The sequence below is a fragment of the Streptomyces sp. AM 2-1-1 genome, assembly GCF_029167645.1.
In the GTDB taxonomy this organism is placed as follows: domain Bacteria; phylum Actinomycetota; class Actinomycetes; order Streptomycetales; family Streptomycetaceae; genus Streptomyces.
The window spans coordinates 1208874-1324216 of record NZ_CP119147.1; the positions used below are offsets into that span (position 1 = coordinate 1208874).

General features: G+C 72.1%; 93 protein-coding genes and 4 pseudogenes (1 of these 97 only partly in view). 46 read left to right on the forward strand and 51 right to left on the reverse strand.

Annotation, left to right across the window (positions count from 1 at the left end; all coding sequences use genetic code 11):
- Positions 1-159: 159 nt before the first annotated feature.
- The 4 genes and pseudogenes from PZB77_RS05140 to PZB77_RS05155 all read left to right on the forward strand — a co-directional run.
- Positions 160-504 carry a hypothetical protein gene (locus PZB77_RS05140; RefSeq protein ID WP_275491344.1) on the forward strand — a complete coding sequence of 115 codons (345 nt, stop codon included), beginning with the start codon at positions 160-162 and terminating at the stop codon, positions 502-504.
- A gap of 21 nt (positions 505-525) precedes the next feature.
- Positions 526-948 carry a DUF721 domain-containing protein gene (locus tag PZB77_RS05145; RefSeq protein WP_275491345.1) on the forward strand — a complete coding sequence of 141 codons (423 nt, stop codon included), beginning with the start codon at positions 526-528 and terminating at the stop codon, positions 946-948.
- Positions 949-1090: 142 nt separating this feature from the next.
- Complete coding sequence (locus PZB77_RS05150; protein WP_275491346.1) at positions 1091-1696, forward strand: N-acetylmuramoyl-L-alanine amidase; 606 nt, start codon at positions 1091-1093, stop codon at positions 1694-1696.
- A gap of 10 nt (positions 1697-1706) precedes the next feature.
- A pseudogene (locus PZB77_RS05155) lies at positions 1707-1979 on the forward strand (hypothetical protein); the annotation flags it as partial.
- A gap of 45 nt (positions 1980-2024) precedes the next feature.
- Here PZB77_RS05155 and PZB77_RS05160 read toward each other — a convergent pair.
- A complete protein-coding gene (locus PZB77_RS05160) occupies positions 2025-3008 on the reverse strand; it encodes a GNAT family N-acetyltransferase (protein ID WP_275491347.1) in 984 nt (327 codons plus the stop codon).
- A gap of 42 nt (positions 3009-3050) precedes the next feature.
- Positions 3051-3535: pseudogene (locus PZB77_RS05165) on the reverse strand (transposase); the annotation flags it as partial.
- A gap of 4 nt (positions 3536-3539) precedes the next feature.
- Between PZB77_RS05165 and PZB77_RS05170 the strand changes: the two are divergent.
- Positions 3540-3827 (forward strand): annotated as a pseudogene (locus tag PZB77_RS05170) (transposase family protein); the annotation flags it as partial.
- On the opposite strand, the gene PZB77_RS05175 reads toward PZB77_RS05170, so the two are convergent.
- From PZB77_RS05175 to PZB77_RS05190, 4 genes are all read right to left on the reverse strand, one after another.
- A complete protein-coding gene (locus PZB77_RS05175) occupies positions 3811-4497 on the reverse strand; it encodes a hypothetical protein (RefSeq protein ID WP_275491348.1) in 687 nt (228 codons plus the stop codon). The pseudogene PZB77_RS05170 and the gene PZB77_RS05175 overlap by 17 nt on opposite strands.
- Before the next feature lie 66 nt (positions 4498-4563).
- Positions 4564-4695, reverse strand: coding sequence for a hypothetical protein (locus PZB77_RS05180; protein WP_275491349.1), 132 nt, complete (start codon positions 4693-4695; stop codon positions 4564-4566).
- Between the two features lie 395 nt (positions 4696-5090).
- Positions 5091-5366, reverse strand: coding sequence for a hypothetical protein (locus PZB77_RS05185; protein WP_275491350.1), 276 nt, complete (start codon positions 5364-5366; stop codon positions 5091-5093).
- A gap of 650 nt (positions 5367-6016) precedes the next feature.
- The gene (locus PZB77_RS05190; protein WP_275491351.1) at positions 6017-6373 is read right to left on the reverse strand and encodes an aldo/keto reductase; all 357 of its coding nucleotides are present in this window, start codon (positions 6371-6373) and stop codon (positions 6017-6019) included.
- Positions 6374-6810: 437 nt separating this feature from the next.
- On the opposite strand from PZB77_RS05190, the gene PZB77_RS05195 reads away from it, so the two are divergent.
- Positions 6811-7620 carry an NAD(P)H-binding protein gene (locus PZB77_RS05195; protein ID WP_275491352.1) on the forward strand — a complete coding sequence of 270 codons (810 nt, stop codon included), beginning with the start codon at positions 6811-6813 and terminating at the stop codon, positions 7618-7620.
- On the opposite strand, the gene PZB77_RS05200 is transcribed toward PZB77_RS05195, so the two are convergent.
- The 3 genes from PZB77_RS05200 to PZB77_RS05210 are packed head-to-tail and all read right to left on the reverse strand — an operon-like array spanning position 7608 to position 10677.
- Positions 7608-8906 carry an extracellular solute-binding protein gene (locus PZB77_RS05200; RefSeq protein WP_275491353.1) on the reverse strand — a complete coding sequence of 433 codons (1299 nt, stop codon included), beginning with the start codon at positions 8904-8906 and terminating at the stop codon, positions 7608-7610. The genes PZB77_RS05195 and PZB77_RS05200 overlap by 13 nt on opposite strands.
- Positions 8906-9745: a carbohydrate ABC transporter permease gene (locus PZB77_RS05205; protein ID WP_275491354.1), complete on the reverse strand. Its 840-nt coding sequence runs from the start codon at positions 9743-9745 to the stop codon at positions 8906-8908. The genes PZB77_RS05200 and PZB77_RS05205 overlap by 1 nt, the downstream gene beginning before the upstream one ends.
- Entirely contained in the window at positions 9742-10677 is a 936-nt protein-coding gene (locus tag PZB77_RS05210) for a sugar ABC transporter permease (RefSeq protein WP_275491355.1), read from the reverse strand. The genes PZB77_RS05205 and PZB77_RS05210 overlap by 4 nt, the downstream gene beginning before the upstream one ends.
- Before the next feature lie 130 nt (positions 10678-10807).
- Between PZB77_RS05210 and PZB77_RS05215 the strand changes: the two genes are divergently transcribed.
- Positions 10808-11698, forward strand: coding sequence for an aminoglycoside phosphotransferase family protein (locus tag PZB77_RS05215; protein WP_275491356.1), 891 nt, complete (start codon positions 10808-10810; stop codon positions 11696-11698).
- 69 nt (positions 11699-11767) lie between these two features.
- Here the strand turns inward: PZB77_RS05215 and PZB77_RS05220 are convergent, their stop codons facing one another.
- Positions 11768-12508, reverse strand: coding sequence for a 3'-5' exonuclease (locus PZB77_RS05220; RefSeq protein ID WP_275491357.1), 741 nt, complete (start codon positions 12506-12508; stop codon positions 11768-11770).
- Between the two features lie 83 nt (positions 12509-12591).
- The gene (locus PZB77_RS05225) at positions 12592-13824 is read right to left on the reverse strand and encodes an SAV2148 family HEPN domain-containing protein (protein ID WP_275491359.1); all 1233 of its coding nucleotides are present in this window, start codon (positions 13822-13824) and stop codon (positions 12592-12594) included.
- Positions 13825-14216: 392 nt separating this feature from the next.
- Between PZB77_RS05225 and glgX the strand changes: the two genes are divergently transcribed.
- Positions 14217-16406, forward strand: coding sequence for a glycogen debranching protein GlgX (glgX, locus tag PZB77_RS05230; RefSeq protein ID WP_275491360.1), 2190 nt, complete (start codon positions 14217-14219; stop codon positions 16404-16406).
- Between the two features lie 146 nt (positions 16407-16552).
- Entirely contained in the window at positions 16553-18952 is a 2400-nt protein-coding gene (gene treY / locus PZB77_RS05235; RefSeq protein WP_275491362.1) for a malto-oligosyltrehalose synthase, read from the forward strand.
- A 39-nt stretch (positions 18953-18991) separates the two neighbouring features.
- On the opposite strand, the gene PZB77_RS05240 is transcribed toward treY, so the two are convergent.
- The 3 genes from PZB77_RS05240 to PZB77_RS05250 form a co-directional block, all read right to left on the reverse strand.
- A complete protein-coding gene (locus tag PZB77_RS05240; RefSeq protein WP_275491363.1) occupies positions 18992-19573 on the reverse strand; it encodes a DUF1707 and FHA domain-containing protein in 582 nt (193 codons plus the stop codon).
- A gap of 114 nt (positions 19574-19687) precedes the next feature.
- Positions 19688-20872: an alpha-L-fucosidase gene (locus PZB77_RS05245; protein ID WP_275491364.1), complete on the reverse strand. Its 1185-nt coding sequence runs from the start codon at positions 20870-20872 to the stop codon at positions 19688-19690.
- Positions 20873-20931: 59 nt separating this feature from the next.
- Positions 20932-22371: a GH1 family beta-glucosidase gene (locus tag PZB77_RS05250; RefSeq protein WP_275491365.1), complete on the reverse strand. Its 1440-nt coding sequence runs from the start codon at positions 22369-22371 to the stop codon at positions 20932-20934.
- Between the two features lie 266 nt (positions 22372-22637).
- On the opposite strand from PZB77_RS05250, the gene treZ reads away from it, so the two are divergent.
- Positions 22638-24398 carry a malto-oligosyltrehalose trehalohydrolase gene (gene treZ, locus PZB77_RS05255; RefSeq protein ID WP_275495923.1) on the forward strand — a complete coding sequence of 587 codons (1761 nt, stop codon included), beginning with the start codon at positions 22638-22640 and terminating at the stop codon, positions 24396-24398.
- 122 nt (positions 24399-24520) lie between these two features.
- Here treZ and PZB77_RS05260 read toward each other — a convergent pair whose 3' ends face one another.
- Positions 24521-25375: a hypothetical protein gene (locus tag PZB77_RS05260; protein WP_275491366.1), complete on the reverse strand. Its 855-nt coding sequence runs from the start codon at positions 25373-25375 to the stop codon at positions 24521-24523.
- A gap of 90 nt (positions 25376-25465) precedes the next feature.
- A complete protein-coding gene (locus tag PZB77_RS05265; RefSeq protein WP_275491367.1) occupies positions 25466-26593 on the reverse strand; it encodes an aminopeptidase P family protein in 1128 nt (375 codons plus the stop codon).
- A 423-nt stretch (positions 26594-27016) separates the two neighbouring features.
- On the opposite strand from PZB77_RS05265, the gene PZB77_RS05270 reads away from it, so the two are divergent.
- Positions 27017-27913 (forward strand): GNAT family N-acetyltransferase, encoded by an 897-nt coding sequence (locus tag PZB77_RS05270; protein ID WP_275491368.1) that lies wholly within the window; start codon positions 27017-27019, stop codon positions 27911-27913.
- 17 nt (positions 27914-27930) lie between these two features.
- On the opposite strand, the gene PZB77_RS05275 is transcribed toward PZB77_RS05270, so the two are convergent.
- Positions 27931-28587, reverse strand: a complete 657-nt coding sequence (locus PZB77_RS05275) for a hypothetical protein (RefSeq protein WP_275491369.1) — start codon at positions 28585-28587, stop codon at positions 27931-27933.
- Positions 28588-28742: 155 nt separating this feature from the next.
- Positions 28743-29825 (reverse strand): MerR family transcriptional regulator, encoded by a 1083-nt coding sequence (locus tag PZB77_RS05280; RefSeq protein WP_275491370.1) that lies wholly within the window; start codon positions 29823-29825, stop codon positions 28743-28745.
- A gap of 326 nt (positions 29826-30151) precedes the next feature.
- Here PZB77_RS05280 and PZB77_RS05285 point away from each other — a divergent pair, with 326 nt between their 5' ends.
- Positions 30152-31246, forward strand: a complete 1095-nt coding sequence (locus PZB77_RS05285) for a hypothetical protein (RefSeq protein WP_275491371.1) — start codon at positions 30152-30154, stop codon at positions 31244-31246.
- Positions 31247-31375: 129 nt separating this feature from the next.
- Here PZB77_RS05285 and PZB77_RS05290 read toward each other — a convergent pair whose 3' ends face one another.
- Positions 31376-32134, reverse strand: a complete 759-nt coding sequence (locus PZB77_RS05290) for a nucleoside triphosphate hydrolase (protein WP_275491372.1) — start codon at positions 32132-32134, stop codon at positions 31376-31378.
- An 89-nt stretch (positions 32135-32223) separates the two neighbouring features.
- On the opposite strand from PZB77_RS05290, the gene PZB77_RS05295 reads away from it, so the two are divergent.
- The 3 genes from PZB77_RS05295 to PZB77_RS05305 all read left to right on the forward strand — a co-directional run bounded on the left by PZB77_RS05295 (position 32224) and on the right by PZB77_RS05305 (position 36224).
- Positions 32224-32616, forward strand: a complete 393-nt coding sequence (locus PZB77_RS05295) for a VOC family protein (RefSeq protein WP_275491373.1) — start codon at positions 32224-32226, stop codon at positions 32614-32616.
- Positions 32617-32755: 139 nt separating this feature from the next.
- Complete coding sequence (locus PZB77_RS05300) at positions 32756-33496, forward strand: hypothetical protein (RefSeq protein ID WP_275491374.1); 741 nt, start codon at positions 32756-32758, stop codon at positions 33494-33496.
- A 241-nt stretch (positions 33497-33737) separates the two neighbouring features.
- Positions 33738-36224 carry a GTPase-associated protein 1-related protein gene (locus PZB77_RS05305; protein ID WP_275491375.1) on the forward strand — a complete coding sequence of 829 codons (2487 nt, stop codon included), beginning with the start codon at positions 33738-33740 and terminating at the stop codon, positions 36222-36224.
- Positions 36225-36260: 36 nt separating this feature from the next.
- Here the strand turns inward: PZB77_RS05305 and PZB77_RS05310 are convergent, their stop codons facing one another.
- The gene (locus tag PZB77_RS05310) at positions 36261-36842 is read right to left on the reverse strand and encodes a TIGR03086 family metal-binding protein (RefSeq protein WP_275491376.1); all 582 of its coding nucleotides are present in this window, start codon (positions 36840-36842) and stop codon (positions 36261-36263) included.
- 1047 nt (positions 36843-37889) lie between these two features.
- Here PZB77_RS05310 and PZB77_RS05315 point away from each other — a divergent pair.
- Positions 37890-38321, forward strand: coding sequence for a DUF2267 domain-containing protein (locus PZB77_RS05315; protein WP_275491377.1), 432 nt, complete (start codon positions 37890-37892; stop codon positions 38319-38321).
- An 809-nt stretch (positions 38322-39130) separates the two neighbouring features.
- The gene (locus PZB77_RS05320) at positions 39131-40642 is read left to right on the forward strand and encodes a SulP family inorganic anion transporter (protein WP_275491378.1); all 1512 of its coding nucleotides are present in this window, start codon (positions 39131-39133) and stop codon (positions 40640-40642) included.
- A gap of 169 nt (positions 40643-40811) precedes the next feature.
- On the opposite strand, the gene msrB is transcribed toward PZB77_RS05320, so the two are convergent.
- The 4 genes from msrB to PZB77_RS05340 form a co-directional block, all read right to left on the reverse strand.
- A complete protein-coding gene (gene msrB / locus PZB77_RS05325; protein ID WP_275491379.1) occupies positions 40812-41216 on the reverse strand; it encodes a peptide-methionine (R)-S-oxide reductase MsrB in 405 nt (134 codons plus the stop codon).
- A gap of 14 nt (positions 41217-41230) precedes the next feature.
- A complete protein-coding gene (murC, locus tag PZB77_RS05330; RefSeq protein ID WP_275491380.1) occupies positions 41231-42631 on the reverse strand; it encodes a UDP-N-acetylmuramate--L-alanine ligase in 1401 nt (466 codons plus the stop codon).
- 57 nt (positions 42632-42688) lie between these two features.
- Entirely contained in the window at positions 42689-43141 is a 453-nt protein-coding gene (locus PZB77_RS05335) for an indole-3-glycerol phosphate synthase (RefSeq protein ID WP_275491381.1), read from the reverse strand.
- A gap of 201 nt (positions 43142-43342) precedes the next feature.
- The gene (locus tag PZB77_RS05340) at positions 43343-44125 is read right to left on the reverse strand and encodes a pyrimidine reductase family protein (RefSeq protein WP_275491382.1); all 783 of its coding nucleotides are present in this window, start codon (positions 44123-44125) and stop codon (positions 43343-43345) included.
- 37 nt (positions 44126-44162) lie between these two features.
- Between PZB77_RS05340 and zapE the strand changes: the two genes are divergently transcribed.
- The 3 genes from zapE (at position 44163) to PZB77_RS05355 (ending at position 47145) form a co-directional block, all read left to right on the forward strand.
- Positions 44163-45254, forward strand: a complete 1092-nt coding sequence (gene zapE / locus PZB77_RS05345; RefSeq protein WP_275491383.1) for a cell division protein ZapE — start codon at positions 44163-44165, stop codon at positions 45252-45254.
- Between the two features lie 117 nt (positions 45255-45371).
- Positions 45372-45797: an OsmC family protein gene (locus PZB77_RS05350; protein WP_275491384.1), complete on the forward strand. Its 426-nt coding sequence runs from the start codon at positions 45372-45374 to the stop codon at positions 45795-45797.
- Between the two features lie 490 nt (positions 45798-46287).
- Entirely contained in the window at positions 46288-47145 is an 858-nt protein-coding gene (locus PZB77_RS05355; protein ID WP_275495924.1) for a polysaccharide deacetylase family protein, read from the forward strand.
- Positions 47146-47212: 67 nt separating this feature from the next.
- On the opposite strand, the gene PZB77_RS05360 is transcribed toward PZB77_RS05355, so the two are convergent.
- Both PZB77_RS05360 and PZB77_RS05365 read right to left on the reverse strand, forming a co-directional pair.
- Positions 47213-47398, reverse strand: coding sequence for a hypothetical protein (locus PZB77_RS05360; RefSeq protein ID WP_275491385.1), 186 nt, complete (start codon positions 47396-47398; stop codon positions 47213-47215).
- A 58-nt stretch (positions 47399-47456) separates the two neighbouring features.
- On the reverse strand, positions 47457-48134 hold the full coding sequence (locus PZB77_RS05365) for an AIM24 family protein (RefSeq protein WP_275491386.1): 678 nt from the start codon (positions 48132-48134) through the stop codon (positions 47457-47459).
- 171 nt (positions 48135-48305) lie between these two features.
- On the opposite strand from PZB77_RS05365, the gene PZB77_RS05370 reads away from it, so the two are divergent.
- From PZB77_RS05370 to PZB77_RS05380, 3 genes are all read left to right on the forward strand, one after another.
- Complete coding sequence (locus PZB77_RS05370) at positions 48306-49100, forward strand: aminoacyl-tRNA hydrolase (protein WP_275491387.1); 795 nt, start codon at positions 48306-48308, stop codon at positions 49098-49100.
- A 130-nt stretch (positions 49101-49230) separates the two neighbouring features.
- A complete protein-coding gene (locus PZB77_RS05375) occupies positions 49231-50559 on the forward strand; it encodes a DUF692 domain-containing protein (protein ID WP_275491388.1) in 1329 nt (442 codons plus the stop codon).
- Between the two features lie 5 nt (positions 50560-50564).
- Positions 50565-51626, forward strand: coding sequence for a TIGR04222 domain-containing membrane protein (locus PZB77_RS05380; RefSeq protein WP_275491389.1), 1062 nt, complete (start codon positions 50565-50567; stop codon positions 51624-51626).
- A 94-nt stretch (positions 51627-51720) separates the two neighbouring features.
- Here PZB77_RS05380 and PZB77_RS05385 read toward each other — a convergent pair.
- Positions 51721-51831 (reverse strand): annotated as a pseudogene (locus PZB77_RS05385) (ATP-binding protein); the annotation flags it as partial.
- Positions 51832-51971: 140 nt separating this feature from the next.
- Here PZB77_RS05385 and PZB77_RS05390 point away from each other — a divergent pair.
- Positions 51972-52784, forward strand: coding sequence for a TIGR04222 domain-containing membrane protein (locus PZB77_RS05390; protein ID WP_275491390.1), 813 nt, complete (start codon positions 51972-51974; stop codon positions 52782-52784).
- A gap of 202 nt (positions 52785-52986) precedes the next feature.
- Entirely contained in the window at positions 52987-54591 is a 1605-nt protein-coding gene (locus PZB77_RS05395) for an alpha/beta hydrolase (protein ID WP_275495925.1), read from the forward strand.
- Between the two features lie 14 nt (positions 54592-54605).
- Here PZB77_RS05395 and PZB77_RS05400 read toward each other — a convergent pair whose 3' ends face one another.
- The 3 genes from PZB77_RS05400 to hemG form a co-directional block, all read right to left on the reverse strand.
- Complete coding sequence (locus PZB77_RS05400; RefSeq protein WP_275491391.1) at positions 54606-55592, reverse strand: carbohydrate kinase; 987 nt, start codon at positions 55590-55592, stop codon at positions 54606-54608.
- A 350-nt stretch (positions 55593-55942) separates the two neighbouring features.
- Entirely contained in the window at positions 55943-56656 is a 714-nt protein-coding gene (gene hemQ / locus PZB77_RS05405; protein WP_275491392.1) for a hydrogen peroxide-dependent heme synthase, read from the reverse strand.
- Between the two features lie 4 nt (positions 56657-56660).
- On the reverse strand, positions 56661-58160 hold the full coding sequence (gene hemG, locus PZB77_RS05410; protein ID WP_275491393.1) for a protoporphyrinogen oxidase: 1500 nt from the start codon (positions 58158-58160) through the stop codon (positions 56661-56663).
- A gap of 126 nt (positions 58161-58286) precedes the next feature.
- Here hemG and PZB77_RS05415 point away from each other — a divergent pair, with 126 nt between their 5' ends.
- The 8 genes from PZB77_RS05415 to PZB77_RS05450 all read left to right on the forward strand — a co-directional run bounded on the left by PZB77_RS05415 (position 58287) and on the right by PZB77_RS05450 (position 71261).
- Positions 58287-59372 carry a DUF4349 domain-containing protein gene (locus tag PZB77_RS05415; RefSeq protein ID WP_275491394.1) on the forward strand — a complete coding sequence of 362 codons (1086 nt, stop codon included), beginning with the start codon at positions 58287-58289 and terminating at the stop codon, positions 59370-59372.
- A 241-nt stretch (positions 59373-59613) separates the two neighbouring features.
- Entirely contained in the window at positions 59614-60726 is a 1113-nt protein-coding gene (locus PZB77_RS05420; protein WP_275491395.1) for a hypothetical protein, read from the forward strand.
- A 425-nt stretch (positions 60727-61151) separates the two neighbouring features.
- The gene (locus PZB77_RS05425) at positions 61152-62906 is read left to right on the forward strand and encodes a stealth family protein (RefSeq protein ID WP_275495926.1); all 1755 of its coding nucleotides are present in this window, start codon (positions 61152-61154) and stop codon (positions 62904-62906) included.
- A 69-nt stretch (positions 62907-62975) separates the two neighbouring features.
- On the forward strand, positions 62976-64646 hold the full coding sequence (locus tag PZB77_RS05430) for a stealth family protein (RefSeq protein ID WP_275491396.1): 1671 nt from the start codon (positions 62976-62978) through the stop codon (positions 64644-64646).
- Positions 64647-64649: 3 nt separating this feature from the next.
- Entirely contained in the window at positions 64650-66656 is a 2007-nt protein-coding gene (locus PZB77_RS05435; protein WP_275491397.1) for a glycosyltransferase, read from the forward strand.
- Positions 66657-66703: 47 nt separating this feature from the next.
- Positions 66704-68698 carry a glycosyltransferase gene (locus PZB77_RS05440; protein WP_275491399.1) on the forward strand — a complete coding sequence of 665 codons (1995 nt, stop codon included), beginning with the start codon at positions 66704-66706 and terminating at the stop codon, positions 68696-68698.
- Between the two features lie 78 nt (positions 68699-68776).
- On the forward strand, positions 68777-69709 hold the full coding sequence (gene galU / locus PZB77_RS05445) for a UTP--glucose-1-phosphate uridylyltransferase GalU (RefSeq protein ID WP_275491400.1): 933 nt from the start codon (positions 68777-68779) through the stop codon (positions 69707-69709).
- A 166-nt stretch (positions 69710-69875) separates the two neighbouring features.
- On the forward strand, positions 69876-71261 hold the full coding sequence (locus PZB77_RS05450) for an FAD-dependent oxidoreductase (protein WP_275491401.1): 1386 nt from the start codon (positions 69876-69878) through the stop codon (positions 71259-71261).
- A 59-nt stretch (positions 71262-71320) separates the two neighbouring features.
- Here the strand turns inward: PZB77_RS05450 and hemE are convergent, their stop codons facing one another.
- Positions 71321-72394, reverse strand: a complete 1074-nt coding sequence (hemE, locus tag PZB77_RS05455; protein WP_275491402.1) for a uroporphyrinogen decarboxylase — start codon at positions 72392-72394, stop codon at positions 71321-71323.
- 92 nt (positions 72395-72486) lie between these two features.
- Here hemE and PZB77_RS05460 point away from each other — a divergent pair, with 92 nt between their 5' ends.
- From PZB77_RS05460 to PZB77_RS05485, 6 genes are all read left to right on the forward strand, one after another.
- Positions 72487-73146 (forward strand): DUF3000 domain-containing protein, encoded by a 660-nt coding sequence (locus tag PZB77_RS05460; RefSeq protein ID WP_275491403.1) that lies wholly within the window; start codon positions 72487-72489, stop codon positions 73144-73146.
- A 231-nt stretch (positions 73147-73377) separates the two neighbouring features.
- On the forward strand, positions 73378-74040 hold the full coding sequence (locus PZB77_RS05465) for a response regulator transcription factor (RefSeq protein ID WP_275491404.1): 663 nt from the start codon (positions 73378-73380) through the stop codon (positions 74038-74040).
- A gap of 120 nt (positions 74041-74160) precedes the next feature.
- Positions 74161-75447, forward strand: a complete 1287-nt coding sequence (locus PZB77_RS05470) for a ribonuclease D (RefSeq protein ID WP_275491405.1) — start codon at positions 74161-74163, stop codon at positions 75445-75447.
- Between the two features lie 361 nt (positions 75448-75808).
- Positions 75809-77035: an acetyl-CoA C-acyltransferase gene (locus PZB77_RS05475; protein ID WP_275491406.1), complete on the forward strand. Its 1227-nt coding sequence runs from the start codon at positions 75809-75811 to the stop codon at positions 77033-77035.
- The gene (locus PZB77_RS05480) at positions 77032-79161 is read left to right on the forward strand and encodes a 3-hydroxyacyl-CoA dehydrogenase NAD-binding domain-containing protein (RefSeq protein ID WP_275491407.1); all 2130 of its coding nucleotides are present in this window, start codon (positions 77032-77034) and stop codon (positions 79159-79161) included. The genes PZB77_RS05475 and PZB77_RS05480 overlap by 4 nt, the downstream gene beginning before the upstream one ends.
- A gap of 241 nt (positions 79162-79402) precedes the next feature.
- Complete coding sequence (locus PZB77_RS05485) at positions 79403-80524, forward strand: LCP family protein (protein ID WP_275491409.1); 1122 nt, start codon at positions 79403-79405, stop codon at positions 80522-80524.
- A gap of 79 nt (positions 80525-80603) precedes the next feature.
- On the opposite strand, the gene PZB77_RS05490 is transcribed toward PZB77_RS05485, so the two are convergent.
- The 12 genes from PZB77_RS05490 to PZB77_RS05545 form a co-directional block, all read right to left on the reverse strand.
- Positions 80604-82109, reverse strand: coding sequence for an amino acid permease (locus PZB77_RS05490; RefSeq protein WP_275491410.1), 1506 nt, complete (start codon positions 82107-82109; stop codon positions 80604-80606).
- 170 nt (positions 82110-82279) lie between these two features.
- Positions 82280-84193 carry a 1-deoxy-D-xylulose-5-phosphate synthase gene (gene dxs / locus PZB77_RS05495; protein ID WP_275491411.1) on the reverse strand — a complete coding sequence of 638 codons (1914 nt, stop codon included), beginning with the start codon at positions 84191-84193 and terminating at the stop codon, positions 82280-82282.
- A gap of 277 nt (positions 84194-84470) precedes the next feature.
- Positions 84471-85763 carry a sugar ABC transporter permease gene (locus PZB77_RS05500; RefSeq protein WP_275491412.1) on the reverse strand — a complete coding sequence of 431 codons (1293 nt, stop codon included), beginning with the start codon at positions 85761-85763 and terminating at the stop codon, positions 84471-84473.
- Positions 85760-86548, reverse strand: a complete 789-nt coding sequence (locus PZB77_RS05505; RefSeq protein WP_275491413.1) for an ATP-binding cassette domain-containing protein — start codon at positions 86546-86548, stop codon at positions 85760-85762. Before PZB77_RS05505 ends, PZB77_RS05500 begins: the two co-directional genes overlap by 4 nt.
- Before the next feature lie 267 nt (positions 86549-86815).
- Positions 86816-87931 (reverse strand): sugar ABC transporter substrate-binding protein, encoded by a 1116-nt coding sequence (locus PZB77_RS05510; protein WP_275491414.1) that lies wholly within the window; start codon positions 87929-87931, stop codon positions 86816-86818.
- A 121-nt stretch (positions 87932-88052) separates the two neighbouring features.
- Complete coding sequence (locus tag PZB77_RS05515) at positions 88053-89252, reverse strand: ROK family transcriptional regulator (protein WP_275491415.1); 1200 nt, start codon at positions 89250-89252, stop codon at positions 88053-88055.
- A 215-nt stretch (positions 89253-89467) separates the two neighbouring features.
- Positions 89468-90397 (reverse strand): carbohydrate ABC transporter permease, encoded by a 930-nt coding sequence (locus tag PZB77_RS05520; RefSeq protein WP_275491416.1) that lies wholly within the window; start codon positions 90395-90397, stop codon positions 89468-89470.
- The gene (locus PZB77_RS05525) at positions 90397-91317 is read right to left on the reverse strand and encodes a sugar ABC transporter permease (protein ID WP_275491417.1); all 921 of its coding nucleotides are present in this window, start codon (positions 91315-91317) and stop codon (positions 90397-90399) included. The genes PZB77_RS05520 and PZB77_RS05525 overlap by 1 nt, the downstream gene beginning before the upstream one ends.
- 49 nt (positions 91318-91366) lie before the next feature.
- The gene (gene ngcE, locus PZB77_RS05530) at positions 91367-92812 is read right to left on the reverse strand and encodes an N-acetylglucosamine/diacetylchitobiose ABC transporter substrate-binding protein (RefSeq protein WP_275491418.1); all 1446 of its coding nucleotides are present in this window, start codon (positions 92810-92812) and stop codon (positions 91367-91369) included.
- An 820-nt stretch (positions 92813-93632) separates the two neighbouring features.
- Positions 93633-94268: a histidine phosphatase family protein gene (locus PZB77_RS05535; RefSeq protein ID WP_275491420.1), complete on the reverse strand. Its 636-nt coding sequence runs from the start codon at positions 94266-94268 to the stop codon at positions 93633-93635.
- 220 nt (positions 94269-94488) lie between these two features.
- The gene (yicI, locus tag PZB77_RS05540; protein WP_275491421.1) at positions 94489-96744 is read right to left on the reverse strand and encodes an alpha-xylosidase; all 2256 of its coding nucleotides are present in this window, start codon (positions 96742-96744) and stop codon (positions 94489-94491) included.
- A gap of 96 nt (positions 96745-96840) precedes the next feature.
- The gene (locus PZB77_RS05545) at positions 96841-97029 is read right to left on the reverse strand and encodes a hypothetical protein (protein WP_275491422.1); all 189 of its coding nucleotides are present in this window, start codon (positions 97027-97029) and stop codon (positions 96841-96843) included.
- Positions 97030-97283: 254 nt separating this feature from the next.
- Between PZB77_RS05545 and xylA the strand changes: the two genes are divergently transcribed.
- From xylA to PZB77_RS05570, 5 genes are all read left to right on the forward strand, one after another.
- Entirely contained in the window at positions 97284-98453 is a 1170-nt protein-coding gene (gene xylA / locus PZB77_RS05550; protein WP_275491423.1) for a xylose isomerase, read from the forward strand.
- A 151-nt stretch (positions 98454-98604) separates the two neighbouring features.
- A complete protein-coding gene (locus PZB77_RS05555; RefSeq protein ID WP_275491424.1) occupies positions 98605-99867 on the forward strand; it encodes a sugar ABC transporter substrate-binding protein in 1263 nt (420 codons plus the stop codon).
- A gap of 11 nt (positions 99868-99878) precedes the next feature.
- Positions 99879-100850: a sugar ABC transporter permease gene (locus PZB77_RS05560; protein WP_275491425.1), complete on the forward strand. Its 972-nt coding sequence runs from the start codon at positions 99879-99881 to the stop codon at positions 100848-100850.
- Positions 100847-101719, forward strand: a complete 873-nt coding sequence (locus PZB77_RS05565) for a carbohydrate ABC transporter permease (protein ID WP_275491426.1) — start codon at positions 100847-100849, stop codon at positions 101717-101719. The genes PZB77_RS05560 and PZB77_RS05565 overlap by 4 nt, the downstream gene beginning before the upstream one ends.
- A 9-nt stretch (positions 101720-101728) precedes the next feature.
- Positions 101729-103111, forward strand: coding sequence for a GH1 family beta-glucosidase (locus PZB77_RS05570; RefSeq protein ID WP_275491427.1), 1383 nt, complete (start codon positions 101729-101731; stop codon positions 103109-103111).
- 90 nt (positions 103112-103201) lie between these two features.
- Here PZB77_RS05570 and PZB77_RS05575 read toward each other — a convergent pair whose 3' ends face one another.
- The 8 genes from PZB77_RS05575 to PZB77_RS05610 form a co-directional block, all read right to left on the reverse strand.
- Entirely contained in the window at positions 103202-105148 is a 1947-nt protein-coding gene (locus PZB77_RS05575; protein ID WP_275491428.1) for a GAF domain-containing protein, read from the reverse strand.
- A gap of 134 nt (positions 105149-105282) precedes the next feature.
- Complete coding sequence (locus PZB77_RS05580; protein WP_275491429.1) at positions 105283-106671, reverse strand: MFS transporter; 1389 nt, start codon at positions 106669-106671, stop codon at positions 105283-105285.
- An 85-nt stretch (positions 106672-106756) separates the two neighbouring features.
- Positions 106757-107554, reverse strand: coding sequence for a 3-hydroxybutyrate dehydrogenase (locus PZB77_RS05585; RefSeq protein ID WP_275491430.1), 798 nt, complete (start codon positions 107552-107554; stop codon positions 106757-106759).
- 258 nt (positions 107555-107812) lie between these two features.
- The gene (locus tag PZB77_RS31230; protein WP_343299838.1) at positions 107813-107998 is read right to left on the reverse strand and encodes a hypothetical protein; all 186 of its coding nucleotides are present in this window, start codon (positions 107996-107998) and stop codon (positions 107813-107815) included.
- Positions 107999-108498: 500 nt separating this feature from the next.
- Positions 108499-109152, reverse strand: a complete 654-nt coding sequence (locus PZB77_RS05595; protein WP_275491431.1) for a CoA transferase subunit B — start codon at positions 109150-109152, stop codon at positions 108499-108501.
- Positions 109136-109936: a CoA transferase subunit A gene (locus PZB77_RS05600; RefSeq protein ID WP_275491432.1), complete on the reverse strand. Its 801-nt coding sequence runs from the start codon at positions 109934-109936 to the stop codon at positions 109136-109138. The genes PZB77_RS05595 and PZB77_RS05600 overlap by 17 nt, the downstream gene beginning before the upstream one ends.
- A gap of 488 nt (positions 109937-110424) precedes the next feature.
- On the reverse strand, positions 110425-113139 hold the full coding sequence (acnA, locus tag PZB77_RS05605; RefSeq protein WP_275491433.1) for an aconitate hydratase AcnA: 2715 nt from the start codon (positions 113137-113139) through the stop codon (positions 110425-110427).
- Positions 113140-113549: 410 nt separating this feature from the next.
- Positions 113550-114431, reverse strand: coding sequence for a LysR family transcriptional regulator (locus PZB77_RS05610; RefSeq protein WP_275491434.1), 882 nt, complete (start codon positions 114429-114431; stop codon positions 113550-113552).
- Positions 114432-114491: 60 nt separating this feature from the next.
- Between PZB77_RS05610 and PZB77_RS05615 the strand changes: the two genes are divergently transcribed.
- Positions 114492-114857, forward strand: a complete 366-nt coding sequence (locus tag PZB77_RS05615; RefSeq protein WP_275491435.1) for a DoxX family protein — start codon at positions 114492-114494, stop codon at positions 114855-114857.
- A gap of 301 nt (positions 114858-115158) precedes the next feature.
- Positions 115159-115343 carry the beginning of a hypothetical protein gene (locus PZB77_RS05620; protein WP_275491436.1) on the forward strand. Its footprint extends 457 nt past the window's final position, so 185 of the gene's 642 nt are visible here — the first part of the coding sequence; it begins with the start codon at positions 115159-115161; its stop codon lies beyond the right edge, outside the window.

Below are 115343 nucleotides of genomic sequence, written 5' to 3' on the forward strand. Positions count from 1 at the left end.
CAGCTCGTCGCGGCGCGAACGCTCAAGCGGTCGGCCGGTGCCGTGGACGCCGCTTCCCTCGACGCCAGGGTCGTACGGCCATCGACCGCAAGGTCGCCGCCGAGTGGGCGGAGTTCCTGGAGCTCTCCGCCCCGGCTGACCTCGAGGACGACCAGGGCCGTGCTCACCGTCCACGGCACCGTCCAGCAGATCACCGACCAGGCCGCGGCCAGCACGCTGGCCGCGTTCGGCCGGACCGACGAAGCCGACACGGAGGCCGACCGGGCCTACCGGACCGAGCAGGGCAGGAGGTGGTTCCGGCACAACCCGAGCGGTGAAGCCGCTGTCGCAGCCGCGACGAAGGCCGCCGCGACCGCCCGGGACCGCGTCGCCCAGCATCTGCTGACGGTGCGCCCTGGAGCAGCTGCGCGAGCAGGCCACCGCAGGGCGTCGGTCCGGGCAGGCCGGGGCCGGGTCGTGGACGGACCGGCTGCCGCAGCTCGCCGCCCGCGCTTTCGACGGTGACACCACCAGGGTGGTGATCGCGTGAGTGCCGAGTCGGAGCTGAGCGGGGTCGACCTCGCGCGTCAGGCCCTGACCGCCGCCCGGGAAGCGGCGAAGAAGAACGGCGCCACCGCCAAGAAGCCGAAGCGGCGCACCATCACCGTCGTACGGCGCGACGGCCGCGAGCCGCTCGGGCTGGGCAGGGCGATCAGCCGGATGCTGACCGAGCTCGGCATGACCGCCCCGGCCGCCGGCGGCAGCGTCCTCCCCCACTTCGACACGATCCTCGCCATGATCGCGCCGGAACTCGTCGGCCGAGTCCGGGCCGGGGGATACGACGCGGACACCGGGCGCCTGGACATCGTCCCCGACACCCCAGCGGCCGCCACGAAACTTCGGTGGAGCGCCCCGAAGGGGTGGCGGCGGATTCGGCGTCCGTCGCTTCGCTCCGCGGCCGATCCCTAGTGCCTACCGTCTTTGGTCGGCCCTCTGGCATGTCCAAGAAGGTCTTGGCAGGGGTGTGGAGGGGGCTCATCATGAGGCACATCATTGTCATGGACACGGCTTACGTTTGAGTGCCCCACTCCTCTTCCCAAGGGAGCCCCCCATGGATCGGCCCAGCCCTCACCCCCTCAGACCCTCGCGCCGACGACTGCTGCAGGGCGCCGCCGTCACCGCCGCTGCTGCCGCGCTGGGGCCACTGGCCGCCGCCCGTGCCGTCGCCGCGGCTCCGTATCCCGTAACGCACTGGATACCGGCAAGCACCTCCAACTACACGGTCTCCAGCCGCCCGAGCAGTTACCGCCTGAACTACGTGGTCATCCACGTCACCCAGGAAACCTTCCAGGACGCGATGCGGATCTTCGAAGATCCGGCTCGCCGGGTGTCCGCGCACTACATGGTCGCTTCCGCGGACGGCTACATCGGGCAGTTCGTACGGGAGAAGGACATCGCCTGGCACGCCGGCAACTGGGACTACAACACGCGCTCCATCGGCATCGAGCACGAAGGCTGGGTCGACCAGCCGCAGTGGTTCACCGACGTGATGTACCAGCAGTCGGCCAAGCTCACCGCGGCCGTCTGCGACCACTACGGCATCCCGAAGACCCGTACGCACATCATCGGCCACGTCGAGGTTCCGGGCACGGACCACACGGATCCGGGTCCAAACTGGGACTGGACGAAGTACATGAAGCTGGTCAACACGGCCTGACCCCTCCGTACTGCCCGGCCGAGGGGGAAGGAAGACTGCGGGCAGGAAGTTTCTCTGTTACCACCGTGATCGGCCCGGCTCCCTGGCGCTCCGTGACGAGTTGTTGAAAGCACACTGGTCGCACACGGACGGGTTCCCGAAGGAGATGACCGCCCGCAGTACGACCCTCACCGCAGACCGGGACGCGCCCACCGGCAGCGTGCACACCCTCGGTCCGCCCTATGCCGCCGCCGCGCGTGCCTTCGCCTTCGCCTTCGACGAGCCCAGGTATCAGGCGGGAGCTATTGTCAAATCCTGTGGATGACCGGCCAGCCCGATGGCCGGTCGATCAAGCAAGCGGCTTGCGGTAACGGACGTATTCGTTCTGCCGCCGGAACCCCACGCTCTCGTAGAGGTCGTAGGACCGATGTGGATTTGCCGTGCCCGTGAACAGCCGGACGGTCGTTGCACCCTGTTCGCGAAGGCTTTGCAGCCCGTCCAGCAGCAGGGCCCGGCCGATTCCGAGGCGTCGCTGGTCCGTCCGAATACTCAGCTCTTCTACCTCGCCCACGGTGTGGTCGTGACGGCGGATGGAGCAGAGGGCGACGCCGACCATGTCCTGCCCGTTCCAGGCAGCCCTCCAGCATGCCGGGTCGGCGGTGTCGACGAAGTCCTGGAACGGCCATCTCTGAGTGAAGCCGCTGTCCGCGTACGAATCGACGACCGTCCTCCAGGCTGCACCGTAGTGGCTTGTCCCGATCGGCCCCGTCCGTATCCCGGCCGGCAGTTCGTCGCCCGGCTCGGGCATCTGCTGCAGATCGCCCAGCTCCAGCTCGACCAGACTGAAGACACGTCGGTAGCCGGCTGCACGCAGAAGCGCCGTGGCATCCTGCTCGGAGGTCGTGGCGTTCGCGCCGATCACTGCCGTCCGCGCCGTTCCATGCTGTTTGACGAGCTGGCGGATCCGCTCTTCGGCCCAGCTCAGCATGGCTGACCCGATGCCCTGGCCGCGATGCTCGGGCAAGAGGTAGCCGCGGTGCAGGTATAGCCACGTATCGTCCCGCTCCTGCCACCACCGGATCGTCGAGTAGCCGACGACGCTCCCGTCGCACACCACCAGGATCTGGTTCTTGGACGGCTCCTCCAACTTGGCAGAAGCTTCCGCGATCTCGGCCGCTGTCGGGAGCCCTTCCACAACCGAATGGGCATCGACCCGGTCCCGTTCAGCACACCCCCGCCGCACCGCGGCCATGGCGCCGTGGTCTTCGTCGCCGCGATACGGCCGGAACCCGAAGCCGACCGGAAGGTCCTGTCCTGCCGTGCCATCCAACATGACCGGATGATCTCGAACCTCGAGGCAGGCCCGCCACCCTATTCACGCCGCGGTCGTCTGCGGCCGTTCAACGAGCAGGCCGCGTTCGAAACGGGCCCGGCGCGAACGAGGGCAACGAGGCGGGGTGCATTCACGGCTCGCCAGCGGGCCTGGGCGGCCTCGACGAGCTTGAAGACCATCGCCAGGGCGGCGGCCCGGGACCCGGCACCCCTGGTGACCTTGGTCCGCAGACGGACGGTCGCGAAGGTCGACTCGATGGGGTTGGTTGTCCGCAGGTGGATCCAGTGCTCGGCGGGCAAGTCGTAGAACGCCAACAGTTCGTCCTCGTCATCGACGATCTTCTTGACGGCCTTGGGGAACTTCGCGCTGTACTGCTTGGCGAACGTCTTGACCGCGGCGGCCGCGTGCTCGCGGTCCTCGGCGTTGTAGATGTCCTGGATGGCCTTCTTCGCCGCGGGCTGAGCTGACTTCGGGAAGCTGTCGAGGCAGTTGGCCGTTTTGTGAACCCAGCACCCCTGGTGGCGGGTTTCGGAGGAATCGGGGGCCAAGGCAGCGGTCGGCCGGACGACAGTGATAGCTGACGGCAGCAATCCAGGAACCGGATCGATCATGCCGCAGCGCCGCACCCATGGCCAGGACCTGCCCGGCTGGAAGCGGGAGCACAACCGCTCACACAAGCAGGTCCGTGCACGAGTGGAGCACGTCTTTGCCCGGATGAAGACCTGGAAGATCCTCCGCGACTGCCGGCTCAAGGGCGACGGCGTCCACCACGCCATGCGCGGCATCCCCCGCCTGCACAATCTCAACCTGGCTGGATAGGACCATGGCCGAACTCAGGCAGTCCCTCGCCCGCGTCCGCCAGCGGGGGCGGCGTGTGCCGCGGCCACTGCGCGCCTGTCTGTTCCACAACTGCGGCCCGGAACGCTTCCAAAAGGTCGCATCCGGGATACGTCCCGAACGCTCCATACTTCAAGCGGTAGTAGCACGACCAGTAGCTCACCACGCGCCGCTCCGTGCGTGCGAAGAAGGCCGGATTCCGAGCGATGAACTCCCCGAAATGTCGGCGCTGGGTTGATCCCGGGACCGCGAGCCCGGGCAGCCCCCGGCCGATCAACTCAATGATCTCCAGCACGTATTCGCCGGCCAACTGCACCACGAACGGGACCACCCACGGCTCACCCGACGCCGCAATCTGCTCAAGGTGCCGCTGGCGAACCCGGCCATCGTGGTGCCGGGAATACAGGCAGTGCAAAATCATCTGCTGGGTTCCGGACAGAGGCCGCTCAAAGTCGGCGCACGGCTCCTCGTTGTAGAGGCGATAGGGGATGGCGACGATCTCGCCCTGCACCTTGACCTCGAAGGGCATCATCGGCGCGAGCCTGGCCTCCGGCATGGCCGCCAGGACACTCTGCACGTCACCGGCAAGACGGGTCGGAAACGCTGCCACCAGGGCATAGGCGACGTTCGACGGATCCCGAGGCAGCTGCACAACAGGAGGATAAGCGGCGAACCTCTCGGTCTCTCCACCGCCTGCCTCAACGTTGTGGGACAGCCCTCAGACGATCGCGGCCAGCACTTTCCGGTCGCCGTGCCGACGCCGACCACCACCCCGCGGCCGCGACGGCGCCTCCTGCTGGAGCAACTCCCACAACTCGTCCGGCACCAGCCGCTCAACGATCCCCACCATGACTCACAGAATACTGAGTTCGCCCAAATGAGATGACTTCTAAGGGAAGGCGAAGCTGTCCCTTTTTCGACCCACATTCCAACCGCCAAGAATGACCGACTGGCGCCCAGCAGGACAATTGTGAGTAGAAACGATCTATTGATACCGAACCGTCATGGATTGCTATTCGTGACGCAAAAATTCTGGAACTCCCGCGAGGGATTGATCGTCATCGATGGGCCACACTGGGCAGCCTTCCGGCGCACGAACCCTGGAAATCGAAATGCCATGCAAACAGGCATTGCACCAGAAGAGCGCATATCCGACTCGACTTTCCGCCTTGACGACATACCTGACGTTCAAACCTTGCTGACCGCAGTCAACACAGGCGTACACGCCCCGCCCTGCCTTATGGTCTATAAATTCTCCGAGCGCCCGCAACCACGCTTTTCGATTGGCCACCATCCAGCACTCCCGTTGAAGTAGTTCCAGAATTGATCTTCCGATGCATAAGCTGCTTTTTCCCACACGTGCTCTTGCGCAGAAGATGATGACGGACCATATACACCGATCTGCATCACATGCATCCGCTCATGTCCAAGCGTTTTGACTAGATTCTCCATCGAGGAAAATCGGTCCGCGCGTTCGCGGATCATGCGCAGGAGAACGCCGATTCCGTCCGGGCTCATCATGGGCGCACCGTCCGATCGATGTGGTCGAGGTCTTCATCGTGGCCCCTCGGCGTGGCCTCCCGCAGCAGAATTGCACCCCCTTCTGGCACCCGTGGGGTTGATGTGCCCGCGCGTTGAATGGGCGACGCCGGTCCCGGCCCTGTGGGCTCACCTACAGCCCGCTAGGCGCCGGGCGGAACCGGCGCGTTGAGCTGCGGTGCGCGGGCGTGCCGCACGGCCGAAGGAGGAACCCCTGTGGCCCATTCCCAGATCGAGTGCGGCACGGCGACCGCACCGTCCATCATGCCGATCGGCCCGGTCCTGGAGTTCGCGGACGAGCTGATCGTCCGGTCTGCCCAGACTCTGTGGCCTTCGGCGCGGATACGGCTCCATGAGAGCGCGCCGAGCGTCACCAGCCATGTACGGCGGGTCGAGGTGGACGGGGAGTCGCTGTTCGCGAAGTGCTCCGTCCTCGGTGTGTCGCTGGTGTCGGTGCTGCGGGGTGCGCGGGGTGACTGGGGCGGCGGTGAAGGCGGCGCACGCCGCCTACGGCCGTTCCAGCGGCGCGTCGCTGGGGCGCGAGATGGCGCAGCTGCGCGCGCTCGGGGCGGCTGGTCTGCGGGTTCCCCGGGTGGCCGGGCATGCGGACGGAGTGCTGTTCACGCATGCGGTTACCGGGCCGACGCTCGCGGAGCGGGAGCCACCGCGTCCAGCAGGGCGGTCTCCTCCGCGGACAGGCGCAGGCGGGCGGATTCGGCGTTGTCGGCCACGTGGTCCGGGTTTCCGGTGCCGGGGATCGCGAGGACGTGTGCACCGCGCCCGAGGGACCAGGCCAGCCACACCCGCGCCGTCGAGACTCCGTGCGCGCGGGCGACCGCACGCACCTGCGGGCCCTCGGCGCCTGTCGCTCCACCTTCGCGGCCCCGCCCGGCCACGGAGAGGAAGGGAACGAAGGCGATCCCCAGTTCGCCGCAGGCGGTCAGCACGTCCTCGTGGCGGCGGTCGTCGATGCCGTAGCGGTTCCGCACGCAGACGATGGGGACGATTGCGCGGGCCTCGGTCAGCTGGGGTCGAGGCGGGCCGCGGAGATCCCGATGTGCCGGACGAGTCCCGCCTCGCGAAGGTCGGCGAGAGGTCCTGTTCCGTCATCGTCCGTTCCCCTCGTCACGTGGTGTCCCCCACCACCGGGCGGTCGGGCCGACTCCGGAGTATGCGGCGGCGGGCGGGCGGTCCGGAAGGAGGACGGGATCGGATCCTTGTCACAGAGCGTCAGGGACCTGCGGACGAGGGCGACACGTTGTCAGTGATGACGGGTTCGGCGTTCAAGTCCACCCCCCGGCTGCCGGCCGCCCGGCTGCCGACCTCCGTGCGGCGTGCCGACGGCTCCGCCCCGGGGGATGATCGGTCGCGGACACCGGGGCGCGGTTCGGCGGTTCCCCGGGGAGGCCGAGTGGCAGGAGATCCCGTGAAGATCGCAGTGGCCGGCGGCACCGGCGCCGTCGGGCGGCATGTGGTCGACCTTGTCCGCGAGGGCGGCCACGAGGCCGTGGTGCTGTCCCGAGCGCACGGCGTCGACCTCGTCTCCGGTTCCGGTGCGGCCGAGGCGCTGCGGGGGGTCGCGGCGGTCGTGGACGTGACATCGACGCCGACCATGTCCGCCAAGGCGTCCGAGGAGTTCTTCACCACGGTGACCCGGCAGCTGCTGGCAGCCGGGCAGGCCGCCGGGGTGGAGCACCACGTCGCGCTGTCGATCGTCGGTGTCGACCGGGCCCCGTACGGCTACCACGCCGGCAAGGTGGCCCAGGAGCGGGTGGTCGAAGGCGGGGGGGTGGCGTGGACGATCCTGCGGGCGACGCGGTTCCACGAGTTCGCGGGCCAGATGTACGGGCGGATGCGGCGCGGACCCCTGGTGGTGGTGCCGAGGATGACCTCCGAGCCGGTCGCCGCCCGCGAGGTCGCGGCACGCCTGGTGGAGCTGGCCACCGGCGCTCCAGCGGGCCGCGTCACCGACCTGGGTGGCCCGCGCGTCGAGTCGGTGTCCGCGATGGTCAGGGCGTACGCGCACCACACGGGAAGGAGGGGCCCGGTCGTGGAGGTCCCCCTCCCCGGGGGGATGGGCCGGGCCATGCGGGACGGGAGCCTGGTCACCCGGGCGCCCGCCGACCACGGGACGCTCACCTACGCGCAGTGGCTCTGGCTCCAGCAGCCCGTCATGCAGGCCCGCCGGGTGGTGCCCCGGGCCTCGGGAGCAGCCGGGAGGTCTCAGCGCTGGTAGCGCGCCAGGACCCGGTTGCCGTCGTCGACCAGGCGGTCCGTCAGCTCGTCGAGGCCGATCGCGCCGCTGTAGTACTCCTGGAGCGCGGGGGTGGCCACCTTGTCCTTCCACTCCGGGTAGCCGCGTACGGACTGGGCCGGGGCCGGACGGAGTCGCTGGGCGAGGGCGGTGCCGGTGGCCCAGCCCTGGTCCTCGGTGTGCAGAGCGGGATCGGCCAGCGCCTTCGTACCGGTGGGGAGCATCCAGTCGCCCTTGGCCAGGCGCACCATGTTGGGCGGGTCGAGCAGGAAGTCGATGAACTCGACCGCCTCCTTCTTGTGCGGGCTGTCCTCGGCGACGGAGAGGGTCTGCGGGCTCACCCCCTGGGCCGTGCCGCCGCTGCCGGCGGGGGCGGGCAGCACGCTCCACTCGAATCCCTCGGGCGCCTGTTCGACGACCTGCTGGCGGTAGGCGAAGCCGAGCGGCACCATGGCGTACTTGCCTCCGAAGAGGCCGGGCAGAGTGTCGGAGCCGCCCATGCCGAGGGCGGTGCGGGCCGCGCTGTGGTCGACGGTGACCTGGTCGTGGATGGTCCGGGGCACCACGGCGTCACCCTCCCCGAACCGGAGGTCCACCGCCCCGTCCTCGCCCCGGTGGAAGAGCTGTCCGCCGGCGGAGAGGCCGAGGTTGAGGGTGACCGATACGGGTTCCTTGAGCGGCCAGGCGACCCCGTACCGGCCCTTTCCGGTGAGTTCCTCGGTGATCCGGCGGAACTCCTCCCAGCTCCACGGCCGGTCGGCGGTGGGGATGCGGACGCCCGAGGCCTTCAGGATCTTCGTGTTGGCGATGAGGACCTTGGGTTCCTGGAGGAACGGGACGCCGTAGACGCCGCCGTCGAAGGTGGTGGTCGACCAGGACGCCTGGGGGATGTCCTCGGTCAGCCGGCCGGGGAGGAGGGTGCGGAGGTCGGCGAGGTAGCCGCCGTACGCGAAGTCGGCGAGGTCGTCGGAGGCGTCGTGGATGATGTCGGGAGCCTCGTCGCCCTCGAACGAGGTGAGCAGCTGGTCGTGGACGCTGTCCCAGCTGCCCTGGACGTACTCCACCTGGACGCCCGGGTGGGCGGCGTTCCACTCCGCGACGAGTTCCTTGTTGGCGGTGACGGACTCCGTCTGCCAGGCCAGCGACTGGAAGCGGAGGTGGATCGTCCCGTCGGCGTCGGTCCTCTCGCCCCCGCCTCCGGAGCATCCGGTGAGCAAGAGGGCGAGCGCGGTGGCGGCGGAGGCGGCCGCTCGGGCGAGGGCGCGCATCAGCTCTTCACCGCCCCGGCCAGCATCCCGCCGGTGATCCGGCGCTGGATGAAGGCGAAGAGGAGGAGCGAGGGGAGGGTGGCGAGGAAGGCGGCGGCGGCGAGCGGGCCGAGGTCGGCGGCTCCCTCGGCTCCGATGAAGTGGGTGAGGACGACCGGCAAGGTCTGCTTCTCCGGGGTCTTGAGCAGGACGAGGGCGAAGAAGAACTCGTTCCACGCGGTGATGAAAGCGAAGAGCGCGGTGGCAACGATCCCCGGGGCCAGCAGCGGGGCGGTGACCGAGACGAGGGTGCGCAGGCGTCCGGCACCGTCGACGGAGGCGGCTTCCTCCAGTTCGGCGGGGACGGCCCGGACGTAGCCGACGAGCATCCACAGCGCGAAGGGCAGCGACCAGACGACGTACACCATGATCAGGCCGGCCAACGAGTTGATCAGCTGCAGGTTCTTCAGGACGAGGAAGAGCGGGATGATCAGGAGGACGAACGGGAACGCCTGGCTGATCACCACCCAGCCGGTGGCGGCGGCCGAGAGCTTGCTGCGGTGGCGGGCCATCACGTAGGCCATGGGGGTGGCGATGGCCACGCAGATCACCCCGGCGCTGACGGCGGCGAGAGCCGAGTTCGCGGCGGCCTGGAGCAGCGGCTGTTCGTCGAAGGCCTGGCGGAAGTTGTCCAGGGTCGGGTGGTCGGGGATCCAGGTGGGGTGGAGCGAGCCCAGTTCGCGGGCGGGTTTGAAGGCGGTGGAGATCAGCCACAGGAAGGGGAACGCCAGGAAGACGAGGTAGCCGGTGAGCGCGAGGTACTGCCCCGTGCGGGTGGCGCGTCCGGTGCGCGTGCTCATGTGTCGTCCCCTCCCCTGAGCCGGCCGGCCAGGAACACGGCGAGGATCACGGAGATCACCGCCACCATCACACAGCCCATCGCCGCCGCATAGCCGAACTGGCCGTAGCGGAAGGCCTCCTCGTACGCGAAGAGCATCGGCAAGCGGGTCCGTCCGCCGGGTCCGCCGCTGGTCAGGACGTAGACCAGGGCGAACGAGTTGAAGTTCCAGATGAAGTTGAGGGCCGTGATGGAGAGCGCGACGGGTTTCAGCGCGGGCCAGGTGACCGTACGGAAGCGACGCCAGGCCCCGGCGCCGTCGAGGGCCGCGGCCTCGTGGAGTTCGTGCGGGGTGTTCTGGAGCCCGGCCAGCAGGGCGACGGTGGACTGGGGCATTCCGGCCCAGATGCCCACGACGATCACGGCGGGCAGCGCGGTGCCGAATCCGGTGAGCCAGTCGCGGCCGTCGCCGAGGCCGAGATCGTGGATGGTCTCGTTCAGGATGCCCGCGTCGGGGTTGTAGACCAGCCGCCACATGATGCCGACGACGACCTCGGGCATCGCCCAGGGGATGATCGCCAGCGCACGGGCCAGCCACCGCATCCGCAGGTTCTCGTTGAGCAGCAGCGCGAGTCCGAGGGCGAGCACGAACTGCGGAACGGTGACGCCGACCGCCCAGACCAGACCGATCCGGAAGGAGTCCCAGAAGAGGGTGTCGTGCACCAGGTCCTGGAAGTTGAGCGCGCCGATCCACTGCGTGGAGCGGGTGCGGCCCGACTGCGCGTCGGTGAAGGCCAGTCCGATGCCGTAGAGCAGCGGTCCGACGCTGAGGACGAGGATCGGGACGAGTGCGGGCAGCACCAGGAACCAGGCCGCCCGGTCGCGGGCGGCCCGTGCCCCGCCCCGTCCGTCGTCCCGGCGGCGTTGTCCCGGCCGCCCCCTTACGCTCGCCAACGTCACCATTCGACCTCTTTGTCGTATTGGTTTGGCTTCCTGCCGATCTGGCCGCTCACCCGGCCTCCGTCATGGTCCTGACGGCCCGACCGTCCGTCAAGGTGGCCTGCGGCAATGCGAAAATCGGGCCATGAACGAAGAGCGAGCGCGCGAGGTACTGGCCGCGGCGGGACTGGCCGGAAACGGTTCCTCCGGTACGAGGTCCGGGGCGGAGCTGCTGGCGCTGGGCGAGAACGCGGTCTTCGCCGTGGGTGATCTGGTGGTCAAGGTAGGCCGTGACGCCACGCACCATCCCGAGCTGCGCGAACGCGCCGCACGCGAGGTCGCCGTGGCCCAATGGCTCGCCGACTCCCAGGTCCCCGCCGTACGGGCCGCCGAGCCCGCGCCCCGAACGGCGCAGGGACACCCGGTGACCCTCTGGCACCGGCTTCCGGAGGCCGTACGCGCACCCGAACCGCGCGATCTGGCGCCGCTGTTGACGCTGGTGCACGCGCTGCCCGCGCCGGAGGGTCTCACCCTCCCGCGCCGCGAGCTGCTGGGCGGGGTCGAGCGCTGGCTCCGGCTGGCGGGCGACGCCATCGATCCGGCGGACGCCGCCTATCTGCGTGCCCGGCGGGACGGCTTCGCGGCGGCCGCCGCGGCCCTCGTACCCCGTCTGCGGCCGGGGCCCGTGCACGGCGACGCCCTGCCGCGCAACGTCCAGGTCGGCCCGGACGGGCCCGTCCTGGTCGACCTGGAGACCTTCTCCTTCGACCTGCGCGAACACGACCTCGTGGTACTCGCCCTCTCCCGGGACCGGTACGGGCTGCCCGCCGCGGCGTACGACGCGTTCACCGCCGCCTACGGCTGGGACGTACGGGAGTGGGACGGCTGCGCCGTGCTGCGCGGGGCACGGGAGACGGCCAGCTGCGCCTGGGTCGCCCAGCACGCGCCTGCGGATCCGAAGGCCCTCACCGAATTCCGCCGCCGGGTCGCCTCGCTCCGCGACGAGGACCCCGAGGTGCGCTGGTACCCCTTCTGAGGCTCCCTCGGAAGAGGTCCCCTCCGAGCGCGTCCTCCGCGGGGTGTCCCGGAGGGTGGGCCGCATCCCTCAGGCCACCGGTCGGCTCGGTACGGGGGCCGGACGGCGCAGCGGCCAGTCGCCGTCGATCAGGGCGTCGGCGGAGCCCTTGCGGCGCAGGAACGCCTGGAAGTCCGCGGCCCACTCGGCGTACCAGCCGATCTGGCGTTCGTGCAGCGCCGCCGGGGTGAGCGCGGCCACTTCGGGGTGACGCCCGGCTATCGCGTAGGCGACGTGGACGGCCGCGACGGCGTCGGCGGACGCGTCGTGGGCACCGCCGTGCACCACGCCGTACTCGGTGCAGACCGCTTCGAGGTTCCGCTTGCCCTTGCGGTACCGGTCGACCGCGCGGTCGATGGTGTACGGGTCGATGACCGGGCCGATCCGGCCGCCGCCCATCCGGTCGCCCAGCGGGGCGAGCCCGTGCCGGCGCAGCTCGGCCGAGAGCAGGGTCAGGTCGAACGCGGCGTTGTAGGCGACGACCGGAATGCCTTCGCGCCAGTGGTGGACCAGGGCGTCGGCGATCTCGTCGGCCACCTCGTGCACCGGGCGGCCCTCGGCCACCGCGCGTTCACTGGTGATGCCGTGGATCGCCGAGGCCTGCTCGGGGATCCTGACGCCGGGGTCGGCCAGCCAGGTGCTCTTCCGGAACGGCTCGTCCTCCCCGGGCGTGAGGGCGACCACCGCCGCCGTCACGATCCTGGCCTCCAACGGCTCGGTGCCCGTCGTCTCCAGGTCGAAGCCGACCAGTGGTTCCCGGTGCCAGCTCATCCCGTACCTCCTCCGTGGTGCTTACCCCCAGTGAGGAACACCCTGCCACGGGCCACTGACACGCCGGCCGGGGGCGGCCGGGGTCAGGAGACCGGCCGGGAGTCGGTCCACACCGACTCGAACTCCTCGCGGTACGTCTCGAACAGCCCGTGCTCGGTGTCCTGCCCCGCCCGGACGACGGCACGCCCGCCGCCCCGGAGGACGAGGACGGGGGCCTCCATCCCGCGTGCGCGGCGCAGATAGGGCTGGACGACTCCCACCGCCTCCGGGCCGTCACCGTCCACCAGGTAGGCGGTGAAGCGCGGGGTCTCGTCGAACACCTGGATCTGGAAGGCCCCCGGGTCGCGGAGCCTGGCCCGTACGCGGCGCATGTGCAGGATGTTCATCTCCACCGACCGGCTCAGCTCGCCCTTGCGGAGGTTGAGTTCCCGCTCGCGGCGGCGGACCGCGCTGCTGGCCGGGTTGATGAAGAGGAGACGGATCCGGCAGCCGGTCTCGGCGAGCCGGACCAGGCGCCGCCCGGAGAAGTTCTGCACCAGCAGGTTGAGCCCTATGCCGATCGCGTCGAGCCGCCGGGAGTTGCCGAACAGGTCCTCGGCGGGGAGCTGGCGCTGGAGCCGGACCCGGTCCGGGTGGACGGAGACCACGTCGGCGTACCGGTCACCGACGAGGGACTCCACGGCGTCGACCGGCAGCCGGTCGGCGGACGGGACGGCGGCCCCGCCGCCGAGGATGGTGAGCAGGCGCTGGGAGGCCCGTTCGGCCTGCGCGTGGACCGCCTCGTTGAGCGCGCGGTTGCGGGAGACGACGTTGCGGGCGACCTCCAGCTCGTCGAGGGCCAGCTCGACCTCGCGCCGGTCGTCGAAGTACGGTTCGAAGCAGGGCCAGTGCTGGACCATCAGCTCGCGGAGCTGCGGCAGGGTCAGGAAACTCAGGACGTTGTCGTCGGCCGGGTCGAGCAGGTAACCCTTGCGGCGGGAGACCTCGCGCACCGCGACGGCCCGCTGCACCCACTCCTGTCCGGCGGGCCCGGCGGCGGCCACCACCCACTCGTCGCCGTGCACCGGCGCGTAGACGGGGCGCAGCACGGCGGCGACGACCGCACGGAGCCGCTGTTCGACGAGATTCAGCCAGATGTACGCCCGTCCGGCGCGCTGGGCGCGGGTGCGCACCTCGCTCCAGTCCTCGGCGTTCCAGCCCAGCTCCGCGCCGATCTCCAGGGGCTGCGCCAGGGATACCGTCCCGGGCGGCGCGTCGTTCGGCTCCCCCTCGTGACTCACCTCACCCGGAGGCAGCTCGAACCCTCCCGAGCTCACCCGCGTACCGCCTTCCACTCCCCCACCCAACGATCACGGAAGGGTACTCCGCGAGCCCGGACCCGTGCAGCCCTCTGCTGAGGACGCTCCGTCAACTGGTCGATACGGAAAGCGGGTTCCACGGCGGCCCCAAAGGGGTAGTGAGCTGATTCATAGTGAGGTGACCAGCGCGGGCGCGGTGTTCCGGGCCGAGGGAGGGTGCGCGCGGGGCGACGAGCCGAAGGGGTGTCACGTGGTGCGGTGTGTTGACGGCCTACGCCGGGGTACACGGCGCACGGCACCGCCCGTTCGCGACCGCACCGGCCGACGTACTAGGTACGCGCCCCTCTTTCGGGGATTATCTGGCTGAAGAACCGCACCGCACCCGGATCAGAAGTGGAAGAGTCATATCTATGCAGGTCTGGCCGGGACAGGCGTATCCGCTCGGCGCCACGTACGACGGCGCCGGGACCAACTTCGCGGTCTTCTCGGAGGCCGCCCACCGCATCGAGCTGTGTCTGCTGCACGACGACGGCTCCGAGACGGCGGTCGAGCTCCGCGAGACCGACGCCTTCGTCCGTCACGCCTATCTGCCCGGCGTCATGCCGGGTCAGCGCTACGGCTTTCGCGTGCACGGACCCTACGAACCGCAGAACGGGCAGCGGTGCAACTCCGCGAAGCTGCTGCTCGACCCCTACGCGCGGGCCGTCGCCGGGAAGATCGAGTGGGGCGAGGCGGTGTACGGCTACCCCTTCGGGCGGCCCGACGCGCGCAACGACCTCGACTCGGCCCCGCACATGATGAGCTCCGTCGTGGTCAACCCGTACTTCGACTGGGGCGACGACCGCAGGCCGCGTACGGACTACCACCGCACGGTGATCTACGAGGCCCACGTGAAGGGCCTGACCATGCTCCACCCCGGGCTGCCGGAGGAGCTGCGGGGCACCTACGCGGGCCTGGCGCACCCGGAGGTGATCGCCCACCTCACCGAGCTGGGCGTCACCGCGATCGAACTGATGCCGGTGCACCAGTTCGTCCAGGACCACCGTCTGGCCGACGCGGGACTCGCCAACTACTGGGGCTACAACACCATCGGCTTCTTCGCCCCGCACAACGCGTACGCCTCCTGGGGCGACCGCGGGGAACAGGTGCTGGAGTTCAAGCAGGCCGTCCGGGCGCTGCACCAGGCCGGTATCGAGGTGATCCTCGACGTGGTCTACAACCACACCGCCGAGGGGAACCACCTGGGGCCGACGCTCTCCTTCCGCGGCCTGGACAACGCCTCCTACTACCGGCTGACGGACGACCAGCGCTACTACATGGACACCACGGGCACCGGGAACTCGCTGCTGATGCGCTCCCCGCACGTGCTGCAAATGATCATGGACTCGTTGCGGTACTGGGTGACCGAGATGCACGTGGACGGGTTCCGCTTCGATCTGGCGGCCACGCTCGCCCGGCAGTTCCACGAGGTCGACCGGCTCTCGTCCTTCTTCGACCTGGTGCAGCAGGACCCGGTGGTGAGCCAGGTCAAGCTGATCGCGGAGCCCTGGGACGTCGGGGAGGGCGGCTATCAGGTCGGCAACTTCCCCCCGCTGTGGACGGAGTGGAACGGCAAGTACCGTGACACCGTGCGCGACCTGTGGCGGGGCGAACCCCGGACGCTGGCGGAGTTCGCGGGACGGCTGACGGGCTCCTCGGACCTCTACCAGGACGACGGCCGCCGGCCACTCGCCTCGATCAACTTCACCACCTGCCACGACGGGTTCACCCTGCACGACCTCGTCTCGTACAACGACAAGCGCAACGACGCCAACGGTGAGGGCAACCGCGACGGCGAGAGCCACAACCGCTCGTGGAACTGCGGCGCGGAGGGCGAGAGCGACGATCCGGAGGTGCTGGAGCTGCGGGCGCGGCAGATGCGCAACTTCATCGCCACGCTGATGCTCTCCCAGGGCGTGCCGATGCTGAGCCACGGCGACGAGTTCGCCCGCACCCAGCACGGCAACAACAACGCCTACTGCCAGGACAACGAACTCTCCTGGGTGCACTGGCCCGAGCCCGCGAAGAAGCGGGACGGGGCCGGTACGGACGCCGGGGCCGGCACCGGGGGCGCGGACGGCGCGGAGGCCGTCCGCAGGCCGGGTGACGGCCTGCTCGAGTTCACCCGGGCCATGGTCTGGCTGCGCCGGGACCATCCGGTCTTCCGGCGCCGGCGCTTCTTCCACGGTCGCCCGGTCGAAGGCACCCACGACGAGCTCTCGGACATCGCGTGGTTCACGCCCGAGGGCGAGGAGATGACGCAGCGGGACTGGCAGGCCGCGCACGCCAAGGCGATGACGGTCTTCCTCAACGGACACGCCATCTCGGAGCCGGGGCCGCGAGGCGAACGGATCTCCGACGACTCGTTCCTGCTGATGTTCAACGCGAGTGCGGAGACGCTGGACTTCGTCGTCCCCGTCAACCACGGCGCACAGTGGGAGGTCGTGGTCGACACCGGTCGCCCCGAGGGGGTACCGCCGGGAAGCGGGCCCAAGGCAGCGGGGGGTGAGCACCTCCCGCTCATCGGCCGGAGCCTCACGGTCCTGAAGCGGTCCGCCTGAGACCGGCGCGGGTGCGGGGCCCGGCCCCGCATCCGCACGCGTGCCCGCCGTCCGGGTGAATCCTCCCGGGTGCATTGGTGCGGTCGCGGGCAGCCGGGCGCCGGGCGGGTGGCACGGACGGGCCGTGAGTGGGTACGTAACCGGGCATGACCCCCACCGCCACGTACCGGCTCCAGCTCCAACCGGACTTCACCTTCGCGGACGCCGGGGAGGCGGTCGCGTACCTCGCTTCGCTCGGAGTCTCCCATCTGCACCTCTCCCCCGTCCTGGAGGCGGTGCCCGGTTCCCGTCACGGGTACGACGTCACCGATCCCGGCCGGGTCCGCGCCGAACTGGGCGGGGAGGAAGGGCTGCGCCGGCTCTCGGCGACGGCCCGCGCGCACGGGCTCGGGCTGATCGTCGACATCGTGCCGAACCACATGGCCGCGTCCCCGCGGTACAACAGGGCGCTGTGGGAGGTCCTGCGCGAGGGCCCGGGCACACCGTACGCACGCTGGTTCGACATCGACTGGGAGGGCGGCGGCGGGAAGGTTCTGCTGCCCGTCCTCGCCGGGCCGGTCGGCGACGAGCTGGAGCGGTTCGCCGTCGCGGAGAACGGGACCGTGCTCCGCTACGGCGAGCAGGAGTTCCCGCTCCGGCCGGGCACCGGAGGACTGGCGCTCCCGGAGCTGCTGGAGGCCCAGCACTACCGGCTCGGCTGGTGGCGGCTGGCCCGTACCGAGCTCAACTACCGGCGCTTCTTCACCATCTCGGACCTGATCGCGGTCCGCGTCGAGCATCCCGAGGTCTTCGACGCCACCCACGGCAAGATCCTCGAACTCGTCCGCGACGGGGTCGTGGAAGGGCTGCGGATCGACCATCCGGACGGCCTCGCCGATCCCGCCGGGTACCTGGAGCGGCTGGCAGCGGGGACGGGCAGCCGGTGGACGGTGGTGGAGAAGATCCTCACGGACGAGGAGACCCTCCCGGCGGGCTGGGCGGTGGCCGGAACCACCGGTTACGACGCACTGCACCGCATCGACGGGCTCTTCACCGACCCGACGGGCACCGCCGAACTCCTCGGCCACTACCGCACCTTCGCGAACCCGGAGTCCGACAGAGGTGGCTCCTGGGCACAGACCGCACGGCGGGCCGCCCGGCACGTCGTCGGCCACGACCTCGCCGCCGAGACGGCCTGGCTCACCCGGCTGGCCGTACGGATCTGCGAGCGGGACCCGGCTCTGCGCGACCACGCGCCGTGGGCGCTGCACACCGCCGTACGGGAACTCCTCGTCCGGCTCCCGGTCTACCGGCCGTACGTCAGGGCCGGTGGCGCGGTGCCCGAGTCGGCCGTCGCGGCGGTGCCGGACCGGGCGGTGCGCGACGCGAAAGCCGTGTTCGCCGTACCGGAGGAGGCCGGGGCGGTCGACGTGGTGCGGGAGCTGGCGCTGGGCCGGCTGGGGGACGGACCCGATCAGGTCTCCTTCTGCGCCCGGTTCGCCCAGACCGCGTCCGCCCTGCACGCCAAGTCGGTGGAGGACACGGCGTTCTACCGGTACGTCCCGCTGATCTCGGCGACCGAGGTGGGCGGCCGGCCGGGCACCCCGGCCGTCGAGCCGGCCGCCTTCCACGCCTTCTGCACCCGCCTGGCCCGGGACTGGCCCGCCACCGGCACGGTGCTGACCACCCACGACACGAAGCGCAGCGCCGACGTCCGGGCCCGGATCGCGGTCCTCTCCGAATGCCCCTCGTGGTGGGCCACGTTGGTGGGCGAACTGACGCGGGCGACCACGGTGGCGGCTCCGGACGGACAGCTGGCGTGGCAGGCGTGGCAGTCGGCCTTCGGCTGCGTGGACCTGCCGGCCTCCGAGGCGACGGGCAGGCTGGAGCCCGCGCTGCTCAAAGCCGTGCGCGAGGCGGGTCTCCACACCACCTGGACCGAGCCCGACTCCTCGTACGAGCGCGCGGTCTCGGATTTCGTCGCGGCCGGGCCGGGCAGCGCGGCGGGGCCCGCCCGGGACCTGCTCGCCTCCTTCGCCCGCTCGCTCGCCCCGCAGGTGCGGGCCAACGTCCTGGGGGCGGCGCTCGTCCACCTGACGATGCCGGGGGTCCCCGACCTGTACCAGGGAACCGAGCGGGAGTACCTCGCCCTGGTGGACCCCGACAACCGGCGGCCTTTCGCGCGACCGGAGGCGGGGGAACCCGGCGAGAAGGCGGCGGTGACCGCCGCCGCCCTCCGGCTCCGCGCCGAACGTCCGGACGTCTTCGGCGAGTCGGGTACGTACGTCCCGCTCACTCCGCGAGGACCGGCCGCGGACCACGCCCTCGCGTTCTGCCGTTCGGGGGAGGTGGTCACGGCGGTGACCCGGCTCTCGCTCCGGCTCGACGAGGCGGGCGGCTGGCAGGACACCGTCCTGCCGTTGCCCGGCTCCGGCCCCTGGCACGACGTCCTCGCCGCGGAGGGCGAGTTCGGCGGCGGTGAGGTGAAGGTGGCCGAGCTCTTCGCCGAGCGACCGGTCGCCCTGCTCAGGAAGGGTCCGCGCGGACGGGGTGCGGGAAAGGGCTGAGCGGTGCCGGCGGCGCGGACCGGGCGGGCGCCGGACTCCTCAGAGGGTGGGCGGCGGGGCCGGTGGCAGAGCGGGGGGCGCGGTCAGGCGGAAGGTCATGTGGCCGAAGCTCACCTGGTCCCCCTCCCGGACCGGGACGAGGCCGACGACCCGTTGCCCGTTGACGCAGGTGCCGTTGGTCGAGCCGAGGTCGCGGAGCAGCCAGATCCGTCCCCGTGCGGTGAGTTCGGCGTGGTTGCGGGAGACGGTCTCGTGGTTGAGCCGCAGTCCGTTGCCCGGGTCGCGGCCGATGAGCAGCGGGTGCGGCCCGGGTGCGGGCAACAGGAGTTGGGGGAGCTTGCCGGACCGCCAGGCCATCCGCAGCCGTCCCGGGAAGCCGGAGACCCCGCCCACCGCGCGCAACAGGACACGGCCCCAGGCGCGTTCCTCGTGCAGGTCGGCGGTGAGCGCCAGCAGATCCTCGGAGCGGTGGGCGGAGAGGGCGAGTTCCATCCGGCGCAGGAAGGTGTCGTGGGAGAGCCGGCCCTGGGCGGCGCCCTCGCGCAGCACCCCGAGGACACGGTCGCGCTGGGCGTCGGACACCCGCGCGGGATACGTGTGGAACTCGGAGGAGGACGTCACCCCGTGATTGTCGGGCCGAGCGGCCCGAGGTGTCCAGCGGCGGTGTCGGCCGGCCGCGCGACCCGGGGCGCGAGGGCCGGGCGGCTCCCAACCGGCCGGGGGGCCGTGCCCGGATCACCCGGCGGCCGGATCCTCCGGACCGGCGGGCGGTACGGGCGCGGCCGGCCCGGCGGGCGCGCCCGTACCGGCCGGCGCCGCGTCCCGTGCCACCTCCGAGAGCCAGCGCAGCCGCAGCAGCTGTTCCTCCGGGATCGCCGCGTCCTCGCCGCGCGGACCGACGTTGAGCAGCAGGTTGCCGCCGTCCGCGGCGGTGTCGCGGACCAGTGCCGTGAGGGCGTCGCGGCCGAGGAAGGCGGTGGGCGGGGAGTTGCGGTTGTAGCCGAAGCTGTGGTCGATGCCGCGCGTGATCTCGTACGGGTCGGGGCCGGAGTAGCGGGTGAACTCCGGGGTGCGGAAGTCGTAGGAGGGGGGCTTGCGCGGGACGAAGCCCTCGCCCCGGGCGACCGTGCGCCGTTCCCAGCGGTTGTGGAGGGTCCCGGCGCCGGGGAGGGCGAAGGTGCGCCAGAGCGGTGAGCGCGGCAGCAGCCGGTCGTTGACCACGCCGTGCGGGACGGTGAAGCGGTAGAAGTCGATCAGCCGGCGGACCTCGGGTGCGCCGGCCGGCCAGGCGATGTCGTTCCAGAGGATGTCCGGGCGGTAGCGGCGTACCAGCTCGCGCAGTTGGGCGTCGGCGTAGCCGGGGTAGGAGCCGCGCGGCACGGAGGCGAGCATGTCGGCGGCGGTGCCGACCGGGCGGTCGTCGAAGGTCCAGTCGAGTCCGCCGGAGTAGTACACCCCGAAGCGCAGACCTTCGGCCCTGACCGCTTCGGCGAACTCCCCGACCACGTCACGGGTGGTGTGCCAGCCGGTCCGGTGCGGGTTCTTCACCCCGGAGGGCCACAGGCAGTAACCGTCGTGGTGCTTGGTGACGAGGACGGCGTAGCGGGCCCCGGCGGCGCGGAAGGCGCGCGCCCAGGCGGCCGGGTCCCAGCTCGCCAGCCCGTCCTCGAACTCCCCGCCGAAGTCGGTGTAGGGCTTGTCGCCGTAGGTGGCCCGGTGGTGGGCGAAGACCGGGCTGCCGGGGAAACGGAGCCCGTTCTCGTACCACTCGGCGTACGGGGTCCAGGCGAGCGGGGCTGCCCGGCCGGCCTCGGGGAGATCCTCCGGCGGGGTGCGGGGCGGCGCCCATCCCGGTACCGACGCGGGCGTCCAGTGAACGAGGATTCCCAGGCCGGCCTGGGTCCACCATCGAGCAACCATGGCGCGAAGTATCGGTCACCGGGGCCCGGTCGGGAAGACCCGTCCGGGCCGCCCTCCGGTCAGGCGGGGCGGACGGCGGCCGGTTCCGGCTCCCCGGTGGGCGGCTGTCCGATGATCTTGATCGCCGGCCGGCCGGCCTCCGGCGCGTCCGGTGCGCGTTGGGCCCGGATGACCTCGCGGTACCACGCGTAGGACTCCTTGGGGGTCCGGCGCAGGGTCTCGTAGTCGATGTGCACGAGCCCGAAGCGCTTGCTGGCGCCCTCGGTCCACTCCACGTTGTCCGTCAGGGACCAGGTGAAGTAGCCGCGTACGTCCACGCCTTCACCGATCGCGGCGTGCAGCGCGCCCAGGTGGCCCTCCAGGAAGGAGATGCGTCGGGTGTCACTGACGGCATCGTCCACCGCGCAGCCGTTCTCGGTGATGTAGAGCGGTGGCAGCCGGTCGCCGTAGCGGTCGCGGAGCTGGACGAGGGTCTCGCGCAGTCCGTCCGGGACCACCGGCCAGCCGAAGTCCGTCTTCTCGTACCCCTCGATCTCCCGGATTCCGAAGGGGAGTTCGGCGGGGATCTCGAATCCGGCGAAGGATGCGAGCGTGTCGGGCCGGCGGGGCGCGCCGACGAGAGTGGGGTTGTAGTAGTTGACGCCGTACCAGTCGAGTGGGGTGGAGATGGTCTTCAGGTCGTCGGCGACCGGGCCCGGCATCAGCGCGGCGAACCCTTCGTCGGGGTAGCGGCCGGCGAGCAGCGGGTCGGCGAAGAGCCAGTTGGTGAGGGTGTCGTAGAGGCGGGCGGCGTCCCGGTCCTCGTCCGAGTCGCCGGCCGTCCAGACGGGGGTGTGCGAGACGGCGATGCCGATGTTGGCGGCCCCGGCGGCGCGCAGCGCCCGCACGGCCAGTCCGTGGGCGAGGAGCTGGTGGTGGGCGGCGGGCAGGGCGTCGAAGAGCAGGGTGCGGCCGGGCGCGTGCTCGCCGAGGGCGTAGCCCAGCAGGGTCACCTCCGCGGGCTCGTTGAGGGTGATCCACATGGGGACGCGGTCGGCGAGCCGTTCGGCGACGATGCCCGCGTACTCGGCGAAGCGGTAGGCGGTGTCGCGGTTGAGCCAGCCGCCCTCCTCGTCCAGCGGCAGCGGGGTGTCCCAGTGGTAGAGCGTGGGGGCGGGGGTGACGCCCCGGGCGCAGAGCTCGTCGACGAGCCGGTCGTAGAAGTCGAGCCCGGCCGGGTTGACCGCGCCGCTGCCGCCGGGGACCACGCGGGGCCAGCTGATGGAGAAGCGGAAGGCGTCGGCGCCGAGCCCGGCGAGCAGCCCGACGTCCTCGCGCCAGTGTTCGTGGAAACCGGTTCCCCGGGTGGTGTCCGTCCCGTCCTTGATGCGACCGGGGACGGCGGCGAAGGCGTCCCAGCCCGAGAGGCCCTTTCCGTCGGCCTCGACGGCTCCCTCGGTCTGGAACGCGGAGGCGGAGGCTCCCCAGAGGAAGCCGGGTGGGAACTTCGGCACGGTCATTTCGGCCTCCATCAGCCGTACGTCGGCGTACGTATGAGCAGGATCGGGCAGGGCAATGATCAGAGCAGACCTTAAGGGGTGTTCCGTACTCCTGCGCGCGGATGCACGGAACACGGGACATCCCCGTGGTGGAACCGGTCCAGTATTCCGGGCCGCGCGTGCGACTTCAGCCGATCATGGAAGCCGCCGGGGACTTTCCGCCGGCGCATCCGGTTTTTCGTACGCATCACTGACACACGACGGACATGACGGACGGGGAGTGGCGGATGCGGTTCGAGGTGTGGGCCCCCGGGGCGGAGTCGGTCGGACTCCAGTTGTCCGGTACACGGCTGCCGATGGGGCGCGACGGGTCCCGTGCGGGCTGGTGGACGGCCGAGGCGGACGCGGCCGGGGGTGACCGGTACGGCTTCTCGGTGGACGGGGGTCCGCCCCTCCCCGATCCGCGCACGCGCCGCCAGCCGGACGGACCGGACGGGCTGAGCGCGGTCGTCGACCAGGACGCGTACGTCTGGCGGAGCGAGTGGCGGGGGCTCGGGCTGCCGGGCGGCGTGCTGTACGAGCTCCACGTGGGGACGTACACGGGCGAGGGCACCTTCGACGCGGCGGCCGGACGGCTGGGCCATCTGGCGGAACTCGGCGTCACCCACGTGTCGCTGATGCCGGTCTGCCCCTTCCCCGGCACGCACGGCTGGGGGTACGAGGGCGTGTCGCTCTGGGCCGTCCACGAGCCGTACGGCGGACCCGAGGGGCTGAAGCGCTTTGTCGACACCGCGCACGGGCTGGGGCTGGCGGTGCTGCTGGACGTGGTCCACAACCATCTCGGTCCGTCCGGCAACTACCTCCCCGTGTTCGGCCCGTACTTCACCGAGACGCACCACACCCCGTGGGGCGCGGCGGTCAACCTCGACGCCCCCGGATCGGACGAGGTACGGGCGTACCTGCTGGGCAGTGCGCTGGCCTGGCTGCGCGACTACCGCCTCGACGGGCTGCGGCTGGACGCGGTGCACGCGCTCGCCGACACCCGGGCCCTGACCTACCTGGAGGAGCTGGCCGCCGGGGTGGACGCGCTGGCGGCCGAAGTGGGCAGGCCTCTGACGCTGATCGCCGAGTCCGACCTCTGCGACCCGCGCACGACGACGCCGCGCGCCTCGGGCGGGCTGGGTCTGCACGCCCAGTGGAACGACGACTTCCACCACGCGCTGCACACCGCGCTGACGGGTGAGGCGCAGGGCTACTACGCCGATTTCGCCGTCGCCCCGCTGGCCGCGCTGGCGAAGACGGTGACCCGGGCCTTCTTCCACGACGGCACGTACTCCACCTTCCGGGGGCGTACGCACGGCCGCCGGGTCGACGTGCACCGCACCCCGGCCCACCGGTTCGTCGGCTACGCCCAGACCCACGACCAGATCGGGAACCGCGCCCTCGGTGACCGGCTCGCCGCCTCCCTCTCCCCCGGGCTCCTGGCGTGCGCGGCGGTGCTGGTGCTGACCGGCCCCTTCACGCCGATGCTCTTCATGGGCGAGGAGTGGGGGGCGCGGACCCCGTGGCAGTTCTTCACCGACCACACCGATCCGGAGCTGGCCGAGGCCGTGCGCAACGGCCGGCGGCGGGAGTTCGGGGCGCACGGCTGGGCCGAGGAGGACATCCCCGACCCGCAGGACCCCGCGACGCGCGACCGCTCCTGCCTGGACTGGACCGAGCCGGAACGCGCTCCGCACGACCGGCTGCGGGCCTGGTACCGGGAGCTGATCGCGCTGCGGCGGGCCGTTCCCGACCTGTACGACCCGGACCTCGCCTCGGTGAAGGTCGCCTTCGACGAGGAGGCCCGCTGGCTGGCGCTGCGCCGGGGCGACGTGCGGATCGCGGTCAACCTCGCCGGCCGGCCCGTCGCGGTGCCCTGGGGCGGCGGGCACCACCGGGGCGGACCGGGGCGGGTCCTGGCGGCCTGGGAGCCCGTCGAGCCCCCGGGCCCGGACGGTCTGCTGAGGCTGCCCGCCGAATCCTGTGTGGTGCTCGGGACGACCTGAGCCCGTCGGCCGCTTCCCGTGGAGCGGGCGGGCGGGATCGGGGACTGCGGTGTCCGGGGCGGGTGGGCAAGGCACCGGCCGTCTCCGGACCGGCAGGTGCGGCGGCCGGCGTCGTCGTCGGGTCAGCCGGCCTGCTCGTAGGCGAAGGCCTTGTCCTGCACCGCATCCTGCAGGGGCCCCATCCGCTCGACGAGTTCCTGGTAGTCGGCGGTCCGGCCGTCGGCCCACTGGCCCAGAGCGATCACGGCCGCCCGACCGCCGCCGCCGAACGCCTGGACGAGACCGCTGTCCGCGGGCAGGACCGGCAGGCCCGATTCCGGCGGCGGTGCCTGCGCGGCGACCTGGTAGTCCTCGAAGTCGTGGGCCAGCTCCATGACCAGGTCCGCCGTGTCCACAGGGTCGTTCATGGTGAAGACCGCCAGGTTGTACTGGTTGCCGTCCTCGTCCCGGTAGAGCGCGATCTGCTCGCCCACGCACCCCGCGCTCGCCCGGATGAGGGCGGCCAGCCGGGCGCCGACACTGTCCGTCGCCGTGCAGGAGTCCAGCACCACCGCGTCCACCTTGCTGAACACGACGGACGAACCGTCCTCGACCGTGGCCGGAAAGACCTCGTCGAGCGGAATCATCGGGCGTGCGGCCGCGGCCGGGACGGCGTCGGCAGGGGCGGACGCCGGCGTGGAAGCGGACGGGGTGGCGGAGGCGGAGGCTGCCGCGGAGGCCGACACCGACGCGGACGCCGAGGCGGGGGTGTCGCCGTCCGAAGACCCGCCCGCGTACGTCATGACGCCGAACGCCGCGCCGGCCGCCAGCAGGGCGACGGCCGCGTTCCGGGGCCACACCCGGGCGGGCCGGGGAGCCGGTGGTTCCGGCTCCGGCGCCGGCGCGGCCCTCGGTGCGGAGTGCTGCGCGATGAACGCCCTCCACTGCTCGTCGGGGGAACTGTCGGGGCTCGGGGGTCGTCCCTCGTTCTTCGGCACGGGCGAACCCTACGGCCTGCCACCGACACCCCGGACAAGCCCCTCTCCCCACCCGGCCCCGCCCACTCGCCCCGGGGGCCGGGGCACCCGTCAGGCGACGACGGCCAGTTCGCGCGCGGTGGAGTTGAGCCGCCGTCCGCCGTCCTCGGTGACGGTCACGATGTCCTCGATCCGCACGCCGAACCGCCCCGGCAGGTAGATCCCCGGCTCCACCGAGAAGCACATCCCCGGCACCAACGGCTGTTCCTCGCCCTCGATCATGTAGGGCGGCTCGTGGGTGGTGACCCCGATGCCGTGGCCGGTGCGGTGGATGAACCGGTCGCCGTAGCCGAACTCGGTGATGACCGCGCGGGCCGCCCGGTCGACGTCCTGGCAGGCGGCGCCGGGCCGGACCGCGGCGCACCCGGCCGCCTGCGCCTCGCGCACCACGTCGTGGACCCGCTGCTCCTCGGCGGTGGGTTCGCCGACGTGGACCGTACGGGAGGTGTCGGAGCCGTAGCCGTACCGCAGGCCCCCGAAGTCGAGGACCACCATGTCTCCGTGCTGGATGACCCGGTCACCGGCCTCGTGGTGCGGGTTCGCGCCGTTCGGTCCGGAGCCGACGATGGCGAAGTCCACCTGGGAGTGCCCGAATCCGATGAGCAGTTCCACGAGGTCCGCCGAGACCTCGGTCTCCCGGCGCCCGGCGAAGGGGACCTTCAGGATCTCCTCGTAGGCGGCGTCGGCCGCCGCCCCCGCCGCCGCCAGGCGCTCCAGCTCCGCCGCGTCCTTGACGGCCCGCAGCATCGGCAGCGCCTGGGTGAGCGAGGCGTAGGAGGTGGCGGGGAGGAACTGCTGGAGCCCGAGCAGGTGCATGGCCCAGGCGTTGTCGCTGATCCCGTACCGCCCGGCGGCGTCGAGGAGGGGCGCGGCCACCTCGTACGGATTCCTGGCGTCGGTCCAGTCCCTCAGGGTGAGGGCGGGGGCACCGGTCGCCGACTCCGCGTCGGGCGCCTCCAGGGCCGGGACGACCAGCACCGGCTCCTGACCGGGCGTCAGGACGAGGAGGGTGAGGCGCTCGGTGCTGACGGGCTGGTAACCGGTCAGGTGCACCAGGTCGGGGCCGGGCGCCACCAGGACGCCGGCGAGCCCGGCCTCGGCGGCGGCGTCGGCCGCGCGGGCCATCCGGGTCCGGTAGACGTCGGCGGTGAAGGGCTCGGGCGGGTTCGGGCTGGACATGCGGGGCCTCCAGAGGTACGGCCGGTACGGCTACCGGTGGCCGGCGCACCACTGCGTACGCCGCACGGAGCATCCTGCCGCCGCCCGCCGCCCGCCGCGGGACGCGAGCGCCGGACGGGCGTGGCGGGACGGCGGGTGCCGCGCGTACGGGGCGGCGGGCACGGGCGGGGCGGCGGGCGGACGGGACGGCGGGCACGGGCGGGGTGGGGACACGGGCGGCGGGGCGGTGGCGGGCGGACGGTGCACGACGCCCGGGGTCCATGATCCGTAATGGTTTGCCCACGTCACCCGCTCGGTGCTTCCCTGTCCGGAGCGCGCCCGCGCGCCCCGTCTCCCCCCCTCCACGAGCGAAGGGCTCCCGTGAAACCTGGTTACGAGATACGTGCTCCGCGACGGTCACAGCTCCCGGCGATCCTCGACACCGTGAACGCGGCGGGCCGGGCCGGGGACGCCACGGCGGGGGCCCAGACCGTCGACGAGTACCTGCGCGTCTGGTCGCGTGTCGACACCGATCAGGATGCCTGGGTCGTGACCTCGCCGGACGGGGGCGTCGCCGGATACGGGCACGTGGTCGCCGAGCCGCACGAGAACCGGGTGCACGTCGACGCCTACACCCATCCCGCCCACCAGGGAGCGGGCATCGGCACGCTGCTGCTGGAGCGGGCGGAAGAGCGCGCCGCCGCGCTGACGGCCGGCGCGGACGGCCCGGCCCACCTGGTCAACTACGTGTATCTGGACGGCGCGTCGGAGCGGCTGCTGCGCGCCCGCGGCTACCGGCGCACGCGCGTCCACCAGCGGATGGCGATCGCCCTGGACCGTCCGCCCGCCGCACCCGAGTGGGCGGACGGCGTCACGCTGCGACCGTGCACCGGATCGGCCGAGGAGCTGCGCGCGGTGCACGCCTGCGTCGAGGACGCCTTCGGCGACCGGTGGGGGCGAACGCCCCGCCCGTACGAGGAGTGGGCCGACGACCTGCTGTACGACGGCTTCGATCCGTCGCTCTGGCTGCTCGCGGAGCGCTCCGGGCACCTCGCGGGTGCGGCACTGTGCCGTTTCCGCGACGTGGAGGGCCGATCCGCGGGCGAGGTCGGCCAGTTGGCCGTCGGCCGGGAGCACCGCCGGCTCGGGATCGGGCGCGCCCTGCTGCTGAGCGCTTTCGCCCTCTTCGCGGAGCGGGGCGCGGTCTCGGTCGGGCTGGACGTGGACAGCGAGAGCCCGACCGGCGCGCACCTCCTCTACGCGCGGGCCGGGATGTCGGTCACCGTCTCCATCGGCCAGTTCGAACGCGAACTGCCCACCGGGGTTCGCGCGGAGGAGTGACGGGCCGGTCCGCCGGGTCAGGGGGCGACGGCAGCCGACGAGCCGATCGCCCGGCCGAGGAGTCGCTGTTCGTCCTCGGGCAGCCACCGGCCGGCGTGGACCATGTGCAGGGCCGTGACGAGGCGCATCCGGTCGTCCTCCGTACCGAGGTCCGCGAGGTGGGCGGGGAGGATCATCCCCAGTGCCTTGAGGTCGCCGCGCTCGCAGAGTCTGGCGAGGAGAGCGGTCACGAGGCCGTCCGTGTCCCGCGGCGGAACCGCCCCGGTGGCCCGCAGACCTTCGGCGATGACGATCCGGATCCACTCGGCGTACGGTCCCGGCGGCACCGCATCGAGGCGGGCAGCGGCCAGCACGAAGTGCTCGCGCGCCCGCTCCGGTTCCCCGACCTCCGCGTACGCCTTGGCCAGATTGAGGTGGAGGGAGGGGCGGAAGGCGGCCACCCGTTCGTCGCCGACCAGCTCCGCCCGGCGCAGGCCCTCCTGGTTCCAGTGCAGCGTCAGCCGGGGCGTGGGCTGGTGGCGGGCCAGGTAGTGGGCGGCCACACATGCCTCGTAGTCGTCGCCGGCCGCCTCCCACGCCTGCTGGAAGAGACCGACGGCGTCAGCCGGCCGGCCCTCGGCCTCGGCCCGCATGCCCTGGGCGCACAGGCTGACGACGGGGTTGTCGGGATCCATGGGTTCGCTCTCGTTCTCGGTCCGGGGCAGGAGCGCGCCCGGTGGGGCCGAAGTGGTGGGCGGGGTCGGCGTGGTCGGCCGGAGCCGGCTCGGGCCGGAACGGGCAGGCGCTGGGGACCGGGGGGGGCGACTGGGCCGGGGCGACTCGGCCGGGATCAGTTCTCCGCCGGGGCGTGGACCGGCATGACCAGGGTCGTGAAGCTCCCCTGGTCGGCGGAGCGGACGACTACCGGCTGGTCGGGCCCCGTGATCTCCAGCAGGATGTCGGGGCCCACGCCCGCATCGAGCGACGGCAGGAGAACCGCCGGGTCGAAGGCGATGCGCAGGGACGGCCCGGTGCAGAGAGCGGCCGGGGTGGCGGAAACCGTGTCGCCGAAGGCGACGGTGAGCCGTTGTTCCCCGCTCCGGGTCCGCAGGACGACCGGGCCGTCGTGCACACCGCCGGCGACCGCCGCGCGCAGGACGGCCCGGTCCACGATGATGCGGTGCCGCGCGGCCGGCAGGCCGTCCAGCATCGGCCGGTACTCCGGAAAGGTCCCGTCGACGGTCGCGAGGTCGCGTGCCGTCCCGGCACCGAGGAGCCGCACGCTCTGCCGGTCCGCTTCGATCCGGAGGTCCAGGAGCCCCGCGGCCCAGGCGGCGGCCTCCCTCAACTCCTCGGCACCGACCAGGAACGCACAGGGATCGCCCTCACCCGAGAAGGAGCGCAGGGCGCGGACCGCGAGGCGGTAGCGGTCCGTGGCCACCAGCCGTACTTCCTGGCCGTCGAGTTCGAGCAGGACGCAGCCGAGTACCGGGAACTCCGCGGCGGCGGGCCCCGACGCAACCGCCGGGGCGACCTGCCGGACCGCTCCGGCGAGTTCGGCTCCGCCGATCCGCGCCGTCGTCCGGCGCGGGCCGCCCGGCAGCTCCCGGAGGATCTCCTCGATCGCCGACTGGGCGGTCACGGCGGTCTCCCGCGCCCTTCTGGCGTGCGCCTCGAGTACGGCACGGGCCTCGTCGCGGCTGCCGCCCAGGACCACCGAGGCGTCGGTGAGCGGCATCCCGGCTTCGCGCAGCCGCCGCACCAGGAGCGCGCGGCGCTCCTGCCCCGGCGAGTAGTAGCGGTAGCCGGTCGCGGGATCCACGTGCGCCGGGGGAAGCACGTCGCAGTCGTCGTAGAAGCGCAGGGCGCTCGGAGCCAGACCCACCCGGCGTGCGAAGGCGCCGATGCTCATCAGCGCGTCGGTGTCGTCCATGCGGGCGATTGTCGGCTCTCAAGCCGCTTGAAGGTCAAACTCTCGCGATGACGCGCGTATCGGGGAGCGAGAGCCCGGCCCCGGAGCGCGACCGGAGCGACGGAGGATCATCCATCCCCCGGCACGCGTGCCGGGCTCGCGCTCGGGATGCCTGGCAGAACAGAACGGGCAGAACAGGACGGCGGAACAGGACGGTGATCGATACACGTATTCTTGCCCGCGCGACGAAGGTCCACGGTGGACGCGTCGGCGGACACGGGGGAGTTCACATGCGGCACCGTTCCACTCCACTCTCGAAGGGCTTGGGCGCTGCGGCGCTCGCGTCCATGGCTGTGGCCTACGGGAGTGCCCTCGTCCCAGCCGATGCGGACGTGGTCCGTTGGGAGGTACTCGTTCCGTTGGCGGCGGGTGGTCTGTTCGCCGGCTGTTGGGTGCTGGCCGTGCGGACCGCGCCCCCCGTGGTGCGCAGAGCCGCCGTCCCGGCCCGTGCCGGGATACCTGCCGCGCTGGGCTCGATCAAGCGTGATTGGGGGCACATCGCCACGGCGTATCTCGTCATCTGGGCCCCGTTCTTCGCCGGTGCGGCAGCTCAGCATGGCTCAGGGTCGACGCTGGGCGGCCTCTGGTGTGTGCTGACCGCCATCTTCGGCGTGGTGCTCTCCTTCTACGCCCTCGCGTTGGCCACCCCGCAGCTGGGCCCTGGCCAGAGGGTTCTCCGGGCTGACGCCGGAGCGGGGCGCGTGCACGCCGTGCGGGCCCGGTTCGGCGACGCGGTACGTGAGCAGTACCGCAAGCCCACCGGTACGGGCACCGGCGACATCACCACCGTCGACCAATACTACGCCGAGTTGTTGCCGGAGAGCGAAGGAGGCGGACCTGCCGTGCGGCCGACCGTGCGCTTCGCTCCCATGTACGGCGAGAGCTTCCGGATCAACCTCGGAGACAAGCACCTGTCCCGCGCCGCCGCGGAACTGGCCGGACACAGCGGGTGGTTGTGCTGGCCCACCCGTTGGAAGGACCTCGCCGGCACGGACGAACACCGCCGGGTCGCCGCAGCCTTCGTCACCGACACCGGGCACGTCGTCTGGGGGCACACCCGGCAGGATGACTGGACGACATGGCTGCGCGGCGGGCTCGCACCCGTACGCGAGACCGACCCCGGTCTCTCCGCCGAGGTACTCCCCTCGCCGTCCCGCTTCCTCCCGGCGGCACACGGCGTCAGCCTGCTCCATGCGGCCGCCGCGGTGCTCCTGACCGTCCCCTACCTCGTCGGAGCGGTCCCCTTCGGCGTGGGTGTCGGCCTGGGCGCGGCCGCAGGACTGGTCGGCCTCATCGCCGGCGTACGGATGGGAAGCGGCGCCAAGATCCTGGACCCGGAGGTGTGGACGCCTCGTCAGGAATCACACCCCTCCCTGTGCTAGAAGGTGGCCTCACCCGGGGGGACGACGGGCGCGGTGGGAGATTGCCGCTCCGCCGGCGAAGGCGGGGAGGTGTCCGGGTTCGGCGGTGGGGGCGGCGGGCCGCGCACACCGGATCCGCCGTGCGCGGACCTACGAGCTCTCGGGCCACGGGGAACGGACGTCCTCATCGGTTCGCGGCCGGACGACGAGGTCGGCGCGGTCGCGACCGGCCCGGACCAGCCGGGCGTTCGCCTCGTCGCAACCCGTCACCCACCGCTCGGCGGCCGGCCTGGGCCTGCCGAACCGTACGTGCCGGTCGACCAGTCTCCGTACCCGTACCTCCGGATCGATCTCCAGGTACCAGACCTCGTCGAGAAGCCCGCGCACCGGCGTCCACGGCCCGTCGTCGAGGAGGAGGTAGTTCCCCTCGGTGACGACGAGCGGGGTGCCGGGGCCCACCGCGACGGAGCCGGCGATCGGTTCCTCCAGCGCGCGGTCGAAGACGGGGGCGTAGACCGTCCCACCTCCCGCCGTGCTCCCCTCGGCCGTGTCGCCTCCGGCGGCCTGCCCCTCGGCCGTCTCCCCGTCGGCCGTGCTCCCCTCGACGACCGCCGCCGGGTCGGCCGTGTCGCGCAGGCGGCGCAGCAGCGCCGCGTATCCGGCCGCGTCGAAGGTGTCCGGTGCGCCCTTGCGCTGCGCTCGCCCGAGCCGTTCCAGTTCGGCGCCGGCGAGGTGGAAACCGTCCATGGGGACGAGTACGGCCGCACCGTCCAGTGCTTCCACCAGTGCGGCGGCGAGAGTCGACTTCCCGGCGCCGGGCGGCCCGGTGATCCCCAGGATCCGGCGCCGGCCGGGGACGATGAGCGCCCGGGCGCGGGCGGCGAGCGGAGCGAGGTCGTACGTGTCCATACGGGAGAGTGTGCGGGCCGACGCCGTGCCTCGTTAGTGTTACGTATAACCATCTTCATCACCGTCTGCGCCCGCCCCGAGGAGCCGAGATGCCGTACATCGCCCTGACCACTCTGGTGGTCCACGACTACGACGAGGCCATCGCCTTCTACCGGGACGCCGTCGGGTTCGAACTGACCGAGGACACCGACCGGGGTGACGGGTCACGTTGGGTCGTCGTGACGCCGCGCGGCGCCGGCCCGGCGGGCGGTGGGCTGCTGCTGGCCCGCGCGAAGGACGACGGCCAGCGGGCGGCGGTCGGGGCGCAGACGGGTGGCCGGGTCGGCTTCTTCCTGCACACCGGAGACTTCGCGGCCGATCACGCGAGGATGACGGCGGCCGGGGTGCGGTTCCTGGAGGAGCCCCGGCACGAGGCGTACGGCTCGGTCGCGGTCTTCGAGGACCTGTACGGCAACCGCTGGGACCTGCTCCAGCCCGCGTGACCCGACACCGGGTGCCGTCCCCGGCCACACGGCGGCGAGTGACCCCCGGCGCGGGGGAGGACCGGCTTCTCCCCGCGGGCCCGGACGGGCTCCAACCACCCGCCCGGGCCGGACAGCGGTGGCGTGGCAGACTCCGCCCATGGATCATCTGACGGTGGAACGTTCGGACGCGCGGGACTGGGCCGGTGGCCAGCTCACGGAGCTGTTCAGCGACGGATTCCCGGAGTTCATCACGGCGGACCGGGTCGCGAAGGAGTACCTGGGCCGGGTCCAGGAGTGGTTCGCCGCGTTCGACCTCTTCCTCGTCGACCGCTCGGGGGTTCCGGTGGCGGGCGGCTGGGGAGTCCCGTTGCGGTGGGACGGGGACCCGGACACCCTGCCCACCGGCTACACCGACGCGCTGATACGTGCGGTGCGGGGGCGGGAGGAGGGCGTCGAGCCCGACACCCTGGTGATCTGCGGGGCGATCGTCACTCCCGCGCTGAAGGGGCAGGGTCTGGCCGGCCGGGCCCTCGGCGCCCTCCGCGTGCTCGCCCTGGAGAGCGGGCTCCAGCGGGTCGTCGCGCCGGTGCGGCCGACGCTGAAGGCGCGCTATCCGCTGACGCCGATCGATACCTTCGCCGGATGGATCCGGGAGGACGGCCTCTCCCTCGATCCGTGGGTCCGTACACATCAGCGGCTCGGCGCCCGCGCGATCGCCTGTGCTCCGGAGTCCCAGACCATGACCGGCTCGGTCGCCGCATGGGAGAAGTGGACCGGGATGGCCCTCCCCGACTCCGGCGACTACGTCGTACCGCAGGGCCTCTCGCCGCTGCGCGTGAACCGCTCAATCGACGAGGGGCGTTACGTGGAACCGGGCATCTGGATGCGGCACGTGTGACGCGCCACGGTCCACCGGCCCGCCGCTCCGCGGCCCCCACCCCGCACCGCCTCGCGGGGGTACCGGCGACCCCGGCCGCCGGATCGTGCGTCCCGGTCACGGGTCCTTGATAGCGTCGCCCCCACGCGACTGCGGAACGCTCCCCGCCCCGGTCGCCGGCCGGCCCCCGCGCACCACCGGATCGGGCCTGCGCGCACGCGGGTTCGGGGACGGTCGCGGCAGGACGAAGAGGGCCCCGGGCATGAGCCTCGCGCAGTTGCACTACACCTCGGCCGCGCCGGGGGACGAGGGAACGGTGGGACGGTTCACCGCCGTCGGCCCCGGGATACCCACGGCACTGCTCCCGGAGATCGAACCCCTGCTGGGGTACGAGGCCCCCGGGGACGTGCCGTTCCTGCCCACGGACACCGAACTGCGTTCACTCCCGCAGGTGTTCAGTTTCACCCATCTCTCGGACGGCAGCAGGCTGCTGGTCCGGTCGGTGCCGCTGGCCCCGCCCGGCACCGGGTCCGGCCCGCTCCGGTTCCACACCCACGGCGTCCTGCTGCCCGCCGGAGCCCGGCTCGCGGCCGGCCGGTTGCCGATCGCCGCGTGGCGCTCACCCCGCTGGGCGTCCGTCACGCCCAGCGGGGCGGTACCCGACCCGCTCACCTCGCCGCACACCGGTCCCGGCCTGGAGCGGGAGGCCCTCGGTGACTTCGCGGTCTCCCGGGGGCCGTGGCTCGCCGCCGTCTTCGCCGACCTGCGCCGCGTACGGCTCGAGAGCGCGGCGGGCGCCTGCGCGCCGGTGGCGCTGGTGGAGCGGCAGAGCGAGGACGTGGCCCGCTGGCTCGGGCTGGCCGTCTCGGTGCTCCCGCCGGACCACGCAGAGGAGTTGACCTTCACCACGTACTCCCGGCGTCCCTCCCTCGCCCCGCAGCAGGTGATCGGCGTGCTCCCGGAGGACGCCCACCTGCTGGACGCCGCCGAGTTCCGGGTGCACGTGTGCGGCGGTCCGCACGGCCGCCCGTCGCCGCCTTCCCGGGACACCTGGGCCGAGACCGCCGCCCGGGTCTGGCGTGGCCGGGCACCCGAGCTCTTCGAGCGGGCACGCGCATTGCCCGGCGAGCCCTTCGCCGCCGGACCGCTGGCCGTCACCGCCCTCTGCGCGGGCATCTCCCTGGGGTCCGCGGAGCGTTCCGCGGCGGCCGGCTGGGCGGCCGAGCGGCCGTACGCGCTGGACGCGGAGCAGACCCGGAAGCTGGTGGCCGCGCTCACCGCGCCCGGCCTCGACGACCGCAGCGGGGGCGAGTTCGACGCGCTGGGCCGGCTGTTCGGCGCGCTGGACGGCCGCTCCCCCGCCGCCACGACCGCCCCGCTCGCCGCGATGCTGGTGACCGAGGCGGTACGCGGCGGCAACGGCTCCCTCGAACTCCCCGCCAGGAGTGCCTTCGCCGGCCCCGGGGGCAAGGCCGTCTCCGAGGCCCTCGCCCCGGAGATCCTGGCCGAACTGGGCGGCACGGGAGCGGTCTTCGACATCGCGCGGACCGTGCAGCTGCTGCGGGTGGCGAAGCTCCTCGACGTCGACTGCGCCGGGTTGCTGCCCTCCGTGGTGGACCGGACGGCCCACGCTCTCCTGGCCGCCCCCGGCTTCACCTGGGGACCGGCCCTGCTGGAGCTGTTGGACGAGCAGTTCGACGTCCGGACCGCCCTCCTGGTGGCCCTCGACCGGATCGCGCCGGACGATCCGGCCGCCATGGAGCGGCTGTTGGACCGGATCGCCCTTCCGTTCACCGGCACCCAGACGCTCCCGCACCTGCGCATGTGCGCCGAGTCGGGTGCGATCAGAGCGGGGTGCGGGGAGGACCGGGCCGCCGCGCTCGGCAGGGTGCTGCGGACCGCCGGAATCTCCCCGTTCGCCGAGCCGTTGGTGCTGCGCTCCGCGGTGGGCCTCGTCTGGGCGGACAGGGAACCGACCGCCCAGGAAGCCCGGATGCTGCTGGAGGCGGCCACCTCCGACGCGCACCGCAGCGCGGGCACCTGGTCGCACCTGGTCGGCGCGGCGCTGCGCGCACCGGCCCACGAGACGGACGCGGCCGACCTGGCGCACGACCTGCTGCGCGGCTTCCCGCACCAGATCCGGGGGCGGGAGCGCGGTGCCCTGCTGCTGCTCGACTTCGCCCGTTCGATGCGCGGTGCCGGCACCCCCGCGGACGCCGGCGGAACGGACAGTGCGTCGGGCCGGGCGGCTGCCGGCCCCGGCTGGGCGGAGCGGGCGCTCGCCCTGCGCCCGGCGGCCGAACCGGTGGAACCCGCGGTCCTGGGCCACGCCTTCGACGCGCTCGCCCGCCGTCTGCTGGCCCCGGGCCGGCCCGAGGACGAGCTGTACGCCTTCGTGCACACCGGCGACCCCGACCTGCTGGACTCCTATGCCCGGGTCGCGCGGGAGGAAGCCGTACGGGCCCGACTGCGGTCCGACCCCGCGTTCGCCGCCGACTGCTACCTGGCCTGGAGCTCCCATCCGCACGCGGGCGCGCACTGGGCGCGGACCAGTACGGCGCTGCTGGAGGAGGTGCTGCGCCCCGCCGTGCGCGAGCTCTCCGCGGCCGGGGTCCAAGCGGTCGAGGAAGCCGTCGGGCGGGCCGGGAGCAGCGGCCGGACTGAGGCTTTCCGCGCGTGGAACCGGCGCCCGTCGGGCACGCTCGGCCGGTTCGGCCGCCGACTGGCGGGCAAGGTACGCCGCCCCTGACCGGGTCCGGCAGGGGCCGGGGCGGACGGCGCGGGGTCAGGAGGCGGACGGCCGCGCCGCTCCCGGGTCGCGTCCGAGGAACCCCACGAACCGGTCCACGGCCGGTGCGTCCTCGGCGACCGGCACGATCTCGCCGAACGCCTGCCCCTCGCCCCGGAACCGCGGCGGCAGCGTGACCTCCGCGCGGGCCAGCGCCTCGGCGGCCTCCTCCTCGGTGAAGGGGACCGGCTGCCCGGTCGCGACGGCGAGGTCCCAGCCGTGCCCCAGGTACTCCATCAGCGTCATGTCGAACACCATCCGCGCGGGCAACTCGCCCTCCCGCACCCGGACCTGACGATCGAACCCGTTGGTCCGCCACGCGGCCAGCACCCCGTCCGCCGCGGTCCGGAACTCACCGGCCGGGTCGTCCCCGCAGACGTGGGCCGCCGGGTCGCCCTCGTACGCACGGCCCTCGCAACCGGCCCGGAAGACCTGGAGCCAGCCCACGAGGTGGTTGCGGAGCGCCTCCACGTCGTAGGACGCGCACGTGGTCGGCAGCGAGAGCTGGTCCGGGTGGACGCCCTCGACGAGGTCCCCGGTCTTGGACAGGATTCCGGCCAGGAGATCGATGTCACTCATGGGCCGACCCTATCGACCCGGCGAGCGCGGCCGGGGGCACCGGGCCCGGGCCTGACGCGCCCCACCCCTCGTTCCGCGGGGAGCCGGTCGTCTCTCACGGCACCGGAGGGCCCGCGCACCGAGGTCCCACGGGGTCCGTCGACGCACTCCCGCTCGACGGCCGCATGCTCGGATCCGGCCACGATCAGCCGGTCCGGTGCCGCCGCTCGGCCGTCCGCGGGGGTTAGCTCGTGCGAAGAGCCGCCGTACCTCCCCGCGCGCGGTCGCACGGAGACGCGAGTTCCCGGGACGCCCGGCACCGCGGCCCGGGACCGGCGCCCGGTGGGTTCGCGTCCCGCCGGCTTCCGGAGCCGGGCCGGCCCTCGAAGTGGACGACGGAGGAGACGGAGGGGTCAGGACGCCGGCACCGCTCCGCCACGTGGCGGCCGTCCCTCGCGATGGTACGAGCGACTGGGCGCCGGGGTCCGCGTGCTCGTCCTCACCCTGGGGAACCGGGCGACCGACTGCCTGGTGCTCGTCACCGGACGATCGGACCCGACGGCTCCCGCGACCCCCGGGCCGTTACCGACGCGCGGGTCAGCACCGGTCCCACACGTCTCCCCGGGGCGTCCGGGACAGCGCCCGATCTGGCTCACCGTCACGGCCCCGTGGGCTCCCCGACGGTGGTACGCCGTCCCGGCCGCACCCGCGCCCACCGCGCCGCCGGGCCTCGGCGTGTCGGGCCCCCGGCCCCTACGCCGATCCGGTGGCCGGCGCGCGGGCGACGGGCCACCGAGGCTCCTCCGTCCCCGAACCTCCCTACCGTCCGCACCCGTTGTTCACCCGCTCGGACGCCGGCCGACCGGGTGTGGGGGGTCCGGTCCGCAGGGGCCGGGCGCTCGTCGGCACCCGGGAGATTTTCCTCTCTTTCGACTTCGCATGTGTGAGGTGGTGGGTCCGGGGTACCGGCTGAACACCAGCTCCGCACGCCGCGCGCCCCGGCTCCGTACGTTCCACCTCCGGCGCGGGCGAGAAGGTCACTGCGACGAGAGAGGCACCCGCCGAACGATGCAGAACACGACTGAATCCACCCAGTGCGTTCCGGCCATGACGTACACCCTGATGCTCGAAAAGGTCCGTTACGACGGCGCCTACCCGACCCGGGAACGGGCCGAGGAAGCGGTACGTCTCGTACTGGACGGTCTCGGCGGCCAGTTGGCCGGGGACGAACGCGCGAGCCTGGCGGCTCGCCTTCCGCAGGAGGCCGCTGCCGTCCTCCTCGCGGCCAGACCAGAAACTCCGCTCAGCGGCCGTGACTTCGTGAACTCGCTCGCCCTGTCGACGGGCTCCGGCGTCGCGACCACCCGCTGGGACGTGGGTTCCGTCCTGACGACGGTGGCCCAGCTGACCGGCCCCGACCTGCTCGCCCGGATCCTCCGGGCCCTCCCCCAGGGGTACGCGCTCCTCTTCGGCCGCGCGGAGCTCGCCCGCGCCGCCTGACCGGAACCAGCACCTCACCAAAACCAGCACCTCGACCGGCTCCGGCCCACGGGTCACCGTCGCCCCGTCGGCCAGTCCGGTCCCGCCGGGCACCGCCCGGCCTCCTCTTTCGCCCGCGCCCCCGCGCCCCCGCCCGGCCCGCTTCGAGCAGACACCACCTGCTCGGCCCGCCCGGACCGGAGCGCGGGGGCGCGGGACGCTGTGGTGTCCGGACACGCCACGAGCACCCGGAGCCACCCCGAGCCGCACTTCTCCGGCCCGTCCGGCCGATCCGCCCGCCGGCCCGTGTGCCCGCCTGTCCGCCGGCGGGAGACCATGGCCGCCCGCCTGCCGGAGACCGTGCGCGAGCGACCCGCCACGGTGGGCGACGGCCGGCCCCGTTCCTCCGCGCGTCGCCTCCCTGCCGGGGGCGGCACCACGCCCGCACCGGAGCCCCGCCCCGCCTCCGGGGTAGAGTTTTCCGGTGGGAAGGTACGCTCCGCGCGCCTGTTCCACCGTGCCGGGGCCGACGCAGTTCCCGGTGGCGGTCCGGTTCCCGCAGGGTTGCGTGCCGTGAGAGACGCGGGGGCGAGCGCCGGACGCCCGCCCTTCCGGCGGTCCGGTCACGAGTCCTCGGTGGTCCGTTCCGAGCCCGTGGCGATCGGCCCGTTCCCGGGCGGATCCCCGCCGGATCCGTGTCTCGTCCGACGCAGGCCCCGTCACGGGACCGTCCGCGGGGTGCTGTCCCGGCACTCCGCTTCCTGGCAGACGCACGCCCCCGGCATGTCCGACACGGTGGTGCGCCCCGAGCACGACAGGTTTCCGCTGCCTTGTCCTTCACCGTTTCCACTGACTCCCCCGCCGCGCGGCTGCGCGCCCTGAAACCCGACTGGCTGGGCGACCCCAAGGTCTGGCGCACCGAGGTGCTGGCGGGGCTGGTGGTGGGCCTCGCGCTGATCCCCGAGGCGATCTCGTTCTCGATCATCGCCGACGTCGATCCGGCGGTCGGCCTCTTCTCCGCGTTCACCATGGCCGTGGTGATCTCGGTCGTCGGCGGGCGCCGGGCGATGATCTCCGCCGCGACCGGTGCCGTGGCGCTGGTGATCGCGCCGCTCAACCGCGAGCACGGTTTCGGCTACCTGGTCGCCGCCGTGATCCTCGCGGGGGTCTTCCAGATCGTCCTGGGGACGCTGGGGGTGGCGAAGCTGATGCGGTTCGTGCCGCGCTCGGTGATGGTCGGCTTCGTCAACTCGCTGGCGATCCTGATCTTCATGGCGCAGATCCCCGAGATGCGGGACGTGCCCTGGGCGGTCTACCCCCTGATCGTGGGTGCTCTCGCGCTGCTGGTGTTCTTCCCCAGGGTCACCACCGTCGTCCCGGCTCCCCTGGTGTCCATCGTGGTCCTCACCGCACTCACCGTGGGAGCGGGAATCGCGGTGCCGACCGTGGGCGACCGGGGCGAGCTGCCGTCGTCGCTGCCCGTGCCGGGCCTGCCGGACGTACCGTTCACGCCGGACACGCTGACGACCGTGGCGCCGTACGCGCTCGCGATGGCGCTGGTCGGCCTGATGGAGTCGCTGATGACGGCGAAGCTGGTCGACGAGATCACGGACACCCCCTCCGACAAGAAGCGCGAGTCGGTCGGGCAGGGCATCGCCAACATCGTCACCGGCTTCTTCGGCGGCATGGGCGGCTGCGCGATGATCGGCCAGACGATGATCAACGTGAAGGTCTCCGGCGCCCGGACCCGGCTGTCGACCTTCCTGGCCGGCGCGTTCCTGATGGTGCTCTGCATCGTCTTCGGGCCGGTCGTCTCCGACATCCCGATGGCCGCCCTGGTCGCGGTGATGGCGATGGTCTCGTTCGCCACCTTCGACTGGCACTCCATCGCCCCGAAGACGCTCCGACGGATGCCCGCGGGAGAGATCGCGGTCATGGTGATCACCGTGGCGGTGGTCGTCGCCACCCACAACCTGGCCATCGGTGTGGTCGTCGGCTCGGTCCTGGCGATGGTGGTCTTCGCCAAGCGGGTGGCCCACTCCGCGGACGTCACCGCCGTCACCGATCCGGACGGCACCACCGTGGTCTACCGGGTGACCGGGGCGCTCTTCTTCGCCTCCTCCAACGAGCTGGTCGGCCGCTTCGACTACGCGGACGACCCCGAGCGGGTGGTGATCGACCTGTCCGCCGCGCACGTCTGGGACGCCTCGTCCGTGGCCACCCTGGACGCCATCGGCGCCAAGTACGCCCAGCGCGGCAAGAGTGTCGAGATCGTCGGTCTGAACGAGCCGAGCGCCCGGCTCCACGACCGGCTCAGCGGGGAACTCACCGGCGGCCACTGACCGCGCGGGCAGCGGAGGAGGAAGCCTCGTTTTCGCCGTCTTCCTCCCCCGGCCGCCGGTCACCGGCGCCCCGCGGGGCGGGCCCCGCACACGCCACCGGCCCCCACGACCGCGACGGGTCGTGGGGGCCGGTGGGGCGTCCGCGCCGGACGGACGGCGGCGGCGCGCGTCAGGCGTCGGGCGTCAGCGTCAGGGAGATGGAGTTGATGCAGTAACGCTGGTCGGTCGGGGTCCCGTACCCCTCGCCCTCGAAGACGTGGCCGAGGTGCGAGCCGCAGCGGGCGCAGCGGACCTCGGTGCGGACCATGCCGTGGCTGCGGTCCGCGATGAGCTCGACCGCGTCGGTGTCCTTGGGGTCGTAGAAGGACGGCCAGCCGCAGTGCGACTCGAACTTCGTGTCGGAGCGGAACAGCTCCGCCCCGCACGCGCGGCAGGCGTAGACGCCCTCCGTCTTGGTGTCGGTGTACTCCCCCACGAAGGCGGGTTCGGTCCCGGCCTTGCGGAGCACCGCGTACTCGGCGGGGGAGAGCTCTTCCCGCCACTGCTCGTCGGGCTTCTCGATGTCGTACGGCACGGTGGCTCGCTCCCTCACTTCGACAGCTGGTCCAGGATGCGCGGGCCGAGGTCGGTGACGTCGCCCGCTCCCATGGTGAGAACCAGATCGCCGGGCTTCGCCATTCCCGCGACGACGCCGGGCACGTCCGCCTGGTCGTGGACGGCGGTGACGTCCGCGCCGGCCGCCAGGGCTGCGTCGATGATCAGCGCGCTGGTGACGCCGGGGACCGGGTCCTCGCGGGCCGGGTAGATGTCCAGGACCACGGAGGCGTCGGCGAGGGCGAGGGCCTGGCCCATCTCGTTGCCGAGCTCCTGGGTGCGGGAGAAGAGGTGCGGCTGGAAGACGACGAGGATGCGGGCGTCGGCGGCCGCGCCGCGCATGGCTTCGAGGTCGGCGGTCATCTCGGTGGGGTGGTGGGCGTACGAGTCGATGACCTGGACGCCCGCGGCCTCGCCCTTGAGCTGGAGGCGGCGCTTGACCCCGGTGTACGACCCGAGAGCGGAGGCGAGGTTGTGCGCGGGGATGCCGAGGGCGACGCCGGCGGCGAGGGCCGCGACGGCGTTGTGGGCGTAGTGGCGGCCGGGCACGGAGACGGTGAAGGTGAGGAACCTGCCGTTCAACAGGACAGTGACCTCGCTGGTCAGACCGCGCGGGGTGACCTTGTGGACGCGTACGTCGGCGGTCTCGGAGTCGCCGTAGGTGACGACGGTGAGGTCGGCTCCGGCGCTCGCGCGCACCCGGCGGGTGAGTTCGACGGCGCCGGGCTGGTCGGCGGAGACGACGAGCGTGCCGCCGGGGACGATCTTCCCGGTGAACTTCTCGAAGGACTCGTAGATCTCGTCCATCGACGCGTAGTTGGCGTGGTGGTCCAGTTCGACGTTGAGGACGATCGCGACCTCGGGGTCGTACTTCTGGAAGCTGCGGTCGCTCTCGTCGGCTTCGGCCACGAAGACGTCGCCGCCGCCGTGCGCGGCGTTGGTGCCGGGCCCCTCCAGGTCACCGCCGATGGCGTACGAGGGGTCGAGGTTCAGCGCGGAGAGCGCGACGGCCAGCATCGACGTGGTGGTCGTCTTGCCGTGGGTGCCGGCCACGGCGATGGCGCGGGTGCCGGTCATCAGCGCGGCGAGGGCGTCGGAGCGGTGCACGACGGGGACGGAGAGTTCGGCGGCGCGCACCAGCTCCGGGTTGTCGGCGCGGATGGCGCTGGAGACGACCACGCAGGTCGCGTCGTCGGCCAGGTGGTCCGCGGCGTGACCGATGTGGACGGTCGCCCCCAGCGCGCGCAGTGCGTCGGCGGTCCCGGACTCCTTGGCGTCGCTGCCCGCCACCTTCGCGCCACGCTGGGCGAGGATCTTCGCGATGCCCGACATTCCGGCGCCGCCGATGCCGATGAAGTGCGGTCGTTCCATGGCGGCAGGAATACCGGGTGCCATGCGTGTCTCTCCCCAAAGTCGTCGGGGTGCCGGGTCGGCCCGGCACCGCCGCCCAGCCTATTCGCTGTGCGCGAAGAGCTTGAGCACCGGGACGCCGACCTTGTGGCGGGCGCGGGAGGCCCAGTCGCGGTGGAAGAACTCCTCCACGTAGTGCGGGGCGGTCAGCACGATGACCTCGTCGGCTCCCGCCTCCTCCACCACGGTCCTGAGGTGGTCCAGCGGGTGCTCCTCCACGACCTGGCCGACCGCTTCGGAGCCTGCCGCCCGCAGGGCGCGCAGAGAGGTGTCCAGGGCCAGCCGGGCGGGCTCGCGGGCTTCCTTCCCCTCGGGCTCCTCGCCCTCGCGGGCGGCGTCCTTGAGCTCCCCGAGCGCCACGTCGTCGATCGCGCGGAGCAGGACGTCCGCCTGGTCGCCGCGCGGCTGCATGAGCACCAGGAACGAGATGCGCTCGTCGCCGTGGAGGGTCGTGACGAAGTCGACGTCCTCCGGTGTGAGGGGCTTCTCGATCATCAAAACGCTTGTGAACACGACAGGCGCCCTTCCGCTTCTTCGTCTGGTTCTTCCGGTGCAGGCCGTGTCGAGGGCGCTGCTGAAACCATCCTTCCCCGTGATCGCACGGAGAGTGCAGGGATAATTCTGCCCACCGGAAGCCAACCGGAACGGTGAATTCCGCCAAGAGCCGGTGCGCGTCGGAGAGGGGCCGTCTCCGCCTCAGGGGCGGCGGTACCGGCTGAAGAGGAAACCGTCCTCCTCCAGCAGCCCGGCCAGGGTGAATCGGTCCGGCACCGCCAAGGAGGGGCCTCCCGCGATCCGCTGCGCCCGGCCCGCCGTCAACATCGGCGAGAGGGTCAGACAGAGTTCGTCGAGGACGCCCGCGGCGACGAACTGGCCGAGCAACCGGGGCCCGCCTTCCGTCAGCTGCCTGGTCAGGCCCAGTGCGGCCAGCTCCCGCACGGCCCGCTCCGGGTCGATCCGGGAACCCTCACCGGCGACGACCACCCGGACCCCCGCCTTCCGGGCGGCCGTGACCCGCTCGGCGGGCGCGGCCGAGCCGGTGAGCACCAGGGTCGGGACGCGCGGCTCGGTGTAGAGGGGCAGCGAGAAGTCCAGGTCCAGGCTCGCGCTGACGACCGCGACGGCGGGCACGGGCGTCTGCCCGGCTGCCGCGCGCCGCGCGGCGAACGCCTCCCGGACACGGGCGGGCCGGTACCCCTCGCCGCGTACCGTCCCGGCGCCGGCGATCACGACGTCGCAGAGGCCGCGCAGGGTGCCGAAGATCCGCATGTCCGCGGGGCACGAGATGCCCTGCGAGCGGCCGTCGTGCTGGGCGGCCCCGTCCAGGGTGGCGACCATGTTGGCGCGCAGCCACGGGCCCGGGCCGGCGGGGTGGGCGTACGCCGCGGCCAGCTCGTCGAGACTCCACTCGCGGTCGTCGGCGGCCGGGGCGGGAGTACCGGCGGTTGTCAGGTCCGTCACAGGGAGCAGGCTTCGCATGTCAGGCAGTGTGGCACGGCCCGTATGGTGGAGAGTTGTGTCGTCCTCCACCACCGCCCCCGGGGCAAACTCCCTGACCGGCGCGGTTCCGCTGTCCCTGTGCGCCCGTCGGCCGCACGTCCCCGCCGATCGTCTGGTCGCCGAGATGGTGCCGCCGCCGCGGTTCGACTCGGTGCGCTTCGCGACGTACGTCCCCGATCCGGCCCAGCCGAGCCAGAGCAAGGCCGTCGAGGTGCTCGAGTCCTTCGCCGGAGGCCTCGGCGGGGCGCACGCGTCGGGTGAGGGCAAGCGGAGGTGGTTCTCGCGGAAGCCCGCGGCCCCGTCCGGTCCGCGCGGTGTGTACCTCGACGGCGGGTACGGCGTCGGCAAGACCCATCTGCTCGCCTCGCTCTGGCACGCGACCCCCGCCGAGCCGGCCCTGAAGGCGTTCGGCACCTTCGTCGAGCTGACCAACCTCGTCGGCGCGCTGGGTTTCCAGCAGACGGTACGGACCCTGAGCGGACACCGGCTGCTCTGCATCGACGAGTTCGAGCTGGACGACCCGGGCGACACCGTGCTGGTCTCCTCGCTGCTCAGCCGACTGGTGGAGGCGGGTGTCGCACTGGCGGCGACCTCCAACACGCTGCCCGGCAAGCTCGGCGAGGGCCGGTTCGCCGCCGCCGACTTCCTCCGCGAGATCCAGGGGCTCTCGGCCCACTTCCGCCCGCTGCGGATCGACGGTCAGGACTACCGCCACCGCGGCCTGCCCGAAGCGCCGGCGCCGTTCGACGACGAGCAGGTCACGCGGGCCGCGTACGCCGCCGGGGGTGCGTCGCTGGACGACTTCGCCGCGCTCCTCGGCCACCTGGCGGAAGTCCACCCCAGCCGGTACGGGGCGCTGACGGACGGGGTGAACGCGGTCTGCCTCACCGGGGTGGTGCCGGTGCCCGACCAGTCGACGGCGCTGCGGCTGGTGGTGCTCGCCGACCGGCTGTACGACCGTGAGATCCCGGTCCTCGCCTCCGGCATACCCTTCGACCGGCTCTTCAGTGACGAGATGCTGAACGGTGGGTACCGGAAGAAGTACTTCCGGGCCATCTCCCGGCTGACGGCCCTGGCGCGGGACGCGAAGGGGCTGGTGGCGCAGTAGGTTCGTGGGGGTGACGGCACGACTCCTCCGGGTGGCCGGGCCGTTCACCGGGTTCCGCGGCGCAGGAGGCGCTGCGGCCCCGCGCGACCGCGCACACCGTTTTCGAAGGGATTCACCATGGCTACCACGCGTCAGGCGCACACGGTCTGGGAAGGCAACCTGCTGGAGGGCAAGGGTGTCGTCACCCTGGACTCGTCAGGTGTCGGCGAGTTCCCCGTCTCCTGGCCCTCGCGCGCCGAACAGGCCAATGGCAAGACCAGCCCGGAGGAGCTCATCGGCGCCGCGCACTCCAGCTGCTTCTCGATGGCTCTTTCTCACGGCCTGGCCGGCGCGGGCACCCCGCCCACCCGTCTCCACACCAAGGCCGAGGTCACCTTCCAGCCCGGCACCGGTATCACCGGCATCCACCTCACCGTGGAGGGCGAGGTGCCCGGTCTCGACGAGGCGGGCTTCGTCAAGGCCGCCGAGGACGCCAAGGCCAACTGCCCGGTCAGCCAGGCGCTGTCCGGCACGACGATCACGCTGACGGCCACCCTGGCCTGACCGGCCGCCACCCGGGCCGCCGCCGTTCCCGTGTTTCCGGGAGCGGCGGCGGCTCCGGTGCGTCAGGAACCGGCCATGGTGCACGGCGAACCGTCAGGTCGCCCGCGGGAAACGGGAGTCGGTCGCGCGGTCATCGGCGACACTCGCACTCACTTCGCCGCACCGGATTCGGTCCCGGCCACCCGCGCAGTGACGGAGACGTCCCCCGCACGGAGTTCTCCGCCCCGCCCCGCAACGCCCGTGTCGACGCACGGCCGCGCGTTCTCGTGGAACGGCCGGCTCCACGCCGGGAGCCCTAGCCGGAGGTGTTGGCGTCGGCCGATCGGGGCGCCCCGGGCGCCGCGCGCACCGCTCGACCCATATAAATCATATTGTCCTATATTTTCCGTGCGTGCCTACCTCACCACGGAACGCCTCGCCACGGAACGTCTCACCCCGGAACCTCCCGCCGCCGACCGGCGCCGCCCGCCTCGCCGCCGGTCTCGTCCTTCTGAGCGGGGTGCTCGCCGGATGCGGAAGTCCGGGCGAGCGCCCCTCCCCGGCCCGCCCACCGAGCACCGTCTCCTCCGCACCGGCTGCGGCCCCGGACCCGGCTGCCGGAACGCCGGCTCCCGGACCGCCCACCCTGGCCCCCGGCCCCGCCGGCCGCACCCCCGTGTTCGCGCGGCGGGCGAAGGGCGGCGCGCGAGCGGACGAGAAGGTCGTGGCCCTCACCTTCGACGCCGACATGACGGCGGACGAGGGAGACCGGGCGGCGGCCGGTGAACCCTTCGACAACCCACCGCTGATCGCGCTGCTGCGCCGCCTCGGGGTCGAGTCGACCATCTTCATGACGGGCCGCTGGGCGGAGGAGTACCCGGACCAGGCCCGCGCGATCGGCACCGACCCGGCGTTCGAGATCGCCAACCACTCGTACAGCCACCACGCCTTCGTCTCCCCCTGCTACGGCCTGCCCACCGTGGCGAAGGAGGAGAGGGAGGACGAGGTGGCGCGGGCGTTCGCCGCGTTCCGCGCCGCGGGGGCGCGCAACGTCGTCCCGTACTTCCGCTTCCCCGGCGGGTGTTACGACGACGAGGCGCTGCGCGCGCTGGCCCCGGAGAAGGTCACGGCGGTCCAGTGGGACGTGGTCGGCGGCGACGCCTTCGCGACCGACCCGGACGCGGTGGCCCAGCAGGTGCTGGACGGCGTGACCCCGGGCTCGCTGGTGGTCCTGCACTGCACCCGCAGCGCCGCCCCGGCCACGGAGGAGGCGGTACGCCGGATCGTGCCCGAACTCCGCGCACGCGGCTACCGGTTCGTAAAGGTGTCCGAGCTGATGCGGACGGCCCCGGGAGGCGCGGAGGGCTGACGGGGCGCCGCACGGCCGACGGCGGCCCGGGCCCGCACGGTGCCGGGGCCGGGCCGCCGCCGCCCGCTCAGCCGGAGCAGGAGTTCCGGCCGGCCTCCTGCCACGCGCAGACCGGGCAGAGGGTGGAGCCCTTCGTCGACTCCGGGTACTCCGTCGGCTTCCGGCAGTGCACGCACTCCGCGTACGGCGGCCCCGAGTCGGCCGGTGCGAACGGGGAGAGGGCGGGGGGCTCGCAGTACGTGTCGTCGTCCATGGCATCGAGCGTACGACCGCCGGGACCCGCCGCGACAGACCGCCCGGGGCGGCCGCCCTCAGCTCGACGTGTTCTTCTCCGGCTTCAGCTCGCTCGGGCGCACGATGACGAATCCCTCACCGTCCAGCCGCAGCTGAACGGCCTCGCCCGAGCCGCCCCGGACCATCGAACCGAAGCTCTGGGAGCGGTGCAGCGAGGTGGACAGCTGCGCGCTCCAGCCGACGACCGCGTCCGTGTCGACGCAGACCGGCGCCCCGGGCGTGACGGGTATCACGATCGGGTGGCCGTCGCAGATCAGTCCCAGCTTCCCGTGACCACTGAAGACGCTGTTGAAGAGGCCGCCACCGGTCATGCCGGCGCCCTTCACCGTCTTGATCTCGTACGCGAGCGTGGAGTCGAAGCAGAGGACGTTGCGGCCGTTGATGGTGAGCACGTCGCCCTGCTCCATCTCGACGATGAAACAGTTCTGCGCCTCGTGCGCGAACCACGCCTCGCCCTGCCCCCGGACCGCCATCAGCGGCAGCCCCTCACCGGTGACGGCACGCTTGAGCATGCCGCCTATCCCCTGGCCCTTGCGCTCGAACTGGAGATCGCCGCGGAAAGCGATCATCGACCCCTGACGCGCTTGCATCTCCCCGCTGACCGCGTACTTGACCGACTTGGCGTTCTGCAGCGTCATACCGGGGACGGTCGCCTGCTGCGCCATGTGCTCACTGGAAAAGAGATCGCTCTTCATGCGCCGCATCCTCGCCCCGTGCATGCCACATTGCCAAACGGCTCTCCGGGCCGGCCGACCAGCCGGCCCGCCGGGGCACCGGCCGGCGGGAGCGCGGCCCGCCCCCCGCACCTGGCCCGTCCGCCGTGCGGCCCCGCCCGGCCCGTCCCGGGCGCCTGGCAGACTGGACGGGTGAGCAGCAACGACATCCCCGACGCCGCGACGGCACCGGCCGCCGTCTCCCCCGCTTCCCCGGCCGAGGCCGCCGGCCGGCCTCCGGAGGAGAGCCCCTTCCGGAGCGGGCCGACCCCGCGCGACGAGGCACCGCAGTTCGTGCTGCCGCTGGTGGTGCACATCGAGAAGACCGATCCGCCCGCCCGTACCGACGCGCTCCGGACGGCGGCCCGTGCGGTGCTCACGATCCTCGCCGACGACCGCGCGCTGGGCGAGGGCGAGTGGGCGCGGGCGATGCGGGACTGGCAGGACGCCCGGATACGCAAGGTGGTGCGGCGGGCCCGGGGCGCGGAGTGGCGCAAGGCGTCCACGCTGCCGGGGATCACGGTCACCGGGGACGGCGCGGAGGTACGCGTCTATCCGCCGGTGCCGCTCGACGGCTGGCCGAAGGAGCTGGCGAAACTGCAGGTCTCGGGCACGGATCTGGACGATCCCGAGCCGCCCTCCGCGCCGGACCTCACCGGCCCTGTCCTGTGGCTCAACCCGGAGCTCGACATGTCGGCGGGCAAGACGATGGCGCAGGCCGGCCACGGTGCGCAGCTCGCCTGGTGGGAGCTGACGGACGCGGAGCGCAAGGAGTGGCGGGAGGCGGACTTCGCGCTCTCGGTGGCCACCCCGGACGCGGAGACCTGGCGCCGCCTCACCGTCAGCGGACTGCCCGTGGTGCGCGACGCCGGGTTCACCGAGATCGCCCCCGGTTCCTGCACGGTGGTCGCGGACCACCCGGCGCTGCGCGCGCGTACGGCGGGCTGACCCACCGCGAGCGGTCGCCCGCAACCTCAAATCATCCTCTGAACGTCTCCCTGTTCGGATTCGCCGTCGTGCGCCGGGGTCATCACCTCTCCACGGGCAGCGCGGATCGCCCGGAGAAGGGGGGAGCGCCATGAGGCTCGGTGTGGGGATCGGCTGGCGTCCGGAGATCGCGGACGCGGTCGAGGCGCTGGAGGGCGTCGAGTGGGTGGAGGCCGTCGCGGAGAATCTCTGCGCGGACCATCTGCCCGACTCGCTGGTACGGCTGCGGGAGCGGGGCGTCACGGTCGTGCCGCACGGGGTGGCGCTGGGCCTCGGCGGTGCCGAGCGCCCCGATCCCCGGCGGCTGGCGGACCTGGCGGCACGCGTGCGGTTGCTCGGCGCACCGCTGGTGACGGAGCACCTCGCGTTCGTACGGGCCGGGGGGCCGCTCACCGGTTCGCCCGCCCTGGAGGCGGGCCATCTGCTGCCCGTACCCCGGACCTGGGACGCGCTGGACGTGCTCTGCGAGAACGTGCGGATCGCCCAGGACGCGCTGCCGGTGCCGCTGGCGCTGGAGAACATCGCGGCGCTGGTCAACTGGCCGGGCGAGGAGCTGACGGAGGGGCAGTTCCTGGCCGAACTGGTCGAGCGGACCGGGGTCCGGCTGCTGATCGACGTGGCCAACCTCCACACCAACCACGTCAACCGGGGCGAGGTCCCCGCCTCGGCACTGGACGAACTGCCGGTGGAGGCCATCGCCTACGTCCACGTGGCGGGCGGTGTCGAGAAGGACGGCGTCTGGCACGACACGCACGCCCACCCGGTGACGGCCCCGGTGCTCGACGTCCTGGCGGAACTGCGCTCCCGGGTGGACCCGCCCGGTGTGCTGCTCGAACGCGACGACGACTTCCCTCCCGCCGAGGAGCTGGCGGGCGAACTCGCCCTGATCGCCAGCACGTTGGGGGCAGCCCGTCCCACGGGCCGTACGGCGCCCATCTCGGCCCCGCTCACGCGCCGGGACGGGGGACCGGCCGGGGGCACCGCCGGGGTCCGGGAGCGGTTGGCGGGGGCGCAGGCCGGTCTGCTCGCCTCGCTCGTGGCCGGCGCTCCCGTCCCTCCGGGCTTCGACGGTGAGCGGCTGGGCGTGCAGAGCCGGGCGCTCGCCGCCAAGCGGGCCGGTGTCGTCGCGAAGGTGGCGCCGGAGCTGCCGGAGATCCTGGGCGCGAGCTACCGCGCGGCGTTCCTCCGTTACGCCGAGGGCCGTCCGCCGGCCTCCGGGTACCGGAGGGATGCGCTCGCCTTCGCCGAACACCTGCTGGTCACGGGCGAACCCGCCGACGGGGCGGCCCGGCTGCGGCTGACCCACTGGTGGCAGGAGCGCGCGGGGGCGCGCCCGCCACTACGCGCCACCCGGCTCGTCCGTGCGGCGCGGGCCGCGTTCCGCACGTCCACCACCACGCTCAGGTCCGGGGGGAACTGATGGTCATGAACCTGCTCGCTCTCCTGGTGACGTTCGCCGTCGCCGTCTCCTGCGTCCTCCTCCTCTCCTCGCGGACCGGCCGGCACGCCGGTCCTGACAGTGCGGTGTACGACCTCTACGAGGCGGCGTTCCTGAGCGGAGGCCCGGCGAGGGTCGTGGACACCGCGCTCACCGCTCTCCACACGGACGGGCGCGTCGCGGTCGGCGGGCCGGGCATCATCTCCGTCCTGCGGACGGAGGCCCGGGACCCGGTGGAGCGCGCCGTCTTCCACGAGCTGGCGCTCGCCCCGAACGGGGCGCTGCACCTTCTGCGCCTGGCGGTCATGCAGCACCCCGCCGTGCAGGAGATCGGTGACGGACTGGCCGCCCGGGGTCTGCTGGCCCGTCCGGAGGAGACGCGGTCCCGCCGCCGCCGGGCCTCCCTCCTGGGCGTGCTCTGCCTCGTGCTCCTCCCCGTCTCGATCATCGCGACCGTCCTCCAGTACGCGTCGCTGGACGGCTTCGCCACCCCGTTCCCGTTCATCTTCAAGGTGCTGCCCGCGCTCGTCGTCGGTGCGGTGACCGGGGTGGTGGTGACGCAGAACGCCCGTGCCCGGATCACCGCTGCGGGGCGGGCGGCGAACGGTGCGTACCTGCGGTCGCTCACCTACGGCGCGTCGCCCGCGCAGCTGGTGGCGGCCTCCGGCCCGCGGGCGGTGCCCGATCAGGTTCTGCGGGACCAGTTGATCGCTGCCGCGCGATACCCGTCGCCGGGGGCGCCCCGTCGGGGCGGATCCTCCTCGGCGCACCGTCCGGGGCACCCTCACGCCGGGTCCGACAACGGTCTGGCGGGTGCCGCGATGGTGCCCGTCGTGTGGTGTGCGGGGTCGGGCCCGGGTGGCGGCAGCTGCGGTTCGTCCTCCGGTTCGAGCTGCGGTGCGGGCGGGGGCGGCGGGTCCGGCTGCGGCGGAGGAAGCTCCAGCTGCGGGAGTTCGGGGTCCAGTTGCGGCGGGAGCAGCTCCAGTTGCGGTGGTGGGAGCAGCTCCAGCTGCGGCGGGGGGTCCAGCTGCGGGGGCGGGAGCAGCTGAGCGGCGAGAGGCATCCCCGGCGCCGGACCCGGCTCACGGACCCGGCGCCCCGCTCCCCGCACCCGCTCACCGCCGCCCCGGCCGCACGCCGGCGTCAGCTCCGGACCGCCTCCGCGATCCGGCGGGCGGCCGCGGCCGGCGTCAGGTGGGTGGGGTCGACGACCTCGGCCTCACGGTGGAGCCAGGTGCGGGCCGCCTAGGCGTGAGCGGTCGTCGTCCTGCCCGCTCCGTGGGTGCCGTTGAGCCATACGATCTTCGCCCCACCGTAGGGTCCCGGTGCGCCTCGTGTGTCCGCATGGTGAGCGCACCGGGACGGTTCCTCCTCTTCTCGCATAGAAATCGCTCATGGTCTGGTTGATGTGTCTGCTGATCGCGTGGGGCGCGGCGGCGCTCTCCTGTCTGCGGCTCTGTCTCGCCGCCGCCAGGGCCGCGCACCCGCCGGCCCGCCCGTCCGACGGCTCCCCCGGCCGGCCGGGCCCGGCGCCGTACGACTTGAACCTGTACGAGACGGCCTTCCTGGCCGGCGGGCCGGAGCGCGTCGCGGACCTGGTGCTGGTCTCCATGCACCTGCGGCGGAGCCTGCTGCTGGCCCACACCGGCTGGGCCACGGTGGTGGACCCGCGGGGCCGGGACGACGTCGAACGCACCGTGATCCGGGCCATCGGTCCCGACGGCCAGTCACGGATCGCTCCGGTACGGGCCGCGGCCGCGTCGGCCGAGCCGGTACGGGCGCTCGCCGACCGCCTGGTGGCGGCCGGGCTGGCGGTGCCGCACGCGCTGCGCGGCGCGACGGCGGCGGCGCTGGGCGAGGTGCGGCGGGCGGCGGTGCTGATCGTGGTGCTGGCCCTCGCCTCCGTGCTGCTGCCGGGTCCGTCGTACTCGCCCGGCGGACCGGCGCTCGTCTGGTTCCTGCTGCCGCTGGTACTCGTGGCCGGCTGCCTGCTCATCGTGCGGATCGAGAACCATCCGAACAGCCCGTGGGCCTCCCCCGCCGGTCAGGAGTGGCTCGACGCGCTGGGGACCTCCGGTCCGGGGCGCGGTGCCCACCGGAGCCTGCCGGCCGCCGTCGCGGTCCGGGGCCTGCGGGCCGTACGGGATCCGCTGCTCCGTGCCGCCCTGACGGGCCGTCGCTCCCGGCAGCCGGGTCCCGCCTCCTGACACCGGCGCGAGCCGCCGCCCGGACACGCTCCCGCACGCCCCGGGCGGGTCCTGTACTTCACCGGCCGTGCCCCGGACGATCCTCTTCCCCGCGGAGAGGCCCTCAGGGGTGGCCTCCAGGACGGCCCTCCCGAGGGCCCGCGGGGCGGGAACGGAGGAACGACCGGTGAGAGCAACCACGCGGTACGCGACGGCCGGGGCGATGCTCCTCGCCGCGCTGCCCGCCGCGCCCGTCGCGGCCGCCCCCGCCGCGGCGGCGGCCGAGGTGCGTCAGGGAGCAGGGGCGGCCGAGACCATCGGGACGATGATCGCCGCCGCCCGGGCCCGGGCGCGGGGCATCGCCTTCGGCGACTGCCCGGAGCGCGAGATGCTGCCCGCGTCGCTGCGGTGCGGGACCTTCACCGTGCCGCTCGACTACGCGCGCCCGCTGGGGCCGCAGACCGAACTCGCCGTCAGCCGCCGCGCCGCCACCGGTGACGCGCCCGAGCGCCAGGGCGCGCTGGTGTACCACCCGGGTGGTCCGGGGGCCGCGAGCATCACCTTTCCCCTGCTGGGGGAATGGGCGGCCTGGCGGAAGACCGCCCGCGCCTACGACCTCGTCGGCTACGCCCCGCGCGGTGTCGCCCCGTCGCCCGCGCTGTCCTGCCGGCCTCCCGGGGAGGCGGCGGAGACACCCACCGCGTCACCTGAGCACCCCTCCCCCGCGGAGAAGCGGGCCCGGATCGCCCGCGCGAGGACGTACGCGGACGGGTGCCTCCGCGCCGCCGGGCCCGCGCTGCGCCACTACTCCTCCCTGGACGGCGCCCGTGATCTGGAGGTGCTGCGGGCCGCGCTGGGCGAGGAGCGGCTGACCTTCATGGGCACCGACCAGGGGGCCTACGTGGGGGCGTTGTACGCCACGCTCTTCCCCTCCCACGTGCGCCGGATGGTCTTCGACTCGCCCCCGGACGTGCGGCGGCTCGGCTACCGTTCCGGGCCGGCCCGGGCGCGGGCGCTGGAGTCCCGTTTCGAGGACTTCCTCTCCTGGATCGCCCGCCACGACGCGGTCTACGGCCTGGGGACGACGCCGGGTGCGGTGCGGAGCCGGTACGACCGGATGCGGGACGAGGTGGCGCGAAAACCGGCGGGCGGGACGGTCGGGCCGGGCCGGCTCCAGGCGGCCTTCCTGGGCGCCGTGGCCTACGACGACTACTGGGCGGTGCGGGCCGCCGCCCTCTCCGCGTACGCGCAGGGCGATCCGGAGCCGCTGATCGCACAGGCCTCCCCCCGGCCGTACACGGCGAAGGGCGACGAGAACGCCGACGCGGTCCGTACGGCGGTGGGGTGCAACGACGGGCGGTGGCCTGCCGACTGGCGCGTCTGGGACCGCGACCACACGGAGTTGGCCCGCTCCGCCCCGTTCGCCGCCTGGGCGGAGGCCTGGGCCACGCTGCCGTGCGCGTCGTGGCCGGGGCCCCGGCACCGGCCGCTCGACGTGCGGACCGGTCGGGGCGGGCTGCCGCCGGTACTGATCCTGGCGGCGGAGCGCGACGGGGTGACGCCGTACGCGGGCGCGGTGGAGCTGCGGCGGCGGCTGCGCGGGGCGGCGCTGGTCACCGAGCGGGGCGCGGGCTCGCACGGCATCGGGGGCGGTGAGAACACCTGTGTCAACGGCCATCTGGAGACGTACCTCCTGACGGGCCGGGTGCCCGGGACGGACACCGGGTGCGCGCCGCACCGGGAGCCGAACCCGGTCTCGCTCCACCGCGCCGTCCCCCGGGGCGACGACGGGCCGGAGCACCTCCGGCGGGGCCGAGCCGCCTTCTGACGGAGGGCCGGCCCTCAGCCGGGCCGCTCCATCTCGGCGGCGTACGGCGGCTGAGCGCCCGCGACGGCGCAGGTGCGGGCGGCCACCGCGACGGCGAACCCCGTCGCGTCCCGCAGTGCGGAGGCGGTCAGCCCCTCCAGCCGGCCACCCAGCACCCCGTCCGCCGCGAGACGGTGCAGCAGCCCGGCGGTGAAGGCGTCCCCGGCGCCGATCGTGTCGACCACGTCCACCGCCGGAGCCCGAACCCGGACGTCGAGGTCGCGGGTCCGGGCGAGGGCGCCGTCGCCGCCGAGGGTCACCACGGCGAGTCCGGCCCCGGCCGCGAGCAGCCGGTCGGCGGCCTCGTCCGGTCCCGTCCCCGGCATCAGGAACTCCACGTCGTCGGCGCTGACCCGGACGATGTCGGCCAGGGCGCACCAGTGCGGCAGCCGGGAGCGGACCAGCGCCACGTCGACGACGGTGGGCCGCACGTTGGGGTCGACGCAGACGGTGGCGGTCCGCCGGGCGTGTTCCAGGGCCGCTTCGATCGCGGTGCAGCCCGGCGGGAGCGCGAGGGCCAGGCTGCCGGTGTGGACGCAGACGGAGGGCGGGGCGGCGGTCAGGGCGGTGGTGAGTTCGTCCGCCGTCCACTGCCAGTCCGCGGTGCCCTCGGCGTAGAAGTCGTAGGAGGCGCCGCCGTCTTCGTCGATCCGCGCGAGCGCGAGGGTCGCCGGGCGGTCGCTGGTGACGGAGCGGGTGAGGTCCACGCCGCTGCCGGCGAGCCGCTCGCGCAGCAGGGTGCCGAGCGGGCCCTTCGAGAGGCGGCCCGCGAAGCGGACGGGGGTGCCGAGCCGGGCGAGCGCCACGGCGGTGTTCGCGGGTCCGCCGCCCGGGTGGACGGTCAGCGGGGTCGAGCCGTCCGGGGCGGTCGCCCCCACGAAGGCGTCGGCGACGGCCTCACCGATGACGGTGACGGGGGCCCGCGGGGTACGGGGCGAGGGGGAGGCGGCGGACGACGTCATGACCGGGTCTCCGGCTTTCTTCCGGGGCGGCCGGCGAGCGGTCGCGCCGCCCGGGGCCTCTCGCGTGGATCGTGCGGGCTCTCGGCCCCTGGGTCCCGGGGCGTGCGGGTCACGAGGACACGCACGCCCCGGAAGGACGCCGGTGCGGCACGCAGGCTGCGAGCCGCACCCGGAGCCGGACCCGGTGTCGCTGGAACGGCGGTCCGCGACGCTGGTCGCGCGCGGACACCGTCTGATCTTCCGGGTCGGGGGTGGCCGGGAAACGCCGGCATTGCGAGTCGGGCCACCAGGTGTGCGGGTGGCCGGCGGTCTTCCGGGAGGGCCCCCGGGAGAACGCCGACCAGAGGACCCTACGCGAGACCCGCGACGAGGTCGGCGACCGCCTTGCGGCGACCGGTGTAGAACGGTACTTCCTCGCGCACGTGCATCCGCGCCTCGGAGGCCCGCAGGTGGCGCATGAGGTCGACGATCCGGTAGAGCTCGTCGGCCTCGAAGGCGAGGATCCACTCGTAGTCGCCGAGCGAGAACGAGGCCACGGTGTTGGCGCGGACGTCGGGGAAGCCGCGGGCCATCTTGCCGTGGTCGGAGAGCATCCGGCGGCGGTCCTCGTCCGGCAGCAGGTACCAGTCGTAACTGCGCACGAACGGGTAGACGCTGATGTAGTCGCGCGGTGTCTCGTCGGCGAGGAACGCCGGGACGTGCGACTTGTTGAACTCGGCGGGGCGGTGCAGCGCCATGTTCGACCAGACCGGCTCCAGCGCGCGGCCCAGCCTGGTGCGCCGGAAGAGGTTGTACGCGTCCTGGAGCTCGTCCGAGGTCTCGGCGTGCCACCAGATCATCAGGTCGGCGTCGGCGCGCAGACCGGAGAGGTCGTAGGTGCCCCGGACGGTGATGTCCTTGGCGGCGAGCTGGTCGAACAGCTCCTGGACCTCGTCGGCGTAGCCCGTGCGGTCGTCCGGCAGGACGTCGCGCAGCTTGAAGACGGACCAGAGGGTGTAGCGGATGACCTCGTTGAGGTCCTTGGCCTTCTTACCGGCGTTCGGGATCTTCTCAGGCGCACTCATACGGCTATTGTCCCGCCTCGTCTTCGGTGCCCCGAACCAGGGTCGGCGTGGCGATGATCTCCCCCGCCGTGCCGGTCGCGGCGCTCCCCGTCACCTCGGCGGCGACCTCGTCGGCGGCGCGCCGGGCGCTCTGGACGCAGGCCGGAATGCCGACGCCGTCGTAGACCGCGCCGCAGACCCGCAGGGCGGGCAGCTTCGCGACCTCCGCGCGGATGCGGGCGACCTTGGCGAGGTGGCCGACCGGGTACTGCGGCAGGCCGCCGATCCACCGGGTGACGGTGGTGCCGACCGGCTCCGCGGTGAGCCCGGTCGCCGCGGCGATGTCGCGGCGGGAGACGGCGACGAGTTCGTCGTCCTCGCGGTGCAGGTGGGCCTCGTCGCCGTACCGGCCGACCGAGGTGCGGAGGACGAAGAGGTCGGGGGCCGCGTCGGCGACCCACTGCCACTTGTTGCTGGAGAAGGTGGCGGCCTTGATCGTGTGGCCGTCGACCGGGGGCACCAGGAAGCCGGAGCGGCCGCGCAGCGCGTGGACCGCCTCGGCGTCCGTGCGGCGGAACGCCATGGTGATCAGGGCCATCGAGGCGTACTCGACGCCCGCCAGCTCGGCGGAGGCGCCCGGGGACTCGGCCGCCAGCAGGGTGGAGGCGGACCAGGCGGGGGTGGCGAGGACGATGCCGTCGGCGGAGACGACCCGGGTGTCCGTACGGACGTCCCACCCCGCTGCGGTACGGGAGAGGCCGAGCACCGGGGTGGCGGTGAGGATCTCGCCGCCGCCGGCGCGCACCGCGTCGGCCACCGCGCCGGGGAGGGTGCCGAGACCACCGGTGATCCCCTGGAAGACGGGGCCGTCCGCCTGCCGGGCGGCGGCCCGCTCTTGGACGCGGCGCACCCCGTCGAGGAGCGGGCCTCCCTCGCGGGCGACGTCGAAGAGCTGCGGCAGGGCGGCCCGCAGGGAGATCCGGTACGCGTCGCCCGCGTACACGCCGCCGAGCAGCGGCTCCACGAGCCGGTCGACGACCTCGCGGCCGAGCCGGTCCGCGACGTACGCGCCGATCGCGACGTCGTCGCCCACGGCGGTGGGGGTCAGCTCGCGCTCCTGGGCGATACGGGCGACGCCCTCGGGCGAAAGCACCTCGCGCAGCGCCTCCGGGTCGCCCGGCACGCCCATGACGTGGCCCTTGGGCATCGGGCGGAGCGCGCCGCGGGTCCAGAGGGAGGCGGCGGCCGTGGCGGGCGGCTGCAGGCGGTCACCGAGTCCGGCGTCCCGGGCCAGACCGACCGCTTCCGGGCGCCGGGCGAGCATCGATTCGGCGCCGAGGTCGACCTGGACGCCCGCGACCTCGCCGGTCATGAGCTTTCCGCCGAGGCGCCCGGAGGCTTCCAGGAGGGTGACCCGTACTCCGCTGCCGAGCAGCCGGTGGGCGGCGGCCAGTCCGGCGATCCCGCCGCCGACGACGACGACGTGCGGGGGGGTGGCGTGCGCGTGCTGTTCAGAACCCTGCATGGGTCCACTCTCTCAAACCCGGAACGAGTCCCGACCGTGACTGCTTCGAAACCGTCGCGGGGAAACCCGGCGGCCGGCCGGCGCGTCCAAGGGGAAACGTCGACGCGACACCGGGGGGCACCAGTCATGCAGTCCGCGCACAGAGTCCAGCAACACCCGCAACTCCCGCGGCATGCGGCGCGACGGGCCGGCGCGCGTACCGCGGCCCTCGCGGCCGGGGTGCTCGTCGTCCTGCTCGCGGTGGGCGGCTGCGGCGCGAACGCGAGCGGCGGGTCGCAGAAGTCCGCCGCGGACGGCAAGGAGGCCGCCGTCCAGGACGAGGGCGGCGGCGTGCGGGCGCCGGCCGGCCCGGAGGCGTCGGACCGTTCGGGGTCCGCCGTGAACGGGAAGGCGGCGGACCAGAGCGCCGCTGCGGCCACCCACGTCATCCGCACCACGGTGATGTCCATCGAGGTGAAGAGCGTCCCGTCGGCCGTCGCGGCCGCCCGGTCCGCCGCCGAGGACAGTGGCGGCGTGGTGGAGAGCGAGACGACCGAGCGGGTGGACGACACCCACGAGGCCTCGCACCTGGTGCTGCGCGTCCCCGAGGACCGGTACCAGGAGGTGCTGAAGCGGCTGACGGGTGCGGGCAGGCTGCTGTCGCGCACCTCGGAGGCGAAGGACGTCACCGACCAGGTCGTGGACGTCCAGAGCCGCATCGCGACCCAGCGGGCGAGCGTGGAGCGGGTCCGCGCCCTGATGGAGAAGGCGGAGCGGCTCAGCGACGTCGTCGCTCTGGAGGGCCAGTTGAGCAGCCGGCAGGCCGACCTGGAGTCCCTGCTGGCCCAGCGGGCCACCCTGGCCGACCGTACGTCGCTGGCGACGGTCACCCTCGATCTCAACGAGCCCGAGGGCCCGTCAGCCCTCGACGAGGACGGGGATCCCGGTTTCGGGGACGCGGTGAGCGGTGGGTGGCACGCGTTCGTGACGACGCTGCGGTGGATCGCGATGGGGATCGGTGCGCTCGCCCCGTTCCTCGCGGCCGTCGCCCTGCTCGCGGTGGTCTGGCGGCTGGCGGTCCGCCGTCGCCGCGTCCCCGCCGCCGCGGATCCTTCCGCGCGTCCCTCCTCCGCGGCGGCGGACCAGGACGGTGAGGTGGACGCGGCCGGTGGAGTGGGCGCGGCCGGCGAGGCGGACGCGGACGCTCCGGAGGGGGCGCGGCCCCGTCCGTGAGGCCCCGTCCGTGAGGCCCCGTCACGGCTCCGCGCGTGCTTCCCGCACGCGCGGAGCCGTGCGGGAAGCACGCGCCGGGCGGTTGAACGCACGTGCGATGCGGGGGTGTTCACGGCCCGTCGCGCCGGACGCGCGGTCCGGCGCGACGGCCCGGCGGGGCGGATCGGGGCTGAGCATATGATGGGCTCGCCCGGCATGGGCGCGGACGAGCACGGGTGAGGCGAAGAGGGTGTCACGGGTCATGCGGAGAAAAGGATCGGACTCCGCGGACGGCACTCCTCCCCCCGACGCGTCGCCCGCCCGCCGCGAGGTCCGCGGCGTGCCGCGCGGCCGCTGGATGCCGCTCGGCAAGGACGGCAGGCTCACGCTCTACGCCCGCACGGACGGCGGCGTGCTGCGCTGGACCCAGCGGGTCCCCGGCGGGGACCGGTGGGACGGCCCGGACTTCGTGCGGATCACGGACCTGACCGACCTCACCGTCGTCCAGGGCGACGACGCGTACGTGCACTTCCTCGGGCGGCGCGAGCGCCGCGGTCCCGACGGGCCGGGCGTCGACTTCGTGCACGCGGTCCAGTACCAGACCGGCCGTCCCGTCACCGAATGGCGTTCCTTCGGCAACCCCTACCGGGACCGGGAGAAGGGCCTGAAGGCGGGCGCGCCGGCCGGCGCCGTCGACGCGCAGGGGGCGATCCACGTATTCGTGCGCAACGCGGGCCGCGGGCTGCACGTGCGGCGCGAGGGGAAGAACGGCTCCTGGGAAGCCTGGCAGGACCTCAAGGGCTCCGGGCTCACCGCCGGGATCGTGCCGTCGGTGACGTCGAGCGGACGCGTGGAGGTCTTCGCGGCCTCCGAACACGGCATGCAGCAGTGGCGTCAGGAGGATGCGAAAGGCCCCCTGCAACTGGTGCCGTCCGCCCTGCGGCTCACCTCGCTGGAGAACTCGGCGACGGCGCTGGAGACCGCGCCCGACCGCCTCACCTACTACTGGACCGAGGCGAACGGGGCGGGGGTGACCTCCTACCGCGAGGGCGCCTGGCCCGTGCCGGTGGGCGGCCTTCCCGGGGACGGCGCCGTGGTGGCGCTGCGCACCCCGCTCGACGGCATCGACTGCACGGTCCTCGCGCAGCGCGGGGCCGGCTCCACCCTGCTGATCGGGGTCTGCGCCACCGAGGGCGAGCAGAACGGCGTCTGGTGGTCCGACACCACCGAGAAGTGCGTGGGGGATCCCGCGCTCGCCCTCGACGGACAGGGCCGGGTCGTGGTGGCGGTGCACGGCCCGGACGGGGCGGTGTCCCTCGCGCGGCAGGAACCGGGCCCCGGGCTCACCCTCTCGCCCGTCTGGCACCGGCTCTGAACTCGCTCTGAACTGACGGCGTCCGGACGGAGCGCCACCGGACGCGGGTGTCCGTCCGGACACCGGAGCGCCACCGGAGCGTCATCGCGACGCCACGGCGAGTTCACGCCAAGTTGTTTAAAGGTTGTACGACATCGCAGTGGGATTTGTCTCCACGGATAGTCGTTTATGTCCTTTTCCCTGAGTGGACGTTGATCGCTCCTTCATGTGAAGGTTCTGTGACCTGCTCACGGATGAGCAGAAGCGACCGCCCACCGGGCCGGTCTTGTGGATGACAGGTTTCGGTCTCATACCGTTGGTCGTCCGGGCGCGAGGGGGCGGCCGGTCGCGGCAGGCGCTGGACCGCAGTGGCGTGGGTTGGTGGATGCCTCGTGGGCGGTCAGGGTAATCCGGAGGCCGGATCGCTGGTCTCGGCGTACCGGTCCGTGGTGCCGGTGGGCGCACGCAGGGGGATCGTCCGCAAGGTACCGGCACCGCTGCGCACCGCCGTGAAATCCTCTTTCGCCTCCGTGGACGCCATCCGGTCGGCGACGGTCGTCTGGGCCATGGGCGGCCGCCGCAACGGCCCCCGGCACAGCCCGGCCTCCACGCGCCGGGTGGTGCGCGTCAAGGGCCGGCACATGCACGCCCTGCTCGTGGACGGCGCCACCGCGTGGGCTGCCCGGGCACGGAACCTCCACATCCTCGTCGCCGCCCTGGAGGCCGGGGGCGTCGAGTACTTCTGCGTCCGCGGCACCGCGAAGGACATCCCGACGGTCGCGGTACCCGCCGGGATGCGCGACGCGGCGGAGGAGATGCTGCAGATCGCCTTCGAGCAGACCCCGGGGTACGTGGGCGCGGCCACCGCGCCCGAGTCGGGCATGCGACCCGGTGAAGAGGAGAAGTCCTGGCGTCAGGTGCGCAAGCACGACGCCCTCCGCGTCGCCTGGTACGTCACCGACCCGACGCAGGAGCTCGTCTTCGGCGCCGATCAGGGGTGCGACCTGGAGTTCTGGACCGAGCGGGCGGGCGTCCTTGAGGCGCCCCGCCCCAACCGCGTGGTGGTCGAGGTGCCCGTCGACGCGCCCCGCCACACGGTCCCGCAGGCCCTCTTCGCCCTGGTGCCCGGTGCCTACACCACCGGGAACGCGCGCACCGTGGCGGAGTTCACCCAGCCCCTGGCGGAGGACCACCTCTTCCCCATCGACGTCGTCTACACCTGGGTCGACGACTCCGACCCCGTGTGGAGCGCCTCCCGCGACGCCTTCCGCCCGGGGCGGTCGGGTGACCCGGCTCCGGTCCTGCACGCCCAGGCGGCCAACGACGCGCGCTTCACCAGCCGCGACGAACTGCGCTACTCCCTGCGCTCCCTGCACCAGTACGCGCCCTGGGTCCGCACCGTCTACCTCGTCACGGCCGGACAGGTGCCCAGCTGGCTGGAGACGGACGCCCCGGGCCTGCGGGTCGTCGACCACCGGGAGATCTTCTCCGACTCCACCGCGCTGCCGACCTTCAACTCGCACGCCATCGAGAGCCAGCTGCACCACATCGAGGGTCTGTCCGAGCACTTCCTCTACCTCAACGACGACGTGTTCTTCGGCCGGCCGCTCGGCGCCGACCGCTTCTTCCACACCAATGGCCTGACCAAGTTCTTCCAGTCCACCGCGCTCATACCGAGCGGACCCACGGACGCGTCCGACCTGCCGGTGAACGCGGCGGGCAAGAACAGCCGGGCACTGATCGAGCGGTCCTTCGGCACCCGCATCGCGCAGAAGATGAAGCACACCCCGCACCCGCTGCGCCGCAGCATCCTCGCCGACATCGAGCTGGTCTACGGCGAGGAGCACCACCGCACCCAGCACTCCCGCTTCCGGTCTCCCGAGGACGTCCCCATCGCCTCGTCCCTGCACCACTACTACGGCTTCCACACCGGCCGTACGACCACCGGGACGTTGCGCTACCAGTACATCGACCTCGCCGCCGACCAGGCCCAACGGCGCCTGGACAGCATCCTCGCGCACCGCAACTTCGACACGTTCTGCCTGAACGACACCGTCGAGCACCCGGATCCGGAGGCCCAGGAGCGCATGGTCAGGGCCTTCCTCGACGCGTACTTCCCCGTTCCCAGCCGCTTCGAGCGGGTGGACTCGGACGAGTACCGCAACGTGAGCCGGTCGCGGAAGGCCGAGATCCGGCAGTGAGCGAACCCGGCGGTGAGCGGACCGCTCCCCCTGCCGCAGGCCCCATCCCCCGTAACGAAAGTAAAACGCGTGTTTGACACCACCAGCCGCGAGACGGCCGGCGAGACCTCCCTGGGCGCCGGATCCGGCCCGGAACCCGCGCCGGCGCAGCTGCGCAGGGGCCGGACGGAGCGGCAGGTCGTCGTGGACATGCACAAGCGGGTGGCGCTGGTGCACGACCGTCTCACGCCGCTCGCCGCGCGGGAGCTGAACAACCTGGAAGTCCGCCGCGCCCTGGAAGCTGCTCGGATCGACTGGTTCGCGGTGCCGGGCCTCGACGACACCGCCTCCGTGGTCGGGGTCGACGCGCGCCGGCGTCCGCAGGCGCTGGCCGCGCTGCGCGCCCGGCTGTCCGGCAGCAAGGGGTACCTCGCCCGTCCGAAGGTCGGTATGGCCCCCGGTGACGGCGCGTGGGACGGCTCCTCGGACAAGACCTGGGAGCGGGCGGCCGGGCTCTCCGTCGTGCGCGCCTTCTGGTTCCGCACCACGGAGGAAGGGCACCTGACCCACGGCGCCGACACCGGCTGCGACGTCGAGTTCTGGGAGCCCGAGGAGAGCGAGCCCGGCCGGGGCGTGGACCGGCTCGCCGCCCCCCGCCGCAACCGGGCCAGCGAGCACGTCTTCCTCGGCCACCAGCAACTCGACGTGCCCGGGGAGCACATGACCCGGCTCGTGGGCAGGTCCCACGGGTCCGACGTGCCACCGCTGCGCCCGACGCGTACCCGCCCCGAACTGGACATCGCCTTCCCGGACGAGCACCCCTTCCCGATCGACGTCGTCTACACGTGGGTGGACGGCGACGACCCGGCCTGGCAGCGGCGGCGCGCGGAGAGCCGCGGCGAGGTCTTCCACGCGGAGGCGGCGAGCCTGGCCCGCTACGTCTCCCGGGACGAGCTGAAGTACAGCCTCCGCTCGGTGCGGATGTTCATGCCGTGGGTGCGGAACATCTACATCGTCACCGACCAGCAGATCCCGCACTGGTGGACCGCCGGGGACGGCCGGGCCCGGGTGGTGGACCACCGGGAGATCTTCGACGACCCCTCCCACCTGCCCACCTTCAACAGCCATGCGATCGAGTCACGGCTGCACCACATCCCCGGGCTCTCCCAGCACTTCGTCTACTTCAACGACGACATGTTCATCGGCCGCACCCTCACCCCGTCCGCGTTCTTCCACCCGAACGGCATCGCCAAGTTCTTCCCGTCCCCGGCGCAGGTCCCCTACGGTCCCCCGGAGCCCGACGAGGTACCCACCTCGGTCGCCGCGAAGAACAACCGGCGGCTCATCCAGCAACGGTTCGGCCGCACGCTCGTGCAGAAGATGAAGCACGTGCCGTACGCGCTCGACCGCGAGATCCTCGACGCGATCGAACAGGACTTCCCCGCGGAGCACCGGGGCACCTCCGCCAGCCCCGTGCGGAGCATCACCGACCTCTCCATAGCCTCCTCGCTGCACCACTACTACGCCTACTACTCCGGGCGCAGCCTCCCCGGCGAACTGCGGTACGGCTACTTCGCGCTGGACGACCCCGAGCTGGAGCACAAGCTGGAACTGCTGCTGCTGCGGCGGGACCGGGACACCTTCTGCCTCAACGACTCCGCGAGCGATCCCGCCGAGATCGAGCACCAGAGCGAGCTGCTCCACCGTTTCCTCGAAGCCTTCTACCCGGTGCCGAGCCCCTACGAGAAGCCGGGAAGCTGAGCCGTGCACATCGAGATCCTGGCCCACACCCTGGCCACCGATTCCATCGGCGCGCGGGCGGCCGCCCGGCTCGCCGAGTCCCTCGTCACCCGTCACCGGGTGACCGTCGTCGCCGCCCGCGGCGCGGCGGCACCGCACCCGGCGCTGCGGCTGCCGGGGAACGTCGAGGTGATCGCGCTGGCGCCCTCGGTCGGGGCGGGCGACCGGGACGACGACGACACCTCCCAGCTCGTCATCGCGGGCGACCCCGAGTTCCGGCGCTACAACCGCGCCGACGACGGGCGGCTCCGCAAGCACCTGTCCGCGAGCGGTGCCGACGCCGTGGTCGCCCTCAGCTCCGCGCTCGGGGCGGTACTGGCCCAGTGCCGGGTACCGCACGCGCGGCGCGTCGCCCGCCAGCCGGCGCCCGTCGAGCGGCTCCCGGAGTCGGTGCGCGCCCGCTGGACGGAGCTCTACCGCGAGCTGGACGCGGTCGTCCCGCTGACCGAAGGCGACGCCGCCGCCCCCGAGTACCGGGCGCTGCGTGACGCCGGGGTCGAGGTGCGCCACATCGCCGAGCCGGTGGTGCTCGCGGAGAGCGCGCGGAAGCCGTCGACGGGGGCGGTGATCAGCGCCGGACGGCTCGTCTCGCACCGGCGCGTCGACCTCGCGCTGCACGCCTTCGCCCAGACCCGTGCCGCCCAGCCGGGCTGGCAGTTGCGGGTCTTCGGTACCGGACCGCTGCGCCGCGAGACCCGCGATCTCGTCACCGCGCTCCAACTCCACGACCACGTCCTGCTGTTCGACCGGGAGGCCGGTGAGGACGACTTCTACGACGCCGACATCGCGCTGGTGACCGCCGAGCGCCTGGACAGCGCGCGCCCGGTCCTGGAGGCGTTCGCCCAGGCCACGCCGGTGGTCGCCACGGACGCTCCGTACGGAGCTCCCGAGGTCCTCACCGACGGGCAGTCCGGGCTCCTGGTACCGGTGGGGGACGTCCAGGCCACGGCCCACGCCCTGGAGCGGTACATGGCCGACGAGCAGTTGCGCGAAGCGCACCGGACCCAGGCGCTGCGGACCGCCCGTTCCGCCGGCACGGACCGGGTCGGCGAGGCGTACGAGGAGCTGTTCACGTCGCTCAAGGCGGGCGCCGCGCGCGGCAGGTGGGGCCAGCGGCGGCGCACGGGCGGCGGCGCCCCCGCCGCGGACCGGGTGCTGCCCACCGCCGACTGCCGGGTCCTGCCGAACGGCGAATGGGAGCTCACCCTGCGCGGGGTGTCCGGCGCCCGTACGGTGCGCGTCGAGGAGCAGGGCAAGGGCGGCGGGCAGACGGTCGGCTTCCCCGTCGAGGGCGACGGCCGAGCCCGGATCGACGCCCGCGCGCTCGCCGTGCTGGGCGAGGGCCGCGCCGACCTGTACGTCGTGGACGGCCGGGGCAGGTCGAGCCGCCTGCGCTACGGGCGGTGCACGGTGGGCGGGGCCCGTGACGTCGGGCACCTGAGCGACCTGGACCGCTTCCACTGGGTGCTGCCGTACGCCTCCGAAGGCGGTTACCTGCGCCTGCGCGTGTGGTCCCGGCCGAGCCACGCGGAGCTGGTGACCGTCGACTACGGCGACACGAGCCTCTGGCTGACGGGCTGGCTCCAGGGGCGGTGGCGACCCGGCGGCGAGCCGTCGCTGCTGCTGCGCCGGCGTCAGGAACCCGCCCGCACACTGACGGCCGGCCGGGTGCGCTTCGAGGACGGCTGGTTCGGAGCGGAGCTGAACATGGGTGCGGCCATGCGGTCCCGGCTGCTCATGCGCGAGAACTGGGACGTGCTGCTCACCGACGGCAGCGGCGCCGAGCCGGTCAGGGTGGCGCGCATCGCCGACGACCAGGTGGTGCGACGGGACGTCCAGCGCTTCCCGGAGCTGGTGCGGGAGGAACCGACGGACCTGTTCGGCCCCGACGTCGGCCGGGCCGTGGTCGGGCTCCGCCCCTACTTCACCGCGGACAACGAACTCTCGCTCGTGGTGACCGAGCACCACTGACAGCGGCCCTTCCCGGACCCGGACCCCGAGCAGCCCGAAGGACACTTGTGCGGATCTCCTTTCTCCTCCACAGCATCGACAATTTCGGCGGGGTGCCCCGGGCGACCAGCAGTCTGGCCACCGCTCTGGCGGCCCAGCACCAGGTGGAGATCGTCTCCATCTTCCGGACGGCGGACCGGCCGTCCTTCGCGCCCTCGGCCGACGTCTCCGTGCGCTACCTGGTCGACCAGCGCGACGGGGCGCAGAAGCCGAAGGAGGGCGAGCGGTCACGGATCATGCCGCGCGAGGACGACTGGGCCGACCGCTACAGCCGGGAGGTGGACGACAAGGTCCTCGGCCACCTCGGTACGTGCGGCGCCGACGTCGTGATCGCCGCCCGGCCGACGTTCGCCGCGTACTTCGTCGCCCACGGCAGGCACGGCTACGGGCGGGTGGTCATCGACCACGAGGGCTCGATGGTCCCCTCCGAGGAGCTGCGCGCACGCACTCTGGAGCTGTACCGCGAGATGGACGGCGTCGTCTGCCTCACCCAGGCCGACGCCGACACCTACCGGCACCGGCTCGGCGAGCAGGCACCGCCGCTCGCCGCCATCGGCAACATCGTGCCGCCGCCGGCCCGGCACGCCCCGGTGCGGGGTCTGCCGCTGATCGCCGCCGCGGGACAGCTCGTACCGCGCAAGGGGTTCGACACGCTGATCAACGCGTTCGCCAAGGTCGCCCCCCACCACCCGCAGTGGCGGCTGCGCATCTTCGGCCGCGGGCCCGAGCACGGGCGGCTGCAGGAGCTGGTGCACGCGCACGGGCTGAGCGACGCCGTCCGCCTCATGGGCGCCGTGCCCGACCTGACCGCGGAGTGGGACAAGGCCGCGTTCGCGGTGAGCGCGGCCCGCCGCGAGTCCTTCGGCCTGACGCTGGTGGAGGCCATGCACCACGGGCTCCCGGTCCTCGCGGCCGACGCTCCGTTCGGCCCCGGTGAGATCGTCACCCCCGGCCAGAACGGCATCCTCGTTCCGGTCGGCGACGAGGACGCCATGGCCCAGGCGATGCACTACCTCATCACCCAGCCGGCCGAGCGGGAGAAGCTCTCCCAGGGCGCCTACGCCTCGGCCCCGCTCTACAGCGCGGAGCGCATCGCCTTCCTCTGCACCGCCTTCCTGCGCGAGGTGGCGGCCTCGGTACCCGACGGGAGCGCCGCCGTACTCCCCCCCGTGGTCCATGCGGGTGTCCCGGCCCAGGTGCTGGTGGGCGGCGACGGTTCGATCGAGGTCCGCACCGTGGCGCAGCCCGGCACCGAACTCCCCGCGCTCTGCGTCACCCTGCGCAGGGCCGACGCGCCCCTGGTCAGGCTGGCCGCTCTCGGAACGTCGGTGGACGAGGCGACGGGCGTCACGCACGCGGTGTACGCGGTGCCCGCCGAACCGCCGATCCTCACCGAGGGCCGTTACGACATCGACCTGGAGCTGCCCGACGGCCGTCGCCAGGCGCTCGCGGTCGAGGGCGTCCACACCGGTGGTCTGCTGGTCCGCCGGATCCCGCCGGAGGGCCCGGCGTACTGGCCGGTGCCCTACCGCGCCGCGGACGGCCACCTGTCCCTCTTCGTGCGTCATCGCGCGGAGCACGCCGAGGTGCACTCCGTGGTGGTGGGACAGGACGGCTGGCTCGTGCGCGGCAGCCTGATCGTGCCCCGGGAGGCCAACCTCTCCGGGCTGCGGCTGTCGGCCGCACCCCGCCGGGGCAGCGTCGCCTCCACCGTGTCGGGCCACGCCTCCGTGGGACACGACGGCACCTTCGAGGCGCACCTGCCGTTCGCCGGGGTGGTGGCCGCGTCGTCGGGCGGGCACGACGACTGGGACCTGTGGCTGGAGCGGGAACCCGGACTGCCGCGCATCCGGCTGGCGCGCTTCTTCGACGACATCCTCGAGCGCAAGCGGATCGACGTCTACCCCACCCAGCGGTGGCACCACCCGACGCAGGGCCCGGTCTCCGGAAGGGTCTTCTTCACGCCCGGCAACGAGCTCTCCTTCACCGTCAGCCCCGACTGACCGGGCGCCCGGCCGGCACTGTCCGGGGCCTTTCCTGTCGTACCGTCATGACCGCCGCTCGCCGTGGAGTACACCTCTATGCCTTCGCACCACCCCCGCACCCGTAAAGCCGTCATCCCGGCCGCGGGGCTCGGCACCCGATTCCTCCCCGCGACCAAAGCGACCCCCAAGGAGATGCTCCCGGTCGTGGACCGGCCCGCCATCGAGTACGTGGTGGCGGAGGCCGTGCGCAGCGGACTCGACGACGTGCTCATGGTCACCGGCCGCAACAAGCGGGCCCTGGAGGACCACTTCGACCGCGCCTACGAGCTGGAGCATCTGCTCGAACTGAAGGGCGACGCGGAGAGGTTGCGTCAGGTCCGTGAGTCCAGCGAACTGGCCGACGTCCACTACGTGCGGCAGGGCAACCCGCTCGGCCTGGGCCACGCCGTCCTCTGCGCCGAGCCGCACGTCGGCGACGCTCCGTTCGCGGTGCTGCTCGGCGACGACCTCATCGACGAACGCGACGCGCTGCTCGACCGGATGCTGGAGGTCCAGGAGCAGTACGGGGGCAGCGTCGTGGCGCTCATGGAGGTCGAGGACAACCGGACCCACCTGTACGGCTGCGCCGCCGTGGCGCCCGCGGGCGACGGGGCGGGCGAGGGCGTACTGGCCGTCACCGACCTCGTGGAGAAGCCCGAGCCGGGCACCGCGCCCAGCAACCTCGCGGTCATCGGGCGGTACGTCCTCGCCCCGGAGATCTTCGGGGTCCTGCGCGAGACGGTGCCCGGCCGCGGCGGGGAGATCCAGCTGACCGACGCCCTGCGCCGGCTCGCCCTCGATCCGTCTCTCGGCGGTCCCGTGCACGCGGTGGTCTTCCGCGGCCGCCGCTACGACACCGGGGATCGCGGCGACTACCTGCGCGCCGTCGTCCGGCTGGCCTGCGAGCGCGAGGACCTCGGTCCCGGTTTCCGCTCCTGGCTGGGCGAGTTCGTACGGGAGGAAGGCTTCCTGCGGTCGAGCGGCGGATGAGGGAGGGCGGCACGCCGGGAACCTCGCGCGGCGCCCCTCCGTCGCCGCCCCGGGCCGCCCGGGTCCCTCTCCGACGGGCCGGAGGCCCACCCCGTCCCTGACACCCCGCCGGGGATCGCGGATCAGCCCTTAGCGTGGTGGTCACACTGCGGCGAAGGGACCTGGCATGACGGAGCGACTGGTGGTCATCGGGGGCGACGCGGCGGGCATGTCCGCCGCGTCGCAGGCCCGCAGGCTGAAGGGGCCGGACGAGCTGAGCATCGTGGCCTTCGAGCGCGGCCACTTCTCCTCGTACTCCGCCTGCGGCATTCCCTACTGGGTGGGCGGCGACGTGGCGGAGCGGGACGACCTGGTCGCCCGTACCCCCGAGGAGCACCGGGCGCGCGGCATCGATCTGCGCACCCGCACCGAGGTGGTGGAGATCGACGTCGCGGGCCGTCGGGTGCGGGCGCTGGACCGGGAGACCGGCACCTCGTCCTGGACCGGGTACGACAAACTGGTGATCGGCACCGGGGCGCGGCCGGTGCGACCGGCGCTGCCCGGCATCGACGCCCCGGGGGTGCACGGGGTGCAGACGCTCGACGACGGCCAGGGCCTCCTGGACTCGCTGGACCGGACCGGCCCCGGGCCCCGGCGCGCGGTGGTGGTGGGCGCGGGGTACATCGGCGTCGAGATGGCCGAGGCGATGCTGAAGCGCGGCTTCGAGGTGACCGTGCTGAACCGCGGCGAGCAGCCGATGGCGACGCTCGACCCGGACATGGGGCGCCTGGTGCACCGGGCGATGGACGGCCTGGGCATCACGACGGTGAACCGCGCGGCGGTCACGGAGATCCGCACCGGGCCGGACGGCCGGGTCCGCGCCGTGGTGACCGAGGCGGCGACCTACCCGGCGGACGTGGTCGTGCTCGGCATCGGGGTGGAGCCGGAGACCACGCTGGCCCGGGCCGCCGGGCTGCCGCTCGGCCCGCACGGCGGGCTGCTGACGGACCTGTCGATGCGGGTGGTGGGGCACGAGGACATCTGGGCGGGCGGCGACTGCGTGGAGGTGCTGGACCTGGTGGCGAAGCGCACCCGGCACATCGCGCTCGGCACCCACGCCAACAAGCACGGCCAGATCATCGGCGCCAACGTCGGCGGTGGTTACGGGACCTTCCCCGGCGTGGTCGGTACGGCGGTGAGCAAGGTCTGCGACCTGGAGATCGCCCGGACCGGACTGCGGGAGAAGGACGCGCGGGCGGTGGGCCTGCGGTATGTGACGGCGACGATCGAGTCGACGGGCCGGGCCGGGTACTACCCGGGCGCCGCGCCCATGACGGTGAAGATGCTCGCCGAGTACCGCACCGGGCGGCTGCTGGGCATGCAGATCGTGGGGCGCGACGGCGCGGCGAAGCGGGTGGACATCGCGGCGGTGGCGCTGACCGCCGGGATGACGGTGGAGGAGATGACCGCGCTCGACCTGGGGTACGCCCCGCCGTTCTCCCCGGTCTGGGACCCGGTCCTGGTGGCGGCCCGCAAGGCGAGCACGGCGGTACGGGAGGCGGGGTCGGCCTGAGCGACGGGCGCCCCGCGGGCACGGACCGCCGGGATCCCGGGCGGTCCGTGCCCGGCTGGTCAGCGCGCGGTCCGCGTGTGGACGTACTCCACGAGACGGGTGAGGGAGTCCGGGTCCATCGAGGGCATGACGCCGTGGCCGAGGTTGAAGATGTGTCCCTCCAGGCCGGCGGCGGCGTCCAGCACCTCGCGGGTCTTCTCCTCGACCGTGGCGGTCGGGGCGAAGAGGACCGCCGGGTCGAGGTTGCCCTGGAGCGCCTTGCCGGGGCCGACGCGGCGGGCGGCCTCGTCGAGGGAGACGCGCCAGTCGACGCCGACGACGTCCGCGCCGGCCTCGCCCATGAGGCCGAGCAGTTCGCCGGTGCCCACGCCGAAGTGGATGCGCGGGACGCCGTACGAGGCTACGGCGTCGAAGACCTTGGCGGAGGCGGGCATCACCGAGCGGCGGTAGTCGGCGGGGGCCAGCGCGCCGACCCAGGAGTCGAAGAGCTGCACGGCCGAGGCACCGGCCTCGATCTGGACCCTCAGGAAGGCGCCGGTGATCTCCGCGAGCCGGTCCACGAGGTCGGCCCAGAGCTGCGGGTCGCCGTACATCATGGCCTTGGTGCGCTCGTGGCTGCGGGAGGGCCCGCCCTCGACGAGGTAGCTGGCGAGCGTGAAGGGCGCGCCCGCGAAGCCGATGAGCGGGGTGGGGCCGAGCTCGGCGGTGAGCATCCCGATGGCCTCGGTGACGTACGGGACGTCCTCGGGCGTCAGATCGCGCAGCCGGGCCAGGTCGGCGCGGGTGCGGATCGGGTCGGCGATCACCGGTCCGACACCGGGCTTGATGTCCAGGTCGATGCCGATGGCCTTGAGCGGGACGACGATGTCGCTGAAGTAGATGGCGGCGTCCACCTTGTGGCGGCGCACCGGCTGCAGGGTGATCTCGGTGACCAGCTCCGGCATCATGCAGGAGTCGAGCATCGCGATGCCCTCACGGACCTTCAGGTACTCCGGCAGCGACCGCCCCGCCTGCCGCATGAACCAGACCGGGGTGTGCGGGACGGGTTCTCGCCGGCACGCCTTCAGGAACACCGAGTCGTGGGGGGCGGAGGTCGTCGTCTGCTGGCCCGGGGGGCGTTCGTTGGCACTCACGCACAGAATCTTCGCACGAAGCCCCAAGGAGCCCCGCCCGACCAGGGTGTCTCTCCCTGCGCGCGGCCCGCGTTCCGCCTACTCTTCCCCGCATGGCTCCGGCGCAGGAACAGTTCTCCGATCAGTCCGACCACGCTTCCCAGAAGGACGGTGCGGAGAGCAAACCCACTCCGCCCGGGTTCCGGTCGGCGGTCGACGCGCTGCGCTCGGCGCGGCTCCGTCCCGAGCTGGAGATCGAGGCGACCAAGCCCCCGCAGCGGCTCGCCCCGTACGCCTACGCCCTGGAGGCGGCGGTGGTGGACGGCGAGGAGGACCTCGCGGACGGCCGTCTGGTGCTGCTGCACGATCCGGCCGGTCACGACGCCTGGCAGGGAACGTTTCGCCTGGTGACGCTCGTACGGGCGGAGCTGGAGCCGGAGATGGCCGCGGACCCGCTGCTGCCCGAGGTGTGCTGGTCCTGGCTGACGGGCGCCCTGGAGGCGCGCGGCCTCACCTACGGGTCGGCGGGCGGGACGGTCACCCGGGCGGGGTCGCACTACTTCGGCGAGCTGGGCAGCCGCCGGCCCGCGACCCAGATCGAGATCCGCGCCTCCTGGACGCCCGGTGAGGGTCAGGGCGGGGTGCCGGACACGGCGGGGCACCTGACGGCCTGGGGCGATCTGCTCTGCCAGATCGCGGGGCTGCCGCCGTCCGGTGCGGCGGACGCGACGGTGGTCTCGCTGCCGCAGCGGCGGGGCCCGCAGACCTCCTGACGCCCCTTCCGGCGGGGTTCCGGTCGGGCCCCGACAGGCGGGACGACCGCCGGACCCATTGTCGTACAATCGATCGCGCGTCCGATTTGCCCGAATTGTTACTCACCAAATCGTGATCTTCCTCTAAAGGAGGACGGGTCTGCTGCCGAAGAGGTCAATGACCCTTCACGCACGGTTCGCCCCGGCTTCATCCCCGAGCCGGCCCGTCCCGCCACTCCCCCAGGAGGCCTGGTGTCCGTTCTCCTAGAGCAGCCCGCAAGCCTGGTCGCCTACCGCCCGAACAAGCCGACGGCCATGGTCGTCGTGGCCGACCCGCGCGTCCGTTCCACCGTGACCCGCCATCTGTGGGCCCTCGGAGTTCGTGACGTCATCGAGGCGTCGTCCATCGCGGAGGCCCGCCCCCGCGTCGGCAACCCGCGCGACATCTGCGTTGCCGACGTCCACCTGCCCGACGGTTCCGGGCTGACCCTGCTGTCCGAGACCCGAGCCGCAGGCTGGCCGAACGGTCTCGCCCTCTCCGCCGCCGACGACATCGGCGCCGTGCGCAACGCCCTCGCGGGCGGCGTCAAGGGCTACGTCGTCACCGGCACCCGTACCAGCATCGGCCACCCCAACCGACCCGGCGTCGCCCCCATCGGCGCCAATGCCGCCCGTATGCACCGCCGGCCCCCCGGCTCCCCGAGCCACCCGGGCGGCTACCGCGAACTCTCCGGCCGTGAGGTGGAGGTGCTCCGCCTGGTCGCCGAAGGCCAGTCCAACAAGGCCATCGGCGTCTCGATGGGCCTCTCCGCCCTCACGGTCAAGTCCCACCTCGCCCGTATCGCCCGCAAGCTCGGCACCGGAGACCGCGCCGGAATGGTCGCCGTCGCCCTGCGGACCGGCATCATCCACTGACGACCACCCCCACCGGCACCCCCGGACACGCGGGAGCGATCCGGCCGGTTTACGCACCCGACACCCGACGACGGAACGTTCCGTCGTCGGGTGTCGCGCATACCCGGATACCCTTGACGGGTGACCGACGCCCAAGAGACCGCAGCAGACACGACACTGCGAACCACCGGGGGCGCCCCCCCGGACGACGTCGCCCCGGCGCCGATCCCCTTGCTGGAACCGCGCGAGGGCATTCCACCGGTGGTGGCGGACGACGACGCCCTCGCCCGGGTGGTCGCCGCCTTCGCGGCGGGCAGCGGCCCGGTGGCCGTCGACGCCGAGCGCGCCTCCGGCTACCGCTACGGCCAGCGCGCCTACCTCGTACAGCTGCGCCGCGAGGGCGCGGGCAGCGCCCTGGTGGACCCCGTCGGCTGCCCCGACCTGTCCGGCCTCGGTGAGGCCCTGAGCGGCACCGAGTGGATCCTGCACGCGGCCACCCAGGACCTTCCCTGCCTGCGCGAAATAGGCATGCTCCCCACGTCCCTCTTCGACACCGAGCTCGCCGGACGGCTGGCCGGGTTCCCCCGGGTCGGCCTCGGCGCGATGGTGGAGAACGTCCTCGGGTACGCGCTGGAGAAGGGCCACTCCGCGGTGGACTGGTCCACCCGGCCCCTCCCGGACCCGTGGCTGCGCTACGCCGCCCTCGACGTCGAACTGCTGATCGATCTGCGGGACGCGCTGGAGAAGGAGCTGGACCGCCAGGGCAAGCTGGAGTGGGCCCACGAGGAGTTCGCCGCCATCGCGTCGGCGCCGCCCGCCCCGCCGCGCCAGGACCCGTGGCGCCGGACCTCCGGCATGCACAAGGTGCGCCGGCGCCGCCAGCTGGCCGTCGTCCGGGAGCTGTGGGAGACCCGCGACCGGGTGGCGCAGCGGCGTGACGTCTCCCCCGGCAAGGTGCTCGGCGACGGAGCGATCGTCGAGGCGGCCCTCGCGTTGCCCGCCGACGTCCAGGCGATGGCGGCCCTGCCCGGTTTCGGACACCGGGTGAACCGGCGCCAGCTGGAGCAGTGGCAGGCGGCCGTGGACCGCGCCAAGGCGCTGCCCGAGTCCGAGCTGCCGCAGCCCGGCCAGCAGCTCACGGGCCCGCCGCCGCCGCGCGCCTGGGCGGACAAGGACCCGGCGGCCGCCGCCCGGCTCTCGGCCGCCCGCGCCGCCGTCTCCGACCTCGCCGAGCGGCTGCACCTGCCGCAGGAGAACCTCATCACCCCGGACACCGTGCGCCGGGTCTGCTGGGAACCGCCGAAGAGCCTCACCCCCGGAGCGGTCGAGGACCTGCTCGCGGGGTACGGCGCTCGGCGCTGGCAGATCGGCCTGGTGGCCCCGCTGCTGCGGGACGCGCTGGACGCGGGCTCGGGCACGGCTTCCTGACCCTCCCCGGCGGACCGCCGTCCCCCGCCCCGACCCCGACACCCCTGGCCGAGCGCCGGGGGTGTCGTCGATTCCGGCGCCCCGGCAGGAGCGAAATCGCGCCAGGTTGACGGCTCGCACTTCCGGTTCGGAGCCGGTGGGACGCGAGTACGACGTGGGTAGGGGGTGGGTGGGGCGCGGCTCGCGGCGGACCCGCACCGTCCGTCCGGTCCTTCCGTCGGCCGCAGCGCCCGTGTGACCTTCGACGCTCCGGCCACAGGGGGTGGGCAGTCTGGTTACCCGCAAGTAGCATGAGGGCAGGCGGCACGCTTCCGGGCGTGCCCCGCAGCAGTGCCATCCCGCACCCTGGAGGAGAGCCATCGTGCCTCGTACCATCCGGGACGTCGTCTTCGTCGACGGCGTCCGCACCCCGTTCGGCAAAGCGGGCCCGAAGGGCATCTACCACGAGACCCGCGCCGACGATCTCGTCGTGAAGGCCATCCGGGAGCTGCTGCGCCGCAACCCGGACCTGGACCCCGCCAGGATCGACGAGGTCGCCATCGCCGCAACCACCCAGATCGGCGACCAGGGCCTCACCCTCGGCCGGACCGCCGGAATCCTGGCCGGTCTGCCGCAGTCCGTACCCGGCTACTCGATCGACCGCATGTGCGCGGGCGCGCTGACCGCCGTCACCACGACGGCCGGCTCCATCGCCTTCGGCGCCTACGACGTCGTCGTGGCCGGTGGTGTCGAGCACATGGGCCGCCACCCCATGGGCGAGGGTGTGGACCCGAACCCGCGTTTCGTGTCGGAGAAGCTGGTCGACGAGTCCGCCCTCTTCATGGGCATGACCGCCGAGAACCTGCACGACCGCTACCCGCGGATCACCAAGGAGCGCGCGGACGCCTACGCGGTGCGTTCGCAGGAGAAGGCCGCCAAGGCGTACGCCGACGGCAAGATCCAGCAGGACCTGGTACCGGTCTCGGTGCGCCGCACCAACGCGGAGGCCGGCGAGACCGGCTGGGGCCTGGTCACCGCCGACGAGCCGATGCGCCCGGGCACCTCGATGGAGTCCCTCGCCGGGCTCAAGACGCCGTTCCGCCCGCACGGCCGCGTCACCGCGGGCAACGCGGCGGGCCTCAACGACGGCGCCACCGCCTCGCTGCTCGCCGCCGAGGACGTCGCCCGTGAGCTGGGCCTCCCGGTCCGGATGCGTCTCGTGTCGTACGCCTACGTGGGCGTCGAGCCGGAGGTCATGGGGTACGGCCCCATCCCGGCGACCGAGAAGGCGCTGGCCAAGGCCGGTCTGAGCATCGACGACATCGGTCTCTTCGAGGTCAACGAGGCGTTCGCCGTCCAGGTGCTCGCCCTGCTCGACCACTACGGCATCGCCGACGACGATCCGCGCGTCAACCAGTACGGCGGCGCCATCGCGTACGGCCACCCGCTGGCCTCCTCCGGCGTCCGGCTGATGACCCAGCTGGCCCGCCAGTTCGAGGAGCAGCCGGAGGTCCGCTACGGCATCACCACGATGTGCGTGGGCTTCGGCATGGGCGCCACCGTCATCTGGGAGAACCCGCACTTCGACGCCGAGGGAGACTCCGCGTGAGCGCCACCACCGAACTTCTGAAGGGGGCGGCCGAGCTCTTCCCGGGCGAGGTCGTCACCGGCGCGCACGTGCGCCACCTCGACCTCCCCGCGGGCGCGGGCAGGTTCGCGCTCATCACGCTGGACAACGGCCTGGACCACACCAAGCCGACCACCTTCGGCCCGCAGTCGCTGGCCAACCTGGACGCCGCGATCGACCAGGTCGAGAAGGAGGCGTCCGAGGGCGCCATCGTCGGTGTCGGCATCACCGGCAAGCCGTTCATCTTCGCGGTGGGCGCCGACCTCAAGGGCGTCGAGCTGCTGAAGCGTCACGAGGACGCGCTCGCGATCGGCAAGGGCGGCCACGACGTCTTCCGTCGCCTCTCCGGCCTCGCGGTCCCGACCTTCGCGTACTACAACGGCGCGGCGATGGGCGGCGGGGTCGAGGTCGGCCTGCACTGCTCGTACCGCACGGTCTCCAAGGCGCTGCCGGCCTTCTCGCTGCCCGAGGTCTTCCTCGGTCTGGTGCCCGGCTGGGGCGGGTGCGCGCTGCTGCCGAACCTGATCGGCGCCGACCGCGCGGTCTCGGTGATCATCGAGAACTCGCTGAACCAGAACCGTCAGCTCAAGGGCGCGCAGGTCTTCGAACTCGGCATCGCCGACGCGCTCTTCGACGGCGCGGACTTCCTGGAGCGCTCGCTCGTGTGGACGGCGTCCGTCCTCAAGGGCGAGACCGTGGTCGAGCGTGCGGAGATCGACCGGGGTGACGCCTGGGACCAGGCCGTCGCGCGCGGCCGGGCGGTCGCGGACTCCAAGGTGCACGGCGCGGCCCCCGCCGCCTACCGCGCGCTGGAGATCATCGCCGCCGCCAAGGACGGCGACCTGGGCGCCGGCTTCGACGCCGAGGACCGGGCTCTGGCCGACCTGATCATGAGCGGTGAGCTGCGCTCGGGTCTCTACGCCTTCAACCTGGTGCAGCGGCGCGCCAAGCGCCCGGCCGGCGCTCCGGACAAGAGCCTGGCCCGTCCGGTCACCAAGGTCGGCGTCGTCGGCGCCGGTCTGATGGCCAGCCAGCTCGCGCTGCTCTTCCTGCGCCGCCTGGAGGTACCGGTCGTCCTCACGGACATCGACCAGGAGCGCGTCGACAAGGGTGTGGGCTACGTTCACGCCGAGATCGACAAGCTGCTCGCCAAGAAGCGCGTCAACCAGGACAAGGCCAACCGTCTCAAGGCCCTGGTGACCGGTGTCCTGGACAAGGCGGAGGGCTTCTCCGACGCCGACTTCATCATCGAGGCCGTCTTCGAGGAGATCGGCGTCAAGCAGCAGGTGTTCGCCGAGGTCGAGGCGGTCGCCCCGGCGCACGCGATCCTCGCCACCAACACCTCCTCCCTCTCCGTCACCGAGATGGCGTCGAAGCTGAAGAACCCCGAGCGGGTCGTCGGCTTCCACTTCTTCAACCCGGTCGCGATCCTCCCGCTGCTGGAGATCGTGCGCGGCGAGCTGACCGACGACGCTGCGCTGGCGACGGCGTTCGGCGTGGCCCGGAAGCTGAAGAAGACCGCGGTCCTGGTGAAGGACGCCCCGGCGTTCGTCGTCAACCGCATCCTCACCCGCTTCATGGGCGAGATCCAGAACGTCATCGACGAGGGCACCCCGGTCGCCGTCGCCGAGCGCGCCGTCGAGCCGCTCGGACTGCCGATGTCTCCGCTGGTCCTGCTGGAGCTGGTCGGCCCGGCGATCGGGCTGCACGTCTCCGAGACCCTGCACCGCGCGTTCCCGGAGCGCTTCACCGTCTCGGAGAACCTCGCGGCGGTCGTCAAGGCCGGCAAGCGCGGCTTCTACGTCCACGACTCCGGCGAGCCGGAGCTGGACCCCGAGGTCGCCGCACTCCTGAAGCAGGGCGACACCGTCCTGACGGAGGAGCAGACCCGTGACCGTGTCCTGGACGCGGTGGCGCAGGAGATCGGCCTGATGCTCGACGAGGGCGTCGTCGCCGAGGCGCAGGACATCGACCTCTGCCTGATCACCGGTGCGGGCTGGCCGTTCCACCTGGGCGGTGTCACGCCGTACCTGGACCGGGCCGGCGTCTCCGAGCGGGTGAACGGCAAGCCGTTCCTGGCACCGGGCGTGGCGAGCGTGCCGGCGTAACACCCGGTGCCGCCGTGGACGGGCCGTACGGATCTCCCTCCCGTACGGCCCGTTCCCGTGTCCCGCGGGCGTCCGGCGGGCGGAGGGGTCGTGCACCGTCCCGGAACCGACTCCGTTTCGTACGTACACTCGACGAGCTGTCTATAGTGCTGTGCACCACGAAAGTCGGACCGGCTCCTCCCCCCACCCGAGTCCATCCAGCCACGGCTCCCCAGCCGCGAGATCAAGGGACTCGAACCCGATGAGCGAAGACGACGCCACGCCTCCGGACGGCGGGCCCTCCCGTCGGGCCGGGTCCCGGAAGAAGGGCCGCGGAACGGGCGGCACGGGCGGGCGCCCGAAGCGCCGCCGCGGTCTCAGGATCGCCCTCGTCGTCCTGCTGCTCCTGCTGATCGCCGGCGCCGGTTCCGCGTACTGGATGTACCGCGACCTCGACAACAACATCAAGGCCGTCGACATCGACTCCGGACTCGTCGAGAAGGAGCGGCCGGAGAAGCTGCCCACGTCCGGTCAGAACCTCCTCGTGCTCGGCTCCGACTCGCGCGCCGGGGCGGAGAACAAGGAGCTCGGCGGCGGAGGCGGCGTGAGCGGCGCACGGTCCGACACGGCGATGGTGGTGCACATACCCGAGGGCCGCGCCCGGGCGTTCGCCATCTCGATCCCCCGCGACACCCTGGTGACCCGGCCCGAGTGCGTGAAGGGCGACGGATCGACCCTGGCCTCCGCCGAGCGCGTCATGTTCAACTCGGTCTACTCGCAGGTGGGTCCCGCCTGCGTGGTCAAGACCGTGGAGAAGATGTCCGGGGTCAGGATCGACCACTACCTGGAGATCAACTTCGCCGGATTCAAGGGCCTGGTCGACGCCATAGGCGGTGTCACCGTCGAGGTCGACGAGCCCATCAAGGACAGTGCGAGCGGCCTGGACCTCTCGGCCGGCACGCACAAGCTCGACGGAACCGAGTCCCTCGCCTTCGTCCGGACCCGCCACGGCATCGGGGACGGCAGCGACCTCGGCCGGATCGGCCTTCAGCAGCAGTTCCTCTTCGCGCTGCTGAAGGAGGTCAAGAAGCAGGACCTGCTGGGCAGTCCGACCAAGTCGTACAAGATCGCCAGCGCCGCCACCGAGTCGCTGACCACCGACTCCAGCCTCGCCTCGCTGAAGTCCCTCGCCGAGTTCGCCCGCTCGATGAACGGGGTCGACCCCGCGTCGATGGAGACGATCATGCTGCCGGTCCAGTACGACGAGCGGGACCCGAACCGGGTGGTGGCCGCGCATCCCCAGTCCGACGACCTGTGGAAGGCGATCCGGGAGGACGCCACCATCCCGGAGTCCGCGAAGAAGTCCCCGGCCACCGGCGGCTGAGCCCGACGTCGCCGGGCCGCGGGTGCGGCAGAGGGGGCGTGCGGTCATCCCGACCGCACGCCCCCTCCTTGTCCGCGCGTCACTTCCGGACGGTCTCCAGCCGGCTGTGCCGGCGTCCGTACACGAAGTAGATGACGATGCCCAGCGCCATCCAGATCGCGAACCGGAGCCAGGTCTCCACCGGCAGGTTGAGCATCAGCCAGACCGAGGCGGCCACCGACACGACCGGGAGCAGCGGCACCCACGGGGTGCGGAAGGACCGGGGCAGGTCGGGGCGGGTGCGGCGCAGCACGATCACGCCGAGGGCGACGACCACGAACGCGAAGAGCGTCCCGATGTTCACCAGGGTCGCCAGCTCGTCGATGCTGGTGAAGCCGGCGACGATCGCGATGACGACGCCGAGCAGGATCGTCGGACGGTAGGGGGTGCCGTACTTCGGGTGGGTCACCGAGAAGAACCGGGGCAGCAGCCCGTCCCGGCTCATCGCGAAGAAGACCCGGGACTGGCCGAGCAGCAGGATCATGCAGACGACGGTGAGGCCGACCGCGGCGCCGAAGCTGATGATGCCCGCGTAGAAGGGGTGGCCGACCGCCTTGAAGGCGTCCGCCAGGGGGGCGCTCACGGAGAGTTCGGTGTAGTGCTGCATGCCGGTGACCACGACGGAGACGGCGACGTAGAGCACCGTGCAGATGAGGAGCGACCCGAGGATGCCCCGGGGCATGTCGCGCTGCGGGTGCCGGGTCTCCTCGGCCGCGGTGGCGACCACGTCGAAGCCGATGAAGGCGAAGAAGACGACGGAGGCGGCGGTGAAGATGCCCATCACCCCGAAGTTGGTGGGCGCGTAGCCGAACAGCGCCTGGACCAGAGGGGAGTCCAGCCCGGTGCCGGAGGGCTGCGGCTCGGCCTCGGGGATGAAGGGCGAGTAGTTGGCGGTGTCGATGAAGAAGAGCCCGGCGACGATCACGATCAGCACGACGGCGACCTTGATCGCCACCACGACGGTGGTCACCCGCGCCGAGAGCTTCATGCCGAGTACGAGGACGGCGGTGAGGACCAGGACGAGGACGAAGGCGAGGACGTCGAATCCGAAGCCGCTCGCCACGTCGGGCCCCGCGAGGGCGTCGGGCAGGGACCACCCCGCGTTGTCGAGCAGCGAGCGGACGTACCCCGACCAGCCGACGGCGACCACTGCGGTGCCCAGCGCGAACTCCAGCACCAGGTCCCAGCCGATGATCCACGCCACCAGCTCGCCGAGCGAGGCGTAGGAGAAGGTGTACGCGGAACCCGCCACCGGGACCGTGGAGGCGAACTCGGCGTAGCAGAGGGCGGCCAGCGCGCAGACCGCACCGGCCACCGCGAAGGCGATGGCGGTGGCGGGGCCCGCGGTCTCCTTGGCGACCTTGCCGGTGAGGACGAAGATGCCGGTGCCGATGACGACACCGACCCCGAAGACCGTGAGGTCCAGGGCGGAGAGCGACTTCCTGAGCGCGTGCTCGGGCTCCTCGGTGTCCCGCATGGACTGTTCGATCGTCTTGGTCCGGAACAGCCCGTCCCGGCCGGGGGGTGTCCCCTGCTCCACGCTCACCCGCGTACCTCCACGCACTCGTCGTGGGCGCCATCATGGGGAGCCCGTCCGCGCGCGGCGCGCCCTGCGGGGCATGTCGCGCGAACGGGCCGGTGCCACCACCCGTACAGGGAGGCGGCACCGGCCCATTCGGCGGTACGCGGGGTGCTCCGGTCGCCCGGCGCCACGGGTCAGTCGCGGGCGGGCTCCGCGTCGCGGGTCTCGTAGCGGCCGTCGAGCTTGGCGACGAGGCCGGTGACCTGGCGGGCGATGTCCGGGGCGGTGAGGCCGATCTCGGCCATGACCTCGTTGCGGGAGGCGTGGTCGAGGAAGACCGGCGGAATGCCGAAGTCGCGCAGCGGCAGGTCGACGCCGGCGTCGCGGAGCGCCTGGGCGACGGCGGAGCCGACTCCGCCGACGCGGCTGTTGTCCTCGACGGTGACGACGACCCGGTGGCGCTCGGCGAGCGGGGCCATGGCCTCGTCGACCGGCTTGACCCAGCGGGGGTCGACCACGGTGGTCGTGATGCCCTGGGCGTCCAGCAGGTCGGCGATCTCCAGGCACATGGGGGCGAGCGCGCCGACGGAGACCAGCAGCACGTCCGGCCGGTCGGTGTCGGGGGTGCGCAGCAGGTCCATGGAGCCGACGGTGCCGACCGCCTTGACGGCGGGGCCGACCGCGCCCTTGGAGAAGCGGACCACGGTGGGCGCGTCGTCGACGTCGACGGCCTCGCGCAGCTGGGCGCGGACCTGGTCGGCGTCGCGCGGGGCGGCGATCCGCAGCCCCGGCACGCACTGGAGGATCGACATGTCCCACATGCCGTTGTGCGAAGCGCCGTCCGTGCCCGTGATGCCGGCCCGGTCCAGCACGAAGGTGACACCGCACTTGTGCAGGGCCACGTCCATCAGGACCTGGTCGAAGGCGCGGTTGAGGAAGGTGGCGTAGACGGCGAAGACGGGGTGCAGGCCGCCGGTGGCGAGGCCGGCGGCGGAGACCGCGCCGTGCTGTTCGGCGATGCCGACGTCGTAGATGCGGTCGGGGAAGGCTTCCTCGAACTTGCCGAGGCCGACCGGCTGGAGCATCGCGGCGGTGATCGCGACGATGTCCTCGCGCTCGTGGCCGAGTCGGACCATCTCCTCGCCGAAGACGGAGGTCCAGTCGAGGCCGGAGGTGGAGATGGGCAGGCCGGTGTCGGGGTGGATCTTGCCGACGGCGTGGAAGCGGTCGGCCTCGTCCTGGAGGGCGGGGGTGTAGCCGCGGCCCTTCTCCGTGATGCAGTGCACGATGACCGGTCCGCCGAAGCGCTTGGCGCGCAGCAGGGCGGACTCCAGGGCCTCGATGTCGTGGCCGTCGATGGGGCCGACGTACTTCAGACCGAGGTCCTCGAACATGCCCTGCGGGGCGATGAAGTCCTTGAGGCCCTTCTTCGCGCCGTGCAGCGTCTCGTAGAGCGGCCGGCCGACGACGGGGGTGCGTCCCAGGAGGTCCTTGCCGCGGGCCAGGAAGCGCTCGTAGCCGTCCGTGGTGCGCAGGGTGGCCAGGTGGGTGGCGAGGCCGCCGATGGTCGGCGCGTAGGAGCGCTCGTTGTCATTGACGACGATGACGAGCGGGCGGTCCTTGGCGGCGGCGATGTTGTTCAGCGCTTCCCAGGCCATGCCGCCGGTGAGGGCGCCGTCACCGATGACCGCGACGACGTGGTCGTCCCTGCGCAGGACCTCGTTGGCCTTGGCGAGGCCGTCCGCCCAGCCGAGGACGGTGGAGGCGTGCGAGTTCTCGATGACGTCGTGCGCGGACTCGGCGCGCGAGGGGTAGCCCGACAGACCGCCCTTGCTCTTGAGCCGGGAGAAGTCCTGGCGGCCCGTGAGCAGCTTGTGCACGTAGCTCTGGTGGCCGGTGTCGAAGAGGACCTTGTCACGGGGGGACTCGAAGACCCGGTGGAGGGCGATGGTCAGCTCGACCACGCCCAGGTTGGGGCCCAGGTGCCCACCGGTCTTGGACACGGCGTCGACCAGGAACGTACGGATCTCCCCGGCGAGCTGTTCCAGCTGGTCGAGGCTGAGCCGGTCCAGGTCGCGCGGTCCCTCGATGCGGGTCAGCAGGTCCACCCGTGCCTCCTTGCGTGTGAGCTGGTCGAGCGTGTCGATTCCGACGAGTCTAATGTTCCGGTTCGTGGCCGCGGCATCGGGCGGTGCGTTCCTTCTCACGCCGGGGGCCTCCCGGGCGTGAGCGCCCGTCGGAAACCCGCGCTGCCTGCTCCTACCCCGGAAGCCGCCGTTCCCCCCATCGAACACGGGGGGAACGGCGGCCGGAGTGGCGGGAACACGCACGCGCGGGTGCCCGGCGCCCCCTGGGGGACACCGGGCACCCGCGCGGAGCCGTGGGTCAGGCGCGGCCCGCCGTCTTCTGGGTCTTCCGGGTGACGGAGTCGATGCAGACCGTCGCCAGGAGGACGGCACCCGTGATCATGTACTGGACCGGGGTGGCGATGCCTTCGAGGTTCAGGCCGTACTGGATGGAGACGATGACCATCACGCCGAGGAGGGCGTTCCAGGTGCGGCCCCGGCCACCGAAGAGGCTGGTGCCGCCGATGACGGCCGCGGCGATGACGTTCATCAGCAGGTCGCCGGTGCCGGCGCTCTGGTTGGCGGACGCGATCTTGGAGGCCCAGAACAGGCCGCCGATGGCCGCGAACGTACCGGCGATGGCGAACACGGAGATCCGGATCGCGGTGACGTTGATACCGGCGCGGCGGGAGGCCTCGACGCTGCCACCGAGGGCGAAGATCTTCCGGCCGTAGGCCGTGCGGCGCAGGACGAAGTCCGAGGCGACCAGGGCGACGACGAAGAAGACGAACGCCAGGGGCAGACCGCGGTCCTGGTTGAACATGAACGCGGCGGCGAAGGCGAAGACCGCCAGGACGACCGTGCGCAGGATGATGTCGGCGAGCGGGCGGGCCGGGACACCGGCCGCCTCGCGGCGACGGCTGTCGAAGAACGCCGACAGGAAGAACGCGGCCACACCGACGACGGCGAGGCCGTACGCCGCGGCGACGTCCGTGAAGTAGTACGTCGTCATCTGGCCGACGACGCCCTTGCTGTCCAGGTTGATCGTGCCCGTGTCGCCGAGCAGGTTGAGCATGAAGCCGAGCCAGAACAGCAGGCCGGCCAGGGTGACGGCGAACGCCGGAGCGCCGATCTTGGCGAAGAAGAAGCCGTGGATCGCACCGATCACCGCACCGCTGATGATGGCGATGAGGATGGCGAGCCACTCGTTCATGCCGTGGGTGATGCTGAGCACCGCGACGAGGGCACCCGCGACACCACTGACCGAGCCGACCGAGAGGTCGATCTCACCGAGCAGCAGCACGAAGATGATGCCGACGGCCATCATGCCGGTGGCGACCATCGTGACGGAGATGTCGGTGATGTTCTTCGCGGAGAGGAACTCGGAGTTCATGCTCTGGAAGATGATGCAGATGACGATCAGGCCGACGACGACCGGGAGCGAGCCCAGGTCACCGGCGCTGATCTTGCGCTTGAACTCGCTGAAGTAGCCGCCGAGTCCCTGCTCGCGGACGAGCAGCCGGGGGTCGACCGCGGTGGCGGCGCCTGCGGCGGCCTCCTGGTTGACGACCGGTGTCGCCGCCGGGGCGGTGGAGGTCTTGTCCGTGTTCACTTCGAAACCTCCGCGGTGCGCGCCGCACGACGGGTCACGGCGTTGTCCGTGGCGCCCGTGATGGCAGAGATGATCTCTTCGTGCGAGGTGGTCTTCACGTCGAAGACGCCGTTGTTGTGACCGAGGCGCAGCACGGCGACCTTGTCGGCCACCGCCTTGACGTCGGCCATGTTGTGGCTGATGAGGATGACCGCGAGACCCCGCTCGCGCAGCCGCTCGACCAGGTCGAGGACCTGGGCGGTCTGCTCGACGCCGAGGGCGGCCGTCGGCTCGTCGAGGATGACCAGCTTCGGGTCACCGAGCATCGAACGTGCGATGGCCACCGTCTGGCGCTGACCGCCGGAGAGCGAGGCGATCGGGATCCGGACGCTGGGGATGCGGATGGAGAGCGTGGAGAGCAGCTCGCGGGAGCGGCGCTCCATCTCGACCTCGTCGAGGATGCCGAAGCGTCGCAGCTCCCGGCCGAGGTAGAGGTTGCCCACCACGTCGAGGTTGTCGCACAGCGCGAGGTCCTGGTAGACCGTCGCGATGCCGAGGCCCTGGGCGTCCTGGGGGCGGTTGATGTGGACCGGCTTGCCCTGCCACTCGATGACACCGTCATCGATGGGGTGGACACCGGCAATGGTCTTGACCAGCGTTGATTTACCGGCACCGTTGTCGCCGACCAGGGCGACGACTTCTCCGGCGTGGACCTCGAGCTCGACTTCGGTGAGTACCTGGACGGCACCGAATCGCTTGGAGATCCCTCGCAACGCCAACACGGGCGTAGCGGACACGTGAACCATCTCCTTCGCCGCCTGACCGGCGGGGATGCCGCGCCCGGGGGAAGGCGCGGTGGTTGAGCAGAAGGGAAAGCGAGGAAGCGTTTCCGTCCGGCGCCCCGCCCGTTAGCGGGGCTGTTGCGGGGGCGGGACACCGGACAGGCTTCTGGGGTGTGGGCGGGCCGCTGTGCGGCGGGCCCACGGGGTCCTGCCGTTCCGCCGGGGCGGGGCCGGACCCGGCCGCGTCCCCGCCGGCCGCGCGGAGGCGGTGACGGGGCCCGGCGGGAGGGACTACTTGAGGCCGAGGGTGGCGCAGGCCGAGGCGTACTGGCCGGCGCAGATCTCGGCGACGGTGTAGACGCCGTCCTCGATGACCGTGTCCTTGATGTTGTCCTTGGTCAGCGAGACGACCGGGACGAGGTAGGTCGGGACACCCTTGGTGGTGGGGCTGTCCACGGTCGAGGTGGCGACCGTGGAGGCGATCTTCTCGCCCTTGGCCAGCGAGACGGCCATGGTGGCGGCGGCCTCACCCTCCGGGGAGTACGGCTTGTAGACGCTCATGAACTGCTCACCGGCGACGATGCGCTGCACGCCCGCGAGTTCGGCGTCCTGGCCGGTGACCGGCGGGAGGGTCTTGAGACCGGAGGCCTTGAGGGCGGTGATGATACCGCCGGCCATGCCGTCGTTGGCGGAGTAGACGCCGACGATCTTGTCCTTGCCGAGAGCCGTGATCGCCGCCTCCATGTTGGCGTTGGCGTTCTCCGGCTTCCACTCCTTGGTGTCGTACTCCTTGCCGACGGTCACCTTGCCGTCCAGGACGGACTTGGCGCCCTTCTTGAAGAGTGCGGCGTTCGGGTCGGTGATCGCGCCGTTCATCATCACGATCTTGCCCTGGGAGGCCTTGTCGCCCAGCGCCTCGAGCAGGGCCTTGCCCTGGACCCGGCCGACCTCTTCGTTGTCGAAGGAGGTGTAGGCGTCGATGGGGCCCTCGGCGAGGCGGTCGAAGGCGACGACGGGGATGCCCGCGTCCTTGGCCTTCTGCACGCTGTTGGCGATCGACTTGGAGTCCACCGCGTCGATGATCAGGGCGTCGACCTTGTTGGTGATCATGGTCTCGACCTGCTGGGCCTGCAGCGTGGCGTCCTGCTTGGCGTTGCTGTAGACGACCTCCGCCTTGCCGCCGGTGAGCTCGCCGATCTTCTTCTCGATGATCGGCTTGTCGAACTTCTCGTACCGAGCGGTGGCGTTCTCCGGAAGGAGCAGACCTATCTTGAGGTCGTCGCCCTTCTTGGCCGAGGAGTCGTCCGACTTGTCACCGGACTCCTTGGCGCTGCCACAAGCGGCGAGCGAGACCGCCATAGCGGTGGCGGCAACGGCGACAGCGGCACGACGCATACGTGTGTTCATTACTCGAACCTCCCTGACGAGGCCGCGACGTTGCGGCCGAGGTGGACGGAAGTCAACTCGGCCGCAGGGTCGGCGTCAAGGAGTAAATACTTAACGAGATGACAACGGTGCCATTCGTTATCTAAGTGAAGGCAGGCGTTGCCGTGGAGTGCGCGTTCTCCAACAGGGTCGAATCACCCATTTCACTCAGCACGAGAGCCAGTGCGCCGAGCACCTCGGCCCGCCCGCCGAGCGCCCCCGGAAGCACCGAGAGCTGCCGCGCGGCGCTCGGGATCGAGTAGCGCGCGACGGAGTCGCGGATTGGCCCGAGGACCAACTCCCCGGCCTCCGCAAGCGATCCCCCGAGTACGACCCGGCTGGGGTTGAGGAGGTTGCACAGGTTGGCGACACCGCTGCCGATGTGCCGCCCGACGTCGGCGATCACCCGGCGGCATCCCGGGTCGCCCTCACGGGCCAGCTGGACGACCCGCTCCATGGTCAGGTCGGGGCCGTGGCTCGGCATCAGCAGCGGCAGCACGTAGCGCGCGGCCGCGAAGGTCTCCAGGCATCCCCGGTTGCCGCAGCGGCAGACCGGCCCGGACTCGTCGAGGGTGATGTGGCCGATCTCCCCGGCCGTCCCGCCGGGCCCCCGGTAGATGGCCCCGTCGATCACCAGACCGGCCCCCACCCCGCTGGCGACCTTGATGTACGCGAGGTCCTTGACCCCGCGCCCGCTCCCCCAGACCAGCTCTCCCAGCGCCCCCAGGTTGGCGTCGTTGTCGACGTAGACGGGCACCCCGAGGCGGGTGGCGAGTTCGGCGCTGGGGTTGATGCCCGTCCATCCCGGCAGGATCGACGTGGAGCCGAGCGTGCCCGACTCCACGTCGATCGGGCCGGGCACCCCGAGCCCCACGCCTATCACCTTGTCCGGCCCTATCCCGGTGGTCCGGATCAGCCGGTTGACCAGGGCTTCCGCCCGGCCGAACCCCTCCGCGGAGGAGGCGTCCACGTCCATCGGCTCGGATTCCTCGGCGAGCACCTGGTGGGCCAGGTTGCCGATCGCCACGCGCAGGTGCGTATGGCCGAAGTCGACGCCGATGACCACGCCCGCGTCGCCGCTGAGCGAGACGCTCCGGGCCCGCCGGCCGCCGGCCGAGGTGGGCGTCACCTCGACGGTGCCCCCGTCCTTCAGCTCGCGCACGATGTTGGAGACGGTGGCCGCGGAGAGCCCGGTGCTCCTGGCGATCTCCGCCTGGGTGAGCGAACCTGCCATGCGCACCGCACGTACGACCCGTTCAAGATTGGCCCGATGCAGAGACGTCTGCGACCCCGGAGTCTCCATCGACTCACTCACTCCTGCCGTTTTCTCTAACATGTGAACCAATAGCTGACCTTTCCAGGGTGTGCCCCGTCAAGACCTTGAGCGTGCGGAGCCCCGTATGAGCGCGGCACCTCCCCATATGAGGTCGGTCCAATCCGGTGCAACACGGACGAAACCGCCCAACGGCCGGAGGCGGTCGGGCGGTTCCGTGGTGAAGCGGCGGTGAAGCGGCGGTGCTACTTGAGCGCTCCCGCGGTCAGACCCGCCACCACTTGGCGCTGGAAGACGATGTACGCGGCGAGAACGGGGAGCATGGCGATGACCAGCCCGGCGAAGAGCCCGGAGTAGTCCCCCTTGTAACCCTGGCTGGTGGAGAGCTCCACCAGCCCCTGTGCGAGCACCCGCTTGTCCGGGTCGGTGTTCAGCACCGTCGGCAGCATGTACTGGTTCCACTGCCCCAGGAAGTTGAAGATCCCGACGCTGATCAGTCCGGGCTTCGCCATCGGCAGCATCACCTGGAAGAAGGTCCGGGTGTGCGAGGCCCCGTCGATCAGCGCCGCCTCCGCCACCGAGGTCGGCAGCGTACGGAAGAACGAGGTCAGGAAGAACACGGTGAAGGGCAGCGAGTACGCGATGTACACGAGGATCAGGCCCTGGATCGTGTTCAGCATCCCCATGTTGTCCATGACGTAGAACAACGGGACCAGGGCCAGCATGACCGGGAAGCTCATGCCGCCGACGAACAAGAAGTAGATGAACCGGTTGCCGGGGAAGTCGAACCGGGCCAGCACGTAGGCCGCCATCGACCCCAGCACCAGCGTGCCCACGAGCGAACCGCCCACCACCAGGACGGTGTTGAGGAAGTACTCGCTCATGTGCGCCTGGTTCCAGGCGCGCCCCCACGCGTCAAAGCTCAGCGAGTCGGGCAGCGCCCAGGGGGTGTTGAAGATGGCCTTGTCCGACTTGAAGGCGGACATCACGGCCCAGAACAGCGGCAGGATCACCAGGAGCGCCCAGATGACGAGCACACCGTGCGAGAAGACGTTGAGGACGTGCCCCTCACCGCGCTTGGCCCGGGGCGCGCCCGCGCCGTCGCTCTCGGCGATCCGTTGCCCGGGGACGCCCGGCTCCTCGCGGAGGATGGGCGGGGTGTCAGTGGTCTTCATCAGTACTCCAGCCGCTCGCGCCGGCCCAGCTTCATGACGATGGCGGCGAACGCCAGGGTCACGAGGAGCAGGGCGACACCGATCGTGGTCGCATAGCCCGCCTGCCCGTCCCGGAACGCCGCCTGGTAGACGTACAGCGGCAGGACGGTGGTCGAGTAGTCCGGCCCGCCGGGGCCGACGCTCATGATGTTCACCACGGCGAAGCCCTCGGCGCCCAGCGCGAGGATGCCCATGTAGACCCACCCGGACTGCACGGTGTCCCAGAGCAGCGGGAGGGTGATCCGGGAGAAGGTGGTGAACCTGCTCGCGCCGTCCAGCAGGGCCGCCTCGTAGAAGTCCTTCGGGATGGACGCCATGCCCGCCGAGAAGAGCACCACGAAGAAGCCGGTCGTGCACCAGACGAGGACCGCGACGATGCACCAGAGCGCCAGTTTCGGATCGCCGAGCCAGTTCGGCAGGTCGTGGAATCCGAGTGCCTTCAGCGAACCGTTGATCATGCCCTGGGCAGGATCGAACGCGAACTGGAAGAGGATCGCCACGATGGCGATGGAGAGGACCTGGGGGAAGAAGTAGGCGATCTTGTAGAAGCCCGATCCGCGCACGCCCGAGATGATGGCGCCCTTTCGGCGCCGGCCGCCCACATTGAGCATGAAGGCGAAGAAGAGGGCGAGCCCCAGCGTCACCAGCGGCAGCAGGATCGCCAGCAGCACGCTGTGCTGCAGCGATTTCCAGAAGACGTCGTCCTTGAACATCTTGGTGTAGTTGTCGAAGCCGACCATCTCGAAGTCCGGGCTCAGCCCCGTCCAGTCCGTGAACGAGTAGTAGATGGACTGGATGAAGGGCCAGATGACGAAGATGACGTACAACGCCATCGGGGCGATCAAGAACCCGACTATGAACCGGTATTTACCGTGCTGCATCGTTACCGACTCCGACCTTCCTGCCGTGCCGCCGCTGGTGACGCGTGGATCACTGGTGCTTGAAGTGCTTGATGGACTGGTCCTTGGCCGCCGCGTCCGCGTAGCCCTGGATCTTCTTGATCGCCTCGGCGGGGGTCGCGCGGCCCGCCATCATCTCGCCGAGACCGGAGACGCCGATCTGCTCCTTCTGGAGCTTCACGTACCAGTCCTGCAGGCGCGGGTTGACGACGTTGGTCCCGGCCTTCTCCAGCGCGGCGACACCGGACTTGAGGCCGTCCGACAGCTCGATGCCGTCGGTTCCGCCGTTGTAGGCGGAGAGGGACTTGGTACTGGAGGTGAAGGACTTGGAGGACGCCTCACTGAGCATGATGCGCAGCTGCTCCATGCCGCCCTCGGCGTTCTTGGCGTTGGCCGGGACGATGAACGGTTCACCGCCGGACGCCCAGATGGTGCCGAACGGCATCTTGTCCGAGGCGTCGAGGCTGGAGGGAGCGCCCACGGACAGCTTGAAGTCCTTGGGGATGACCGAGGCTTCCTCGTTCTCGACCCAGGAGCCGTTGGGGATGAACAGCGCCTTGCCGTTGGCCCACGCGCCCTGCGAACCGCGGTGGTCCAGGCCCGGGGTGCCCTGGAGGACGTAGCCCTTCTTGTAGAGCTCGTAGTACGCCTCGAACGCCGCCTTGACCGCGGGGTGTTCCCACGCCTTCGGCTCCAGGTTGTCGATCGCGTCGAGCACCTCGACGCCACCGATCTTGGCGATGAAGGGGTAGAGCGAGAACGGCAGGTAGTACGGGTACTTACCGGCGTAGGTCCAGCCGGCGATGCCCTTCTTCTTCGCCTTGGCGCAGAGCGCGAGCATGTCGTCCCAGGTCTCCGGGTACGCCGCGTCGAGCTTGTCCAGAGCGGTCTGCGAGTACCAGACGCCGTACACGGTGTAGGCGTAGTACATGATCCAGACCGGGTCGCCGTCGAACTGGCCCATCTCGACGATCCCCGGGCGCAGGGTGTCGCGCACCGTCTTGCTCGGGTCGTCGATCGACGGGGCGTCGAGCAGCGGAGTCAGGTCCGCGAGCTGCTTCTTGCCGACCAGGACGCCCATGTCCATCTGCTGGGCACCGGAGTTGTCGATCAGGTCCGGCGGGGTGCCGCCGTTGAAGCGCGGCTGCAGGACCGACTGGATCTTCTGGGTCTTGGAGAACGTGATCTTGGACTTGGGGTACGTCTTCGCGTAGACGGCCTTCGCGTCCTCGGCGTACTTGGTGCCGAACCCGCCGTCGAAGATGACGAGTTCCAGGGGCGCGCTCTCGTTCACGGCCAGCGGGTTCTCCGCGGACTTGGTGCCCTTCTCGACCTTCTCGTCGGAGCCGCTGTCGCCGCTGGCGCAGGACGCCAGGAAGCTCATCGTGGGAACGGTGATCACGCCGAGTGCGGCGGATCGCTTGATCAGGTCGCGACGGCCGAGACCCTCGTTGTTGTGGGCGGAGGTCGATCCCATGCTCAAGTCCTCACCTTCATCAGGACTCGGGCGGTGTGCCGGTCACCCGTCGAGATCTCGCCACAGGCGAAGGGCCCCGCCACCGCACGGTCGGTTGCGCTTGGGTCGTGCAGAGAGACATACCGGATTGCCTGGCTCGGCCTGGGCGTGCCGGGAGACCGTACGACGGAGCAGCCCATGGCATGCCCCGAACGCTCCCCCGCACCCTTCCGAGTGCGCACCCGTGTGAAACGGCTGTGCAGACGCCGACAGGTATAGTCCACTTGCGGTCGGAGGAGCAAGATCGAATGCAGGTTTGCCCGGGAGTCTTTCCCGAGTTGAGACCTCACCGACATGTCGGCACCGTGCGCCCCGAGCCCGACGGCAGCATTTTCGGGATTTCGACGATTCGCCCGTCACCTCTCCCGTAACCACCGCGAAACGCGGGATCACCCGGCGGTCGTCGAGACCTCGGGCGGGACGGGCCGCCTGTCCGATCCGGCCCGTTCGCCCCACCGTCGGATCACAATAAATGGCGACAATCGATGGTCTTCGGCGTCGACGGTTCACGGCATTCACCCGCAGGGCGAAATGCAATTCGGGCGAATCGGTCGAGTTCATGCCGTACACCCGCAGTGGCGGTGCAATTGCGTTCAATTCTCGAACGGACCGCCGGAGCGATCCCGAGGACGCCGGAACAGCGGAACGGCCGGCACCGGGTCCCTCCGGTGCCGGCCGTCTCCACTCGGGAGGATGGTCGTCCATGGTCCGTCCGTACGCTCACGCCACCCGCATTCCGGGGGGTGCCGCGTCGGGCCGGCCGATGCCGGGCCGTGCCGCCTCAGCGCTCCCTGCGGACCTCGCGCACGAGGCTCGCGGGCAGGGCCAGGTTCCAGGCGGTGATCACGGGCTGCCCGTGCTCCGTGCCCAGCCGGGAGATCGCGCCGGTGGCCAACTGGAAGAGGTTGCCACCGGCGGGCGGCAGACCCAGGTAGCGCGCGGTGAGGACGCGCAGGAAGTGGGAGTGGGCGACGAGCACGATGTCCTCGTCCTCGGCGAGCCCTTCGGCCGTGGCGCGTACCCCGGCGAGCACCTTGTCGGCCCGCGCACCGATCTCGGCCGGGCTCTCCCCCGGGTGCGCGGTGGGACCGGCCTCGACCCCGTCGGTCCAGAGGTTCCAGAGGGGGCGGGTGAGGTGGATCTGGACGGTGGTGATGCCCTCGTACCCCCCGTAGTCCCACTCCCGGAGCTCGGGGATGATGCGGGGCGAGACGAGTCCGGCGAGTTCCGCGGTGCGGCGGGCCCGGACCGAGGGACTGACCAGGCTGAGCCCGATCTGACGGTCGGCCAGCAGCGGCACGAGCGCGCGGGCCTGGGTCTCGCCGAACCCGGTGAGCGGCAGATCGGTGTAACTGGTGTGCCGGCCGTTGCGGGACCATTCGGTCTCGCCGTGCCGGATCAGGATCAACTCGCCCATGGTGCGTCCGTTCTTCGTGCGTGTCGCTGCGACCGTGCAAACCCGCCGGACCACGATCGCATTCCGCGCGGACCGGGCCACCGCGACGCGCCCGCTCACGCGCCCGCCCCCGGTGACGCGCGAGCGGGCGGCTCGCCACCGGGGGCGGGGCGGTACTTCCGGGGTTACTTCGGCGGTACTCCAGGGGTCGTACACGCCTCGTACGCGGACCGTATACGAATCAGCCGCGGACCACCCGCACTCCGTCCTCGCCGACGACCTCGATCGCGTACGGCCGCTCCGTGTCCGAGGTCACATGGATCGTGCCGCCCTCGCGGACCACCCGGAAGGTCGCCGCGGGGGCGCCGGTGAGGTCGGGGACGGTGACCGTGCGGGAGAAGTCGCCGGTGCCGGCCGGGGCGTACACCCGCAGTTCGAGGCCGTCCAGCCAGTCGCCGTCCGGGCGCGAGACGTCCGCGCCGAGCGGCAGTACCGCCCCGGGCCGGACCAGGAGCGGCAGACTGTCGAAGCCGTGCGTCTCGTGGCGCCAGGCCGGGCCGGTGACCGTCTCGCCGGTGAGCAGGTGGGTCCAGGTGCCCTCGGGGACGTAGTACTCGACCTGTCCGTCCTCGGTGAAGACGGGGGCGACCAGCACGTCGCCGCCGAGGAGGTACTGCCGGTCCACCGTGCGGGTCGCCGGGTCGTCCGGGAACTCCAGCAGCATCGGGCGCATCACCGGGACGCCGGTGCGGTGCGCCTCGACGGCGGCGCCGTAGAGGTACGGCATCAGGCGGTGCTTCAGTTCGGTGAACTGCCGGGCCACGTCCACCGCCTCGTCGCCGAACTCCCACGGCACGCGGTACGACGAGGAGCCGTGCAGGCGGCTGTGCGAGGAAAGGAGGCCGAAGGCGAGCCAGCGCTTGAAGACGGCCGGGTCGGGGGTGCCCTCGAAGCCGCCGATGTCGTGGCTCCAGAAGCCGAAGCCGGAGAGGCTCAGCGAGAGCCCGCCGCGCAGCGACTCGGCCATCGCGCCGAAGGAGGACCAGCAGTCGCCGCCCCAGTGGACGGGGAACTGCTGGCCTCCGGCGGTCGCCGAGCGGGCGAAGAGGACGGCCTCGCCCTGGCCGCGCTCCTTCTCCAGGAGGTCGAAGACGGCCTTGTTGTAGAGGTGGGTGTAGTAGTTGTGCATCCGCTCGGGGTCGGAGCCATCGTGCCAGACGACGTCCGTCGGGATGCGCTCGCCGAAGTCGGTCTTGAAGCCGTCGACGCCCTGGTCGAGCAGGACCTTCAGCTTGCTCTGGAACCAGGCGGTCGCCTCGGGGTTCGTGAAGTCGACCAGCGCCATGCCGGCCTGCCACTTGTCCCACTGCCAGACGTCACCGTCGGCGGTCTCGACGAAGTAGCCCTTCTCGGCCCCCTCCGCGTACAGGGCGCCCTTCTGCGCGATGTACGGGTTGATCCAGAGGCAGATCCGCAGCCCCCGGTCCTTGAGGCGGGCCAGCATGCCGACCGGGTCCGGGAACACCTCCGGGTCCCACTCGAAGTCCGACCACTGGTACTCGCGCATCCAGAAGCAGTCGAAGTGGAAGACGGAGAGCGGGATGCCCCGATCCGACATGCCCTCCACGAACGAGGTGACGGTCTCCTCGTCGTACGAGGTGGTGAAGGAGGTCGTCAGCCAGAGGCCGAAGGACCAGGCCGGTGGCAGCGCGGGGCGGCCGGTCAGCGCGGTGTAGCGGGCGAGGACGTCCTTGGGCGTCGGGCCGGCGATGACGAAGTACTCCAGCGTCTGGTCCTCGACGCTGAACTGCACCTGGCCCACGGCCTCGGAACCGACCTCGAAGGAGACCTTGCCGGGGTGGTTGACGAAGACGCCGTAGCCGCGCGAGGAGAGGTAGAACGGGATGTTCTTGTACGCCTGCTCGCTGCTGGTCCCGCCGTCCGCCTGCCAGATGTCGACGACCTGGCCGTTCTTCACGTACGGGGTGAAGCGCTCGCCCAGTCCGTGGATGGTCTCGCCGACACCGAGGGCGAGCTGCGCGAACATGTGGTGTCCGCCGTCCGGCACGGTGGCGAAGGCGGTGCCCTTGGGGCCCGCCGCCGTCAGCAGGCGGCCCTCGCCGTCCAGGAAGTCCAGGCCGAAGGCGCCGGAGTCGGAGAGCCGCAGGGTGAGCGGGCCGCTGGTGAGCTCGGCGGTGCCGTTCTCGCGGCGGGTGCCGGCGGTCGCCTCCCCGGTGGCGCCGGGCAGGTCGAACTCGGGTCCGGGACGGCGCTTTCCGGCGTGGTGGGTGACGCGCACGCCGATGACGCCCTCGGCGGGCGAGTGCGCCTCGACGGTGATGAGCGGGGCGTTGAGCGTGTCGCCCCGGCGCGTGACCCGCTTGACGGCGGCGTAGGCCGTGAGCCGGTCGGTGTCCAGGCGCAGATCGCGGACTTCGGTGGCGTACGAGGCGACCACACCGTCCCGCATCTGCCAGAAGCCGTCGGTGAACTTCATGGGGGTCCTCAGCCGTTCTGCAGTCGTATCGGGGTTCGGGCCGGGCCCCGGGCTCCGTCGCGGGTCAGGTGCGCGCGGAGCCCGGGAGTCCGAGGGTCAGGAGTGCGGGAGGGCCGGGGCGGGCCGGTCCGGGGTCCGGGCGGTCCGCTCCCGGGTCCGGGCGGTCGGCTCCGGGGTCCGGCGGGCCGCGTCCGGGGAACGGCTCTCGCGGGCGCCGTCCCGGGCGGCCACGGCGTGCGGGGCGCGGCCCGCCGCCCGTACGTGCCGGGCTTCTCCGGACGGCATGGCGCACCTCGTTCCTGCGGGAGTCTCTTTTGATCGTACACAAAACAAATACGGCGCGATTGCCGTGGATCGACCGTGAATCACGGCACAGGTACCGATGTGAACCAGCATGTGACGGGAAAGTTGTCCCGCAGTGACCGTTGTGTCACAGAAGAGGTCTGGTGCGAAGCCGATGAGTGGAGTATTAGTACTGACAATGAACAAATTGGTCGGTCGGCAGTGCAGCCGTCCGGGCCCGTCGACAAGAGGCAGACATGTCGGACCGTTTCTCTCCCACTTCCGCTGACAAGTTCACCTTCGGTCTCTGGACCGTGGGCTGGCGGGGCAACGACCCCTTCGGTGAGCCGACCCGTCCGGCGCTCGACCCGGTCGAGTCCGTCGAGCGGCTCGCGGAGCTCGGCGCGCACGGCGTGACCTTCCACGACGACGACCTGATCCCGTTCGGGTCCTCCGACACCGAGCGCGCCCGGCTGATCGGCCGGTTCAAGGACGCCCTGGAGCGCACCGGCCTCAAGGTCCCGATGGCGACCACCAACCTGTTCACGCACCCCGTGTTCAAGGACGGCGGCTTCACCTCCAACGACCGCGACGTCCGCCGCTTCGCGCTGCGCAAGGTCATCCGCAACATCGACCTCGCCGCCGAACTCGGCGCCCAGACCTACGTCGCCTGGGGCGGCCGCGAGGGCGCCGAGTCCGGCGGCGCCAAGGACGTCCGCGACGCCCTCGACCGCATGAAGGAGGGCTTCGACCTCCTGGGCGAGTACGTCACCGACCAGGGCTACGACATCCGCTTCGCGATCGAGCCCAAGCCCAACGAGCCCCGCGGCGACATCCTCCTGCCCACCGTCGGCCACGCCCTCGCCTTCATCGAGCGCCTGGAACGCCCCGAGCTCTACGGCGTCAACCCCGAGGTCGGCCACGAGCAGATGGCCGGACTCAACTTCCCCCACGCCATCGCCCAGGCCCTGTGGGCCGGCAAGCTCTACCACATCGACCTCAACGGCCAGTCCGGCATCAAGTACGACCAGGACTTCCGCTTCGGCGCCGGCGACCTGCGCCAGGCCTTCTGGCTCGTCGACCTCCTGGAGAACTCCGACTACACCGGACCGCGCCACTTCGACTTCAAGCCGGTGCGCACCGACGGCTTCGACGGCGTCTGGGAATCCGCGAAGAACTGCATGCGCAACTACCTGATCCTCAAGGACCGCGCCGCCGCCTTCCGCGCCGACCCCGCCGTCCAGGAAGCCCTCACCGCCTCCCGCCTCGACGAACTCGCCACCCCCACCGCCGCCGACGGCCTCAAGGGACTCCTCGCCGACACCACCGCCTACGAGACCTTCGACGTCACCGCCGCCGCCGAACGCTCCATGGCCTTCGAAGCCCTCGACCAGCTCGCCCTGGACCACCTCCTCGGCGTCCGCTGACCCCGACGGTCAGGGGTGCCCCGCGCACGGTCGTGCGGGGCACCCCCGCCGGGTACGGAACCAGCCGGACCCGTACCCGGGGCACGACCCCCTCTCCCGGAGACACCGGTGTCTCCGGGAGTCCGGCCCACTCCCCACGCAAGGGCACCCCGTGACAGCACATATAACGGACGGATCGCGCCAGCGGCGCCGCCGTCTCGACCGGCGGGTCGTCGTCCCGCTCACCGTTGTCTCCGCGCTCGTCGGCGCCGTCGCTCTCTCGGGCTGCGGTGCGCAGCGGGACGAGAGCGTGTTCACCGTCCTGAACTCCTCGACGGACGACTCGTACCACGGCTGGGACGCGGCGACGCTGAAGCGCTGCAGCAAGCAGCTGGGCGTCACCATCGAGCAGCAGTCCGTCCCGGCCGCGCAGGTCATGACGAAGTCGTTGCGGATGGCCTCCTCGAAGTCGCTGCCCGACATCATCCAGTTCGACGGTTCCGAGATGCCGACGTTCGCCGAGACCGGCGGTCTGCTGGACCTGAAGAAGCTGGGCGTCTCCACCGCGGACATCCCCGAGGGCATCCTGGACTACGGCTCGTACAAGGGCACGTACTACGGGGCCGCGCGCACGGTGAACACCCTCGCGCTCTTCTACAACAAGGACATCCTCGACAAGGCCGGCCTGCCGGTGCCCACCACGTGGGCCGAGATGCGGTCGACGGCCGAGAAGCTCACGAAGAGCGGGAGCTACGGCGTCGCGCTGAGCGCGGGCGGCGCGGAGGACGGGGTCTACCAGTTCACCCCGTTCATGTGGTCCAACGGCGGTGACGAGACCGCCCTCGACAGCCCTCGGGTGGTCGAGGCGCTGGACTACTGGAAGTCGCTCATCAAGGACGGCTCGCTCTCGAAGTCCACGGTCAACTGGACCCAGGCCGACGTCAACGACCAGTTCATGGCGGGCAACGCGGCCATGATGATCAACGGTCCGTGGCAGGTCGAGACGCTCAACACCAAGAAGAACCTGCACTGGGGCATCGCGCAGATCCCGGTCCCGGAGGCCGGCGAGGACTCGGTGGGCCCGCTGGGCGGCGGCATGCTCACCATCCCCGACGTCGGTGACACCGCGCGGGAGAAGACCTCCGCGAAGATCGTCAACTGCATGACCAGCGAGCAGGAGGAAGTCACCTACGCGCTGAACAGCTGGATGATCCCCGCCAACCAGAAGGCCGCGGCCGTGTGGCGCGAGAAGGTCCCGTCGCTGAGCTCGCTCGCCGACCAGGTCGCCACGGCCCGCTCGCGCACCGCGAAGCTCGGTTCCGGCTGGACCTCGGTCTCGCTGGCCCTGCAGAGCGCCTTCCAGTCGGCCCTCACGGGGCAGTCCAGTGAGTCGGCCCTCAAGCACGCCCAGCAGCGTGTCGAGAGCGGGAACTGAGGTATCTGAACATGTCGTCCACCGCTGCTTCCGCATCCACCGCGCCCACCCCGGCGGCCCCCGCCCCCGAGGCGGTCCCCGCGGCCAAGAGTCCGAAGCCGGGCTCGCTCAAGCGCCGCCGCACGCTGGCCCAGTGGGGCTTCATCGCTCCCGCCGTCGTCTTCATGCTGCTGTTCTTCGGCTACCCGCTCGTCCGCAACATCGTGATGAGCTTCCAGCACTACACGCCGTCCACCTTCTTCACCGGTGAGGCGCCCTTCAACGGGCTCGACAACTGGAAGAACGTCTTCCAGGACGACCTGTTCGGCAAGGCGCTCTGGCAGACCATCCTCTTCACGATCGGTTCGCTGATCGGGCAGTTCGGCATCGGTCTGGCCCTCGCGGTGTTCTTCAACCGCCGCTTCCCCCTCAACGGGGTGCTCCGGTCGCTGATCCTGCTGCCCTGGCTGGTCCCGATGGTCGTCTCCGGTGTGGTCTGGCGCCGCATCCTCGACCAGGACACCGGGGTGCTCAACTCCTTCCTGGGCCTGTTCGGCGCCGGTGACACCCCGTGGCTGAGCAGCACCGGCATGGCGCTGATCTCGGTGATCATGGTGAACATCTGGATCGGCATCCCGTTCAACATGGTCATCCTCTACGGCGGCCTGCAGGAGGTCCCGAAGGAGATGTACGAGGCGGCCTCGCTCGACGGCGCCTCCGGCTGGCGCACCTTCCGCTCGATCACGCTGCCGCTGCTGAAGCCGGTCATCACCGTCGTCCTGGTGCTGGGCTTCATGTCCACCGTCAAGATCCTGGACCTGGTCCTGGCCCTGACGGACGGCGGTCCCGCCGACTCCACCCAGACCCTGGGCACCCTGACGTACCAGAACTCCTTCGCCCAGCTCGACTTCGGCGCGGGCGCGGTGGTCGGCAACATCCTGATCCTGATCTCCGCGGTCTTCGCGGTGTTCTACCTGCGGGCCAACCGCAACGAGGGGAAGTGAACGGCATGGCGACCACCACTCCCGCCGTTTCGGCCCATGCCGCGGGCAGGCCGGCCGAGAACAAGCCGAAGCGCCGCTGGGGCGCGATGATCGCCGGGATCGTCATCCTGTGCGTGATGCTCTTCCCGCTCTACTGGATGGTCAACACGGCCCTCCAGCCGGAGTCGGGCCTGCTGGAGGTCGATCCGGTCCCGCACAGCCTGGACTTCTCGGGCTTCGGCGACGCGTTCCGGGAGCAGGGCGGACACCTGCTGACCTCGCTCGGCGTCGCGCTCGGCGCCGTGGTCATCTGCCTCCTCTTCTCGGCTCCGGCCGCCTACGGGCTCGCGCAGTTCAAGCTGCGGGGCACGAAGACCGTCGTCTTCGGCACCCTGATCACGCAGATGGTCCCCGGCATCGTCATCGCGAACGCCCTGTACAGCGCCTACGTGGACCTGGGCCTGGTCAACTCCTACGCCGGTCTGATGCTGGCCGACGCCTCGCTGGGCATCCCCTTCGCGATCGTGCTCATGCGGTCGTTCATGGTGGCGATCCCGCGCGAGGTCATCGAGGCGGCGGAGGTCGACGGCGCGGGCCGGTTCCGTACCTTCGTCCAGGTCGTGCTGCCGATGAGCCGCAACTCGCTGATCACGGCGGGGCTGTTCTCGTTCCTGTACGCATGGAGCGATTTCATGTTTGCCCTCACACTGAACACCACGGACGACGTGAAGCCGATCACGCTGGGCATCTACCAGTACATCGGTGCGCACGTCGGAGACTGGGGCTCGGTCATGTCCGCGGCGGTTCTGTCGGCGATCCCGGCTGCCGTGCTGCTCGTCCTGTCCCAGAAGTACATCGCCGCCGGGATCACCGGTGGCTCGGTCAAGTAAGGGCTTTTCATGAGTGAGTTCCCTGTCTTCCCTCCGGGTTTCGTCTTCGGTGCGGCCACCGCGTCGTACCAGATCGAGGGCGCGGTGGCCGAGGACGGCCGCGGCCCCTCCATCTGGGACACGTACAGCCACACGCCGGGACGTACGGATGGCGGCGACACGGGTGACGTGGCCTGCGACCACTACCACCGCTACCCCGAGGACGTGGCGCTCCTGCGCGACCTGGGCGTGGAGTCGTACCGTTTCTCCATAGCCTGGCCGCGCATCCAGCCGACCGGCAGCGGCCCGGCCAACGCCAAGGGCCTGGACTTCTACTCGCGGCTGGTCGACTCGCTGCTGGAAGCGGGCATCGAGCCCGCCGCCACCCTCTACCACTGGGACCTTCCGCAGGCCCTGGAGGACAAGGGCGGCTGGCGGGTCCGCGAGACCGCGGAGCGCTTCGGCGAGTTCACCTCGATCGTGGCCGAGCACCTGGCCGACCGGGTGCCGCGCTGGATCACCCTCAACGAGCCCTGGTGCAGCGCCTTCCTGGGCTATTCGGTCGGACGGCACGCCCCGGGCGCCAAGGAGGGCACCGGCGCGCTGGCCGCCGCCCACCACCTGCTGGTCGGCCACGGCCTGTCCATGAAGGCGCTGCGTGCCGCGGGCGTCCGCGAGGCGGGCATCACCCTCAACCTGGACCGCAACCTCCCGGCCACCGACACCGACGCTGACCGGGGCGCGGTGCTCCGCGCGGACACCCAGCACAACCTGGTGTGGACCGAGCCGATCCTCGCCGGCCGTTACCCCGCGAGCGACGAGGAGACCTGGGGCGAGCTGATCACGGCGCAGGACTTCCGCCTCGACGGCGACCTGGAGCTGATCTCCCAGCCGATCGACTTCCTGGGCATCAACTACTACCGGCCGATCGTCGTCGCGGACGCCCCGTACCGCGAGGCCGACCCGGCGCTGCGGGTGGCGACCGACAACCGGCTCCGCGAGACGGAGTACCCGGACGTCCGCCGTACCGCGATGGGCTGGCCCGTCGTGCCGGAGACCTTCACCGATCTGCTGACGGATCTGAAGAAGACCTACGGCGAGGCCCTGCCGCCCATCCACATCACGGAGAACGGCTCGGCCGAGTACGACACGGTCGACGCGGACGGCGCCGTGCACGACACGGACCGCGTCGAGTACCTGCGCGACCACCTGGCGGCCCTCAAGGCCGCCATGGACGCCGGTGTGGACGTCCAGGGCTACTACGTCTGGTCGCTGCTGGACAACTTCGAGTGGGCCCTCGGGTACGCGAAGCGGTTCGGGATCATCCGGGTCGACTACGACACCCAGGAGCGCACCCCGAAGGACAGCTACCGCTGGTACCAGCAGCTGATCAAGGCGCACAAGTCCGCCTGACCACCGCCGGTTCCCGGCCGGGGGCGTGCGCACGGTCCGCCGCGCGTACGCCCCCGCGGCGCGTCCGGGGCGCACCTCCCGGGCGAGGGGTCAGCCCGCCGGGGCGCCGGCGCCGGGAGTGCGGCGCCGGGCGAGGTGGTGCAGCCGCAGGGCGAGCTGGATCTCCAGCGCCCTGCCGGGTGTGTTCCAGTCCGGGCCGAGGAGCTGGGCGACCCGGTCGAGGCGCTGGACCACGGTGTTGACGTGGACGTGCAGCGCGTCCTTGGCCCTGGCCGGGCCGGAGCCGTGGGCGTAGTAGGCGTCGAGGGTGCGGGCGAGTTCGGTGCCGCGCCGGGCGTCGTAGTCGAGGACCGGGCCGAGGACCCGGTCCACGTATCCGGCGAGGTCGGTCCGGTCGCCCAGCAGCACGCCGAGGAAGCCGAGTTCCTCCAGGCCCGCGCCCTCGCCGGTGCGGTCGAGGACCTCCAGCGCTTCGAGACAGCGGCGCGCCTCGTCGTAGGCGCCGGGCAGGGACTCGGGGCCGGTGGTGGGACCGGCGACCCCCGCGGTGACCGGTGCGCCGATCGCGCGGCCGAGGTCCTGGGCCAGTTCCCGCGCCAGCGGTCCGGGTTCTGTGGTGGGCACGAGGAGGACCGCGCAGCCGTCGCGCACCCCGGCCAGGCCGCCCAGCAGCCGGGCGCGCCGGGCCGCCTCGGTCAGCAGCCGCGGGCGCAGGTCGGGTTCGCAGCCGAGGACGAGGACGGCGTGCGGACGCGACAGGTGGACGTCCAGCTTCCTGGCCCGCAGCGTCATGCTCCCGGTGTCCCGGTGGCTCCCCGGCGGGTGGCCGGTGAGCAGGTCGTCCAGCAGTTCACCGCGCACCCGGTCCTCGGCCTCCGCGACCGACCTGCGCAGCAGCAGGAGCAGCGCGGTGACCAGGGCGGCCCGCTCGAACAGCCGCTGGTCGGCGGCGGTGAGCCCGGCCCTTCCGGTGAGGACGAGACTGCCGAGGAGCTCCGGGCCCGCGAGCGCCGCGCAGACCCAGCTGCCCTCGACGGGGACGGCCCGGCCGCCCCGGCGGGAGGCTTGGATGCCCTGCTCGGACGGGACGGCTGCACCGGTCCCCAGGCGGGCGAGTTCGGTGCCGTCCGCGTCGTGGACCGCGAGGTTGCCGCCGAGCAGAGCGGCGATCTCGCGTGCGACGTCGTCGACGCCGCCGCCGCGCAGGACCAGGTCGGTGAGCCGGTCGTGGGCGTCCGCGGCGCGGTGCAGGGCCTCGCTGTGGGCGCGTGCCGTCTCGTTGGCCGCGTTGAGTTCGACGAGCGCGGAGCGGGTCTCCTCCAGCAGGCGCGCACCGTCGATGGCGACGGCGGCGTGGTCGGCGAGGGAGGCGAGCAGGGCGATGGCCTCGGGGGCGAAGTCGCGGGAGGTGCGGTCCGCGGCGAACAGGACGCCGATGACGCGTCGGCCGACGCGGAGCGGCACCCCCAGGATGCCGACGAGTCCTTCCTCGCCGACGCCCGCGTCGATGGCGCCGGTGTGCTTGAAGCGGCGGTCGGTGCGGTAATCGGCGCTGGCGTACGGGCGGGCGGTCTGGGCGACGAGGCCGCCGAGTCCCTCGCCCATGCCGAGGCGCAGTTGCTGGAACCTGGCGGAGACCGAGCCCGCGGTGACCCGCATGAACGTGTCGCCGGCGGCGGGGTCGTTGAGGGTGAGGTAGGCGACGTCGGTGTTGAGCAGGGTGCGGGCCCGGTGGACGATGGCTCGCAGCACGGCGTCCGGATCGCGCAGAGCGGCCAGGTCGCCCGCCGTGTCGAAGAGTGCGGCGAGTTCAGCCTCACGTCTGCGCCGCTGGGTCAGGGTCCGGTGGATCGCCAGGGCGGTGCGGGTGGCGTCGTCGACGGCTTCCTGTTCGCGCGGGTGGGCATGGGCCGCGCGGGTCCGGGCCGCGGGCCCGGCGAGCTGCTCGGCGGGCGCCTCGGCGGCGAGGAGGTCGAGCAGCTCCCGGAGGGCTGCCGCCACCGTCGACGTACCGGCGTCCGTTTTCGCGTTGGTCACGGTGGCGGTCCTTCCCGGCCGGCCACTCGGGGCCGGTCCGCGATCGGTCGGGGCGGATACGGGGGACGAGGTCCGTCCCCGCCGGGCGGGGACGGACCTCTGGCGGGGACGGACCTCTGGCGGGGACGGGCCGATCAAACCCGGTCGGTGGCGGCGACCGGCACGTCCTGCGCGCGCGGCTCCCCGGCCGACGCGGGGCGGGTCAGGTCACGGCCCCGGGTCTCCTTGATCACGAGGACGGTGAGCGTGGTGACCACCGCGGCGGCGCAGAGGTACAGGGCGACGGGCGTCCCGGAATCGTAGTTCCTGAGGAGCTCGACGGCGATGATGGGTGCGAGGGCGCCCGCCAGGATGGAGGCGAGCTGGGAGCCCATGGAGGCTCCGGAGTAGCGGACCCGGGTATCGAACATCTCGGAGATGAAGGCCGCCTGCGGCCCGTACATGGCCCCGTGGAAGAGCAGACCGACGGTGACCGCCAGCGTGATGACGGCGAACGACTCCGAGTCGACCAGGGCGAAGAAGGCGAAGGCCCACAGAGCCATGCCCGCCGAGCCGACCAGCGTCACCGGCCTGCGGCCGAGCCGGTCGGAGAGGGCGCCCCACATCGGGATGGTGACGAAGTGGACCGCGGAGCCGATCAGTACGGCGTTCAGAGCCGTGCTCCTGGGCAGGCCCAGGTGCGTGGTGACATAGACCAGCACGAAGGACGTGAGCAGGTAGTAGGAGATGTTCTCGCCGAACCGGGTGCCGATGGCCCCGAGCACCTGGCGCCAGCTGTGGCGGAAGACTTCCACGACCGGCGGCTCGTCCTTGGCCCCGCCGGCCGCCTCGGCCTCCGCCTCGGCGCGGGCGGCGAGGAAGACCGGGGACTCGGAGAGCGAGACGCGGATCCAGAGTCCGATCACGACCAGGACGCCGGACAGCAGGAACGGGATGCGCCAGCCCCAGGAGAGGAACGCCTCCTCCGACTGGACGGCGGCCAGCAGCGCCAGCACACCGGTGGCCAGCAGGTTCCCGCCGGGTGCGCCGGCCTGCGGCCAGGACGCCCAGAAGCCCCGGTGCTCGGGGCCGCCGTGCTCGGACACGATCAGCACCGCGCCGCCCCACTCGCCGCCCAGCGCGAAGCCCTGCACCAGGCGCAACACGGTGAGCAGGATGGGAGCGCCGACGCCGATGGTGTCGTAGGTGGGCAGCAGGCCCATCGCGAAGGTCGCGCCGCCCATCATCATCAGGCTGAGCACGAGGAGCTTCTTGCGGCCGATGCGGTCTCCGAAGTGGCCGAAGACCAGGCCGCCGACGGGCCGGGCGGCGAAGCCGATCGCATAGGTGACGAACGCGATCAGGGTGCCCACCAGCGGGTCGCCGGTGGGGAAGAACAGGGTGTTGAACACCAGGGCGGCGGCGGAGCCGTAGAGGAAGAAGTCGTACCACTCGATGGTGGTGCCGATCAGGCTGGCGCTGACGATCCGGGCTATGCCGGAGCGGGCCTCGGGTGGCTGGGAGGTGCTGACGTCGGCGGTCATGGGTTCACCGGCTTCTCGGGGGGCGGGTCGTGCGGGACGCGAGCGGGATCCGGGCGGGCCCGGGGCGGTGCGGGGCGGACGGCGGTCAGTTGGCTCCCCAGCCGCCGTCGAGCGGGAGGGAGGCGCCGGTGATGTAGCTGCTGTGGTCGGCGCAGAGCCAGAGCGCGGCGGACGCGACCTCGTCGGCCTCCAGCAGCCGCTTGATGGGCGAGCGGGTCAGCAGCACGTCGGCCAGCACGTCCGCGCGGCTGATCCCGTGGGCGGCCGCCTGGTCGCGGATCTGGTTCTCCACCAGGGGGGTGCGGACATAACCAGGATTGACGCAGTTGCTGGTCACCCCGTGCGGGGCGCCCTCCAGCGCGGCCACCTTGCTGAGTCCCTCCAGGGCGTGCTTCGCCGTGACGTACGCCGCCTTGTAGGCGCTGGCCCGCAACCCGTGGACGCTGGAGATGTTGATGATCCGGCCCCAGCCTCGCGCGTACATGTACGGCAGACACCGCCGCATCAGCAGGAAGGGCGCCGTCACCATCACCTGCTGGATGTGGGCGAACCGCTCGGGCGGGAACTCGGTCAGCGGGGCGACGTGCTGGAGACCGGCGTTGTTGACCAGAATGTCGATCCCGGACGGCAGGGTGTCGATCACGGCCGGGTCGGCCAGGTCGGCGACGTGGACGACGCCGCCGATCGCGGCCGCCACCCTCTCGGCCGCCTCGGCGTCCCGGTCGACCACGTGCACGGTGGCGCCCGCCGCCGCCAGCGCCGCGGCGCACGCCTTGCCGATGCCGCTGCCGCCGCCGGTGACCAGGGCGGTCCGGGAGGTCAGCCGCACACCGGACGCGGAGGGTGCCGGGCGGAGGGCGGGAGGAGGAACTTCACTCGTCATGGCCGGAAACACTAGGGACGCCGTCGCGTCGCACCTATGGATCCGACCGACACAATGCGGGCCGGTCCTGTGGTGGACGCGGCCACCGCCGGGCGCGGCCCGGCCGTCCGTGGGCACGGAAGACCTCGGGGGGACGGCCGGGGCCACTCCAGGGTCGTCCGCCGAGCCGGCAGTGCGTCAGCAGATCGGCGGGCGTCGCGTCGACGGGCCCGGGAACGGTGCGCCGGGCCGGCGGCCGGTGTCCGTCGAGCCGGCCCTTCAGGGCGGTGCGGTGGCACGGCACGAGGGCCGCAGCCGGTCGGGGAAGACGTCCACCGGGGAGTCGGTGTGGGTGCCGTACTCGATCCGTTGGGTGCGGTGCAGACCGCCCCGGCCCGCCTCGTGGACCGTACGGGCGTAGACGTCCGCATCCCGGGCGGCGGGCAGCAGGACGCGGGGCGTCAAACGTCGGGCGTCGGGCGTCGGGCGTCGGGCGTCGGGCGTCGGGACGTCGAGCGTCGGGGCGGCATCTGCCGGAGATGCGGGACCGTCAGGAGACAGGACCCGTCGGTCGGCGAGGACCCCGCCGTCAGCCCGGTGCCGGTGTACGCGGCCGAGCCGGGGGTTCCGGCCTGGACGCCGTCGCGCCGGGCGACGTACCCGGTGGCTTCGGGCGGCCCGGAGTGGTCCGCGTCCTCTTGGGCCTTCCGGGTGCATCCGTGCAGCGCCGGCACCACGGCGGGCCGGACCGGCAGGGCGGGGCGCCGACGGGCGGAAGGCTCCCCGGAGTACCAACGGCTTCATGGCGGCTCCCCCGGTGGTGTGGGGTGCACCGGACAGCTCCGAGCCACCCGCTGTGCGGCACCGTGGGAGCCGTCCGGTGCGCGACGACAGGGCGCGAGGCACCACATCCGACCGCCGCACGCGACGTGGTCCGCGACGGGGTGCGCAGCCTGCCAGCAGGGCTAACGAGCCGTCAGCAGATGTGAGGGCACGTGCAGTTCGGCATCGGTCAAGGCCCGCACCTGGTCGACACGGACCCCGGGGGCGAGTTCCGCCAGCGCGAAACCGTCCGGGGTGACGTCGACGACGGCGAGGTCGGTGATGACGCGCTGGACGACCCCGGCGCCGGTGAGCGGCAGCCCGCACCGCCGCACGAGCTTGGGGCTGCCGTCCCTGGCGGTGTGTTCCATCAGCACGATCACCCGGCGCGCGCCGTGCACCAGGTCCATCGCTCCGCCCATGCCCTTCACCATCTTGCCGGGAATCATCCAGTTCGCCAGGTCCCCGTCCTGCGACACCTGCATGGCGCCCAGCACTGCCGCGTCGATGTGTCCGCCGCGGATCATCCCGAAGGACAGCGCGGAGTCGAAGTACGACGCGCCCGGCTGTACCGTCACCGTCTCCTTGCCGGCGTTGATCAGGTCGGCGTCGATCTCCTCCTCGGCCGGGTAGGGCCCGGTGCCGAGGATGCCGTTCTCGGACTGCAGCACCACCTCGACTCCCGGTGGCAGGTGGCCGGGGATCAGGGTGGGCAGGCCGATCCCGAGGTTGACGCAGGTGCCGTCCACCAGCTCCCGGGCGGCCCTGGCAGCCATCTGTTCACGCGTCAGCGCCACGACCGACCCCGCCTTCCTGTCCGGTCCGCACACACCGTCGTTCGACGCGCCGTTCGGCGGCCGGGTCGTCCGGGGAGACCCGCACCACCCGCTGCACGAAGACCCCCGGCAAATGCACCGCGTCCGGGTCCAGTTCGCCGGGCTCCACCAGCCGCTCGACCTCGGCGACGGTGACGCGCCCGGCCATCGCGGCCGGCGGGTTGAAGTTGCGGGCGGAGGCGTGGAACACCAGGTTGCCGTGCCGGTCCCCGGCGGCGGCCCGCACCAGCGCGTAGTCGGTGGTGATGCCCTCCTCCAGCAGGTGCTCCCGGCCGCCGAAGACGCGGGTCTCCTTGGGCGGGGACCCCACCGCCACCCGCCCGTCCGGGGTGTGGCGCCAGGGAAGTCCGCCTTGGGCGAGCTGGGTCCCGGCCCCGGCCGGGGTGTAGAACGCCGGGATGCCGGACCCACCGGCCCGCAGCAGTTCGGCGAGCGTCCCCTGGGGCACCAGCTCCACCTCCAGTTCGCCGTGGAGGTACTGCCGGGCGAACTCCTCGTTCTCGCCGACGTACGAGCTGGTCATCCGGGCGATGCGGCCGGCCCGGAGCAGGAGGCCGAGCCCCCAGTCGTCCACCCCGCAGTTGTTGGACACCACGTTCAATTCGCCCGTCCCTCGCCGCAGCAGCGCGGCGATCAGCGCGGACGGGACGCCGCACAGGCCGAAACCGCCGACGGCCAGCGAGGCTCCCTCGGGGATGTCCGCCACCGCCTCGTCCACGCTGCCGACCGTCTTGTCCAGCCCCATACCGCTCCTCCGGCCCGGCGCGGCGGCCGGATTCCCGTGCCGTCCGCGCGTTGGTTCGCATCGACGTGAGGACGGTACGTACGCGCCAGGGTCCGGTGGTACGGCGTGCGCCGCCATCGTTCGGCCCGCCGGAGTGTGGTCCCGGACCAGGTGAGGCAGAGGACGGAGTGCGCACACAGGGGGGCGGAGGCGCGGTACGGGTCGGCGCGCGGCACCACGCCGACGGTCCCCGCCCGTGCCTCGCGTCCGGGACGGCACGGACGGCGGGGGTCCGGGGCGGGCAGCGGGAGGGGAGGGCGGCGCGACGATCAGCGGGGCGCAGGCCGCCGGGTGGCCCATGACGTCCTGCGCCCCCCCTGCGCCGCGGCGCCACGGGGCACGGGCCACGGGCCGCGGCGCAGGAGGGTGCGGGACGGACGGCGGAGGGCCGCACCGGCCGGGTCGGGACCCGGCCGGTGCGGCCCTCACGCCGGAAGTGCTGCCGCCGCCTACTTGCGGATCAGGCTGCGGAGCACGTACTGCAGGATGCCGCCGTTGCGGTAGTAGTCCGCCTCGCCGGGGGTGTCGATGCGGACGACGCCGTCGAACTCCACGCCGGTGTCGGTCGTGACCTTGACCGTGCGGGGGGTGGTGCCGTCGTTCAGCACGGTCACGCCGGTGAAGGAGAAGGTCTCCTCGCCGGTGAGGCCGAGGGACGCAGCGGTGTGGCCCTCCGGGAACTGGAGCGGGAGGACGCCCATGCCGATGAGGTTCGAGCGGTGGATGCGCTCGTACGACTCGGCGATGACGGCCTTGACGCCCAGCAGCGCGGTGCCCTTGGCGGCCCAGTCGCGGGACGAGCCGGAGCCGTACTCCTTGCCCGCCAGGATGACGAGCGGGGTGCCGGCGGCCTGGTAGTTCTGGGAGGCGTCGTAGATGAACGACACCGGCCCGTCGGCCTGGGTGAAGTCGCGGGTGAAGCCGCCCTCGGTGCCCGGCGCGATCTGGTTGCGCAGGCGGATGTTGGCGAACGTGCCGCGGATCATGACCTCGTGGTTGCCACGGCGCGAGCCGTAGGAGTTGAAGTCACGACGCTCGATGCCGTGCTCGGTGAGGTACTTGCCGGCCGGGGTGTCGGCCTTGATCGCACCGGCCGGGGAGATGTGGTCGGTGGTGACCGAGTCGCCGAGCTTGGCGAGCACGCGGGCGCCGGTGATGTCCTCGACCGGGGTCGTCTCCATCGTCATGCCCTCGAAGTACGGGGGCTTCCGGACGTAGGTGGACTCGGAGTCCCACTCGAAGGTGTTGCCGGTCGGGATCGACAGCGCCTGCCACTGGGCGTCGCCCGCGAACACGTCCTGGTAGGACTTGTTGAACATGTCCTCGCCGATGGAGTTGGCGACGACGTCGTTCACCTCGGCCTCGGACGGCCAGATGTCGGCGAGGAAGACCGGCTTGCCGTCCTGGTCGACGCCGAGGGCGTCCTTGGTGATGTCGACCTTCATCGAACCGGCGATGGCGTACGCGACGACCAGCGGCGGGGACGCCAGGTAGTTCATCTTGACGTCGGGGTTGATCCGGCCCTCGAAGTTGCGGTTGCCGGAGAGCACCGAGGTCACGGCCAGGTCGTTCTCGTTGACCGCCTTGGAGACCTCTTCCGGCAGCGGGCCGGAGTTGCCGATGCAGGTGGTGCAGCCGTAACCGACGAGGTTGAAGCCGACCTTGTCGAGGTAGGGCGTCAGGCCCGCCTTGTCGAAGTAGTCGGTGACGACCTTCGAGCCCGGGGCGAGGGTGGTCTTGACCCACGGCTTGCGGGTCAGGCCCTTCTCGACCGCCTTCTTCGCCACGAGCGCCGCGGCGACCATGACGTACGGGTTCGAGGTGTTGGTGCAGGAGGTGATCGCGGCGACGGTGACGGCGCCGTGGTCGATCTCGTACGTGGTGCCGTCGGGGGCCGTGACCGTGGTCGGGTTCGACGGGACGCCGTTGGAACCGGCCGGGGCGTCGGAGGCCGGGAAGGACTCCTTGCCCGACTCCATGTCGTCCGCGACGTAGTTGCGGACGTCCTGGGCGAACTGCGCCTTGGCGTCCGCGAGGACGATGCGGTCCTGCGGGCGCTTCGGGCCGGCGATGGAGGGGACGACCGTGGAGAGGTCGAGCTCCAGCTTCTCCGAGAAGTCCGGCTCGGCGGCCGGGTCCAGCCAGAGGCCCTGCTCCTTGGCGTACGCCTCGACGAGCGCGACCTGCTGGGCGTCGCGGCCGGTCAGGCGCAGGTAGTTCAGGGTCTCGTCGTCGATCGGGAAGATCGCGGCAGTGGAGCCGAACTCCGGCGACATGTTGCCGATGGTGGCGCGGTTGGCCAGCGAGGTGGCGGAGACGCCCTCACCGTAGAACTCGACGAACTTGCCGACGACGCCGTGCTTGCGCAGCATCTCGGTGATCGTGAGGACGAGGTCGGTGGCGGTGGTGCCGGCCGGCAGCTCGCCGGTCAGCTTGAAGCCGACGACGCGCGGGATGAGCATGGAGACCGGCTGGCCGAGCATCGCGGCCTCGGCCTCGATGCCGCCGACACCCCAGCCCAGCACACCGAGGCCGTTGACCATCGTGGTGTGTGAGTCGGTGCCGACGAGGGTGTCGGGGTACGCCTGGCCGCCGCGGACCATGACCGTACGGGCCAGGTGCTCGATGTTGACCTGGTGGACGATGCCGGTGCCCGGGGGGACGACCTTGAACTCGTCGAAGGCGGTCTGGCCCCAGCGCAGGAACTGGTAGCGCTCCTTGTTGCGGCCGTACTCCAGCTCGACGTTCTGGGCGAACGCGTCGTTGGTGCCGAACTTGTCGGCGATGACGGAGTGGTCGATGACCAGCTCGGCGGGGGCCAGCGGGTTGATCTTCGCCGGGTCGCCGCCCAGCTCCTTCACGGCCTCACGCATGGTGGCGAGGTCCACGACGCAGGGAACGCCGGTGAAGTCCTGCATGATCACGCGAGCCGGCGTGAACTGGATCTCCTGGCTCGGCTGGGCCTGGGAGTCCCAGCCGCCCAGCGCCCGGATGTGGTCGGCGGTGATGTTCGCGCCGTCCTCGGTGCGGAGGAGGTTCTCCAGCAGCACCTTCAGGCTGTACGGGAGGCGAGCGGAGCCCTCCACCTTGTCCAGCCGGAAGATCTCGTACGACTCGTCGCCCACGCGCAGCGTGCTGCGGGCGTCGAAGCTGTTCGCCGACACGACAGTCTCCTTCATCAATGTGCGCGTACTACCGCGCCGCGCCTCACTCACGGCGGGCGCCCTGTGGTGCCGCCTGCGACTTCTCGCCGATCCGCTAGGGTGGGATTAGTTAGGTAACCCTTACCAGCGGCGGCTGCGGTGCGCCTCGGCAGATATCTCGATGTCGAGATAACTCTAGTACATCGCCGTCGAACGGTCATGTCCGGGCACGGGTGTCCTGTCGGAACGAAGGTTGCGTCGTTCTCCTCGGACATCGAACGCACGCGGGGCCGGCGGTCACGGCACTGCGCATCCGTGCGCGTCCGGCCCGCTCGCCGTGGGTGCCCCGCCTGCGGCCGAGCCGACCGACCCGGCCGTCGCCGGTGCGGTGCGATCGGGCCGATCGGCGCGCCGGCGGTCCGTCGCCCCCGTCAACTCCCGCCCGGTCGCCGCGCGATGGCCTCCAGCAGCTCATCCAGCGCCACCTGGTGCGTCCGCCCTCGAGGCCGGGCCAGCGCCACCCGGCTCGGCGAGACCCCACGGACGGGACGGAACACCACGTCCGGGTGGGAGTAGAAACGGGCCGCCGAGGTCGGGGCCAACGCCACGCAGCCGCCGGCCACCGCTCCGAGCCACTCGTCGGGACGACTGGTGACGGCGCCGACACGGACGGGGTGCCCCTCCCGTTCTTCCGCCGCCAGCCAGTGCTCCCTCCAGAATCCGGGCTTGTCTCCGGCCGCGACGAACGGCTCGTCCCACAGGTCCCGGAACTCCACCGTCCCGCAGTTCGCGAGCGGATGCCGAGCGGGGAGCAGCACCCCGCGCTCCTCGACGAACAACTCCCGCACCACCCATTTCTCCTGCCCCGGGAACGGCGTGCGCACCACCGCCGCATCCACCTCACCCCGGGCCAGTCCGGCGCTCGGGTCGGACCAGTCGAACTGCCGCAGTTCCACCCGCCACTCCGGCCGCACCTGGCGGAATGCGGCGATGGCCTCAGGGACGGCGCCCACTGCGCCCGCATCCAGGAAGCCCAGGCGCAGCACCCGCGCCGCCCGGCCGGTTGCCCGTACCGCCTCGTCCCAGCCGTTCAGCAGCGCGGGCACCCGCGAGGCGAGCTCCCGCCCCGCCTCGGTCAACGCCATCCCCGACCGCGAACGCGTGAAGAGACGCACCCCGAGATCGTCCTCCAGGCGCCGGATCTGCTTGGTCAGCGCCGGTTGCGACACGAACAGCCTCTCCGCCGCCCCGGTCAGGCTGCCCTCCTCCGCCACCGCGGCGAAATACCGGAGCAGGCGTGTGTCCACATCCATGCCAACAGGTTATAGAACCAGGTATTGGACGGTTTCGCGGGGCCTGCGGACCCTGGAGGCATGACCGGTTACCCGTTCGCGTTCCTCACCGTCACCTTGCTCACCGCCGCCATCAACCTCGGTATCGCCGCCGCCGACCTCGCCGGAGCCCGCTTCGTCCGGGCCAACTCGGCGCGGGTGGGTGTCCCCCGGTCCTGGCTGCCCTGGTTGGGCGCCCTCAAGGCGGCTGGCGCCGCGGGCCTCCTCCTGGGCCTCTGCGATGTCGCACTGCGCCCCCTCGGCGCCGCGGCGGCCTGCGGTCTCAGCCTCTTCTACCTGGGCGCGCTCGCCTTCCACCTACGCGCCCGCGTGCTCCACAACCTGGCGTTTCCCGGTTTCTACTTCGCCACCGCCGTCGCCTCGCTGGCCTTGAACGTGTCCTCCTGAGGCAGGCACTGCTCCGTACTCGGTGAGGGCGGCACTGTTCCGCGCTCGACGAGAGCACTCGGCCTTCACCACGACAGGCCCACGGTGACCGCCTCATCCCCTCCCCCGGGCCGTCCCCGGCACATCGGGCCCGCCCGCCCAGCCCCTGGAGACGGCTCCGGGGGGGGGCGGGTGGGCCGGTGAGTCGGCGGGCGGGTGGCCGGTGGGCGGGTGGGCCGGTGGGCTGGTGGCCGGTGGGCCGGTGGGCCGGTGGGCGCGAAATACGGTGGATACCCCGGCGGCGAAGGGCGATGCTGACGCCGTGCTGATCATGGATGCCGTCATGGAGACCCATGGCGTCGCGAGCCCTACCCCGTGGCCCACCGCCGCCCCGGGCGCGGACCGTCTCCTCGTGCTCTCCGACCGGATGTCACTCCTGGACGTCGGAACGGCGATGGCGGTGCTGACCGACCCCGGCGACGACGGAGAACCCGGCGGGCCGGCCCC

Bases quoted from the DNA above. Each gene is read 5' to 3' on its own strand.
- PZB77_RS05150 (WP_275491346.1), top strand. From the start codon at position 1,091: ATGGATCGGCCCAGCCCTCACCCCCTCAGACCCTCGCGCCGACGACTG.
- PZB77_RS05160 (WP_275491347.1), bottom strand. From the start codon at position 3,008: ATGTTGGATGGCACGGCAGGACAGGACCTTCCGGTCGGCTTCGGGTTC.
- PZB77_RS05180 (WP_275491349.1), bottom strand. From the start codon at position 4,695: ATGGTGGGGATCGTTGAGCGGCTGGTGCCGGACGAGTTGTGGGAGTTG.
- PZB77_RS05185 (WP_275491350.1), bottom strand. From the start codon at position 5,366: ATGATGAGCCCGGACGGAATCGGCGTTCTCCTGCGCATGATCCGCGAA.
- PZB77_RS05200 (WP_275491353.1), bottom strand. From the start codon at position 8,906: ATGCGCGCCCTCGCCCGAGCGGCCGCCTCCGCCGCCACCGCGCTCGCC.
- PZB77_RS05205 (WP_275491354.1), bottom strand. From the start codon at position 9,745: ATGAGCACGCGCACCGGACGCGCCACCCGCACGGGGCAGTACCTCGCG.
- PZB77_RS05215 (WP_275491356.1), top strand. From the start codon at position 10,808: ATGAACGAAGAGCGAGCGCGCGAGGTACTGGCCGCGGCGGGACTGGCC.
- PZB77_RS05220 (WP_275491357.1), bottom strand. From the start codon at position 12,508: ATGAGCTGGCACCGGGAACCACTGGTCGGCTTCGACCTGGAGACGACG.
- glgX (WP_275491360.1), top strand. From the start codon at position 14,217: ATGCAGGTCTGGCCGGGACAGGCGTATCCGCTCGGCGCCACGTACGAC.
- treY (WP_275491362.1), top strand. From the start codon at position 16,553: ATGACCCCCACCGCCACGTACCGGCTCCAGCTCCAACCGGACTTCACC.
- PZB77_RS05245 (WP_275491364.1), bottom strand. From the start codon at position 20,872: ATGGTTGCTCGATGGTGGACCCAGGCCGGCCTGGGAATCCTCGTTCAC.
- PZB77_RS05250 (WP_275491365.1), bottom strand. From the start codon at position 22,371: ATGACCGTGCCGAAGTTCCCACCCGGCTTCCTCTGGGGAGCCTCCGCC.
- treZ (WP_275495923.1), top strand. From the start codon at position 22,638: ATGCGGTTCGAGGTGTGGGCCCCCGGGGCGGAGTCGGTCGGACTCCAG.
- PZB77_RS05265 (WP_275491367.1), bottom strand. From the start codon at position 26,593: ATGTCCAGCCCGAACCCGCCCGAGCCCTTCACCGCCGACGTCTACCGG.
- PZB77_RS05275 (WP_275491369.1), bottom strand. From the start codon at position 28,587: ATGGATCCCGACAACCCCGTCGTCAGCCTGTGCGCCCAGGGCATGCGG.
- PZB77_RS05280 (WP_275491370.1), bottom strand. From the start codon at position 29,825: ATGGACGACACCGACGCGCTGATGAGCATCGGCGCCTTCGCACGCCGG.
- PZB77_RS05285 (WP_275491371.1), top strand. From the start codon at position 30,152: ATGGCTGTGGCCTACGGGAGTGCCCTCGTCCCAGCCGATGCGGACGTG.
- PZB77_RS05290 (WP_275491372.1), bottom strand. From the start codon at position 32,134: ATGGACACGTACGACCTCGCTCCGCTCGCCGCCCGCGCCCGGGCGCTC.
- PZB77_RS05295 (WP_275491373.1), top strand. From the start codon at position 32,224: ATGCCGTACATCGCCCTGACCACTCTGGTGGTCCACGACTACGACGAG.
- PZB77_RS05300 (WP_275491374.1), top strand. From the start codon at position 32,756: ATGGATCATCTGACGGTGGAACGTTCGGACGCGCGGGACTGGGCCGGT.
- PZB77_RS05305 (WP_275491375.1), top strand. From the start codon at position 33,738: ATGAGCCTCGCGCAGTTGCACTACACCTCGGCCGCGCCGGGGGACGAG.
- PZB77_RS05310 (WP_275491376.1), bottom strand. From the start codon at position 36,842: ATGAGTGACATCGATCTCCTGGCCGGAATCCTGTCCAAGACCGGGGAC.
- PZB77_RS05315 (WP_275491377.1), top strand. From the start codon at position 37,890: ATGCAGAACACGACTGAATCCACCCAGTGCGTTCCGGCCATGACGTAC.
- murC (WP_275491380.1), bottom strand. From the start codon at position 42,631: ATGGCACCCGGTATTCCTGCCGCCATGGAACGACCGCACTTCATCGGC.
- PZB77_RS05335 (WP_275491381.1), bottom strand. From the start codon at position 43,141: ATGATCGAGAAGCCCCTCACACCGGAGGACGTCGACTTCGTCACGACC.
- PZB77_RS05340 (WP_275491382.1), bottom strand. From the start codon at position 44,125: ATGCGAAGCCTGCTCCCTGTGACGGACCTGACAACCGCCGGTACTCCC.
- PZB77_RS05350 (WP_275491384.1), top strand. From the start codon at position 45,372: ATGGCTACCACGCGTCAGGCGCACACGGTCTGGGAAGGCAACCTGCTG.
- PZB77_RS05360 (WP_275491385.1), bottom strand. From the start codon at position 47,398: ATGGACGACGACACGTACTGCGAGCCCCCCGCCCTCTCCCCGTTCGCA.
- PZB77_RS05365 (WP_275491386.1), bottom strand. From the start codon at position 48,134: ATGAAGAGCGATCTCTTTTCCAGTGAGCACATGGCGCAGCAGGCGACC.
- PZB77_RS05375 (WP_275491388.1), top strand. From the start codon at position 49,231: ATGAGGCTCGGTGTGGGGATCGGCTGGCGTCCGGAGATCGCGGACGCG.
- PZB77_RS05380 (WP_275491389.1), top strand. From the start codon at position 50,565: ATGAACCTGCTCGCTCTCCTGGTGACGTTCGCCGTCGCCGTCTCCTGC.
- PZB77_RS05390 (WP_275491390.1), top strand. From the start codon at position 51,972: ATGGTCTGGTTGATGTGTCTGCTGATCGCGTGGGGCGCGGCGGCGCTC.
- PZB77_RS05395 (WP_275495925.1), top strand. From the start codon at position 52,987: ATGCTCCTCGCCGCGCTGCCCGCCGCGCCCGTCGCGGCCGCCCCCGCC.
- PZB77_RS05400 (WP_275491391.1), bottom strand. From the start codon at position 55,592: ATGACGTCGTCCGCCGCCTCCCCCTCGCCCCGTACCCCGCGGGCCCCC.
- hemQ (WP_275491392.1), bottom strand. From the start codon at position 56,656: ATGAGTGCGCCTGAGAAGATCCCGAACGCCGGTAAGAAGGCCAAGGAC.
- hemG (WP_275491393.1), bottom strand. From the start codon at position 58,160: ATGCAGGGTTCTGAACAGCACGCGCACGCCACCCCCCCGCACGTCGTC.
- PZB77_RS05415 (WP_275491394.1), top strand. From the start codon at position 58,287: ATGCAGTCCGCGCACAGAGTCCAGCAACACCCGCAACTCCCGCGGCAT.
- PZB77_RS05420 (WP_275491395.1), top strand. From the start codon at position 59,614: ATGCGGAGAAAAGGATCGGACTCCGCGGACGGCACTCCTCCCCCCGAC.
- galU (WP_275491400.1), top strand. From the start codon at position 68,777: ATGCCTTCGCACCACCCCCGCACCCGTAAAGCCGTCATCCCGGCCGCG.
- PZB77_RS05450 (WP_275491401.1), top strand. From the start codon at position 69,876: ATGACGGAGCGACTGGTGGTCATCGGGGGCGACGCGGCGGGCATGTCC.
- PZB77_RS05460 (WP_275491403.1), top strand. From the start codon at position 72,487: ATGGCTCCGGCGCAGGAACAGTTCTCCGATCAGTCCGACCACGCTTCC.
- PZB77_RS05485 (WP_275491409.1), top strand. From the start codon at position 79,403: ATGAGCGAAGACGACGCCACGCCTCCGGACGGCGGGCCCTCCCGTCGG.
- PZB77_RS05505 (WP_275491413.1), bottom strand. From the start codon at position 86,548: ATGGTTCACGTGTCCGCTACGCCCGTGTTGGCGTTGCGAGGGATCTCC.
- PZB77_RS05510 (WP_275491414.1), bottom strand. From the start codon at position 87,931: ATGAACACACGTATGCGTCGTGCCGCTGTCGCCGTTGCCGCCACCGCT.
- PZB77_RS05515 (WP_275491415.1), bottom strand. From the start codon at position 89,252: ATGGAGACTCCGGGGTCGCAGACGTCTCTGCATCGGGCCAATCTTGAA.
- PZB77_RS05520 (WP_275491416.1), bottom strand. From the start codon at position 90,397: ATGAAGACCACTGACACCCCGCCCATCCTCCGCGAGGAGCCGGGCGTC.
- PZB77_RS05525 (WP_275491417.1), bottom strand. From the start codon at position 91,317: ATGCAGCACGGTAAATACCGGTTCATAGTCGGGTTCTTGATCGCCCCG.
- ngcE (WP_275491418.1), bottom strand. From the start codon at position 92,812: ATGGGATCGACCTCCGCCCACAACAACGAGGGTCTCGGCCGTCGCGAC.
- PZB77_RS05535 (WP_275491420.1), bottom strand. From the start codon at position 94,268: ATGGGCGAGTTGATCCTGATCCGGCACGGCGAGACCGAATGGTCCCGC.
- yicI (WP_275491421.1), bottom strand. From the start codon at position 96,744: ATGAAGTTCACCGACGGCTTCTGGCAGATGCGGGACGGTGTGGTCGCC.
- PZB77_RS05545 (WP_275491422.1), bottom strand. From the start codon at position 97,029: ATGCCGTCCGGAGAAGCCCGGCACGTACGGGCGGCGGGCCGCGCCCCG.
- xylA (WP_275491423.1), top strand. From the start codon at position 97,284: ATGTCGGACCGTTTCTCTCCCACTTCCGCTGACAAGTTCACCTTCGGT.
- PZB77_RS05560 (WP_275491425.1), top strand. From the start codon at position 99,879: ATGTCGTCCACCGCTGCTTCCGCATCCACCGCGCCCACCCCGGCGGCC.
- PZB77_RS05570 (WP_275491427.1), top strand. From the start codon at position 101,729: ATGAGTGAGTTCCCTGTCTTCCCTCCGGGTTTCGTCTTCGGTGCGGCC.
- PZB77_RS05580 (WP_275491429.1), bottom strand. From the start codon at position 106,671: ATGACCGCCGACGTCAGCACCTCCCAGCCACCCGAGGCCCGCTCCGGC.
- PZB77_RS05585 (WP_275491430.1), bottom strand. From the start codon at position 107,554: ATGACGAGTGAAGTTCCTCCTCCCGCCCTCCGCCCGGCACCCTCCGCG.
- PZB77_RS05600 (WP_275491432.1), bottom strand. From the start codon at position 109,936: ATGGGGCTGGACAAGACGGTCGGCAGCGTGGACGAGGCGGTGGCGGAC.
- PZB77_RS05610 (WP_275491434.1), bottom strand. From the start codon at position 114,431: ATGGATGTGGACACACGCCTGCTCCGGTATTTCGCCGCGGTGGCGGAG.
- PZB77_RS05615 (WP_275491435.1), top strand. From the start codon at position 114,492: ATGACCGGTTACCCGTTCGCGTTCCTCACCGTCACCTTGCTCACCGCC.